The sequence below is a fragment of the Aliivibrio sp. S4MY1 genome, from assembly GCF_028765545.1.
Lineage (GTDB): Bacteria > Pseudomonadota > Gammaproteobacteria > Enterobacterales > Vibrionaceae > Aliivibrio.
In genome coordinates, this window is the sequence record NZ_JARACP010000008.1 from 57,672 (window position 1) to 173,014 (window position 115,343).

A 115,343-nucleotide genomic window follows, 5' to 3' on the forward strand; every position below is an offset into this window, starting at 1 on the left:
ATGTCATCATCAAAATAGGTCAAACTTTGTGGACAATAACCGTCGATTACGCAAAGAAAATCATGACCAAAAATAGGGGCATGTTTAGGATTAAGATAAACAATCGCAGCTTTCATCACCTCAAACAGATCATGAGTTATTTGCTGACTCACTTGTGATTCATTCGACATTTTCGCTTGCTCATCAAGCCTTGCTTTCATGGAAATAACGAATGTTAACGCTTCACGACGATAGCGATTTCCCCACCACTTTTTTCCCCATTTTATTGCTTTGTAGAGACTAAAAACGACCAAAGCGATTGCGATTATTTTCCAACCTAACGTTTGAGGAAACCAGCTGACATGTTCAGGGGTAACTACTTCACTCAGATCTCTTAATATATAGCTACTTGGTGGTGTATGAAGGCTCATCGACGACCTCCTACAGCACGTTTAAATTGTTCGATATGAGTGCCTGATGTATCAGTCTCAATAACAGGCAATCCTTTTGCAGCCATAAGTTGGATCAGTTGTTCTCTTTTTAAACTTTGCTGTTCACTTAACCCTTTATTGGCTAAATCAAACTTCTTTGCCTCATTAATACTAATTTGCAATGAACCATCGCCAACAACCCAGTCGTTATGTAATGCTGGAAGATGGGATTCAAAAGGATCAGAGATAAGCACACCAAGTACGTCGTTATGCTTTTGAAGGTGCTTTAAATGGGTAATATCATCCGGTGTAGTGCCATGCCAATCACTAAAAATGATGATTGTCGTTTCTTTTAATTTTAGGCGTCCTAATAAGGTGACAAATTGAGAGACACTCACCGCATCACTGTCTTTACTCATCACATCTAACGACTGATTTGTATTGGCTAACAACTTTAATCGATGGAGTAAATCCCCTTGAGATCGTTTTGCGGTTAACCAATGCAGTTTCTCTGTTGATTGAAGAACAAACCCCACTCGATCACTGTCTTGTAATATTCGCCAAGCCGTTAATGCTGCAAGCTCTGCTGCAACGACCGATTTCATGGTATCGACAGATGAGAAGTACATGCTACTGCGTTGATCGACACAAATAATAAAATGACGATCTTTCTCTTCAGTATAGGAACGAACATGAGGCTTACCGGTTCGCATCGTGACTTTCCAATCCAGATTACGAATATCATCACCGAGTTGGTAATGTCTTAGCTCTTCAAAATTTAAACCTCGCCCCCGAAAAATAGACGAATGGCGGCCAGACAACGCAGTGCCTGATTTTAAATTAGGTAATAAACTGAACGCCCTCGCTTGAGATTGCAGTTTAATTAGCTTGCTGTAATCACAATGTATTCGTGGATCAGTACTTTTATCCTTCATAAAAAGCCCTACCCAATAACAACGTGATCCAATAACTCATTAATGACTTGCTCTTGCGTTACACCATCCGCCAACGCGTCGTAGCTCAAGGTTACACGATGCCCCAACACAGAATGAGCCATTGCTCGTATATCATCAGGCTCTACGTAATCTCGACCTTGCAACCACGCATAAGCTCGCGCACATTTATCCAGAGAGATCGACGCTCGAGGGCTTGAGCCTATTTCGATCCAGCGAGATAAATTAGACTCGTTATAACGCTCAGGTTTACGTGTTGCCATAATTAAGGCGACGATATAACGCTCACTGATCTCAGAGACTTCGATTTGAGATAACTCGCTTCTTGCTTGCATGACGACAGAAGGATCAAGCTGAATATTAGCTGCGCTTTCTGACTTATCCTCCTTTTTTTCCGCTGTCTGCTTTTGAGAAGATTCTTCGCCACGAACAAGGCGTATAATGTCTAATTCGGCCTCATCATCAGGATAATCAACAGAAACCTTCATGATAAATCGATCCATTTGCGCTTCTGGTAATGGATATGTACCCTCTTGTTCTACTGGGTTTTGTGTGGCGAGTACCATGAAGAGTTCAGGTAAGGTGTGCGTTTGATCGCCAACGGTGATCGTTCCTTCCGCCATCGCTTCTAATAATGCCGCTTGTACTTTAGCTGGCGCTCGATTAATTTCATCCGCCAATACTATGCTGTTAAAAATAGGCCCTGGTTGAAAATGCAGTTGTGGTTTACCGTTTAACTCTTGATACACCTCAGTACCCGTGACATCCGATGGAAGAAGATCTGGTGTAAATTGAATCCGCCCAAACGAGGTATGTAAGTTGTCTGCTAATGATTTAACTGAACGTGTTTTAGCGGTTCCCGGTAGGCCTTCAAGCAGTACATGACCTTGAGTTAATAACCCAATAACCAACGAGCGTACCACGTGAGACTGACCAATAACGGACTGTTCAACCTGTGTTATCAATGTATTTATTGCCTGTTGGGTTTGATTCATGTTTGCTCCCTATCCTAACGAGATAAATTTTATCTATTCATTGTAAATACTTGCTCTATAACTATTGGTTATACCGATCATCATTAAAGGCGTTGTTTTAATGCATCAATGACATTTTTCGGAGCGTATTGCTCCAATTGAGTAATGCATTGCGCTGCTTTTTCGAGCTTATTTTTTAATAGCATGTCGCATTGAGCAAATAGATGTTGTGGATCACCACTGAGTTCAAAGGCTTGATTTAAGGCTTGCGCGGCAACGGCTCCATCAAAAGATTCCATCGATAATCCATACACATACCAATATTGAGGGTTTTGTTTCTCGATCTCAGCCGCTTTTTTAAAATACTGGCTCGCTTCTTTTTTCTGATCTAATCGCAATAACGCTAGTCCCGCACTGTAAGGCAGAGCCCCTGAATTTGGTTGCGCTTTTATTCCTTCTTTTAACAGTTCAAGTCCTTTGCCTTCTTTACCTTGCGTGCGATACATATCTGCTAAATTAACATAGCTATTAATAAAATAGGGTTCAATTTCAATCGCCCCTAAGTAAGCTTGCTCTGCTTTTTCTAGTTCTCCTTGAGAGCGATACACATTACCCAAGTTAGTTCGCCCGAAGCCTCGATCTGCATTAAACAGTTGAATGTTAATGTATTCGTTCAATGGTGCTATTAATTGCTCTTTTTGTAATGGATTAAGATCAGACCAATACGCGGCTAATGCTCCTGCGGCTTCTGAGCGGATCGCTAAAACGTTGTCGGTTAATAATGGAGAAAGGATCTGCCAACGGTCATAAGCGCTGTATCCTGCAGAGCCTTGCACTGCTCCTAAGCGAATAAGTTCATCATCATGTTTTATCGCTCTACCAAGTGCCACTAACGTATTCTTGCTCGGAAAACGACTTAATCTTTGCAGGGCTGAGCCTCGAATAATACCCGCTTGTTTTGCGTCTTGTGCTGTATATGACAGGGCATCTCCCGCCCCACGGTAATTAATGTTTGATGCGTAAAATGCCACAGCAAAGTGTTGCTGATTTCGATACGGAGAATCAGGGAACCATTGACCAACCTGCTTATCGGCCCAACTGTCGTCTTTGTCTTCATGGCATTGGGTGCAGACATTAGGAGTACCAATGTTCTTACTCAGATCTGGCCTTGGTATTTGCCAGCTGTGATCACGCCTTGCATCTACGTCCATGTAAGTCGTCTCTGGCATATGGCAAGTCGTACATTGCAACGCTTCGGTATTCGTCTCATGGAACGTGTGTTTTTCTGGCGTATATTCTGATGCGATATGACACTGACTGCATATGGCTTCTTCAGGAATGCTTAATTTGGTCGTATGAGGATCGTGACAATTACTGCATGTAACCCCTTTTTTCGCCATTTTCGATTGCATAAATGATCCATAAACATAATCTTCATCGTAAATTTGGCCATCATTATGATAAAGCTCAGCAGTGATTAAACTTGGAAGGTAGCTATCTAATAATGTTTTTGAATCACCTTTGATATGAGCCTGCCCTTCATTTAATTGGGTTCGGCGACTATGGCACTGCGCGCACATGGTAATTTGATCAGTGGCTTGGATTTGCTTTGGTTGCAGTGTTGTGTGGCCTTGTTTAAAGACCCACTCTTTGACTGACTTACTTAAATCTCGCTCAAAACCATAATGTTGATTAGTAACCCCTTCTTGGTTATTACTCCATATTAGGTGTTCACTTGCAGGGCCATGACACGCCTCACAGCTAACATTAATTTCAGACCATGTGGTGTTATACGTATCTGCCTTTATATCGTAATTTTTCTTAACGTCGGTCGAGTGGCAATCGGCACACATGAAGTTCCAATTTTGTCCTGAATTGGTCCAATAAAACTCATCGGTTTTTTTCATATTAGGGTAAAGATGGTACCAACGCTGACCACCCTCTTCTGCACTACGTGAATCCCAAGCGAATGGAATTAATTGGATGCGTCCATCGTCAAACTCCACCATATATTGCTGCAATGGTTCAAACCCAAACGTGTAGCTAATTTGATAGTCGTTGAACTTCCCATCAGGCCCTTCGATATTGACCCAGAACTCTTTGCCTTTTCTAAAAAAGCGATTGGTTTTTCCTTCAAACTCAAAACTCGCATCATTAAAATCACCAAACACACTGTCTTTATCCGCGTGCTTCATTGCCATGTCATGATCAGATCCAATCCATGCTTCTACTTCTTCTTTATGGCAATTCACACACGTTTCATTACCGACAAAATCAGCAGAAATTACATTCGATGAAAAACCAACAATACTTATCCATACAACACAAAGTGCGTAGGTGATTATTTTACTGCTCATATACATCCTTGTATTGATACATTTTCTATCTCTAATCCTAAAGATAACAATACATTAGATATAGAGTATATTTACTGATTTTTCCATTACGACTCATGAATATGTGAATTCTAGCAGAAATAAAAAAGGGCCCCGAAGAGCCCTAGTATTATCTTATTTTCACTATTTATTGTGAGGTTGTTGCAGCTTTTCCATTACCTGATCAAGGTTAAAACTTGCTGCTTTTTGACGTGGTGGGAACTCTTCAAATGTCGCTAAAAAATCGCCTACATAAGCTTGTGCAGGAACAAACATATATGCGCGATCTAGCACCCAATCGTAATATGTATTTGAGGTTACATCAGCGACTTCATAAGGGTCCATTCGTAAATTAAACAGTTTAGGAATACGCAGCTCTACAAACGGTTCAGCCCAAATTTGAAGTGTGCCATTCACTCGCTGCTCTAAAAATACCGCTTTCCACTTGTTATAACGAAGTGCGGCTAAATCGCCATCATCGGTAAAGTAGAAGATTTCATCACGGCGGCCTTTCTCCTCTTTACCTGTCAAGTAAGGTAAAAAATTGTACCCATCTAGATGATTTTTAAAGCTCTTATTACCAAGTTTAGTTCCTTTTTTCAATTCATCTTTTATATCATCATTACCGGCAATAGCAGCAAACGTTGGTAGCCAATCCATGTGGTGCATAATTTCATTAGATACAACACCCGGTTCAATTTTACCCGGCCAACGAACCATTGCAGGAACACGATAAGCCCCTTCCCAGTTGGTATTTTTCTCACTTCGGAAAGGCGTTGTACCCGCATCAGGCCATGAGTTCATATGTGGCCCATTATCCGTAGAGTAGAAAACAATCGTATTATCTTTAATACCCAGTTTATCTACCGTTTTTAACAGTTCTCCAACGTGACTATCGTGCTCAACCATACCATCTGCGTAATTACTGATCCCTGTTGAGCCTTGTAATTCAGGTTTAACGTGAGTTCTAAAGTGCATTCGAGTTGCATTCCACCATACAAAGAATGGTTTATCTGCTTTCACTGCACGTCCCATAAAATCAATTGCCGCAGAAACGGTTTCATCATCGACGGTTTCCATACGCTTACGAGTAAGTGGTCCGGTATCTTCAATCTTGCCATCAGCGTACGATTTTATTACACCACGAGGCCCAAACTTTTTACGAAACTCAGGATCTTTAGGGTAATCTACATTTTCTGGTTCTTCTTCCGCATTTAGATGGTAAAGATTACCAAAGAATTCATCAAAACCATGCGCTGTTGGAAGAAACTCATCTTTATCGCCCAAGTGGTTTTTGCCAAATTGACCAGTCATGTACCCCATTGGTTTTAGTACTTCTGCAATGGTTGCATCTTCAGCTTGTAAACCAATATCAGCGCCCGGCAAACCGACTTTACTTAGACCAGTTCGTAATACACTTTGTCCAGTTATAAACGTTGAACGACCAGCAGTACACGATTGCTCTGCGTAGTAGTCGGTAAACATCATCCCTTCTTTTGCTATGCTATCAATATTGGGAGTTTTGTATCCCATCAAACCAAAGGTATACGCACTGATATTTGATTGACCGATATCATCGCCCCAAATTACTAAAATATTGGGCTTTTCGGCAGCAAGGGTATAGCCAGAAGCCCCCATCAATACCGCACTTAAAATACCTAACCTGCGTTTTGTTCCTTGTTTCAACCTCATATAACCTCCTGTTTATTTAAAAGCAGTAACGATTAAATATATAGTCTATAAAACAAGCAGAATCTAATTTTGTGTATCTTTTTTATTCAATTTTATGCCAATGGTCTCTATTCCTTTTCTTCATCATTCTAAAATATATATCGTATTTCTGATCAATCTCTCAATTAGACTTTAACTACACTTTGCAAATAACTATTTAAATACAATAATTTAAGTTAAAAATAACCATTGGTTATAACTGCTATAAAGCGACGAAACATTATTTCTCACTTAGAGTACAGGCAATTAATCGCAACTAATTGGAGTTCTTCATGGGACATAATTTAAGTAAGATTGCTGTTGGCGTTGGCCTACTTGCCACCTCAGGCACAGTGATGGCTGCATCTCAACCAAACATACTCGCTATTTTTGGCGATGATGTTGGTTACTGGAATATCAGTGCTTATAACCAAGGCATGATGGGTTACGAAACCCCAAACATTGACCGTATTGCAAACGAAGGTGCCCTTTTTACTGATCACTATGGTCAACAATCTTGTACTGCTGGACGTTCTGCTTTCATTACAGGTCAAGAACCATTTCGAACCGGGTTATTGACCGTTGGTATGCCTGGCTCTGATCACGGTATTCCTGATTGGGCACCAACCATTGCGGATCTATTGAAAGATCAAGGTTATATGTCGGCTCAATTTGGTAAAAACCATCTTGGCGATCAAGATAAACATTTACCAACTAACCACGGTTTTGACGAGTTCTTTGGTAATCTTTACCACTTAAACGCAGAAGAAGAACCTGAGACTTACTACTACCCTAAAGACCCTGAATTCCGTAAAAACTACGGTCCTCGTGGTGTGATTAAATCGTATGCCGATGGCAAGATTGAAGATACAGGTCCGATGACGCGTAAACGTATGGAACACGCCGATGAAGAGTTCTTAGATGCAACGCTCGCATTCATGGAAAAAGCCGTTAAAGCGGATAAGCCTTTCTTTATCTGGCATAACACTACTCGTATGCATGTATGGACTCGTCTGCAAGAGAAATACCAAGGAGCATCAGGCATCAGTATTTATGCTGATGGTATGCTTGAGCACGATGATCATGTCGGTATCTTACTAGATAAACTAGATGATCTTGGCATTGCCGATAACACCATTGTTATTTATTCAACCGATAACGGTGCAGAAACAGCAACATGGCCTGATGGTGGTGCAACTCCATTCCATGGTGAGAAAGGTACAACATGGGAAGGCGGTATGCGCGTTCCACAACTTGTTCGTTGGCCGGGAACTATCGAACCGGGCACTAAAATCAATGAAATGATGGCGCACCAAGATTGGCTTCCAACATTGCTTGATGCGGCTGGCGTTCCTAATGTGAAAGAAAAGCTAGCTAAAGGCTACAAAGCCAATGGCAAAGAATTCAAAGTTCATATTGATGGTTACGATTTCAAACCGTACTTTGAAGGAAAGACAGATAAAGGCCCTCGTGAATCCCTACTTTACTTCACTGCAAATGGCGAGTTAAACGCAGTTCGCTGGCAGGATTGGAAATTAAACTTTGCGGTAATGGAAGGTAATATTTCTAACGCGGTACGTCTAGAGCCAAACTGGCCTCAAATTATCCACCTACGTGCTGACCCATTTGAAAAAGCGCCACATGAATCAGCAATGTACTTACGTTGGATGGCAGATAACATGTGGTTATTTGTCCCTATTCAAGACGTATTAGGTGACTTTTTCTCAACGCTGCCTGATTACCCGATGCAAAATGGGACAATTATGAACCCTGCAACAATTACATCAGAATCCTTGCAGCTTAAAGGGAAAATGCAGCAACTGGATAAACTACAGCAACAAATGAACAGCTTAAACGTGAAATAATTGAATCGTTAAGTTAATAAATGAAAGCCCTCGATGGATTAACATTGAGGGCTTTTTGTATACATAAAAATGGTGAGATTATCGACGAATGCACGTAGTACAACCACGACACGCTGAGCGAGTGTGGGGGTCTAACAGTCCTCTTTGAATCTTACAATAGGCATTTCTTAATGCGCGACGAGCCGAAAACCAATCATCTGGTTTCGCAAGCAGCAAGTTACCATTAATCCGTTTCATTAATGGCACTCGATATTCATTGATAAACTTACTGTCAAACTCAATATCAAAATGTCCAAGAATCTGCTCTACTGAAGTAAAGCTAGCAATGATTTTTTGGATTTCAGCTTGGCTCATCGGTAATATTAATGCTTAAACGTGTTCATTTCAGTCGCGCTAGTAGCCGTAAGATCACCCGATGGATTTAATAGATGTGGTAAAATCTTAGGCAAATTTAGCGTAATGTCTTTATCTTCAACAGCATAAATAACTTCGTTATACCAACCTAATAACCCCATTGATGCATACCCAATAGCATCATTGTCTTCACGATGTTCAATGATAATTTGTAGAAAACGCAAAATCGCTTTATCGTTTGATCCCGCTTGCTCACGAGTGCTATGAAAAATTTTAGTTGATTCAGCAACTAACCCTTCATATTCAGTTTCAACTGCCACTTTAAAAGAGCCACCATCAACAGAAATTTTCATTATCTTTTCAACCATTATTTATTCTAATTAAGACGCATAGTAACGAATAAAAATCGCGTTGTCCTAACCACTTCTATTACCAACTTGATCTAAGTAAAGAAAATACACGCCATGATTATTTTTTAATCTTAACGAACCTAGTTAATGGCATATGCCAAAAATAATTATTGGCATATGCTATTAACAAGCCTATACTTTGCTTGTATTTAATGGAGAGCATTGATGGCTAGACCTAAAAAGTGTCGTCGTATTTGTAGTAGAGCACCATACAGTTGCTTTAAACCTAATGGCGTACCAACAGCAGAACTACCGCAAGTTCAACTACTTGCTGAAGAATTAGAAGCATTGAGATTGGCTGATTTTGAAGGGTTAAGTCAACAAGACGCAGCCGATCAGATGATGGTATCTAGACAAACCTTCGGCAACATAGTTAAACAAGCAAGATTTAAAGTAAGCAGTTGCTTGGTTAATGGTCAGGCTTTAATGCTCCAAACGGAGACTGAATAATGAGTACCCTACTAATTACTTTTATTGTGTTTATTCTTACCATTTTATTAATGGCATTAGGCGTTATATTTGGACGTAAGGCGATCCAAGGAAGCTGCGGTGGGCTGAATAACGTGGGAGTGAATAAAGTGTGTAATTGTAAAACGACTTGTGGGGATCAGAAGCTTTATCAAATCTCAGAGCCTTCCGAAAGATAAATAAAAAAGCATCCATATTAAAAATCTATGGATGCTTTTTTATCAGTATATCTATTTAACTTGAACTGTACTTTCTGCTAATTGTTTACATAAATAAGCGTTGCCAAACATAGTAACAGAGCTTGAAAAATCTAAAGACTGATATAGATACAATGTATCCGCGCCTAATGCTGCTGCTTTAATTCGCATTTGGTTTAATGTACCCCAAACCATATCCTTATCGGCGTGCAGCCAGTAATCATAAAAATGGCCTTCTGAGCCAAATACAATCCCCAAACGTTGACAATCTTTAACTACGTCAACTTCATCCCAGATCACATCTACTTTTTCTGATTCTTGAGTTGGGAAAGTAACGCAGCCTGTTAATATCATTGACGATGCTAACATAGAGCTAGCTATTAGCGTTTTCATTAATTAATCACTACCAAATAAATATTGCGCGATTTTAGTTAAAATTTAGCCTCTGGCAAGTAGAAAATGAGGTCGTTCTCAATTTAATAGAAACTAAGCGGTAGTAGTTTGCTGCTGTGACCTTGATGCTAACTATATCAATATTGTATTATTCATCAGGATTAGCACTATACCAAGCATCCAGTAATTCTTTTCCATAAATAATTTCTATATTCATATGCATAGCCAAAAGAAAAGCGGCTAATAACAAACAGATTATATTAAACCCAAAAGTCGCCTTCTTTCTAGAGGGTTCATAACATACAATATTAATAACAACTAAAGCAAAAGGATAAATAATCAGTAATAAAAACAACCAGCCAAGATAACTTGATATTGCCATCTCTGTCATAATGCACCTCATTACACGAATAATACATAACATGTTATTGAATCAATATCATCACACATTATTATCAGTAACCGTTGCGTTTTATAAATTAATATCGTCGTTTTGTATTATCTTTCGCAATTTCAACAATATTAATCTGCCTTTCTTCAATTTAAATAAAAAAGACTACAGTAATATTTAATGATTTATATCAAAATAAATAGCATCGATAACTAGAGTTACATTATCGACACTATTTAATATTATATTTATCGCCACTTATTTACTTCTGCGTCTGCATTAGCACGACGAGCCGCTGCTGCAATTTCTTTATCAACAATTGTTTGCCCAATAGGTGCAATTGAGATCACAGCAAGCTTCAAGTGCTGAATTGCAAATGGAATACCAATAATCGTCACAAAACAAGCTACCGCTGACATTACATGGCCTATCGCTAACCAAAAACCTGCAAAAATAAACCACAGAACATTACCAATAAAACCAAGGCTACCTGTGCCTATGTCTTCGTTTCGGGTTAATTCATCACGATAAATCGCTTCTTTACCAAACGGGAAAAAAGAAAAACCAGCAATAACAAAACACGCTCTTCCCCATGGAATACCAATGATACTAATAAAGGCTAATACACCAAAAAAGCACCATGCTAGACCCATGAATACGCCACCAAAAAGGAACCAAATTAAATTACCAATTGCGCTCATTTTATTTCCTTACTTTATCATTCTATTTCTGATAATTGATTAAACCGTAAATTAGAACACTGTAGTTAATCGTCAGCGCCACACTTTACACATTCATCATAAGTTCTCTCACCTTCACTAATGACCGTGTATTGACCCACACAGTTTTCACACAGTGCAAGTACAGGATAGGCTTCTTTTTGTTTTTTGGAAGACGTATTTCCTTCCGTTGTATAAAATTTTCTCACAAGCACTCCCAAGTTAGGAAAATTCTTAACTATAGAAAAACACTCGACAATATGAAATGTCGAGTGTTTTTAATAATACCAATGGAACTAATTAGATGATCTATTTATTACCAGTTATCTGGGTATTTTCTTTTGTTCTTCTTGCCTTTGCCTTCTGGTTTTGCGACTGGTTTAATCGCTTCTAACAAGGCTTCTGTGATCTCTTCATCTACTTCAAAGCCCTCTACTTGCTCACGATCAAGTCGGATCTTGTTTTTCTTTTCAATGATTTTAAAGTGATGGTAATCTTCATAATCGATTAATGATAATGCTAGGCCTACCTCACCAGCACGACCACTTCGACCAATACGGTGCATGTAATCTGCTGGGCTTCTTGGTAAATCAAAATTGATAACCACTGGCAGTTTTTCAATATCTAAACCACGAGCGGCAATATCTGTAGCAATCAGTACATCAATCTCACCCGCTTTAAAACCTTCAAGAACACGGCTACGAGCGCCCTGACCTTTATCACCATGGAATACCTCTGCAGTAATTCCACGCTTTGACAGTTTATCGGCTAGGTGATTACAACCGTTTTTAGCGTTGACAAAAATAAGTGCTTGTCGCCATTGCTGTTGATGAATCAAATGCGCTAATACGGCTGTTTTTTCACCCTTATTAACAGTAAATACGCGCTGCACTAAGGTACTTGCGTCTGCACTTTGTAATTGCAACTCTACCGGATTAGTGAGTAACGCCTGAGTTAACGTTTCTACTTCTTCTGGAAACGTTGCTGAAAATAACAGTGTTTGTTTTTGCTTTGGCGCTAACGCTAATAGCTGAGACAATTCTTCAGTAAAACCTAGACTTAGCATTCTATCGGCTTCATCAAGTACTAAGGTTTTTACTTGGTCTAACTTAATAGCATTACTTGAGATCAAATCTAGTAATCGACCTGGCGTTGCAACTAAAATGTCGCAACCACCACGAAGGTTTAGCATTTGTTTATTAACAGATACACCACCAAACACAGACACCGTTTTAATCGCACCATTAAAATGCGCGGAATATGATTTGATACTATCAGCGACTTGTTGTGCAAGCTCACGAGTAGGAACTAAGATAAGGCCAGTAACATAATTGCCTTTATTGCTGTGGGGTTTCCCTGACTGCTGCTCAAAAATTTGCTGCAACATAGGCAATGCGAACGTTGCTGTTTTACCTGAGCCTGTATTTGCTCCTGCAATTAAATCACGTCCGGCTAATACACTTGGGATAGCTTGTGCTTGAATAGGCGTTGGCTGTTGATATTCCAGCTCTGTTAATCGTGCTAACAATGGTGAAATAAGGCCAAGTTCTGCAAAGTTGGCTGGTGCTGTCGTCGTGGTCATGAATATAAAGGGCTCAAAGCTAAAATAATAGCCGGTTATTTTAGCCTATTTATGCCCTCTACGGTTAATTAAATCGTTTTTTTCCAATACGCATAAAGGCCATTAATATCAGACGAACACAGTAAGTCCATTGCACCTTTAATTTTCTCTTCACTCCACTGCCACCACTTCATTTCTACTAGCTGAACAATCTCAGTCTCTGTAAAACGATAGCGGATATGTTTAGCCGGATTTGAACCCACAATGGAGTATGGTTCTACATCTTTAGTCACCACAGCACGACTTGCTATGATTGCACCATCACCCACAGTGACACCACTCATGATCATTGCTTCTGTACCAATCCAAACATCATTACCAATAACGGTATCACCAGCACGTTCAAAGCCATCTTTAGCATCAGCAAAGTTATCGTTATCTTGATAGAAAAATGGAAAGGAGCTTACCCATTTATGTTGGTGCCCTTGGTTTCCTGCCATCATAAAAACAGCCCCTGACCCAATAGAGCAATAACTACCAATAATTAGCTTATCAATATCTGTTCTATCAGAAAGCAAATAGCGAGCACAATCATCAAAGCTGTGATTATGGTAATAACCAGAATAGTAACTGTGCTCACCAACAATAATATTGGGGTTAGTTACTTGCTCTTTTAATGACTTACCAATAAAAGGGCTTTCGAAATAATTGTTCACTATCTACTCTCTTAGACAAATAACTTAATATACTTAAGGCTATCTAAGTATTATAAACTACTGTTTTTCAATAAACCAACCGTAATAACAATCTACTCTTCTGCTTTATCATCACGTGGAATGGCTTTTACTGGTTCCACAACAACCTTATTTATATCGATCTCTGCGACATTATTTTTGATATAGTTAAGATCTCGTTCATTTTTATTATGTACCGTAATCGTAATGTCTCCATTACCACCACAGCGGTCACCATAAATCTCACCGATATACTTTATTTCTTTTGACTTTAATGTAAATGACTCGGTAATCATCGGTTCATCATAACTAAAAAATGGGTTCGTATTAGATAGCCAGAAATCATAAGTACCCGGCTCAAGTACTGTTGAATAAACTAAACCATATTCTGATTCAAAAAAACTATCAATATATCCGTTATTTAGTTGATATACACCTATGCTATCTCCAAGTGACGCTTCATTTTCAGATTTTTTCACTACGACTTGAACCGTATTAATCTTACAAGCTTCATATGCGCCTGCTGAAAAAATCAATACTGATTGATTCTCTTCTAAGTTATTTACATCAATATCATTAACTGTTGGTAAGGTTGTCGCACAGCCAGTTAATACACTTAAGGCGGTACCAATAAACAAAGCTTTAGTTTTCATTTTGCATCCTTGTATAAATGAAGTTTCTATTTAATTAGCCTTCAGTTTATATTTAAATAATTAATACATCATGATTTACATCGCTTTAGATAATAAAAATGCCAAGTCACTCTAATAACTTGGCATTTGTTCTCTTTATAAATAAATCCAGCTTAATAATGTGGTTTATTAAAATTTATCAGCATCAATTTCAAAAAGCGTTAAATCACTTCTGATTGGTTTATATTCCACCTGAGGTTCAATCAAAAAGACGTTATCAACACCTAATTTATTTAAAGCAGATATTGAGTAGTACCAGCCATCATAACCTCCTTCGTCAAACTGAGAGAAATCGTCACTTTGACCTAATGTTGTAATTTTCTGATCAACCCCAATCATGGAATAAAAAGCATCCTCACGCTTTATCGAATCTTTCATATAGTTAGCCGCTTCATTTAATGTCTCTTCACGTTGCTGAATAGATAGACTGGCTAACTCTTTTTCAAACTCACTATCATCAAATTCGTTACTGCTTGCCCCGCCATGAAAACCAATAACAGCACGGTTACTTATTAATTTTCTTTTTCCGCTTGGAAATACATAATTTGCGCATGATGAAAAACAATAATCGTTCACTTCAACGGTTAAGTTATTTTTATAAACAAACTCACCGAGATCCATTCCAAGGTTAATTTCTCCACCATAACTCTTAATTTCTAATGTTTTAATCTGTCCATTATTTTTATATAACGACAACAGCGTTTCATTAGCATCGTCAGAGATATCCCCTTCATAGACGAACTTATCTCCCTTAACGACCACCGTCGTCTCTAACTCAGCCATGGCTGACGGTGCATTACATAAAACAAGACCTAAATAAAGACAATTGGTTACACGCATTATTCAACCTCAATGTTAAATTTCTAAAATAATAAACGCCAATCTATTCGTTATACTGAAGTAGTAAGTAGTCATTCGATATTCAATTGATGTTTTAGTTCCTAGAGATTGCACATTTAAAAGTAATATATTTGCACCCATCATCGTAGCGTAACCAAAACGAATCATATGTTGATTAGATAGCAATATTTAACCGTCAGTAAGAAGCTGGCGACTAGATAATGAACTGATCCTTGGGTGAATTATTCAGACTCTACACTTGGTCCGAAAATTTAGAATACAACTCTGGTTCTTTGCTTAATAAATTAAGTACCTTACTAGCTAAACCTGTTGGATTACGTCTTCCTTGCTCCCAACTTTTCACGGTATCAACACTGACATCAATTGCCATTGCCAACTCTTTTTGCGTTACATGTAACTGTTCTCGTATGGCCTTCACGTCTGCTATTTCATAACGTGTAACGTTACCTTCTAAATTTCCTTTTTTTATTTCAACCGCTTGCTCTAGTGATTTAATGATGTCATTTGCAATACTACTCATGGTTGTACCTTATCCCTTTTAAAAATAGAGTAATTTAGAGTAACCTTTCTCTCTCCTGTCTTTTATCTTTAATCCATCCCACCCACCAAAATTTGACTAAGATCTCTTATTCAGTCTTTCATCAATTAGATTCCTGCGTTTGATCACACTTAGTTACATTCTTGGGTGCAAAGTGCTATTTATTGCTCTAAATTCACCATCGAAACGTTTACGCAAACGTTTCGATGAGCATTAAACAAGCAGTATGTGTTCATAATTAATTAACTAAAGGTATTCTCATGAAGAAAAATACACTACTAAACGCAGAGTTATCGTATGTAATCGCCACACTTGGCCATACTGATGAAGTCACCATTTGCGATGCTGGCCTGCCGATTTTTGAAGAATCACAACGAATCGATTTAGCATTAGTTCAGGGAATACCAACCTTTATTGATACCGTAAAAGCGACGCTGTCTGAAATGCAAATTGAAGGCGTAATTGTTGCTGAAGAGTTCAAAACCGTTAGCCCACAACTGCACGATGAGCTGATGACACTTATTGCTGCTGAAGAAGCACTGTGTGGAAAATCAATTATCGTCTCTTACGTGTCTCACGAGGCATTTAAAGTACACACACAGCAAAGCAAAGCGATTGTTCGCACAGGTGAATGTACTCCTTATGCTAACGTTATTTTCCAATCTGGCGTTGTATTTTAAATAGGACACGTTATGACTCAAGCTATCTTAGAATTAAACGGCATTGAGAAAGCCTTTCCAGGCGTGAAAGCTCTGGATGGTGCTTGTCTTAATGTCTATCCCGGCAAAGTCATGGCCCTGATGGGTGAAAATGGCGCGGGTAAATCAACCTTGATGAAGTCATTAACTGGTATCTACGCAATGGATGCTGGTGAAATCCGTTACGAAGGTAAAGCGGTTAACTTTAATGGCCCTAAGCACTCTCAAGAATCAGGTATCAGTATTATTCACCAAGAGCTGAACCTTATTCCTGAACTGACCATTGCTGAAAACATCTTCTTAGGCCGTGAGAAAACCAATGCATTTGGCGGCATCAAATGGGCTGAAATGTACAGTGATGCAGATGCTCTACTGAAACGTTTGAATGTAAAACACCACTCTCGTCAGCTATTAGGCGAACTGAGTTTAGGTGAGCAACAAATGGTTGAGATTGCCAAAGCACTGTCGTTCAAATCTAAAGTTATCATCATGGATGAGCCAACTGATGCCTTAACGGATACTGAAACTGAATCCCTATTTAAAGTAATTAACGAACTACGTGATGAAGGTTGTGGCATTGTTTATATCTCACACCGTCTAAAAGAGATCTTCGAGATCTGTGATGACATTACTGTCCTTCGTGATGGAAAATTCATTGGTGAACGTGTTGTCGCAGATATTGATGAAGATATATTAATTGAAATGATGGTAGGCCGCCGCCTTGATGAGCAATACCCTCGCATTGATGTTCAACACAATGAAAAATCATTAGAGCTGTTCGATGTTTCTGGTCCTGGTGTTCATAATGTTAGCTTCTCATTAGATCGCGGTGAGATCCTTGGTGTATCGGGTTTAATGGGTGCAGGCCGTACTGAGTTAATGAAAATTATCTACGGTGCCGCCCCAATGACCTGTGGCGCTATCAAACTAAACAACAAGATGATTAACCCAATCTCTCCTCGTGATGGTTTGGCAAACGGCATTGCTTATATCTCTGAAGACCGTAAAGGTGATGGCTTAGTACTTGGCTTATCGGTTAAAGAGAACATGTCTTTATGCTCGTTAGATCAGTTATCAAAAGGCATTCAGATTGATCATTACGCGGAAGTCACAGCAGTAGAAGATTTCATTCGTTTATTCAATATTAAAACCCCTACTCGCGATCAAATTATTGGTAACTTGTCTGGTGGTAATCAACAAAAAGTGGCGATTGCTAAAGGCTTAATGACTCGCCCTAAAGTGCTGATTTTAGATGAGCCAACACGTGGCGTGGATGTTGGTGCGAAAAAAGAAATCTACCAATTAATTAACCAATTTAAAGCGGAAGGCATGAGTATCATTTTAGTCTCATCTGAAATGCCTGAAGTTCTAGGAATGAGCGACCGTATCTTAGTTATGCATGAAGGCCGTATCAGTGGCGAATTCATGGCAAAAGATGCCGACCAAGAAAAATTATTGGCTTGTGCAGTAGGTAAAACTGTTGAGCAAAACATCGAGGTAATAGCATGAGCACTAAATCAATGACTTCATCTGAAACGCAACAAAAGAAAGGCGGCATGTTTTCTAAAGAATGGCTGATTGAGCAAAAATCGTTAATCGCGCTATTACTTTTAATTGTCGTGGTTTCCTTTTTAAACGACAACTTTTTCACTGTCGACAATATCTTAAACATTTTACGTCAAACCTCAGTTAACGCGATTATCGCTGTGGGTATGACACTGGTTATTCTAACTGCAGGTATCGACTTAAGTGTCGGTTCTGTATTAGCCCTTTGTGGTGCCTTTGCTGCAACCATGATTGGCCTCGAAATTCCGGTAATGATTGCGGTTCCAACGGCGCTACTTGCGGGTGCTGCTCTAGGTGCAATCAGCGGTATTATTATCGCTAAAGGTAAAGTTCAAGCATTCATTGCAACGCTAGTAACAATGACGTTATTACGTGGTGTGACCATGGTTTACACAGAAGGTCGCCCTATCTCAACAGGCTTTACTGATGTTGCAGACAGCTTTGCATGGTTTGGGACAGGTTACGCACTTGGCATCCCAGTTCCAATCTGGCTAATGGTTATCGTGTTTGCATCTGTATGGTACTTACTAAATCACACACGCTTTGGTCGCTACGTTTACGCACTCGGTGGTAATGAATCTGCAACTCGCCTATCTGGTATCAACGTAGATCGCGTTAAGATCGGTGTTTACGCTATCTGTGGTCTACTTGCTGCACTGGCTGGTTTAATCGTAACGTCTCGTCTTTCTTCAGCTCAACCAACAGCAGGTATGGGTTATGAGCTAGATGCTATCGCAGCGGTTGTACTTGGTGGTACAAGCCTAGCTGGTGGTAAAGGTCGCATCATGGGTACGCTAATTGGTGCTCTGATTATCGGCTTCTTAAACAACGCACTGAACTTATTAGATGTTTCTTCTTACTACCAAATGATTGCCAAAGCGGTAGTTATCCTACTGGCAGTATTAGTGGACAACAAGAGCAAGTAATACGCACTAAATTATATAAGAACGCAATACAAAAATTTCACCCCTATACATTCGTTTGCTGTTTAAAACAAAAATAGGCACAACCAGACATACCCTGTTTGAATTGTGCCGCCCTACACTCTACAAGGAATATAGAATGAAAAAGTTAGCAACCCTAATCTCGGCAGCCCTACTTTCTACCTCTTTCGCATCGACAGCTGCGGCTCAAGATACAATGGCAATGGTCGTGTCTACATTGAACAACCCATTTTTCGTCACCATGAAAGAAGGTGCTGAGGCAAAAGCAAAAGACCTAGGCTACAAACTGATTGTTCTGGATTCTCAAAATGATCCAAGTAAAGAGCTTTCAAACATTGAAGATCTTACGGTTCGTGGCGTAAAAGCAATTCTTATCAACCCAACCGATTCAGATGCTGTTTCAAATGCGATTCGTATGGCTAACCGCTCTGGCATCCCTGTATTAACGCTTGACCGTGGTGCAAGCCGTGGTGACGTAGTGAGCCATATTGCCTCAGATAACGTTGCTGGTGGTGAGATGGCAGGTAAATTCATCATGGAAAAAGTAGGCGAAAAAGCACGCGTTATCCAACTTGAAGGTATCGCTGGAACATCGGCTGCACGTGAGCGCGGTGAAGGCTTCATGAAAACGGTTGATAATGGCGATCTGACTCTACTTGGTAGCCAACCTGCTGATTTTGACCGTACTAAAGGTCTTAACGTAATGGAAAACATGATTGCAGCAAACCCTGATGTTCAAGCGGTATTTGCTCAAAATGATGAAATGGCGTTAGGTGCTCTACGTGCAGTTCAAGCATCAGGTAAAGACGTATTAATCGTTGGTTTTGATGGTACTGAAGATGGTATCGCAGCAGTTAATCGTGGTCTACTTGGTGCAACTATCGCACAACAACCAGACCTAATTGGGGCCCTTGGTGTAGAAACAGCAGTTAAAGTACTTAAAGGCGAAAAGGTTGAGAAATTCATTCCTGTTGACCTAAAAGTTATTACTAAATAATTAACTTATAAAGTAATAAAAACGGAGCATTGATACGCTCACAACAACCAGTATCAGTGCTCCTTCTTCCCAAATATAGAAACACCTAAAACCTATCGTTAAATGAACGAGTTAATCAATAAACTGCTCGCCCATTTACCCATAAGTTTTAAGACCATATTCCGGTCACAGATAAGAAACAAGGCACATTATGAATAAATTAGTTGTTTTAGGTAGCGTAAACGCAGACCACGTTCTTCAAGTTGCATCATTCCCTCGCCCAGGTGAGACGTTACACGGTCACAGCTATTCCGTTATTCCTGGTGGCAAAGGCGCAAACCAAGCTGTTGCTGCTGCGCGTTTAGGCGCTGATATCGCATTTATCGCAAGCGTAGGTGATGACAGCTTTGGTCACCAAATGATTGAAGCATTTAAAATCGATGGCATTAATACCCAAGCCGTAATGATAGAAGAAAATACACCAACCGGCATTGCGATGATCCAAGTAGCAGCAACCGGTGAAAACAGCATCTGTATCTCTGCTGAAGCAAATGCACGATTAACAGCTGATCGTATTGCTCCTCATCACGGATTAATTGAAGCGGCTGATACCCTATTAATGCAGCTTGAAACCCCTATTGAAACCATAGAAAAAGCGGCACAAGTTGCCAAAGCCGCAGGTACTAAAGTTGTACTAAATCCTGCTCCAGCGCATCAATTAAGTGATGACTTATTGCAACTTGTTGATATGATTACTCCAAATGAGACAGAAGCTGAGTTACTAACAGGCATTGAAGTAACCGATATGGCAAGTGCTCAACTGGCTGCTGACGCCCTTCATGCAAAGGGTATTGAAACGGTAATGATCACCCTTGGTAGTAAAGGGGTATGGATCAGCCAAAATGGTTCTGGTCGCCAAGTTGAAGGCTTTAGAGTTCAAGCAACTGACACAACAGGTGCCGGTGATACTTTTAATGGCGCGTTTTTAACAGGATTACAGTCTGGCCGTAAATTGGACGATGCAATCAAATTTGCTCATGCTGCGGCGGCAATCTCAGTAACTCGAATGGGTGCTCAAACCTCTATTCCTTCTATTACAGAAGTAGAACGTTTTTTACTAGAGCATTAATACCGATTTTGATGTCTTTATGAGCGAAATACCTTTGTGATTTGCTCATAAAGACATAAATAAAGGATTGAATTTATGGCAACAATCAAAGATGTAGCCAAACATGCAAGTGTCTCAACCTCTACAGTAAGTCATGTTTTAAATAAAACACGCTTTGTCAGTGATGATATTTCTGAGCGAGTAATGACTGCTGTATCAGAGCTTAATTATGCCCCCTCTGCACTCGCCCGCAGTTTAAAAGTCAATCATACAAAAACCTTTGGCATGTTAGTTACCACCTCTACCAACCCCTTCTTTGGTGAAGTAGTAAAAGGCGTGGAACGACGCTGTTATGAAATGGGCTATAACCTGATCCTATGCAATACCGAAGGCGATGCAAAACGCGTTCATTCAAGCTTAGACACCCTACTGCAAAAGCGTGTTGATGGCTTATTGTTAATGTGTACCGAAATTGAAAACCAAGTACTTGAATTATTCTCTCGATACCAAGCTGTACCAACAGTGGTAATGGATTGGGGATTAATTGATTTTCCAAGTGACAAAATTCAAGATAACTCCCATCACGGTGGCTATCTAGCAACAAAGCATTTAATTGAACAAGGTCATACTGAAATTGGTTGTCTAACTGGCCCTCTCAACAAACTACAAGCACAACAACGTTTAAGTGGTTTTGTGCAAGCGATGGAGGAATCAGGATTAGCGATCAATAAAGAATGGATTGCCTCTGGTGACTTTGAATGTGAAGGTGGAGAGGCCGCTTTTAATGAGCTTCATAGTCGAGGGAAGTTACCTAGCGCACTCTTTGTGTGTAATGACATGATGGCAATGGGTGTCATTAATTGCGCGAATAAAAAAGGTATTTCTGTGCCTAATGATCTTTCTATTGTGGGTTATGATGATATTAAAATGGCTAAATACATTACGCCATCATTAACTACTATCCATCAGCCAAAACATCGATTAGGGCAGCAAGCCGTTGATTCATTATTGGAAAAAATCCAAACCAAATCAGAAACTAATCATGTAATACAGCTTGAGCCAACTTTAGTCGTGCGTGATAGCGTCAAGCCAATAATCGCTTAATCATTTTTCAACAATCCCTCAAAGATAGAGTGCATCTAAAATAAGCACTCTATCGTTAATACCCTTCTCGCACTGCAAGATATCGTGCAAATTTGGGAATTCCGTTATCTGTATAACCATTATATCGATAAGTAATTTGCTGCCCCAACTTTGGCGGCTCTTCTCTTAATGCTTGGGTTAACCCACTACCGATCTTAAATTCTTTTCCATCTGGCATTTTCAATATTAATGCCCCAACCATACCTCGATACTTTCCTTTTCCTGCGGTATAGCCAATAACAGTTGCTTCTGCATCCTGATGTTTTTTCAGTTTAATCAGATCATCATGTCGTCCAGGACGGTATACAGCATCAACTCTTCTCAACATTACCCCTTCCCCTTTTCGTGCTGAAATATCTTCTAATACATCAAACAGCATTTCTTCAGAGCTTATCGGATGTTGATCTACTAATTTTAAATGTGGGATATCAAGTGCTTTAATCATGGTTGATAATTCATAATACCGTTTTGGAAACATCCCTGCAGAGTTGGGCAAGTCAAACATCATAAATCGAATGTCTCTCCAAGACGCTTCATCAGGCTCAGAATCAAGCACCGTCCTTGCTACCTTTTGAAAACCACCACGACCTGCCCATAATTCCCCATCAATAGGATGATCAGGCAAAGGATCGGTAAACCAATCTGGCGCGTGCAATTTGTGTCCTTTTCGAGTTAACAGCTCAGAACCAGACCAATAAGCCCTTATGCCATCGAGTTTTTCACTCAACCAGTAGGCATCAATATCAACTGGACTCTCATAATTCATCGCCAGTGAAATCGCAATTGTTGCGGTATTTGGCTCATCTAAAGCAATAACAGGTTGTGAAAGTACCCCCAAAGCAACAAGTGTTGAGAGTTGAACCTTATTCATTTAATGATCTCCTATATACATATAAATAATACAGCTCATTAGCGAGCTATCATTGCACATTATTTATACAACAAAAGAGTTACTCCATAGTTATCCATTTCTCTACGATCCATATCTACATTCAATGTAATCTAACCTTAAACAATGCATATTTATTTGCATCCACTCAACAGGACCTGTTTGTATATACACTATTACGATTTTTGTTAGTAAATTGACTTCTGCCAAATTTATAGCGTAACGACACTGCTTAGTCTCACATTATTCATGTAAAAGTAATGTTTATAACATATCAATATGAGAGCTTTGAATTATAGATAAAGCAAATAAAAAACATCAATTCATATAACATGACTACGGAAAGCAGTGAAATGAAAAGACCTCAATTAAAAACCTCTATCGCTATGGCTGTTGGCTTAGCCCTCTCTAGTAATGCATACGCAGAAATTATAATTTCTCAATATGTTGAAGGCGGAAGTTACAATAAATCATTAGAAATTAGTAATACTGGTGACAACGCGATATCACTCTCTGGTTACGTACTTAAATCCAAATACAATGGGTTAAACAAATGGAAAAATGATCTCGATTTATCCTCAATTACCTTAGATGCAAAAAGCGTTTACGTTATTTCAAACAGTAGATCATCTGACTCAATCCTAACCGTAACAAACAGTACTGAAAGCATTGTAAATCACAATGGCGACGAAACTTATATGCTGTTTAAAGATGGCGTAGAGCATGATCGAATTGGTATTGATGGCGATGTAGATTGGGGCAAAGATAAGAGTTTTGTTCGAGCAGATTTAACACCTAGCACAACGTTTGATGCTGCTATGTGGCTTGAAAAACCAAAAGACAATATTGAAGGCCTTGGTGAATATCAAGAAGGCGTAACGCCACCCCCTGCGTTTGCTTGTGAAACCAATTCAGGTGCGACTCCAACCTTTACCGAAATTAACCAAATTCAAGGAACAGGCAGTAAATCGCCTCTAGTGACCAGTGGATTTATTTCAGAAAACGAATACTTCGTTCAAGGTATTGTGACTGCGCGTGGTGAAAGCTTGTTAAAAGGCTTTTATTTACAGGGTTTGAATGATGACTTTGATCCCAACAGCTCAGAAGGTATCTTCGTAAGCACAGGCAGTGCGCCATCACAAGAGATCCAACCAGGGGCAATTGTGTGCGTAAAAGCCAAGGTTCAAGAATACTATAACCAAACACAACTAAAGCCTGATACCAATAACTACGTAGTTCAAAGGACTGAATCTCCAGCTAAGGTCAATAAACTTGTTATTAATGAAGGCGAAACATTAGCAGACGCATTAGAGCGCCATGAAGGAATGAAGGTACAACTCACTTCTCATTCAGACCTGCGTATTACACGAAACTTTAGCTTTGATTATGGTAGCAAGCGTAACAACATGGTGTTATCTCATGGTGAACCGTTATTCAAGCCAACACAGTTATTTGCTGCAGAAAGCCCTGAAGCCATTGCATTAGCAGAAGAAAATGCAAAACGCCAAATTACTATTGAATCTGATAACAAAGCCGCGAACGGAAAAGTACCTTACTTCCCTGATTTTGGTACTGATATTGACCAAGATGGCAGTGCGGATTCTTACCTACGTTTAGGTGCACGTATTGAAGGCCTAGAAGGTGTTGTTGCTTACTCTTACGGTCAGTACCGTTTAGTTGCCTCAAACACCATCACTCAAGACAATATCATTACTCAAGCACTTCATGATGATGGTTCAACCCTATTTAACGTTGAGAGAACAGACGAACCAAGTATTGATGATAAAGATTTAACCATCACAAGCTTTAACGTATTAAACTACTTCACCTCAGTAGCGACTGGCGGTGATGCAAACCCTACAGGACAAAACCGTGGTGCCGTTAATGCGGATGATTTTGCTGTTCAACAAGCAAAAATCTTATCGGCACTCGTTGCTATTGATGCCGATATTATTGGTTTAATGGAAGTAGAAAATAATGGCTTTGGTGAAAACAGTGCGATTAATGATCTAACCACTGCATTAAATGCACAATTTGAAGATGAAGAAGATCACTACAAATACGTTGAGATTAAAAGCAAAGACAAGTACCAAGGCGAATACTTAGGCTCAGATGCCATTATGGTTGCCCTGCTTTACCGTCCAAGTGAAGTGAAACTCAAAGGCAAAGCACGTGTTATCAAAACACCAGAACAACACATTGCCGAAAATACCATTACTCGAGACAACAATGGCACCATTGAATTTAACCCTGCTTATGACAAATACCAGCGTCATAGCCTAGTGCAAGAATTCATGGTTAAAGAAGCCAAAGAGCCATTAACCGTCGTGGTTAATCATCTAAAATCAAAAGGCTCTGAATGTATCGAGCAATGGCAGAATTTTGAAGAAGACAACGACCCAGCCGACCTACAAGGTAACTGTAACCGCTTTAGAGTATCCGCAGCGAAAGCCATTGGTGATGATCTTGAAACCGTTAAAGGCGATATTCTAATCCTAGGTGATATGAACGCCTATGGCATGGAAGATCCCCTACTAACACTAACCGATTACAGCCAAGAGAAATACAACCGAGATATCTTTACTGCAGCTTACACCACACTCGGTACAGATAAAGAAGGTAACCCACTCCCTTATGAAGAAACGGGCAGCCAAATAACCCAAGGTTATGGTTATATCAACCTAAACACACACCTACATGGCACAGAGACCTTCTCTTACACCTACTCTGGTGAATTAGGTAATCTTGACCACGCCTTAGCCAATGAATCACTGGTTGAACGTATTACTGAAATTGAAGATTGGCACATTAATGCAGCAGAAAGTAATTTATTTGAATACAGCCCGAAATACACGGGGGACATGGCGAAATACAATGACATGTATTCAGCATCCGACCATGATCCTATCGTAATTTCACTCGAGTATGAAAAAGCAGCATCATTTAACTTTTTTGCGCTGGCTTCATTGTTTGGGTTTGGTTTCTTACGCAGAAAACTCTCTAAACAAAAATAGTACCAAGACTTAAAATAACAAAGGGTGGCGACTGTATTTTATTTATACAACGGCACCCTTTTTATTAGAGTTAACTTTTATAATATCAATGTAACTAATTAGATGGTCTATTTATCCCGACAGAGAGGGATGATCTAACTTTTCCTTATTCTCAACACCACTTTGCATAATCACTGCATCGTTATTACAAAATGGTGTCATGGTTACCGTAATATCCCCTAAAGTATCCTCAGACGAAACGGCTTTGCAATGCTCTTTAACCATATAAGAAACATGAATTTTTAATACCAAAATACTGATAATACCAAACACAATATTACCTAGAGCTTGTCCATAAAGAACACCAATGCCGCCATACCACTGCGCCCCAAAATAAACGAATGGCAAAGTACCAATAGTGGCTTTACTTAAATTTAGTGCCGTTGAATACAATGGCTTGCCTAAATTATTAAAAGACGTATTCGCAACAAACATGGCACCATTAAAAATGAAAGTAATAGCAACCACGGTACAGAATGTCGTCATAATAAGAGCAGCATCGTCCACCAAGCTAAACCAAGCAATAATTTGATCTTGAAGTAGGTACAAAATCAAAGAAACGAAGACACAATAAACCGATGAAAATAATAATGAATTTCTTAAGGTCTCTTTTACTCTATCGACTCGTTTAGCACCGTAATTTTGTCCAATAATAGGTCCAACAGCACCTGACATAGCAAAAATCACAGCGAACGTTACAGGGATTAATCGGCCAATAACGGCGAAACCAGCCACAAAATCTTCACCAAATGGCGCAAGTGTCGAGGTCACTATCGCATTTCCAATTGGCGTTGCGGTATTGGTAATAATTGCCGGGATCGCAATAGTAAATATGGCGGGCGTATGATGTTTGATGTCTTTCCATTGAGGTAGTGTGACCAATTTATGAGTCACGATTAATGGATAGAGTGAGAAAATTAAAACCGTCAAACGTGAAATAACAGAAGCAATCGCAGCCCCTTCCACATTCATGTTAAAACCAAAGATAAAGATAGGATCAAGTACTGCATTCACAAGACCGCCATAAAGCGTTGCAAGCATAGAACGCTTCGCATCACCAACAGCCCTTAAGCCTGCCCCAGCAGCCATTGCTATCGCGATAATAGGCGTACTTGGTAATAAAATAGAAAGGTACGCTTGTGCTCGCTCTGCCACTACTCCTTTTGCCCCTATCATTGCAAGCAACTCAGGAATAAAGCAGAACATGATGATGGTAACAATACTATTTACAATAAAAGCGATAACTAAAGTACTTGAAGCCAGCTGTTTTGCTCTATCATTTTCTTTTGCTCCTAATGCCTTAGAAACAAGAGCTCCCATTGCAATGGATGAGCCAATAGAAACAGAAGTAGAAAAGAAAATAATTGTCCCAGCAAACCCGATAGCCGCCGCTAACTCAACCTGCCCCAGCATACTAATGAAAAACATATCGAGTAAATCAACAACAAACAATGCCATTAATCCGATAGAAGCCGTTCCCGACATCACCAATATATGACGCATTGTAGAGCCCTGAACAAATTTCGCCGATTGATCACTCACTCATCTTCTCCAATTACTGAAATAATTCTCAATACAATTTAAGCCTATAAAAAAACCACACCAATGTGTGGTTTTTTATTCGAGAAAAGTACTTACATTCCTAAATCTTCGCTAATACGATCGATCTCTTTAATGTCCATCTGTAATAATTGAAGTTCATCATTATATTGTGCAATCTGTTTTTTTGCCTCTTCTTGACGCTTACATACGTCCGATTTCACATCCCAACTTTTGCCTTCCAAATACACAGCACAATCTTTAGCAAGTTGCTTCTCATTAGCCCCTGTCACTTCAATTTTTACTTCTAGATCACCCGCTTCTTCTTTTAACTGTAGCTGACGCTGAAATAACTGCTTTGCACGAGAAAGCATCGTAAGCTGCAAATCAACTTGATTGCTCAACGTCGTGATTTGCTTATCTTGCTCTTCTACCTGCATTTCAAGTGATGCTTTTTGAGACGTTAATGCCCCTACACTTTTACTTAGTGACGAGCGCTTATCAGCTTCCGTTGTAAGTAATTGCGTTTTTTCAACATCATGCTCTTTTTGCTGCGCTTCTAACGCTTGTTCCTTCTCTTTTGAGATCAGGATATCAAGCTCTGCACTTTTCTCATTTGCTTGCTTTAATTCAGTTTGATATTGCTTGGTTTTCGCTTCTAGCTGAGTATAAGCCGCAGACCATTTATTATCAGACAGACTCGAACCAATGAGACCACCCGTAATCGCACCAATGATTAAGGTAACCCCAGCAACCCAATGACTTGTTTTTGATTTTTCTTCAATAATGATAACGTCTTCGTCATGATCGTCAGTCGTTCTGGTTTGATTTTCTACACTCACGCATTAACCTCAAGCATTCATATATAAACAATAGATAGTATAGATGCATACTCTACACATTTTATAAGTAACAAAACAGTTTATCGGATCAGTTCTGAAATCATGATATATGCCACATAAATAACAACACCAAACACTGACGTATAAACCACCGATTTTTGAATTTTTTCATTTGCTCTGTATTTAAACAATAGTGCCGAAAGAGCAAACAATAAAATAATGACAGCAACTCGTAACATAGTACACCTCGCTTTTCTTATACTTTAGCACATTTTTACACTCTAAATACTTGAGTTATCGTTGTTATTTTGAACAAAGAAACCGTTTTCGATCAATTTTTATCTATTTTGTAAATAAAATGCATGACAAAAAAATGTGACTTGTCTAACATACTCAACTTAGCTACTACGTAGCTTACAATTTGTTGATCCGATGAAGACTGCAGGAGAGCGGCAACGCCATTTTTGGCAACGCCCACCGAAGAAGTAAATCTTTCAGGTGCCTAGTTCATTTTTTATGAATAAGGTGAGGACTGTAGTTGGAGGAATCTCTGGAGAGAGCCGTTAAATCGGCCGCCGAAGGAGCAAGCCGTTATCTGAAAAATGATAACGGTGAAACTCTCAGGCAAAAGGACAGAGGAGAAAGTGATCCGATTAATCTCGGCTCTATACTATTGCCTATTTTTTAGTTTTAGTACACCACTCTCTCTTCTCCTTTCTATATGTTTTATTAAGGGGAAACCATGAACACTTTTCACAATACGCTTGTTACTATCGATAACTTCATTTGGGGTCCACCTCTATTGATCTTATTAGTGGGTACAGGTATCTACTTTACGTTTCGACTTCGTATTTTCCAACTTCGTCACTTACCGACTGCACTAAAAATGGTCTTCTCAAAAGAAGAAAATCAAAGTACAGGAAAAGGTGATGTCTCTAGTTTTGCTGCATTATGCACCGCCCTGTCTGCCACTATTGGTACGGGCAATATTGTAGGTGTTGCTACCGCAATAAAAATGGGTGGACCTGGTGCTCTATTTTGGATGTGGCTTGCTGCCGTATTTGGAATGGCCACAAAATACGCTGAGTGTTTATTAGCGGTAAAATTCAGAAAAACAGACAGCAATGGCCAGATGATCGGTGGCCCTATGTACTACATCGAGTACGGCATGGGTAATAAGTGGCTAGCTAAATTGTTTGCCCTATTTGCTTTAGGCGTTGCCTGTTTTGGTATTGGTACTTTCCCACAAATTAACGCGATTGTTGATTCAGCTCACCTCACAATGAATGCGCCTGCATGGTTAACTGGCGGCATCCTTACGGTTCTTGTTGCCGTTGTAACGCTTGGCGGCATTCAATCTATTGCGAAAGTAGCAGAAAAAGTTGTTCCAACCATGGCGGTTATTTATGTTGTGTCGTGTGCTTCGGTATTATTATTCCAAGCTGAAGCTCTACCTGCAGCCTTTCAATTAGTCATTTCATCCGCCTTTACAGGTACAGCAGCAACGGGTGGCTTTATCGGTGCGTCTATCATGCTTGCTATTCAGTCGGGTGTAGCACGTGGTGTGTTCTCAAACGAATCAGGTCTTGGTAGTGCTCCTATCGCTGCCGCTGCCGCAAAAACGGATTCTTGTGTAAAGCAAGGCCTTGTTTCAATGACTGGTACCTTCTTTGATACTGTGATCATTTGTACTATGACAGGGTTAACCTTAGTCGTTACTGGTGTTTGGCAAGGGGATTCTGCTGGTGCATTAATGACAACTCAAGCATTTGCTATTGGTCTAGGCTCTGAACAACTAGGCCCTTACCTAGTATCGATTGGATTAATGTTTTTTGCCTTTACCACTATTTTAGGTTGGAACTATTATGGTGAGCGCTGTGTAACCTATTTATTTGGTACTAAAAGCGTTCTCCCATATAAAATTATCTTTATAGCTTTAGTCGCATCCGGCGCTTATATGCACCTAGATACTATTTGGGTGATTGCAGATATTGTTAATGGTTTGATGGCTATTCCAAACTTAATTGGTTTAATCGCCTTGCGTCACATTATCATTGAAGAAACTCAACTTTTCTTTAGTAAACAAAAAAATGGCACCAAAGAAGTTGTATATAATTAAGAGCCAGCTTAAAGAAAGAATCAAAAAAAACACATATTGATACATTTAATTAACCGAATTCAAATAAAGAAAGTCATAATAATGCTATACTCACCTAGAACTAGTTTACGAGGTGATATATGGAAATATTAACTCTAATATTTGGCTCAGTTATATTAGTGATGACGATCGGATTTTTGATTTCTTTCTTCAAAGCTCTAATTGCTGAATACAAAAAGCTTGGTTAACAATCTGTTCAGTACGTTCTAGCAAAAGCAGCTTTCTCGGCTGCTTTTTCATTTTTATGACATTCTACAATAAAGTTCTTCTGCCACTTTCCTATATATTTCATTACAATAGGTTTAATACCACTTCAACAGCAGTAGAGGCACTATGCGCTATCTTATTGGATTCTTTTTACTTTTCAGTACTATTACTTTTGCGAATGAAGCTCAAGACCTGGCTGATTTAGATAAAATAAACACAGAAGTTGCTCGACTTAAACAAGAAGCAGAGTCATTTACAGGAAGTGATCTTGCTGTTATTCGTGTTCAGCAACTTGGGAAAAATAACCAACTAAGAGCCGTTTTAGCCGATTTAATTAAACGCCATGATGAAACAACTACTCCTCTACTGGTTACTGAAGTAAAAAATCAAGTCGCTTATGCCAATCGTTCTATCGCTTATCTTGATAAAAGCATTAAAGAAAAACAAGAAAAGCTAGATAAAGCGACGATTGAACAAAAACTTGCACTACAAAACACCTTAAAAGAATCAAAAGACTATTATTACTTAGCTTTAAACGATCAACTTGAAAACTATCAATGGCTCGCACAACTTGGCAGTCCTGAAGATAACAAATTGGCTGAATTTACGCTGTTCATCGATCAAAAAATCAAATTTCTTTCAGCCTCTTTAAGCTTTGATAACAGTCGAGAGCAATTGCTTTCAGACCAACTTCAACGATCTTCTGATTCAGAAAAAACATCTCTCACCTTAGAACATCTAATTTTTCAACGTAAAGTCACAAACTCAACTTATGGTTTAAGCAAACTAATAGCTATTGCCGATCAATTAAACATCAATACCACAGATTACAAACGCCAGCTGTTTTTTACTACCGGAAACTTAACAGAAGACATACTCAACTTTCCTGTTATTGCCGCAATCTTAAGTAATTGGATTTCATCAGGCAGTAATTGGCTCCTGAAACACGCTCCAGATCAGCTATTAAAATTTTTAGTCTTTGTATTAATATTATTTGCGACTCGTATGGTAGCTCAACTCACTAGTCGTGTTGTTCTAAAAGCCGTTGTACAACCGCATTTACGAATGAGCAAATTAATGCAAGATTTCTTTGTATCTATGTCGAGTAAGCTCATTTACTTTATTGGTATTTTAATTGCGTTCTCTAAGATTGGATTAGATCTCGCGCCCGTTCTTACAGGCTTTGGTGTTGCCGGTATTATTATTGGTTTTGCACTGCAAGACACCTTATCCAACTTTGCGTCAGGCATGATGCTACTTATCTACCGTCCATTTGATGTGGGGGATTTTGTTGAAGCTGGTGGTGTATCTGGCAAGGTAAGCTCCATGAGCCTTGTTAACACCACGATCAAAACTTTCGATAACCAAATCATTATTTTACCCAACAGTAAGATTTGGGGTGATGTAATTAAAAACGTCACTCATGAACGATTACGTCGTGTCGATATGGTATTTGGTATTGGCTATGACGACAGTATCGAGCACGCAGAGAAAATTCTTGCTGAAATAGTGGATGCCCACCCTGCCGCATTGAAAAAACCAGAACCAAACATTCGTGTTCATACACTTGGTGCTTCATCCGTCGATTTTATTGTACGCCCATGGGTGAAAACCGATGATTATTGGGATGTATATTGGGATATTACCCGCGAGGTAAAACTGCGCTTTGATAAAGAAGGAATTTCGATCCCTTTTGCGCAGCAAGATATACACGTACACTTTGCCAAGAAAGATAAAAATCCAAGCGAAGAAAATACAATAGCTGAAGAAATCGGTAGCGTGATTGATTCAGCTCGTTCAAAATAGAGTTAGCAAAAAAAGAATGCTATTCATGAAATCAACAACATCCATGTATAGCATTCTTATTTAATACGAGTTTTATTTTGAAACCAATAAGTTCCCACCTAATAAAACTAATACGGCTCCAGTCACTCTTTCTATGCGTTTCGTTACCTTATCGCTAGACATTAACTCTTTCGCCTTTTCAACCAGTAGCGCAATACCACCCTGCCAAAGCATAGCAATAATAAAGTGAATACTCGCCATCAGTAATGATTGAGCAAACGCACTGTATTCAGGGTTAATAAATTGTGGTAATAAAGCCAAATAAAAAACCGCTGTTTTTGGGTTTAATATATTGGATAAAAAGCCCTCTTTAAATGAAAGCATTAAAGGCCGACTTTCTCGATCTATCACATGACTAACACTTCCTGATGAATGCTGGTTAAATGTACTTCTTATTGATTGTATTCCTAAATAAATCAAGTAAATAGCACCTATGATTTTTACCGCAGTAAACAGTTCCGCAGAACTTACAAGTAGTACGGATAAACCAACCGCAGACATAGTGGCATGCACAAACAAACCGCAACAGATACCAAAACTGCACGTTACTCCATCTTTCCAACCACCACGAGTAGTATTACGAATAACCAGTGCAGTATCTAACCCGGGAGTCATTGTTAATAACAATATAGCAATAAAGAATGCCCAAAAATCCGTTATCATGCTTATATCCATATTTGATTAAGATTATTGTTAATATAACGATTAAACACGAATTTACTATCATTAATTGTTGCATTTATAAATTTGAGTAATAACTCTATATATTCCCCTGCATTCAATAAACTTAATAGATATATATAAATTAGGCCATATAGAGATCTATTTGACCTTAATTCGAAAGTTATTTGGTACGAAGCCCGATAAAGTACACGCATTAATTCAGGGGGAGATGAGTAATGAATCACGTAAAATTTGAATATCGAGTAATGGGGTTTGGTAACTGGATTTCAGCAACCGTTTCTCGCGACATTGCCGAGAAATTGGCTGAAGAATACATATCTTATGGTTGGCCAGTAAAAATCAGTTAACCCATTGTCACTGTTTGTGATCATTAATACCTCGCTAAATGCGGGGTATTTTTTTATCTGTTTAATGTCATTGATTAGTGTAAATATTTTACCTAGTGATAAACATAGAGTTACAATCATTAAAAGTTAGAATAATTAAAATGAAGGAATATCTATGAGCCATTACCAAAAACTCGTTCAACACCATTTAAAAATCTCTCGTTTTGAGCATCTTTCCGCTATCTGTGGTTGGGATCAAGCTGCCGTAATGCCATCGGGCGGTAATGAAGCAAGATCAGAAGCCATGGCTGAGCTGTCTGTTCATTTGCATCAACTTGGTAATGCCCCGCAGCTAGCAGAATGGTTTGATAAAGCAGAATCAGAATCTTTATCTACTAATGAACAAGCAAGCCTTCGTGAAATGAAATCTCAATGGCAACAAACTACTGCCCTACCAGAAGCTTTAGTCGAAGCACAATCTCTTGCCGGTTCTAAATGTGAACATGCATGGCGTACTCAACGTGGTGAGAATGATTGGGCAGGTTTTAGTAAGAACTTTGCAGAAGTTGTCGCGCTATCAAAAGAAGAAGCTCAGATCCGTGCAGACATCACAGGGTTAACCCCTTACGATGCCATGCTTGATCTATACGAACCGGGAACCACCACTGAAAAACTGGATGTAGTATTTAGCGACGTGAAATCATGGCTACCAACGCTCATTCAAAATATTCAAGAGAAACAAGCAACAGAAGCAATCTATTTACCTGAGGGCAATTACCCAACAGAGCAACAACGCCAGCTGAGTTTGGATGTGATGAAGTTTTTGAACTTCGATTTTAATCACGGTCGTCTTGATGTCAGTATGCACCCTTTCTGTGGCGGCGTACCGACAGATGTTCGTATCACTACGCGTTATGATGAAAACGATTTTGTGCAATCATTAATGGGAACCGTGCACGAAACAGGTCACGCACGTTACGAGCAAGGATTACCAAAAGCGTTTGCAGGTCTGCCAGTAGGACAAGCTCGCTCTATGGGTATTCATGAATCCCAAAGCCTATTTTTTGAGATGCAATTAGGCCGCAGTGCTGAGTTTATTTCTCAACTATCACCACTAGTGCAAAAGAACTTTATAAACGCAGATCAGAAGATCTTTGAGACAGATAACCTGCAAAAAATCTACACTCGTGTAAAACCTGATTTTATCCGTGTAGATGCCGATGAAGCGACATACCCTGCCCACGTTATTTTACGTTATGAAATCGAGCGTGATTTAATGAACGGTAACATTAGCTACAAAGATATCCCTGAACTGTGGGATGCCAAAATGCAGCAGTACCTAGACTTAACCACCAAGGGCAACTACAAAAACGGTTGTATGCAAGACATTCACTGGACAGACGGCAGCTTTGGTTACTTCCCAAGCTACACATTAGGCGCAATGTACGCAGCACAGTTTATGGCAGCAATGAAACAAACCGTAGATGTAGAGAAAGCCACATTAAGCGGTGATTTAAGCCCTATTTTCACTTGGTTATCAGATAATATCTGGAGCAAGGCATCACTATTCTCAACGGATGATTTAGTGAAGCAAGCAACGGGTGATGTGCTAAATGCGAGTTTCTTTAAGGCGCATCTAGAGAAGCGTTATTTAGGATAAGAGCTAGACGTTAATTCGTCGCTTTACTTTGAGTAATTAAGAAAATGGATGTAGTTTTGTCTGCATCCATTTTTTGTAATTGGTTTTTGAGCATCGCTTTATCCCCGATAAGGGATAATTCCTGATTTATCCTCGATCGGGGATATACATAATATGTATGGGACCTATCTCCTAATTCACCCCAAATACTTAATGATATTTTTAGATTTCGTGTGAACAAGAAAAAATTAAATCGTTCGGATATTTTTTGTTTTTCGGTAGAATAATCAAAAATACAGAACAATATTGATTAGCAACTAGAAGGAGTAACCTTACTCTTTTATAACACTTATTGAAGGCATCAATGGAACAAGCTACCCCCAACGATTTGGTAAATAGAAATCTACCCTTACCATCATTACTTGAACGTGCCGATGAAAGAGAACTTAGTACGTTAGCAGACCTAATCACCGACAAGGGTAAAGGACGACTGATGTTGGACAGGCATCTAAAAGAAGTGATTCTCTCCTTTCAAACGAAAAACAAACTTCATGAACTGGCTCATATCCTTGCCAAAGAAATTTGTGCGTTTGGTGGTAATTCAACTGTAAGTATTTTAAGAAGCGGAGAGGTAACTCAATACCACTCTATTTTAAAAAATGTGGCAAAAATTTTAGGTGCGGAATCAAAAAAAACCGATGTTTATTCACTCGAGAGAGGCGTTCTTGCTGCTCTAATTTACAAAGTAGTAAATGACAAAAGCAATGATGAGTTACATGAGGACTTGAAGTGCGACGACAGAAAATCCAACGCTTTGATAGCGAAATCCATTCACAATACGCAGAAAGACAAGCGTGAGCATTTAGTTGAAACGATACTCGACGTATTTGATATTGAACTGGTACGTAAACTAGTTCAGCGTGCATTAACTGAGAAATACATTCTTATGCTTTGTTCTGGCATTGGAGCAGTAACGGGTAGCGGCATATCTGCAGCTGGAATTATGGCTACCGCAAAATTGGCGGGAGGGATGGCTGTTCGATTCAATCCCCTTACGGCAGTGATCTCAGGCGCAGCTAGTGCATTTTCGTTGAGCGGTCCTGCTTTTCGTATAGTTATTCCTGCCGTCGTGCAAATTGCCCTGATTCGTTATCACCAAATAGCTTTAGAAACCCATCAATTCTGTACGGAGTTAGAATCATGCCTATAGCTGAAGCAGCAAAATTGACTCGAGAAATGCCAAGTCTGACTGATCTTAAAGAAGGGATTATTTCAGGGAAATACAAAGTCTGGGGCGGCGTTGTACGTTTAGCCAAAGGGCAACGAGGTGCGGGGCAAATTGTCGGGCATTTGGTGATTCCTGATAATGCAGACGAAGCCTTGGATAAGTTAGGCGGACAACTAGGCACAATGCAAAAGCAATTAAGTGGCTTACAAAGCCTCCAAATCGCAAACCTTGCAATGTCAGGGCTAAACCTTGCGGTAAGTGCTGCCGGATTTGCGATTGTTTGTAAAAAGCTTGACCACATTTCTTGTATATTGAAAAGCCATACGGAAAAACTGGATTCGCTTCTTGATCTCGCTCAGAAGCAAGATTTGCGAAATACTTTGAGCGAAGCGGCTAGATTTAGTGGAATAATTAAGTCTGCAAGACAGTTCTCTGAAACTGGAGAGTTTGAACAGCTAAAGTCATTGATTCGACCAATCAACGAGCAATATGAGTTTACGAAATACCTTCTTCTAGATGCGACTAGATCCGCTGCAAAACATATTTTCATTGCATCTATTGACGAAGTGGAGTGTCTATCCGACCGTTTAGTGCACTTGGCACTTATTAAAGCTCACATTAACCAAAAAGTAGGACATACTCAGTTTGCAATTGAAGCAATGGAAGACCTCCAAAAAGATTGGTTGAATTTAAACCAAAATATCGTAACAGCGTTTACGGAAAATAAAGCGTTTGTCTCCGGACTTAGTATCGATAGTGCGAGTAAAGTGAGAGCTTTATTGGAGTTTCGCCAGAAGCGTCTTCCTGCTATTGAGTATCAAACAAACGTGCTAAAACTGTTAAAAGAAAAACCAGAAACTGCTCAGTTACTTGATGTGTCCAATGATCAAATACTCTTTATAGCAGCCTAACTTTCATATTATTAGGAACGAATATACGCATTACTGCTCTCACTGTAGAGCGTTATAGGGATAAAAAGTTGATTTTCGGTTTGCCGAGTCTTGTGGGGGTAACCATAGGTGCTGTATGCTTAGTTTTATTTTCAGTGCTTTTAATAAAGATATTAAAGCATTAGAAGAGCAAATAAAAAAACTAAATCATTATGTTACCAAGAAGATGATATTAGTAAACTCGCCAAACAGCACAAAAAGCTAGTTATAGCCAAAAATGAAATAAACTCAGACCTAGTAAAGAATCACTAGCGTAATGAAAGAACAAAGCCACTTTATCTATGGGCTTTGTTCTTAATGGCCGTAAACTAAGTTATAAATACTCAAGCATTTTTCATCTCTAGCTTGCCTCTAAGTAACTGCGCTAACACCGAATGAGACAAAAATAAGCTAGATCACTCCCATGTGTTTTTTCGTTTTAATAGCTTTTTTATGCCTTCTAAAGCTGCAAGATCTGGATCTGAATTTAAAGCAGTAACAAATTTTTCGTATTCGTCATCACTTAACGATATTGGTTCAGCCTGATTTAGCATTTCAGTCCACTCTCCAATCTTAACTTCATTAAGCTCATCAGAATGAGCTGTATACGCCGTTAAGCTATCTAGCAGATCACCTTCGGTAAATCTATTCTTATTCATCACATACAACCTGTCAGGAGATTTGAATTATCTACATTATAGCAAAATCAGTTAAACTGCTGTTAGAGCGAATATTCTGAAACAAACTTCGGGACACAAACAAGTAACATTAAATAATGTTTAATTAAAAACCTACAACTCCTCAAGATTCAATAGCAACAATTTCGCTCTATCTAATATCGCTTGCTGCTGTTCTTCTGATTTTTTCTTCCAATTTGCATAGACCATTCTAGTGCGTGGATTATTATTAAATGCCTCAATATGTGTATGCATAAAGTGCCAATACAGTGCATTTAGTGGGCATGCTTTTAGTTCAGTTATTTGCTTCACGTTATAGTGACAATCGGAGCAATAATCACTCATTTTATTCACGTAGTTACCACTGGCAGCGTAAGCCTTAGAAGCAACAATACCACCGTCTGCAAACTGGCTCATGCCCCGCGTATTTGGCATTTCAACCCACTCGATTGCGTCGATATAAATCCCTAAATACCACTCATCTACTTCGTCAGGTTTAATGCCCGTTAATAAACAAAAATTACCGGTAATCATTAATCGTTGAATATGGTGTGCGTAGGCAAAATCAAGAGACTGTTGTATTGCATGATGCATACAATTCATTTTTGTTTTTCCTGTCCAAAACCAACTTGGTAATGATAATGACGCTTCAAGTGTATTTAGGTTTTGATAATCAGGCATATTGCGCCAGTAGATCCCACGAACAAACTCTCTCCATCCTAGAATTTGACGAACAAAACCTTCTATCTGAGCAATATCTATGGCATCTGGGCGTTGATTAAATTCCGTAATAGCAGCATCAATCACTTGCATGAGACTAAGTATTTTTGCATTAAGAGCAAAGGATAAACGGCTATGAAACAAACTCCATTGTTTTTGTGTGAGTAAATCATCAAGTTTACATGCCATTGCATCTTGAAACTTCCCAAACAACGGTAAGCAATAGCGACAGAAAAACACTAATAACTCACTCGCCTGCTGCCAATTTACAGGCCATAGTAGGTGATTATCCGCTTGGCCTATCATCGTCACATTACGACGTTCTAAGCGCTCAAGAATATCAGTGACACCGTTAGCGAATAATAATGGCGTGGGTACACTATCAAACTCGCTCGGCTTTAATTTGTTTTGATTTGCACCATCAAAGTTCCACTTGCCTGCAACGGGGTCCCCCTCCTCCATCAGTATATTAAAGCGCTTTCTCATTTTACGATAAAAGGGTTCCATACGATGATGATGGTTCGGCTTAAACTCTTTTTCAATTAGTGTTTCAGAGAGAAAGAAGTGTTCACTTTCATAAGCTTGAGAAGATATTGCTAACGACAAACAGTATTTATCAAGCATGTTACGTAAACGGTATTCGTCAGGGAGTTGATACTCAAAATGGGTAATATGGTGCTCAGCAATAAGATGGTTTAATAAATCCTCTATTCTTTCAAATGGCTTCGTATCGTCCAAGGTTAAGTGCATCACTCGATGCCCTGCACTTTCTAATGCGGCTGCAAATTGGTTCATCGCAGCAAAAAAAGCACACACTTTTTGTACATGGTGTTTTACATAGGTGGTTTCTTGATGCATTTCTGCAATCACGTAAATCGTTTGTGGATCGGTGTGTTGAAACCATGAATGGCTAGCATTTAATTGGTCACCTAAAATAAGTCGTAATCGGTCAGCTGTATCGTTCATAATCATCCTTTATCTTAAATCTTCATATGTGGATTTATTATTCACTTTGATGTCGTAAAGACCGACAACGATTAGAGCAATATTTAACCATTGGCCAATCTCGCTCCCATTTCTTTCGCCAACTAAATGGTCTCTGGCAAACAACGCATATCTTTTCTGGCAACTGTGATTTTTTCATGTTGCTCTCCATAACGTCATTGATCGCTCGATACTAAAAACGGAATCATTACCGATCTACAGAGAAATTACGCAGGAAAGCACTTTGTGGTTCACAAAAAGATCAACTAATTCAAACTAGTTAATCGAAATGGTGATCTAGGTATAGTGCAAGCTCGTAGTTAGTTTAGTAATAAAAAAGTGCTTTTATTTGTATACGAACGAGGAGTTACATATGGATAACAGACTGACGATTAAAGAGTTTCTTAGAGTATTTGAGTGCGTTCGCTCATCAGGACATATTCTCAATGACAAATATGTATTGGGCGAGCTTTATGCATGGCACGATTACGATGGATATACTTGTTGGCTGGGCTATAAAGATGTGACCGTCACGCTGATGTTTCATGGCTCTCTCAAAATCGAATTTGACCGCGCATCAAACTATGCTGATTTCACGACACAGTGTTTGTCAGTGATCACGGAAAATCATAGTGTTAAGGAAAGTTAGGATGAGTGAACAACAATTTGAAATTATTGATTTTACAAACCCCGACGAGTATCAACGGTGGTCTGCGGTAAATGACAACGTAATGGGGGGTATTTCCATTGGCCAACTTCACTACGATGGAAATACATGCCGATTTCAAGGTGAATTATCATTAGAAAATAATGGAGGCTTTAGCTCTATCAAGCGCTCTATTGAATCTCTATCTAAAGAGATAAACGTAATAGAACTCATGTTTACGGGTGATGGGCATACCTATCAATTAAGGCTTACCACGTGGAAGAATGGTGATCGCATTCAATATAAACACGATTTTACCACCACTAAAGATAAACAGCAGAAAAAGACATTTCACTTACACAATTTTCAAGCTGTTTTTAGAGGGCGATTACTTAATCACGCTCCCGAGCTTGTAGCGGACGATATCAAACAAGTTGGCTTTCTCATTGCGAATAAACAAACATCACCATTCGCTCTAGGTTTGACTCAAATTCAATTTAAAACACTCAAAAACCATCCCACTCCTCAATCCATTCCAGAATAAGCCCAAACACTTCTACCTCTGCTTTGCCGTAACAATAAAAGGCATTAAGGCCAAACGACACGTTGCTTCCTAGCTCTTTTAGCTTCAATTCAACCAACTCACCTCGTTCTACATATGGAGTCATGTAATGCCTTGGCATAATTGTCCAACCGCTCTGTTTTACTAACTCACATAGGAGATCGTTATTACTGACGGTGTGCATTTTTGGTGAAACCTGAATCGAGGTTAAATTAAATTTTAAGGTCACGAAGTTCTCTGTGACGTATTGAGTATCTAGCATTAAATTTTCGATCTTTAAATCATCAATTAATGCCAGAGGTGAGTTGACGCCTGCATAGCAGCCGACTTGGATCGGTTTTATCGCTTTCCATGTGACTTCTTTCTCTGCAAATAACTGCCCACGATATGGCATGATGGCAATATCACATTCGCCTTCTTGCAATTTATCCATTGCTTCCTGCCGAGTGCGATGCTTCCAATTTATAACGATGTCTGAGTTGTAACCCATCACTCGTTTCTCTATGTATGTAATCAAACTTAGCGGGGTGATCACATCATAGTAAATCGTAATGGTATGAACATTTGAATCATACAAGGCTTGGCTTTGCACAAACAGGGAGCGATTTTGTTTTTCAACTAACTTAGCGCGGTGATACAAATGATCGGCTTTCTCAGTGGGAATGGCTTTTCTGCCTTCTATCACAAACAGCGAATAACCTAACAGATCTTCATATGCCACCACATGTTCACGCACTGTGGTTCGGGATTTTTTAAGCTCTCGCGCTGCACTGCTGTATGAGCCATGTTCATACACGGCAACAAAAGCACTCACTTGCTCTAATGTATGCATTCAATCACTCCTTTGATTTTATATTTCCACCCAACTTGTTAGGTATACCCTATCATAATTGATTTCTTTGTTTTGGTATTACATGAAAAGATATTACTTAATTTATAGTTATGGCAAAAACAGAGAGGACATTATGAAGACGTTCCCATTGAGTTTATTAGCTGGCTTTCTTGCTTCACCTTTTGTGTTGGCTTCACCCGATCTGATTTTTACCAATGGTGACGTTATTACCGTGACGGGTGAATCTGATCGCGCAGAGGCTATCGCTATTAAAGATGGCATTATTGTCGCGGTAGGCAATAACCAAGAGATCCTTAAGCAAAAAGGCACAAATACCCAAGTTCGAGATTTAAAAGGCAAAACCCTTGCGCCGGGATTTATCGACAGTCACGGCCATTTTGCTCAATATCTTCCTTTAATTGAAAGCCCATTTCTCTACCCTGCACCAATGGGCAATGTGAACTCGTTTGATGATATTAGTGAAATAATGACGCGCTATTTTAGTCAACCGAACCTTGATAAAAACAGTCTTCATGTTGCTTTTGGTTATGATGATGCGGAGTTAAAAGAGAAACAACACCCAACTAAGCAGTTCTTTGATACGTTCAGTAAAGAGTACCCTTTCTGCGCTGTGCATATCTCAGGACACCTTGCGGCCTGTAACAGTAAAGGTCTAAAGTTTATTGGGTTCACTAAACAGAGCACGAACCCAGATGGCGGTGTGTTACGCCGTGACGATAATGGTGAACTGACTGGCGTATTAGAAGAATCTGCTATTTACCCTATTTTAGGTAACCTGCCAGAAATGACACAAGAAGATGCGATTCGTCGTTTTGGTAAGGTTCAAGACTTATACGCAGGCTATGGCATTACTACCACACAAGAAGGCTTAGCGACACTTCCAGCTCTTAATGCAATGAAAACCATGGCAGAGAGTGATTTGTTAAAAATTGACCTTCTTGCTTACGCGAAATGGATAGATTTAGAAGAAGCAGTGAAATTAATGCCGATGAAATCTTCTATCAATGGCTTAACGTTAGCTGGGGTTAAAATGGTGGGTGACGGCTCTCCACAAGGTAAAACCGCTTATCTCTCGACGCCATATTTTGAGCCACCACACAGCCACGCTTATGATTACCATGGCTACCCAGTACTAACTCAAGATGAGATGAACCTATGGGTGGATAAAGCGTATCAAATGAACGCTCAAGTGATTAGTCACAGCAATGGCGATGCATCGACAGATATTTTATTAAATGCGGTTGAGCTTGCTGATGCTAAATATGGCAAAGAAGATCGCCGAACAGTTGTGATCCACGCTCAAACTTCACGTTTAGATCAAATTAAGCGCATGAAGAAGAATGAGATGCTCGCTTCTTTTTTCCCTGCTCATACTTTCTTTTGGGGTGATTGGCACCGTGATTCGGTGTTAGGCCCTTGGCGTGCATCCAATATCTCGCCTATGGGTTGGGCAAATTCAAATGATTTGATGTTTACGATTCACATGGACGCACCTGTATTATTCCCAGATATGATGACCAATATGTGGAGCGCAGTAAACCGTGTAACTCGAAGCAACCAGACACTAGGTGAGCATCATAAAATTACACCATATCAAGCGTTAGAGGCCATAACGATTAATGCGGCATATCAAAACTTTGAAGAAAAAAGTAAAGGATCGATTGAGGTTGGAAAACGTGCTGACTTGGTGATTTTAAATGAGAACTTACTTAAGATTGACCCAATTAAAATAAAAGACATCGCTGTTTTAGAAACCATTAAAGATGGAAAAACGGTGTATGTAAATCGTAATTATTAGCCCCCTATAAATACATCGCCACCTCTATTATTAAAGGTGGCGATTTATAATATAAACCTACTTAATCTTTTTCTTTATTGCCATTTCAGCCAGTTTTGGGGCTGCTGCTTTTAGGGCACTTGGCGCTACCTTTTTACCAACGTTAACTGCGCGTCCCAGTTGTTTTTTCAATGATGCGCCTGTCTCCATCGCTTCTTTACGCTGACGATTGCGTTGCACGTTATAAGCTTCAGCTATCTTATCTACTAACGTCTGTTTTAACTCTTCAACACCAAAATGCGTCTTATCTATTGAGATTGATAACGGTAAAACAAGATCGGGACGCAACAGCTTTTGGTTATATTCCATCGCCTGTTTAATCACTTTAGCTTTCGCTGCTGTTGGACGTTCTAGATCGTAAGGTGGCTCCCACTCCCAAGCCGGATTTAATCTATCAACTTGGTTTACTACTGAAATAACCGTTGGCTTTTTGCGAGAGATATTTTTTGGATCGGCATAATACAATTCAAATTTTTCATTCAATTGCTTATCAAGTTCACGAGCCGATTGGTTTGCTTTTAATACCCACAATACTAAATCCGCTTGCGTCATCTCTTTTAGCATCTGTTTTTCAGTTTTTTCGTTACCGTCTAGTCCTTGTAAATCAACCACATTCACTTCTGCGTCATTAACAAGTGCACTATAAACAGTTACGTTATCGGTTGATGGCAGTACATCTACCTCTGCAACAAATTCTTCTTTTAATGTGTTAATAATCGACGACTTACCAGAGCTTGTTTGCCCTACCATCACAATGCGGATCGGCTCTAACTCTGTCGCGACTCTCTTTTCATCTTGCTTTGAAATCTTTGATGCTTGTAAGTCGCCCTCTTCCAAACTAAAACGACCACTGTATAAATCAATGGCAACCGCAGCCACTTCATCTAATAAGGCTTCTTTTGCGGTTTGCTGCATATCAGACACTACGCCTTTGGTCATTGATGCAGTAGCTTGCTCTCGACTAAGATCAGAAATAACTTTTAGCGGATTATAATAAAGATTTTTTGCATGATTCGCCCAGATAGCTGCTTTCACTATCTTTTGACCAAGATCGCCATATTTATCATAGGCGTCATATCCTGCTTTAATGTACGAAAGCTTTAAATACTCAATGCCTGGAATGTGTTCTTGCACCACAACTTTGTATCGCTGACTGATCTCTTCAAACAGCTTTAGGCCTTCAGGTATTGAGAAATCTAACGCTTTTTTATCAAATTTCGTTGCCACAAACTCAAGAACATCTAAGCCTATTTCATCAAGGTTTCCCCATTCGACATTGTCTTTTAATAACTCTCGCGAATAGTGTTGAGATTGTTTCCATATCGCTAATTCATTATGAGACCACTCTTCAGAGGCTTTAACTAAGCCGTCTTTAATCTCAATTTTCGTTTCTTCTGTTACGGCTTTAACTGGTTTATCTGCGGTGCGGCTTAGAATAAATAAAGGAATACTAACCGCTAACGTACTGATAGCAATGGTAATGGAGAGTTCTAATAGGTAGCCATATTTGATTGTAAGAAACAGAGCAAAACCCATCATAATGATGACAGGAAGCACTGAAGAGATAATGATGATCCCCCAACGTCCGCCAGAGAGATCCGACAATAAACGATATAGACGTTTAATCTTGTGCATAGCCTGACGCCTCCTTACCTTTTTTCAACGAATTTTTATAGAGATCTTGCATGTCTTGCTCAGAAACTTCTTCGCCTTTACTTTTATGATAGAAGTAAAAACAAGCTGCTCTGCCTAATCCATAAGTGGTGCCAAAACTCATTGCAGCAGCCGCAACCGCACCCACGGTTTGACCATAAACAGGAATGAATTTTACCAATTGCCTTGCGCCTAGTTTTACCCCATATTGCAAAGCAAAACTGCTGCCGAGAGTGCCTATCAGTTCACTAAAGGTTTTCTTGTTCCACTCTACTCCATATTGGTTGGCTAAGCTGTGTAACATTTTGGCTTGAATGGCAGGAACAGAGACTAACCCTACTCCAGGAATTAAATCACTTGCGCCTGCACTGCCTGAATACCAAAGCACTTCGTTCTCTACCTTATCAAAGTTCTCTTCTTCTACTGTAGCGTGCTCTTTATCATCCACCATCATGCCGATAACTGGTAATACCTTAGTGAGTTTTTCTATTAGTTCATCATAGTTATATACCGAGCCGTTACTAGTTTCAAAATCAACCGAGATTGCCTCAACATTTTTACCCCATACCTCTTTAACCTGCTGTTCGTTAAAAGTCGTTTGGCGATCACGATTTGCCTTTTCACTAAGAAGTACCGCGGTATGAATCAACAACAAATGCTTAATTTTCTTTTTCTTCTTGATCTGTTTTAGTGCCGCTATGACTGAAGATTGTTCTGGTTCATCGGCCTTCATGACAACGACAAGTGCATGACCTGATTGACCTATTTCTTCAAGATCATCTTTTGGATCGTAATCGGCTTCACCTAACCCTCTGGTATCTAGAAAACGCATAATTGGCTTATCTTGCGGAAACTCATACGCCTCGGCGGTCATGGTGCAAGGAGCAAAACCATTGCCAACCTCAACCGATGAAAGCCCTGTTAGCGTTTGAATGAAAGAGGATTTACCCGCGCCTGTTTTACCGAGCAACCATAAGGTGGGTAAATGCTTGCGCTGAAACTCGTGAGCTTGAGTTAAGTCTGGGTTTTTACTTGGATTTATGAATTCTTTAATTTGGTCAAACATATCATTCCAATTAGTGAGGAGAAGAAACTATCAATATTTCGTCTTATTAAATAAATTATACTCATACCTTTTCAAAATACAACATAGCAACCCATATATTAACTTTAATCACCTATACAAGAATTGCCATTTAAATTTCAATAACATCAAAAAACAAATAATCATTAAATTTTCTAATCAAAGTGTTGACAGCAAAGTTTCGGAAGCATATATTGATTACATGAATTGCCATTTGGAGTTCATTGATAACTGGTTCGCCTTATTATAGGGAACAAAACGTTATCACAATGAAGCGGCTCTACTGATTACTTACTAAAGAATAGTAGCGTTGTTTCTAACATTTAATCCTGAACCATATGTCATTAATGAGTCTACATTGGCTCTGAATATGAGTTCTTTCTCCTCGCTTAGTGCGTCGAGAACTATTGCTTATTTAAAAGGATAGTATTATGCGTAATATCGATTTCTCTCCCCTGTACCGTCATGCCATTGGTTTTGATCGTCTGTTTAATCTTGTAGAAAACAGCGCTAACAAACCATCTCAAAATGGTTACCCACCATATAACATCGAACAGAAAGACGAGAACAACTACCGTATAACAATGGCTGTTGCTGGTTTCTCTGAAGATTCGTTAACAATTTCTCAAGACGAACATATGCTGATTGTGTCAGGTGACATTACTTCATCTGAAATAAAACCAACTTACGTTTATCAAGGCATTGCAGAGCGCAACTTTGAACGAAAATTTCAACTTGCTGATTATATGACTGTTTCTGCTGCAAGCATGGAAAATGGATTACTTCATATCGATCTTGTTCGAGAAGTTCCAGAGCCTATGCAGGCACGTAAGATTTCAATCAACAAATAACACCTATTTCCGTTAATCATAGGCAGTAATAACACGTTGTATTTACAATTAAAAATACAGCCCTCACCTATTGATTAACGGAAATTAGCATCATCATATTTCATTGAGAATAGCGTAACTCCGTAAATACACACTCGATTTACGCTTATTAAAAACATCAAATTTAAATTATTTGCATTAAAATAACTAATGTGAATTCAAAGGAAAAATTATTATGGGTAAAATCATTGGTATCGACCTAGGTACAACGAATTCTTGTGTTGCTGTTTTAGATGGCGACACACCACGTATCTTAGAAAACGCAGAAGGCGAACGTACAACTGCATCGGTTATTGCTTACACAGATGGCGAAACACTTGTTGGTCAGCCCGCTAAACGTCAAGCGATTACTAATCCACAAAACACATTGTTTGCGATTAAGCGTCTGATCGGTCGTCGTTTTGAAGACGAAGAAGTTCAACGTGATATCGAAATCATGCCGTACAAAATCGTTAAAGCTGATAACGGTGATGCTTGGGTTGAAGCGCGAGGCCAAAAAATGGCTGCTCCTCAAGTATCTGCTGAAATTCTGAAGAAAATGAAGAAAACAGCTGAAGATTTCCTAGGCGAAGAAGTAACTGGCGCAGTAGTAACTGTACCTGCTTACTTTAATGATGCTCAACGTCAAGCAACGAAAGATGCTGGTCGTATCGCAGGTCTTGATGTTAAACGTATCATCAACGAACCAACAGCAGCAGCGCTAGCTTACGGTCTAGACAAAAAAGGCGGCGATCGTACTATCGCAGTATACGACCTTGGTGGTGGTACATTCGATATTTCTATCATTGAAATCGACAACGTTGATGGCGAGCAAACGTTTGAAGTGCTTGCAACAAACGGCGACACTCACCTAGGTGGTGAAGATTTCGATAACCGTATGATCAATTTCTTAGTTGATGAATTCAAAAAAGAACAAGGCATTGATTTAAAAAATGATCCACTGGCTATGCAACGAGTTAAAGAAGCAGCAGAAAAAGCGAAGATTGAACTGTCTTCAGCGCAACAAACGGACGTAAACCTTCCTTATGTTACTGCTGATGCAACGGGTCCTAAGCACATGAACGTTAAAGTGACTCGTGCAAAACTGGAATCTCTAGTAGAAGACCTAGTAATTCGTACGCTTGAACCATTAAAAGTAGCTCTAGCAGATGCTGATCTATCTATTGATGGGATCACTGATGTTATCTTAGTAGGTGGCCAAACGCGTATGCCTATGGTTCAAGCTAAAGTTGCTGATTTCTTCGGTAAAGAAGCGCGTCGTGACGTGAATCCTGATGAAGCAGTCGCAATGGGTGCAGCCGTTCAAGCTGGTGTATTGGCTGGTGATGTTAAAGATGTCCTTCTTCTTGATGTTACTCCTCTGTCTTTCGGTATCGAAACGATGGGTGGCGTAATGACGAAACTAATCGAAAAGAACACAACAATCCCAACGAAAGCGGACCAAACGTTCTCAACGGCTGAAGATAACCAAAGTGCGGTAACAATCCACGTACTTCAAGGAGAGCGTAAGCAAGCGACATACAACAAATCTCTAGGTCAATTTAACCTAGAAGGTATCCAAGCAGCACCACGTGGCATGCCACAAATCGAAGTAACATTCGACCTAGATGCTGATGGTATCCTAAACGTATCTGCAAAAGATAGAACAACGGGTAAAGAACAAAAGATCACTATCAAAGCATCTGGTGGCTTAACTCCTGAAGAAATCGAAGCAATGGTACAAGAAGCCGAAGCGAACAAAGACGCGGACAAAAAGTTTGAAGAGTTAGTAACAGCTCGTAACCAAGCGGATCAAATGATCCACGGTACGAAGAAACAAATCGAAGAAGCAGGCGATGCCCTTCTAGCTGACGATAAAGAAAAAATCGAAGCAGCAATCAAAGCACTAGAAGACGTTAAGTCAGGCGATGATAAAGAAACAATCGATACGAAAACTCAAGAGCTAATGCAAGCAGCACAAAAGCTAATGGAAATCGCTCAACAGAAAGCTCAAGCACAACAAGGTGCTGACGCAGGAGCGCAATCTAAACAAGAAGACGATGTGGTAGATGCAGAGTTTGAAGAGGTAAAATAATACCTCATTTACACTAATTAAGTGTTAACAAGTAGATTTAGGGCGTATAGAGGAAACTCAATACGCCCTTTTTTTCACAATTCAACTGTACAAACCTTTTATCTTTACTTTTCTACCTTCCTATCGCTACACTATTGCCGCCTTTTTATTGCTAATAACTGACAATTTATGATCCGCTCTCTATTACTCGCTGTTGTTTTACTTTTCAGTCTCACTTCCCATGCCGATCCTCTTGAGGAAAAAGCAGAATTGGGCGATGCTCGCGCACAAGTAAAATTAGCAATGGAATATGAATCTGGAACTAACCGCCCTATTAACATTGACCATGCTATTCAGTGGTATAAACAAGCGGCAATTCAAGACAATACAACGGCTCAATTTAACCTTGGTCAGATCTATAAAAATGGCTATGGCATTGCTCAAGACTCCAAGCAAGCCATTTATTGGTTTACTCGAGCAGCCACACAAAACCACCCTCCTTCTCAATTCTATTTGGGTGAAATTTACGAATACGGTTTATCTGGCAGTGTCGATTTATACAATGCCTCATTGTGGTACCAAATCGCGTCTCATAATGGCCATGGAGAAGCAATGCTTGGATATAAACGAGTATTGGCCTCCTTGGCTGAACAGCAACATAACTCTAGGCTAAAGCAAGAGCTTGAAGCATCTGAAAAAACCAATACGCCTAAGGTTACTGAAATTACACCAGAGCCAAAAACCATCATCATTACAAAAATGGAAAAACCAACTGCTCTGATCACCTTTGGTAGCTATTTATTAATAGCGATTATGTGCACTATTTTGGTTTTCTTACTATTTAGATTAAGAAAGACGTTCAGTGAAAGTAAAAATGGGAATACTCAATCAAGCTTTGCTAAATCACTGCAAAATGAAAAAATCAAACAACTGCAAGATTCTAATGAAAAATTGAAAATAAGATCCGACGCTCAAGAAGTTACAATAAAGCGTTTAAATATCGAACTTGATAACACAAGAAAATCATCGTCACCACAATTTAGTCCTTGCCAATTGCTTGGTATAACGGCGCAAAGTGATAACTCAGAGATTAAAAAACAATACAGAAAGCTTGTACAACTCCACCACCCTGATCATGGTGCAGATGGTGTGATGTTAGCTGAAATAAATAAGGCCTATAACCAAATAAAATAGTGCTACTCGTCAAAGCTACTCGACAAAAAATTCAGAAGACCTTTACAAATTATTGCATCTCTATATACTCTGCATCACTTTTGCATGTTACGAAAATGTAACGAGAATCATATAGCGTGTAAATTCAAAGAATAAATAATAGAGAAAGTCATATGTTTAATTTAGAAGGTCACTGCGACTGGTGTAGAAAACCAGCGATGGTATTACAGCATCAATACTGTGATGGCGCAAAGTACTACGCCTGCTCAAGCTGTAATGATTACGCTAAAATCGATATCAGAGAATACGATTTAGCTGAGATGGAAAGCGTAAATCAAAAGTAATCATTTAACTCATCTAAAAAGAAGTTAAATAAAAAATGCCGATGACGTCAATCATCGGCATTTTTGTTTGTATTCAAACTCTAAAAGATTATGACTCTTTTGCCATTACTTTATAGATAAGTGCACCAATTACGGCACCTACAATGGGAGCAACCCAGAACAACCAAAGTTGAGATGTTGCCCAATCACCTACATAAACGGCAACCGCTGTACTACGAGCTGGGTTAACAGAAGTATTAGTAACAGGAATACTGATTAAGTGGATTAGTGTTAAACATAAACCAATTGCGATTGGAGCAAAGCCAGCAGGAGCACGACTATCCGTTGCACCCATGATCACAATTAAGAACATAGCTGTCAGCACAACTTCTGTAATCAATGCCGCCGTCATAGTGTAACCACCTGGAGAGTGCTCACCAAAACCATTTGATGCAAAACCACCAGCAAGATCAAAACCAGCTTGACCACTTGCGATTAGGTATAAAATACCACCCGCTGCAATACCACCAAGAACTTGAGAGATGATGTATGGCACTAAGTCTTTAGCGTCAAAACGACCACCCACCCATAGACCAATTGATACAGCTGGATTTAGGTGACAGCCTGAGATATGACCAATAGCAAACGCCATTGTTAATACTGTTAGACCAAACGCAAGTGCTACGCCTACAAAACCTATACCTAGCTCAGGGAAGCCAGCGGCTAATACAGCACTACCACAACCGCCTAGCACTAACCAAAACGTACCTATAAACTCTGCCATGTATTTATTCATAATTATTCCTTAAAGTTATTATTACTTGATTTCGCTTTAATTTTTCATCTCGAATCAAGTTATTGTTCAAAAAGAATATAGGTGATAATTAACAAAATAGACACTTTTAGGCTTTCATTTATCTCTTATTTTCACTTTTAAGACACAGTTCCAAAGGCTGTAACACTAATTTATACTGTAATTACAGATGTTTGAAGGCATTACACAGATCAATTTAATCGCGCGATAATAAAAAAAGCCTAGAAATATCCAGACTTTTTTATAATTAAGAAGTAAATACTTATTTTTTAAATACTAATGCAAGGGAAACTGGAACTCTATCCGATATTTTTATTCCACCAACAGTTGCAGCAAGTTTCGTTAAATTCTCAGTAGGAAGCCCAAAATCTGAAGCGCCTACAATTACTGATGAAGACGAGCTCACCATTACATAGTTATCATTTTTTAAGATTACAACAGGAAAACCAATTGATTTTGTTTTGCCATACATTGTGACTTGCACAGGAATAACTAGCTTTTTAGGTCCATTAGATAACGCAACCAAGTCCACTTTACCGCTTACTTTAACGTCAGGGTATTTCACTGACTCAAAGAATATATCATTCAATCTAGTATCTCTAATAGGGATACCAGTACTGATCCCTTTTAGATTTACATCGATAGAAAACTGCCCACTTTCACTTAATTCACCAGATAACGTGTTTATTGTGGCCGGTTCTACAACAAATTGGTTTTTAATTGTAGTAAAGCTGACTGAAGATAATTTAGATTCTAAAAGATAGTTATCAGCAGCTAAAGAGTGGGTAGACATCAGAGCAAGAGCAAGACTAAAAGAAGATAATATTTTTTTCATTATAGTTAACCTTATATTGAGTTATTGTTTGAATCGATCGAATAATACTCCTAATAAAATGAATCAAATAAAGAATTAAATCGATTGATCTAAAGCGTTTTTTCAATGAGATCTAGCCCACAATTCAATCATTACAAATGAACTATTTTTAAATATGTAATAAAGCCTCTATCTTCTTTCCCTAATCCCTTGCGATTATGTGATAGATCTCTGATAATTAATGTATTGCTCTTAATTGGACACACTTATGCCGCAGGATAACGCACCAAGTTTCTTCTTCTTTGATTATGAAACATGGGGAACTAGCCCATCTCTCGATCGCCCATGCCAATTTGCTGGGGTTCGTACCGATGAAGATTTCAATATCATTGGTGAGCCATTAGTTATTTACTGCCGCCCTCCCATTGATTATCTGCCCTCTCCTGAAGCGTGTTTAATTACGGGTATCACACCACAAACCGCAGTAAGCAAGGGCTTATCTGAGCCTGAGTTTATCGCCAAAATTCATCATGAGTTATCACAGCCAAATACGTGTTCATTAGGCTATAACAACATTCGTTTTGATGATGAAGTCTCTCGCTACACCTTATATCGTAACTTCTTTGAACCGTATGGTTGGAGCTGGCAGAACGGTAACTCTCGTTGGGATTTACTTGATGTGATGCGTGCTGTTTATGCCCTACGTCCTGAAGGCATCGAGTGGCCAAAAGACGAAGAAGGCAAACCAAGCTTTAGATTAGAAAAACTCTCTCAAAAAAATGGCATTGAACACACAAATGCCCACGATGCGATGGCCGATGTAATTGCCACCATCGAGTTAGCTAAAGTGGTTAAAAAAGCACAACCAAAAATGTTTAACTACCTGCTTTCTATGCGTCATAAAAAGAAAGCGGCAACATTAATCGATATTGTTGAAATGACACCGTTAATGCACGTGTCTGGTATGTTTGGCGTAGATAGAGGCAATATTAGTTGGATTGTTCCTGTTGCTTGGCACCCAACTAACAACAACGCCGTCATTACGATTGATTTAGCGTTAGACCCAAGTGTGTTCCTAGAATTAGACGCCGAGCAATTGCATCAACGCATGTATACCAAGCGTGCTGATCTTGCCCCTGATGAATTACCGGTACCTGTAAAACTAGTTCATTTAAACAAGTGCCCTATTCTTGCTCCTGCAAAAACATTAACGGCTGAAAATGCTGAAAACCTAAATGTAGACAGAGCTGCCTGTTTAAAAAATCTTAAAGTTATCCGTGATAATCCAGAGATCAGACAAAAGCTAATTGCGCTTTACAGCATTGAACCTAATTACGAGAAATCGACCAATGTAGATACGCTTCTATATGATGGTTTCTTCTCTCATGCTGATAAAACGACGATTGATATGATCCGTCAATCAACGCCTGAACAGCTTATCGATTTTGAACCTAATGTCACTGACCCTCGCATTAAACCATTATTGTTCCGTTACCGTGCGCGTAATTTCCCGCATACGCTTAATGAAGCTGAACAATTAAAGTGGCAGGCTCATCTGCAAGATTATTTCCAAACCCATTTACCTGATTACGAATCAAGTTTTGAAACTTTGTATTTGGAATCTGAAGGTAATGACAAGAAAACCGCTATTTTGCGGGCCGTTTATAATTACGTACAACAGTTAGTATCATGATTAAATACCTTTATTCTTTCGCATGGATTTTTGCTTCATTGTTTGCTGGAAACGGCATTCAATCGTGGTTAAATATTTCAGTACCGGGCAGTATTATTGGAATGCTGATTTTATTCACTGCAATGGTCATTGGTGTATGCAGGCCGGACTGGGCTGCGACAGGTTGCCAATTCTTCATGCGGAATATGTTGATTTTATTTATTCCAATCTCTGTTGGGTTAATGACGCATTTCGATTTATTAATCAACAATGCGATTCCAATCATTGTCAGTACCGCTGGTGGTTCATTATTGGTTTTAGTTTGCCTTTCATTACTTATTGATCGTCTTGATAGAGGAAACAAATAATGTGGGTCATTTTAACCGTTATTGTTTTTTATTCAGCACGTTGGTTCGCTAAACGTTTTCCTCACCCAATCAATAATCCATTATTGCTGAGTGTTTTTATCGTTATCCCGATCTTGATGGTATTACAGGTACCTTATGAAACTTACTATGCCGACAATGCATTTTTAAGTTACTTGCTGCAACCTGCTGTTGTTGCTCTGGCGTACCCGCTGTATGAGCAGTTACCGCATATTCGTGCAAACTGGAAAATCATCCTACTTGCTTGTAGTGTTGGCTCACTGTTCTCTATGCTGTCAGGTGCTTTCTTAGCGGTATGGATGGGGGCTGATATGCAATTGGTTGCGAGTATTTTACCAAAATCAGTGACCACACCGATTGCGATGGCTATCTCAAGCCAATTACAAGGTGAGGCGGCTATCGCGGCTATCTTAGTGTTATTAGCAGGCTTAATGGGCGCTATCTGTGCTTACCCTATTTATAATATGTTGGGAATTAAAAGCTCACTGGCAAGAGGATTAACCATGGGTAATGTCTCTCACGCCCTTGGTACTGCACAAGCTGCTGAAGTTAACTCTCAAGATGCGGCGTTTAGCTCTCTTGCCTTAGTTATTTGTGGGATCATCACTTCATTAGTTGCGCCACTTATTTATACATTATTGGTATTTATAAAAGGCTAATTGGTTAAAACCCCTTCAAATCAGTGTGACATCTCTCTCATTGATGTAAATAATGTATCTTTACATCAATGAGTGTGATATTGATCTATGTTTCTATGGCTATAGTCCCTAATAATGAGCCCAGAAGAAATTAAAAAGGATCACACTGATGACCACTCTACACTCTACAACAGTACAACAACGCTTAGAAAATGCCCTTTCTGATCTGCCTGCAGATTTACAATCAGCGCTGTCTTCTTTCATTAACACCCAATTTAAAGGCATCATTACTAAAGCGCAGTTTCAAGGCCTACTTGCTGACAGCAAACTTAGTGACAAAGAATTACGTTTAGCCTTACTTCCTCTTGCCGCGGCTTTCTCTGTTGCCCCAATTTCTAATTTTTATGTTGGTGCGATTGTTCGTGGTAACTCCGGTGACCTTTATTTTGGTGCAAACATGGAGTTTAGTGGTGTTCAATTAGGCCAAACGGTTCATGCTGAGCAATCTGCGATTAGTCACGCTTGGATCAACGGTGAAACCGGAATATATGACATTACTATCAATTTCAGTCCTTGTGGCCACTGTCGTCAATTCATGAATGAACTAACAACGGCTGATAGTTTAATGGTCCAATTGCCTGAGCGTGATGAGAAGTCATTGCAAGAGTATTTACCAGAATCATTTGGTCCTAAAGATCTGGGGATTGAAGGCGGTTTATTAGCGTCTGTATCGCATAATCTAACACTAGAGACGGATTCTGCTTTATTGATTAGTGCTGTAGAAGCGGCAAACCATAGTCATGCACCTTATTCACACAACATCAGTGGTATTGCGCTTGAAATGAAAAGCGGTCACATTTATCACGGCATGTACGCTGAGAATGCGGCGTTTAATCCAAGCTTACCTCCACTTCAAGTGGCCCTTATTCATGCCAATATGTCACGCGAGTGTTTATCTGAAGTTAAAGCGGCAGCGCTAGTTGAGAGCCATAAAGGTGAGATCAGCCATTTAGCTATCACTCAAAGTACATTAGAAGCGTTGAACCCTGATGTAACATTAGAATACGCATCTATTTAATAAAGAATCACTTAAAAAAAGAGGAGGTTATTAATTTAACCTCCTCTTTTTTCTTCTATTTAATCGCTATTATTGATTACTTTTCCAACGAATAGCAGCATCAATCAGTTGTCTATCCATGCCTTGCTTACCCAATAAAGAAATCCCCCATGGTGAATTATTTACGGTAAACCACGGCAAATGCAACTGAGGTAAGTCAGCCAAGCTTGCTAACGATGTATATCTCAATATCTTATCGTTCAAATTATACAACTGCTCTGCTGAAGCCGAAATTGGTGGTGCCGTATTGGCTGTTGTTGGCATCAATATGAGTGTTTTCTCATCCAAAAGAGAGTCCAACACTGAGAGAACCAGCTCTTTTTGCTCTAATGCAATGCGTTCATCTTTATATTTTAATGTACCAAGCCATTTTAATTGCAGCTTAATTTCATTGCTTAATTCTGGGCTATTTTGCTCAATCCATGGCTCGATATTTCGCAAACCTTTAGTTGCTGATATAACTTTAAAGCTTTCCGCCGCTTTAGTGGTAATGATTTTACTGATCGCTTTACTTCTTACCACATCATATGGCGATGACGACAATAATTTCTCTAATTTATTTTTCGCCTCTTCAGGAACATCACTGAATAGACTATCTAGCACCACAATTCGCTCAACGGTTACCAATGGTGACATTGGCGTTAATACGGTTGCTACTTTTCTAATATCTAATAAATTTCGAGCAACCCAACCTAATGCAGTCTCTTCTTGAGCGATAGAAAACACGCCGTCCATATTAATGGCGTTGACTGATGCTTTAAATCCATATAAGCCAGCGTATAGCGCTGGAATACGAATTCCACCATTTAAGTCTGTGCCTAAACCAAAGTCAGCAAAGCCATTAGCTACAGCAGCTACAGCACCACAAGAAGCTCCTCCTATGGATCGATTCGGACTATTAGGATTTAAAATTGGATCGTAATGCGGGTTATTGCCATGTAGCCCAACCCCAAATTCATCGACTTGGGTTTTCCCAACAAATAGTGCTCCTTTTTGTAATATCAGATCAACTACTGGTGCATTTTCTTTTGCTTTTTTCTGTTGGGATAACCAAGTAGGGTTACCTAATCCATTTGGCGTATCTTTAATATTGATACAATCACTTACGACAAATTTTTTATTTTCTAAAGCGCCATAAAATGCACTTTGTTGTTGCTCTCCAGAGTGAGTTACGCAAGGCATCAAATTATCCATCATTTCATACAACTATTTAATAACAAAGGAGCATACCTATCATTATAGTGATTACAAATAATCATATTCAGCAAACTTATCATTTAGTTAATAGTGTGATTAAGCTCTCATGAAGCTACAGATAGAAAGTGATGAAAGACAAAAGCAAACGTTTTCGTATTTATCTAATTTTAGTATCATACTCATATAACCACTCCCCCACTATTACATGAGAATTAATTATGTTTGGTACTGCTCTATCCTCTTCTGCAACAAAAGTATTATTACTTGGTTCTGGTGAACTTGGCAAAGAAGTCGCAATTGAATGTCAACGCCTAGGTTTAGAAGTTATCGCTGTTGATCGCTACCTAAATGCGCCAGCGATGCAAGTCGCTCATCGTAGCTATGCTATTGATATGTTAGATGCAGATGCCCTTGAAGCTATTATTCAAAAAGAGCAGCCAGATTACGTCGTTCCTGAAATTGAGGCAATCGCAACCGATAAATTGGTAGAATTAGAAAAACAAGGGCTTAATGTCGTTCCTACAGCGAATGCAACAAAACTCACAATGAACCGTGAAGGCATTCGTCGCTTAGCCGCTGAAGAATTAGGCTTACCTACTTCTCCTTATCGCTTTGTAGATACGTACGAAGAGCTAGTCGAAGCGGTTAAATTTGTCGGTATGCCTTGCGTTATTAAACCAGTGATGAGCTCTTCAGGTAAAGGTCAGAGTGTAATTAAAACTGAAGCTGACATTAAAGCCTCTTGGGATTACGCTCAAGATGGCGGACGATCTGGTGCCGGTCGCGTGATTATTGAAGGGTTTGTGGATTTTGATTATGAAATTTCATTACTAACTGTTCGAGCCATTGATGGCGTTCATTTCTGTGCACCAATTGGTCACCGACAAGCAGATGGAGATTACCGTGAATCATGGCAGCCACAAGTAATGACGGAAGCGGCACTTAAACTGGCCCAAGGCGCTGCTGAAAAAGTCGTTAATGCCCTTGGTGGTTATGGCTTATTTGGTGTTGAGTTATTTATTAAAGGTGACCAAATTTACTTCAATGAAGTCTCTCCTCGCCCACACGACACAGGTTTAGTAACGCTAATATCTCAAGAAATGTCTGAATTTGCGCTTCATGTTCGTGCATTTACTGGCATGCCAATTAATAATATTACTCAATATGGTCCTTCGGCATCATCTGTAATTCTTGGCCAAGGCTCTTCGGCTAATATTCGTTTTGATGGTTTAACTGACGCACTTTCTCAACCTCAAACTCAGATAAAATTATTTGGTAAACCAGAGATTGATGGACGTCGACGTTTAGGCGTAGCAATGACTCGCCGTAACAATCTTGAAACCGCTATTGAGGATGCAGTAACGGCTTCAAATAAAGTACAAGTGATCTATTAAGTTAAAAATCTGTATAACAGAATGATTTCAAATACCGTTCTGTTGTACTTTTTTAACCTTCTTATTCTTTTTTTACTGTTAAATCCATTTAATTTGCTTTTTTCGTTACCTAACCGTTGCAAACTTACAGGATTAACAGGTATAAATAAGCTAACTCTTTTATTTTACTTACACCATGGATGATGACTATGTTTGAAAAAATCGCTGCCGCTCCTGCTGACCCAATTCTTGGCTTAACAGATGAATTTAAAAATGACCCTCGTGCTGAAAAAATCAACCTTGGTGTTGGTATTTACAAAAACGAAGCGGGCCAAACTCCAGTTTTAACTACGGTTAAAAAAGCAGAAGCAGTTTTGCTTGATACTGAAAAAACAAAGTCATACCTAACCATTCAAGGTACAGCAGAATACGGCCTTGCAGTACAAAAATTACTGTTCGGCTCTGATGCTCAAGTTATCACGGAAAAACGTGCACAAACAGCTCAAGCGCCTGGTGGTACAGGTGCTCTACGTGTTGCTGGCGAATTCATTAAACGTCAACTTGGCGATGTGAAAATCTGGATCAGTAATCCTACATGGGCAAACCACATTGGTGTATTTACCGCTGCAGGTATTGAAACAGCGCAATACACCTACTACAACGCAGAAACGAAATCTAAAGACTTCGCTGCAATGATGTCAGATCTTCAACAAGCAAGCGAAGGCGATGTGGTTCTTCTTCACGGTTGCTGTCATAACCCAACCGGTATTGACCCAACAGCTAATGAATGGGAAGAGCTAGCTAAACTGTGCGCAAATAAAGGTCTACTGCCATTATTTGACTTTGCATACCAAGGCTTTGCAAAAGGTGTTGAAGAAGATGCGGCTGGTTTACGTACTTTTTCTCAATACTGCCCAGAGCTACTTGTAGCAAGTTCATTCTCTAAGAACTTTGGTTTATATAACGAGCGTGTTGGTGCATTTACTCTTGTTGCTAAAGACGCAACGGTTGCTGCGGATGCATTCTCTCAAGTTAAAGCTATCATCCGTTCTATCTACTCTAACCCACCAGCTCACGGTGCTGCTGTTGTTACGCATATTCTTAATGACGATGCGCTACGTGCAGAATGGGAGCAAGAAGTCGCTGAGATGCGTGACCGTATTCAAGAGATGCGTACTTTGTTTGTTACAACACTAAAAGAACAAGGTGTGAATGCAGACTTTAGCTTTATTGAACGTCAAAATGGTATGTTCTCTTTCTCTGGTCTTTCTAAAGAGCAAGTAAACCGCTTGAAAGATGAATTCGCCATTTACATTGTAGGTTCTGGCCGTATCAGTGTTGCTGGTATGACAAAAGACAACATGCTTCCTTTATGTAAAGGTATTGCTGCGGTTCTTTAAGAATCAAAAGTAATCGTAATACATAGCAAAGGCGCTTAGTTAGCGCCTTTTTTATGTTTGTTTCACGCTTTCTTAGCCTGAATGACAATATTTCTTGGGGTATCTTCTTTTAAACAAAACTCCCCGATACGAGCCTCATACCCCGCATCTTCTAGCAATAAGACTCGATCCAAACATAACCATACTTCCAATGGACGTTTAAATACTTGCTGCACTAAATCGCATTTTTCCATCACCACAAACGCTTCTTTTCCTTTGTTTAACCAATAGCAAAAATCAATATCGCCAGGCAATTGCAGCTTTTTATGCTCGCTAGCCCATTGGCAAAAAGCTTCAAAACCATCACTTAATAATGATTTTTTTATGCTTGGAACAGGGACATAATTATCATTGCCAGTAACAAACTGCTGCAAGGCATTAAACCCTAATCGATATTGCATTTCTTGCTCTCGATGATGTTGTGTGCGTTTCCCTGCGGTTACTGTCTCTTGCAGTGGTAATCGTAAATCATCTTTAGATAAACGGATCTGTGCTTGTTTTGATAATGCAGACAGCCCTTCATAAACCGATGACTGAGTTAAATGAAAACAGCAAGGAGATAAAGTAATAGCATCTATCGACTTATCTATGCCCTTTTGGATTAGACTTACGTGAAGATCACCACAGGCATGCAACGCTATCGCATGTTGGGTAGCTCTAATCAGTTCAGATGCACTAGTTGCCAACGCATCACCTTGGATAAACGTCATGTCTAATTGATGCTTGTCTGCGTATTCTTGACCACTATGACACAAAGCATCTTGCCACTCTAATGTGGTTACTGGTTTACCTGATGCCACATTAAGCACCCGACCTAAATATCCTTTGCCACCACACCACTCTAGCCACTGATCTTGAGGCTGTGAATATTGAATACCTAAAGCACTTAAATTGGTAATTTGTTGCCACTTACGACCGTTAATTCCTGAATCTAATCCCTTTGGCATAACTAGCTTAGCCGCTTGTAGTTGCTCAAGCTGACTTAATTCATAAAGATCATGAACTTCTGGAATAAAAACTGAGAGTGCTTGCGTTAGTTTTTCAGGGACTAGCTTTAATTTCTGCACCTCATCCAGAGTTAATCCATCAAGCCAGCGGCTTAAATTTTCATGCGTGGTTCGCCATGGATAATCTGAACTATGAAAAGCAGAAAATTGCCAAAAAAAGACCGTCTGCGATAACAAACGGTCTATATTTAAAAACTGCTGAGAATGCATTATATGCCCCTGAAAATAATATCAGGACGATCTTAACGGACAGGAAGGTTTATGTCTTTAAACATCTCTTCAATTTCATGATTATTTTTAAGCATGGTCGCTTGCTCTACTATTGGGCGAGTTAAATGGGGTGCAAAGCGCTCCATAAAATCAAACATATAGCTTTTTAAGAATGAACCACGTTTAAAGCCAATCGTTGTAGTACTTGCATCAAAGATATGACTGGCATCTAAAGCAACAAGGTCAGTGTCTCTCTCTTGATCCATAGCCATACTCGCGATAACACCAACACCAATACCCAAGCGCACGTAAGTTTTAATGACATCGGCATCTGTTGCGGTAAATACTATTTTGGGCTTTAAGCCTGCTTTATTAAAGGCACTGTCTAATGCTGAGCGACCAGTAAAGCCGAAGACGTAAGTCACAAGATCATACGCGGCCAAATCTTCAATGGTGATATTCGATTTCTGCGCTAATGGATGATCTTTGGTGACAACAATCGAACGATTCCAGTGATAACAAGGCAGCATAATCGCATCTTGGTATAAATGAAGCGCTTCGGTAGCAATAGCAAAATCTGCCGTTCCTTTAGCTATCGCGTCGGACATTTGTGCTGGCGTACCTTGATGCATATGTAAAGAAACATCAGGATAGCGCGTTTTAAATCCTTTAATCACATCAGGTAATGCGTAACGAGCTTGAGTATGGGTTGTGGTGATATTAAGCGTGCCTTTTTCAGGATGAGTATGCTCTCCTGCAACCGATTTAATGCTTTCCACACGAGAAAGGATTTCACGCGAGATTTTAATAATCTCTTCACCTGATGGGGTTACTCTTGTTAAATGTTTACCGCTTCGCTCAAAGATCTGGACACCTAGCTCATCTTCTAATAAACGCACTTGTTTACTGATCCCTGGTTGAGAGGTATAAAGTGATTCTGCTGTTGAGGAGACATTCAAACTGTGGTTTACCACTTCAACAATATATCTTAACTGTTGTAATTTCATTTTATTTACCTGTAATCCTTTACATCAAATTTTAATTTACTTATAAGTTACAGTTATATACTCATTCCTTTCCATTTTCAAAGCCTTAACGTTATATTTAATGAATTGTATATGTTTAACCCGAATAAATTAAAGAAATGTGAACAACTGTCGATAAGTATCATTAAGTTCTAGTAAGATACCCTTTCTTTCGGGTAATTTACACGGCACTTTAAGCCCTTGCTATTCATTTAGTTTACAAGGTGTTACACTAGAAATTATTACTACTGGATGTATGATATAAAATATGAATATTGCTCTCATTATCGGACTTTTTGCGATTTTACTTACCTTGATTATTGGCTATAACGTCATTGTTCAATATAGAACAAAGATTGAGTCTGCCAAAAAACAAGAGTCGGCTAAACATATGGTTATCATTGATTCAACAGAAGAATTGATTGGAAATGCTCATCACCTTCCTTACAGCAAAGAGCTGCTAGTGTGTTTGAACCAACGAATTCTTGATGCTTTACGTTCTATCTATGAGCTCGAACCAAACGATCGTTCATACAGTTCTCGTATTGAAAATATGGAACAACAGCTTCAGCAATTAAAAACAAACTATACTGGTGGTGATAGTACTAACTTCAAAGTACCAAGTAATGATAAACAAGCACTTGTTATGCTTAAGTTAGTAAAACGCCTACGTGATACATTACGCGCTGAACATAAAAAAGGTCGAGTTAACACTCAAGTTTTTGTGGCTGAAAATGCACGTCTTGAATCAATGCAGATCCGCATTAATATTGAAAACGTAGTGAAGCGTGCTAAAGAAGCAACGCAACGCGGACAAGCAGGCACTGCTCGTCAATTACTGAAAAAAGGCATTGATGCCCTATCTAGTAAAAACGATGGTTACTCAAATAAAGCACGTACTCAATTACAAGATATGCTTGATGAGTTAAACAATAAGACCAAAAAGAAACAAGACCAAGAATTACAAGATAAATTAGATAAAAACAAAGATGATGACATCGATGTGTTATTCCAACCTAAGAAGAAATGGTAATCTAATTTTCAACCTTTCCTAAATAAAAAAAGATCGCACGAAGCGATCTTTTTTTATATCTCCAAAATGGTTCCAATGTTTATGCTATTGTTGGAACACCGCTGTGAAATTTAAAATCCGTATCTGGAGACTGTATAAGATCTGCTTCTATCTTCGCAAAATGAGCCACACGCTCACTTACATCACCACCAGCCACCTGCTCTGCTAATGTAAGGTAATCTTGGTAATGACGCGATTCAGAACGCAATAAAGAAATATAAAACTTTGCTAAATCTTCATCTAAGTATGGTGCTAACTTTGCAAATCGCTCACAAGAACGAGCTTCAATAAATGCACCAATGATTAGTTTATCAATTAATGTACATGGCTCATGTGTGATGATATTGGTAAATAAGCCTTTTGCGTAACGACCAGCTCTAATATTTTGATATGGAATATCACGCTGATCCATTATCTCAAGTACTTGATAAAAATGATGCAGCTCTTCTTTGATCAACAACACCATTTTATCAATCAAATTTTGGCTGTATGGCGAATCTTTACGGGCCGTTATTTTTTTAGAGATATTACTTTTCCCTTTTAGCGTCTCTAAACTCCCCGTTTTTTTATACGCGAAATCTTCATAAGGCTTAAACCAATCAAGCAATATATTGGTACTCTCTGCGTCCACTGCGTATTTACGGATCAAGTACAGCGCACTTTGCGCTGCTTTCAATTCGCACATCAAATGATCTCGTAGTATTACTGATAGATTCTCTGGCTTTTTGGCTTCTTCAATCCACTCATCAGGGGTTTCGCACTGTAAAAATGAGTAGATTGGCTCTAATAATGATTTATCGTACATATCGTTTTTTGTTTAAAAATTCTATGCTCCATTATATCAAACCTCTAGCAAAGCTGTTTACTCTTAATCAATTTTATCTAATAAGCATTAATTTCAGATAGTTAGAATGAAGCATCTAAACTTAAAGAGTGTTTTATACTATATATAAAATAAAAAATAGCTTGATCAGTAACCAAAATAAAAGTACTGTATAAATACACACTGTATGGATGAACAGGTATTTTATTATGAACAGAGCAATATCATTAACTACGTACTCAAACTCATTTAATCACGCAATCTCTCAGCATATTACGAGTGCTGCAAGCTTAGTGAACGCACAGTGTGAATCTCACTTCATACAAATCTTAAAAAGTTTATCGAAACAAAATAAATGGATTTTTATTACTGCCAATACTTCTATACCAAGTACTGACGTTTTGCTCGCTCATGGAGTTGAGTTAAATCGATTGGTGAGATTAAAGCCATCTCACCATTTATCTGAAAGTGAAACAATTGAAAAAGCAAAACAGTTTGGTACTGCGAGCGCGATTATCTGCAACTCTAATTGCTACTATTTTTCTGACTCTCAATGGTTAACACTAAATCGTAAATTAACGGTTATCCACTAAAAAGTAGGAATTATGCTAATTCAAGTTGTCTCTTAGCAAAAGAGTAAAATAGTTACTTACGATTGCTTGAGCAAGTGAACATAAAGAAGATCAAATTCAGCATTTGATTGAGATATTTCAGTATGAGTATTATCTAGAATGTATCGGACTTGCTCATCATCGAGTATGTAAGGCAGTTTCACCTGTAAATCAGTAATACCTTCAATGCGAGCTAAACGAATAAGACGAATAATATTTGACTCATCATTAATATGCGACGAAAGGACTTGCAGCGCTTCTAAGCGTAGCCTTTCTTGTGTTGGGGTTTTATCATGAACAGATGCATTCCACACGGTTCCAAAGGTTGGGATCATGCTTTTCAATGCTTGTGAAAATGTCCATTTTTGTTTGCTTGAGTTAATTAAAAACGAACTGTAATCAAACTCGATCATATTAGCCATATTTGCCTCGATATTTCCCACATCTACTTTCAACATCCTATTGAACAGCACAAATGTTTCATTTATGTCTATAAGTATCCTCAATATTAGAAGCGTCGCAAGTTTTAAACTAGATGCAGATCACACTTAATAATTCTTAGCTCTTAACCTTATCATCATGCTAACAGACTGTTTACACCCATACATTTTAGCAACAAAAAACCGCTACAATGAGCGGTTTAAGTGGATTTAACTAAGGTGTCTTACCTAATCATTAATCTGCAATCAAATTGGTATTTTTTGAGATGATTGGATCTATTTTTATTTCATATTCATTGAAATATATCTTACACGGGCTATGTTCGCGTTTTGTTGTTACTTGTTCATCGGAGTATTGAATCGTGACTTTTGGATAAACTCTCTCAGTCACTTTCACTACGTTTTCTGTTAGTTGTTTTCTTAGCTCTTCCTCTGCAGATTGGAATCGATTCATTGAAAGTGCAATCTCTTTATTCGAGTCTTCTTTCATGGTTTGAACACGTTCAATTTGTTCTGGCGTTCGTTCCGATTTTGGAATTTTTGCTAAGTCCATTTCAGCTCGAACCACTTTCATTGTGTTCTCTTGAGCAGCTTTATATTTTGCATTCAAATCAGCAATGTTTTCTTTATACTTATCGAAGCGTGTAAAGGCTTTTACTAAGGTTTCTGTGCCAGCTGTTGCACCTAAATTCACCGTTGTAATGGTTGAGCCTGCGTATATTTCCCCACCAACAATCGAACCATTTCGACCTGATTTGTCCATAACCGTAACGGAGCTTTTACTCTTAACAAAGCTTTGTATGGAATGTAGACCTAACTCAATATCACCTGATGCTTGCAGGCTAGCTGATTGCACAAATTTTGAGGTGATTTTACCGCCTGCTTTTACAAAACACGTGTAATCTTCACCCGCTTCTACTTGGTGACCAATGATGCCTTTCATGGCAATTACATCACCATGCGCTTGTACATCAGCTGATTCAATAAAGCCACCGACAGTAACGCTGCCAGTTGCTTTTACGATCATGTCTGCGGCAATATCGCCACTAACAATAACACTGCCTTTAAATTTCACATGACCGGTTGAGATATCGACATTATTTAAACACAGTGCATTATCAACATCTGCCCCATCTTGGTTAATCCAAGGCATGCCTGATGTTGCTGCTATCACTAACTCAGGATCATCTGGAGAAATGGTTGCACCTTTACCAGCACGAAGCTTTGTATTTTTACCAGGCGTGGCAGGGATCACTTCACCTGTAACAGTAAAACCATCTGTGCCTGTTGTTGGAGGAATGCGACGAATTAACTCATCACCTTCAACGACGGTGATAGTTTCACCCAAATCTCGCATATCAACTTTATCTTCTTCCCCTTCTTTTTCCTGAGGCTTTAATGCTTGCTCACGAAAATCCTCAACGAGAGGGACAAAACTTGCGTTTACACCATCAATTGGCTCTTTACCTTTAGCAACAACAAGAGAAACTTTCTCACCTGCTGCTAGGTTACGGCTCAAAAACATAACTTTCTTTAGCGCATTCTTGCTAATACCACGAGTGACTTCCATGTTTGTGAGTACTGAGATGATATCGCTACTTTGAATATCACGTCCACCGTAAGCGCCAATTACGGCCATCGTTGCTTTCATATCACGATCTTCTAATGCAAGAAATACTTCTGCATCACGGCGCTCAGCAACTTGACGGTTTTGATGATTAGTGATCACTCCACTTTTCATATCGTGAATAATTGAGGTAATGCTCTTCTCATCAAAAAAGAATCCTGTTGCACCTATCTCTTCTAATGAATCTTTAAACCCTTTGAGGGTCGGTTCAGCATCCGGCTGAAAATTTTCAGGAAAACGCAAAACAACTGCATTATCATCCTGTATTAACGTTAGAAGAGAATCCCACATATCCATCACTCATAGTATTTATTACGCTTATAATTTTGACGTAAATATTAATTAGTTAACTGTATTCTACAGTTCAAAAGCATCGAGATCCATGTCAGTCTCTTGACGCTCATAAAACGCCACTAAATCGTCATGTCCACCGATATATTTTCCATCCAAGTAAATTTGAGGGACGGTATTTACCGCAATCCCTTCTTTCTCTTGAATTAATGACACCATTTCATCTTTGCTTAAATCAACATCTAAGGTTAATACCTTATAAGCTATATTCTTATCGTCAAAGATCGCTTTGGCTTTAACGCAAAATGGACATACCGTTTTAGAAAATATAATGGTTTGGGTTGTATCGATCATTTTTTGTCTCTTTTTTTAAATTAAATAGTAAAAACTGGGTATGGTTGCAATTCAGGGATCAATTGATGCAGCGTTTTTTCTTCTTCCGCTATCTCTTTTGCTGAATCACAGAGTTCTTGAGCGTCTTCTTTTATTTCTTTACTATGCTCATTCATTTTGGTTTTAATTGAAGTTTGAACCTCAGAAAATTGCTGTTGTAACTCAGAAAAGTTAAGTTCACCATTTTGCATTTTGTCAGACAATGAGTTAAACACACTAGCAAATAGCTCTTTATCCAAGCTTTGAATCATCACTTCGAAATCGCTTTTCCATGTCGTATCGACTTCTTTAAAAAAGTCATGCTCAAGCACTAAGTCCTTTCCTTTGTAAAATTTTTGCTTTGCTGTTACACCGTATTCATCAATTTTGTTCTTAACTGAATCAAAAGAGCCTTCAGCATCAAATGAAATCTCGATTTCATTCACAAAATCCGTTGCAGCAGTGATACCTTTATCAGCAAAATCAACCACTGAAGGCATATAACTAGCCACTTGCTGTTGATATTTTTCAATGGCTAATTTCTGCTCTTGCGTTAATTCAAGTTCTTCACCATTAACAAATACACGGCCGTTTTGATCAATTTTCAATTTGTCTTGAGCTTTATCTACTTTTACTTCACCTGTTGGCGTTAGTAGCAGATCATTTTCTACTGTCACAGGACACATAGCCGCCCAAGTATTGCTTGTTACAACTAACATACCTAAAGCAATGATTTTTTTACTTAGCATAAGCGCCCTATTGATTGATTTTTTCCTTTCGCTGAGTGTAACTGATAGACACTCATTATCTCAACTCAGATTTTTGATACAAATAATAGCAAACGTTTGCTTTTTGTTCTGGTAGTACAAAATAGTTCTGGTATGATGCGTCCTGTATTTAAATAGTTTATATAGGAATTCAATAATGAATTTTGCCGAACAAGTACTTGCTGTTAATGATGATCTTCCGATCCGCACTGATAAACCAGTACACAGTGGAAAAGTACGCTCTGTATATTGGTTAACAGAAGAAGACAGCCACCGTCTTATTAAAGAGAAAGGCTATAATGTTGCAGCGGATGCCCCTCTGGCTATCATGATTATCAGCGATCGTATCTCAGCATTCGATTGTATTTGGCACGGTGAAGGCGGACTTAAAGGAATTCCTGGTAAAGGCGCAGCATTAAACGCAATTTCTAATCACTGGTTCCAGTTATTTAAAGATAACAACTTAGCAGATAGTCACATTCTTGATATCCCTCACCCATTTGTGTGGATTGTTCAAAAAGCAAAACCGGTAATGATTGAGGCTATTTGTCGTCAATATATTACTGGGTCAATGTGGCGTGCTTACACTAATGGTGAACGTGAGTTCTGTGGTATTCAAATTCCAGAGCGTTTAGAAAAAGACGAGCAATTACCTGAATTATTATTAACACCATCAACAAAAGGTATCTTAAAAGGTATTGATGGTGTAGCAGAAGTTGATGACGTAAATATCACTCGTAAAAACATTGAAGATAGCTATGATAAATTTAACTTCTCATGCATTGAAGATATTGATTTATACGAGAAGCTTCTTAAAGAAGGCTTTGCTGTTATCTCGAAAGCATTAAACAAAATTGACCAAATTTTTGTGGATACAAAGTTTGAGTTTGGTTATGTAAACGATGCTCAAGGCAATGAAAAACTGATTTATATGGATGAAGTTGGCACCCCGGATTCTTCACGTATTTGGGATAAAAATGCTTACCGCTCTGGTCATATTATTGAGAACTCAAAAGAAGGCTTCCGTCAGTTCTTATTAAATCACTTTGCTGAACCGGACATTCTTTTGAACAAAAATCGCATGGAAGAGCGCTTTGCTTTAGCTCGAGATAATGAACTTCCGCTAGAGGCGATGATGGAGCTATCAAAAACGTATTTGGATATTGCAGCTAAAATTACTGGCGCTCCAATTACGTTGAGCGATAATCCAAAAGCAGAGATCATTAAAGTGTTGAAAGAAGAATATCAATTAGTTGATTAACTTTTGATTTCTCTATCTTATGAATAAAAAATGGCGACCGCATTGGTCGCCATTTTTGTATTTACTGTTCTAATAATCAGATGATTATAGGAAGTGCACTGTTAGGTTAACAGATGCGAAATCGATGTTTTTATCGTCAACCGTAAAGTTGTTGTAACCTGCACCAACAGTAAACATTGGTAAGATGTTGTATTCAATACCTAAACCAAAGAATGGATCAACGCCGTCATCTTTAAATGCGCCCTTCTCTTCCCAGCTGTGCATACCCGCTTTACCGTAAACGTGTAATGGACCAAAGTCGATGCTTGGCTTAACTGCAAAGTTAACAGAAGTAACGTCTGTAGTTTGACCAGCAACGTCATAAGAACCTAGGTTCCAAGCACCCATTTCTAAACCAATGAACGGAAGGATACCAGTACCAATGTGAGCACCGTATACCGTTGAACTGTCGCCTCTGTAATCAGCAGAACCAGCTTGTAGGCCACCGTAAATTAGAGAATCCGCAGCAGCAGTTACTGATACGCTTGCTAGAGCTAACGCTAAAAGTGTCTTTTTCATTTTCAATCCTATTTTTCAAAAAGGGAGCGGCAATCTTTGCCGCTCTTTTTAATCTTATTTATACTAAAGCAATTAATATGCCGATATTACCTATAGTCTAGGGGATACCTTAACAATCGGCAATGGCATTTTTAACTCGTTTATCAGAAACTGGATACGGTGTCCCAAGTTGTTGGGCAAAATAGCTCACTCGCAGCTCTTCTATCATCCAACGGATCTCTTTTACCTTATCTGGAACTGGCTGCCCTTTGGGGATTTTATTCAACAACTCTTTATAATCGTTATTGATACCTTCTACTTTAAGTAGATGCATGCGGTCTCGATTAGGATCAATCGGCAATTTTTCCATTCGACGCTCAATCGCTTTCATATAACGATGAATGTCTGCCAATCGCTTCCAACCACACTCTGTCGCAAAGCCTTTGAAAATTAAATTCTCAATTTGTGCTTTAATATCAGAAAGCGCAAATGCCATACTTAAATCAACACGACCTTTTAGTTTTTTCTGTATTTGAAATGCAGTTGTCAAAATCGTTTCAACTTGTTTAGCTATCTCAACAACCGTATCACCTAACTCTGCGCGAACGTGCTCTTTCATCTTATCAAAAGCTTCAGGTTCCCAAACTAGGCCACCTTTCTCTTCGATTAGCTTATCAATACCACAAGCGATACAGTCATCAATTAAATCTAACACTCGGCCATATTGATTAAAGTACAAGCCTAGTTTTGACTTGTTTGGTAAATTGCTATGTAAGTATTTGATTGGAGATGGAACATTAAGAAGTATCAAGCGACGTTGGCCTGCTTTCATCGCATTGTGTTGCTCTTCTTCTGTCTCAAACAGTTTTATTTCAACACTGTCTTTACCATCCACAATTGCAGGGTAAGCTTTAACTTCAAAGCCACCACGTTTTTGTGTGTAAAGTGCTGGTAGCTCACCAAAGCTCCACGTTTTAAGTCCTTTTTGCTCGATATCATCATCTGCAACTTGAGATAAGGTTTCTTGAACTTTATCTTTTAAGCCATCTTTTAAATCATATAGATCACGGCTTTCTTTCAGCTTACGGTTATGATGATCAACCACTCGGTATGTTACTTTTAAATGATCTGGAATTTGCTCTAATTTCCAATCTTCACGCAACACTTCTACCCCAGTCATTCTGCGCAGCTCTTTTTCAAGACTGTCTAATAACGGGGCATCAAATGGTGTTGAGCGAGATAAAAACGCATCCGCATAATTCGGCGCTGGCACAAAATTACGACGAAGTGTTTTTGGTAACGATTTAATGTAAGCAACGACCATCTCATGACGCAGACCTGGAATTTGCCAATCAAAACCATCCGTTGTCACTTGGTTCAAGATTGGTAATGGCACATGTACCGTTACACCGTCACTATCTTGTCCAGGTTCAAACTGGTAGCTTAACTTGAGTTTTAAGTTACCTTGATGCCAGAAGTTAGGATAATCAAGATCCGTTACATGACTTGCATCATTACGGAATAGCATCTCTTTTTCAAAACTCAGTAAATCTGGCGTTTCTTTCTGCGCTTTTTTCCACCACGAATCGAAATGACGACCTGATACCACATCTGTATTCACGCGTTGGTCATAAAATTCAGCAAGCTGATCATCATCAATCAATAGGTCACGACGTCGTGATTTATGCTCTAACTCTTCAACTTCTTGTAAGAGCTTGCGATTCTCTTTGAAGAATTTATGATTGGTGTTCCAATCCCCTTCAACTAGTGCTGAGCGAATAAAGATTTCACGACACACTGGCGCATCAATCGAACCATAGTTAATTTGACGCTTAGGAACAATTGGAATGCCATAAATAGTGACTTTTTCGTAAGCCATTACTGCAGCAGATTTCTTAGACCAATGAGGTTCACTGTAGCTGCGTTTAATTAAATGTCCCGCTAACGGTTCAATCCACTCAGGCTGAATTTTCGCAACGATACGACCCCATAATTTAGAGGTTTCAACTAGCTCTGCCACCATTATCCATTTTGGCTGTTTTTTAAATAAGCCAGATGCAGGAAAAATATGGTAGCGCGCATTTCGAGCACCTTGGTATTCATTTTTCTCTTGATCTTTTTGACCAATATGAGAAAGCATACCAGCTAAAATTGCAGTATGAACACCTTGATACCCTGCTGCTTCTTGGTTCACTTTATAATTAAGCTCTTTCATTACTTGGCTTAATTGATAGTGAACATCTTGCCACTCACGAACACGTAAGTAGTTTAAGAAATCTTTACGGCATTGCTTTCTAAATTGATTGCTTGAAAGCGTTTTTTGTTGCTCTTTCACGTGTTGCCATAAATTCACAAAAGTCAAAAAGTCCGAATCTTCATGATTAAAACGCTTATGCTTATCATCAGACTGTTGTTTTTTGTCACTTGGGCGTTCACGAGGATCTTGAATTGATAATGCAGCCGCAATGATCATCACTTCTTGCAATGCATTGTAATTTGGCGCTTCTAGAACCATACGAGCTAAACGTGGATCTATCGGTAAGCGAGCTAACTCTCGGCCTACTTTTGTTAGACGTTTTTTAGGATCTTTTGCATTAGCATTAATCGCACCTAGCTCTTCAAGCAGCTTTACACCATCTTGAATGTTACGATTATCTGGTGCTTCTACAAATGGGAAGGCTTGAATATCACCTAAACCTAATGCTGTCATTTGTAAAATAACAGACGCTAAGTTAGTTCGTAAGATCTCAGGATCGGTAAATTCTGGACGTGCAACAAAGTCTTCTTCTGAATACAGACGAATACATACACCTTCAGATACACGACCACAACGGCCCATACGCTGATTTGCACTTGCTTGAGAGATCGCTTCAATTGGTAGACGTTGCACCTTAGTTCGGTAACTATAGCGACTAATACGTGCCGTACCTGGATCAATGACGTACTTAATACCAGGAACGGTTAACGAAGTTTCAGCCACGTTAGTTGCCAATACAATTCGACGACCAGCGTGAGGTTGGAACACTCGGTTCTGCTCTTGAGATGACAAACGCGCGTATAGAGGCACAATTTCAGTGTCTCGTAGGTTACGTTTTTCTAGTGCTTCTGCGGTATCACGAATTTCTCGCTCACCCGTCATAAACAACAGAATGTCCCCTAACCCTTCTTCACACAACTCATCGACTGCATCAAAAATCGCTTCAAGTTGATCTCTATCGGTATCATCGCCATCTTCAACAATTGGACGATAACGTGTTTCAACTGGGTAAGTTCGCCCTGATACTTCAATAATAGGTGCATTATTAAAGTGCTTAGAAAAACGTTCAGGATCGATGGTTGCCGAAGTAATGATGATTTTTAAATCTGGACGCTTTGGTAATAACTCACGCAAATACCCCATAATAAAATCGATATTTAGACTGCGTTCGTGCGCTTCATCGATAATAATGGTGTCGTATTGATTTAAATATCTGTCGTTTTGGATCTCAGCAAGTAAGATACCATCCGTCATCAATTTAACTTGAGTGCGCTCAGAAACTTGATCGTTAAATCGAACTTTATAACCAACATGGCTACCTAGCTGTGTTTCCATCTCTTCTGCAATACGGTCTGCAACCGAACGTGCAGCAAGACGACGTGGTTGTGTATGACCAATATTACCAAATTTACCACGGCCTAATTCTAAACAGATTTTAGGTAACTGAGTTGTCTTACCTGAGCCAGTCTCACCTGCAACGATAACCACTTGGTTATTCGCAATCGCTTCTGCTATTTCGTCTTTCTTTTGGCTAACAGGCAGATCTGGGTATTGAATTGTTGGACGATCGGCTTCGCGGTTATTAGCAACCTGCATAGATTGTGCGATGTCTAATGCAATTTCATCAAACACGGCATTTCTTGATTCTTCTTTTTTAATTCGTGATGCGCCTTGAATGCGTTTACTTAGGCGAAAACGGTCACGCAGCATACATTCACTTAGGGCTTTTCTAAGTGTGGTTGCTGAATTTTGATTTGATTGACTCAAAATATATCCTACTGAATCTTTTATTATTCATTAACTGTGGTAATTCTATCACATTCTTTATGTTATCTGCCTTTGAGAGATAAAAATCTGTTTTACTTAAATGTAATAATTCTCGATTGCTCGAACTGATATCTGTTTGCTAAACTCAATAGATTAATCCTAACCATTAAGATAGTTGTATGGAATTTAACGGTAAGCATATTGAACGCGATGCTCAAGGGTATCTAATGAATCATACTGATTGGTGTGAAGAGTTAGTACCTATGTTAGCTGCGGAAGAAAATATTGAATTAACAGAAGCGCATTGGGAAGTGGTTCGTTTTGTTCGCTCTTTTTATGAAGAGTTTAAAACATCACCTGCTGTTCGTATGCTAGTAAAAGCGATGGAAAAAGAGCATGGGCCAGAAAAAGGCAACAGCAAATATCTGTTTAGGTTATTCAAATTAGGCCCGGCAAAACAAGCAACCAAGTTAGCTGGCTTACCAAAACCTGCAAAATGCCTATAAATGTTTATTTATAAATAGTTATGATTTTAATACATTTTAAAATCAGATAACTCTTGCCACTGGGTTTCAACTTGCTCAAGTGAATTGACACGAGCCAATTGAGGCCCAACTCTTAGCCATTCAGCTAACGCATTTATCTTTTCTTCTTCTCCACAAGCCAGTACCTCAACCGAACCATCAGTTTGATTTCTAGCATAACCAGTTAACCCTAGTTTCAATGCGGTATGCGCGGTATGAAAACGGAAACCAACCCGCTGTACTTTTCCCTTTACACTAAACTTAACTGATTTTTGCGACATAACTCACCTATAGCTATAATTTATAATAAAATTTTCTTAATTATGAGATAACATCAATTTCCCCATCATATATACGGATTTCATATGAAAGAGTCAGCATTTCGTTGGATTGATAAATACCTTATCCATCTAAAAATTCAAGAAAAGTTTTATCTACTTTTTTTACTTCCTATTATCGCCCTTTTAAGCCTAACAGCAATTATGGATTCTGCTGTTGATAGCATGATGGCTGAAACATTAGAGCATGAAGTTCAATTTATTGCTTCTATGTTGGACCAACAACAAGTTTCTCGTCAAGATGCCATCACCCTTTTGTCTCAATCTGCTGAGTTTTCTGTTGGCTCTGGCGACCACAGTGCTGCTGTTAACTCTGGAAATTATAGCATCAGTGCTAATTCAAATGTGACACTTTGGTCTTCATTATCTGCCTTACAAGTCTCTTTGATCATCGTTGTTTTATTAGTCATGGCTATTAGTGTTTATTACATTATGACCTTCATTGGCGGTGCGATGTTTGCTATGAATAAAGCATTAGAGACACTTGAGTCTGGTGATTTAACACAGCGTATGAACTATTTTCCTGTACGAGATGAGTTCAGTACTATTGCGATTACCATTGATAAATTAGCAGACCGTGAACAACAATTAGTATTGGCTATGCAAGAGTCAGTGGCTCTTATTCAGCAAATGAGCTCGGAATTAAGCCAAAACAGCCATAGAAGCTCAGATGCCTCTGATAAACAGTTAGCGCAACTTGACCTTCTATCTAGTGCAACAGAAGAGATGGCGACATCAATTCAAGAAGTGGCTAATTACACTCACGAAGCTTCTTCTCAATCTACAGATGCAATGGATTCGGCTCGCTTTGGCCAATCCCAAGTAGATTCTGCAGTACAAGCAATTCGTCATTTATCGGAAGAAATCAATCAAGCTGCGCATGCGGTACAAGAGCTAGACAACAATGCAGCAAAAATTGATGATGCCGTTGCGACTATCAATGGTATTTCACAACAGACAAACTTATTAGCCTTAAATGCTGCGATTGAAGCGGCACGTGCGGGTGAACAAGGTCGTGGATTTGCTGTCGTTGCTGATGAAGTTAGAACCTTAGCAAGCCGAACTCAACAAGCAACGGTTGAGATCCAAGCAATGATAGAAGCACTGCAAACAAACAGTAAATCATTATTAACACTAACATCGAATACGGTGAGTAATGCTGAAACTGGCCAAGAGTTAATGCAGCATGTACATAACGATATTTCAAATATTGCCGATCGTAACAATACGATAGCCCAAAGTAACAATGAGATTGCAACAGCGGCTAGCCAGCAAGGCGAAGTAGCAATGAGTATTGCTTCTACCGTTGAAGACGTTCGTATTCAATCTAATCAAGTTCACCAAATGATTAAAGATTCTGAATCTAACATTGAGCAATTACGCTTAAAAGGCCAAGATCTAGAATTACTTCTTAATGGATTGAAAGCTTAAGTCGCTAAAAACCTAACATTTCAATATTTTAATGCAGTAATGATTGATTTTATTACTGCATTTTTTATAGATGGTAAAAAACACCTTCATAAAGCCAGCAACTAATAAAAATAAAAGTGTCAACTTTTTTTTGACGATATTGTACATTTCGTTACATATGTAAGACAGGACTGCAAAAAAAATCAGAGGTAGATCACATTTAATTTTTTTATTTACTATAAATTCACAGCCAAGTTATTTCAGAGTGAAATGCTTGCTATCTGTACAATCAGATAGCTATATAAACAATATTTTTGATTATATGAAAAACAAATAAAGATCAGCATATAATCAGGAGAGATCAAGTGAACCAATCATTTTTAACTAAAACATCGCTCAATAAACCATTACTTACCTTATTATCAATTCCTGTTATCGTATCCTTAGTGCTTTTCGCTATTGTTGCTTTTCTCATCAACTCACGCAATATGATAGTAGAAAATAACATTATACAAACAGGACAACGAGCAACATTAAGTTCAGAAATAGAGCAATTACGTTTTTACTGGCAAGAAATTCGAGTGCATAACCGTGATACTATGTCTGAAGCGGGTGATGAAATGCTTAAAGCCCAAATAGGCTTACATGACGCTTTCGTAACTGCAGATCAGCATATTGAAACCTCAATTCTTACATCAAAGATGTTATCTCAAGATGGAAGAGCCGATCTTCAACAACTTCAAACATTATTTTCCGATTATGAAAGTAGTTTAAATATATCAATTGATCTATTAATTACACTACATCAAGCCTACTTAGACATACCTGTATTCTGGCAGCCATTAATTAACACGCTTACTTCAACAAGCCGTATTTACGGAAACTCTGATCCAGAATGGGATACTCTCAGTCTTTCATTTTCTACCGATATCGAAAAATTCTATGATGCTTTAAGTAGAATTGTGAGCGGTCGAGACTTAACAGAGCAAACGGTAGCAGATAAACATTTAGCAAATATTAATGCTTTTTTAACTAAATATAATCATATTGAAGCAATCAATAATTTTAAAACTCAAACTTTTAGTCAATATGAAAATTTATATTATCTAGCTATTGATACAATTACTAAAACAAAGAGTGAATCAAAACTGCGCAGCGCTATTGTAGGTGATGCGACTAAGATCATTTCTTCCATTAGTTTACGACAAATTAAGCATACTCAAAACTTAAACCAACAATCATTAAATGCAAGCCAAAACGTGCAACATACCCAAATTTGGTCATGGTTTGGTGCTGCTTTGCTCTCATCGATTATTGCCTTCTTACTAGCTCGTAGCCTTAATAGTGTACTTAGTCGTATATCAGCAACCATTTCAGCGATGGCTCAACAACATTTAGCCACTCCAACCCACTTATCTGGTAGTAATGAATTAGCTGTTCTTGCTATGAATCTAGATTCATCAATTCGTAATATGGCTAAAATGGTAAGTTCCGTAAGAGAGCAAAGTAACGATGTTGCTTCCTCTTCTACTGAGCTGGCTTGTGTTATGACACAAAGCTCTAGTAACGCTGAAGAGCAAAGCGCTCAAATTGAACAGATTGCCGCTGCAGTAACAGAGCTGTCTGCTTCTTCAAACTTAGTGGCAAGTTCTGCTAAAAATACTGAAGTGCAAGCAACTGACGCGGCGTCACTATGTCAATTAGGCCAAGAAATTGCAGAGCAAAACAAGAGCCGTGCGGATGATTTAACCGAGCAATTAACAGAGACCGCTCTGGTTGTTGAGAATTTACGAACTCACTGTGTAAGCATTGAAGAAGTTGCTACTGTAATTAATAATATTTCAGAGCAAACCAATTTATTAGCATTAAATGCGGCAATCGAAGCGGCACGTGCTGGCGAAATGGGCCGCGGCTTTGCTGTTGTTGCTGATGAAGTAAGAAATCTGGCAGGTAAAACACAGCAATCTACCGTTCATATTCAGAAAATCATTTCGGAACTGCAAGCGCATTCCGTCGATGCGAGTGAAAAAGTAGACCTATGTTTGGATACTATTACGGTAACTCGTGAAACTTCAATTCAATCTTATGAACACTTAACTGATATTAATACTGCAATTCAGTCTATTTATAGTAACTCGACTGAAATGGCATCAGCAGCATTACAACAGTCTAATGCGGTTGAAGAAATCAGCGGTACGGTTGTAGGTATCAAAGATATTATTAATCAGAACGTGACCGGAATTGAGGAATCAAGTAAAGCGTCGAACTTCTTATCTGAGTTGGCGGAGAAGCAACGATCTCAACTTGAGCTTTTTACGGTTAATTAATCACAAATAACTCACTTAACATGGAGAGGTTAACCCCCTCTCCATTTTTTGCCAATTCAGTCTCTTCTTTTCAGTATACTTTCCTTACCCTCTCTTATTATTCATTGCTTTTATGAGATAGTTCACAGAGAATAGCTTTCTATTTTTCGTAATCGAGCATCAAACATGACTGTTTCAATTTATTTAGCAAAAGGACGTGATAAATCATTACGTCGTCGTCACCCTTGGATCTTCTCTCGCGGTATTGACCGCATTGATGGGAAAGCAGAGCTAGGTGAAGCAGTTGAGATCTATTCAAACAGCGGTGAATGGCTGGCTCGTGGTGCATTTTCTCCACAATCTCAAATTCGCGCTCGTGTTTGGACATTTGATAAAAATGAAGCTATCGACAAAGACTTTTTTGTTCGTCGTTTAAATCAAGCACAAGGCTTACGTGATGTTCTTGCTGAGCGCGAAGGTCTGACTGGCTATCGTCTAATCGCTGCTGAATCTGATGGCTTACCAGGTATTACGATTGATCGTTACCAAGATTACTTTGTGTGTCAGCTTTTAAGTGCTGGTGCTGAAGCGACTAAAGATTTATTAGTTGAGGCCTTAATCGAATGCTACCCAGATTGTAATATTTATGAACGTTCTGATGTTTCTGTTCGTAAAAAAGAAGGACTAAAACAACGTACTGGCGTTCTACACGGTGAAGAGCCACCAGAATCTGTAATCATTGAAGAGAACGGCGTTAAAATTAACGTTGATATCGTTAATGGCCACAAAACAGGCTTTTATCTTGATCAACGTGATAGCCGTGAGCGTTCATGTAAATACGTAAAAGACAAAACAGTACTTAACTGTTTCTCTTACACGGGTGGTTTTGGTTTGTATTCGCTTAAAGGTGGCGCTAAACACGTTATCAATGCGGATGTTTCTCAACTAGCGCTTGATAATGCGAAGAACAATACTGAAATTAATGGTTTTGATTTATCTAAAGCTGAATTCTTAAACGCTGACGTATTTAAGCTATTACGTGAATACCGTGATAACGGCACTAAATTTGATGTTGTTATCATGGATCCACCAAAATTCGCTGAATCTAAAAACCAGCTAACTGGTGCATGTCGTGGCTATAAAGACATCAATATGCTTGCAATGCAAATTCTTAATCCAGGTGGCACGTTACTAACGTATTCTTGTTCTGGTTTAATGGATGCTGGCTTATTCCAAAAAATCATTGCCGATGCGGCACTAGATGCACACCGCACTGTACAATTTGTTGAACGTTTTGAGCAAGCAGCGGATCACCCTCTTGATTCAGCTTACCCTGAGGGTTTCTACCTTAAAGGTTTTGCTTGTCGAGTTGTATAACACTCACATTAGCCAGCAAGCTACTCAATAATCAAATGAAAGATTAATAAAAAAGGCGAGAAGGATTACCCTTCTCGCCTTTTTTTCACTACTTCAAAAGTGATTAATCTACTTTAAACATATTAAAATCATTATAAAGTGTACTTAAGATATCTTGATCACTCATAGAGCCTAAATCAGAAATTCCAAGTGTTGTACTATCAACACCTTGTAAGGTTATGTCGGTTTGATTTCCTAGCTCATCAGTCACCGATAATACGGTTTGCGAATTACCATCATCAATATTTACATTAATGTGCTGCAACATATCATCCATTGTTGAGTTTGCTTGAATTGAATCTGGAAGTAACTCTGCTAAATCAAGGATATCTGCTTCATTATTAGCAGCTACTCCATCAACGGCAAAATCAGCAATCGATGTTTGAGCTGGCGAAACCGAACTGCCTGCGACTTCATCTGCGAAATAGAATATATCGTTACCGCCACCACCAGTTAAAATATCATTTTGACCTGAAGCGTATAATACATTGTCCGCATCGTTACCATAGTTATCAGAGACGACTAGATGACCTGAATTTGTCAGAGCGTTAAGTTTTTCTTCATCTGTCATTGAGCCTGTTGGCTCTCCTGCTAATTCATCTAAAGTAATACCATCCACTACAATCGTTTGAACCGTATTGCCACTTTCATTTATGTATATCTCTGTATTACCATCAACTTCTGTAATCTGAATTTGAGAGGCTAATAAAGAGAGATCCCATACCGTTGTAATATCAGCAATATCACTTAAATCAATTTTGTCACTATTAAGGTCAAAATCTTTAATTACATCTCTTGCTAAATCACCACCAATAGATGCATTAGTCCAAGCAAATGTATCTGCTGTGCCTACATCAGATAAATCTAATGGATTACCAAATAAGAATTCATCATTAGCAGTCCCTGTTAAAATATCTGAGCCCGATACACCTTGAATCACATTAGGAACAGCGACGGTAACAGTGATGACTTGTTGGGTAATCCCACCTTTTCCATCCGATGCTTCTACGATAAACTCATCTGTCGTATCAGCAGCTAGTGCCAATGTGCTGTCTTCAAGCAATACATATGTCCATAGCCCAGCAGCATTTATATTTAACGTTCCATAAGTACCTGTTGCTGATGAGGTAGAAGCAATTTGCCATGTGATTGAATCACTCTCTATATCGGTTGCATTTAATTGGCCTGTAACCGTTTCAACAACGCCTTCTTTTACATCTGCAGTACTGGTTCCAGTAATTACTGGTAAGTCATTTTCACCGGCAATATTAATAGTTATTACTTGCTGGGTTACCTGACCTGTTGCATCAGTTACATCAATAATTAAAGACTCTTGTGCCCCATCAGCACCAATGGCTTGTGCTAATGTATTGTCTAAGTCATATTCCCATTTTCCTGATGTTGGATTAACACTAAATGTTCCATAGGTAGGTACAGATGAAGTTGAAACGGTATAACCGACATCCGTCCCCTCAGGGTCTAGATATTTAATTGTACCTTCAACATGCAATTCGCCATCTTCGACAACCGTTCCAGTCGTTTCTTGCGTTGCTCCGGCATCAACAATAGGTTGATCATCATGACCAGTCACACTAACTGTAATATCTTGAGTTACCGTTCCACCATTACCATCTGAAATTTCGATTGTGAATATTTCTTTTGCAATCGTATCACCTAGCACTTGTGCTTTATCGTTATCAAGTAAATAGGTCCACTCACCATTACCATCAACGGTTAAAGCGCCATATAAACCTACAATATTGCCTGATGTTGTCGCTGTATTTGGACCCGATATAACCGTGTAAGAAAAGTTGGTATCAGTTAAATCAATATCTGATACATCTAATTGACCAATAGCCGCTGCGGTACCATCTTCTTCAACACTTCCAATGATTACGCTCGATGCATTAATCGTTGGTGCATCGTTTTCACCTGTTATATTGATAGTGATGACTTGCTGTATTGTTCCACCAGTTTGATCAGTTACTTCGATAGTATACGTTTCTTGAGTCCCTGCAGCGCCAATCTCTTGAGCTAACGTATTATCTAACTCATACGTCCATACGCCATTTTCATCTACAGTAAAGGTTCCATAAGGTGAAGTCGGTGGATTAATCACATTGTAATTGATTAGATCCCCTTCAGGATCCACATAAGAAACTTGACCTGTTGCAGTCAGTGTTCCGTCTTCAACTACCGTACCGTCTGTCACTTGAGGAATTGTCGTATCGATAATAGGGTCATCATCTGTACCTGTAATATTAACGGTAACGTCTTGTGTAATTACACCACCATTCCCATCATCGATTTGAATAGTGTACGTTTCAGTTATAACTTCATCACCGATATCTTGTGCTTTATCGTTATCTAATACGTAAGTCCATTTACCATTTGCATCAACAGTCACTGTCCCATAAGCATTTACTGGAGAAGTAATGACATCAAACTCAAACGTTGTATCTGAAATATCAATATCTGTAATATCTAATTGTCCAGATTGAGTCAAAGTACCATCTTCTTCAATATCAACAGAGAGAACACTAGTACTAACCACTTCAGGATCGTCATTTGTCCCATTAACAGTAAAGGTAATATCTTGCGTACTGCTTAAGCCATGTTCATCAGTCACTTTAACGGTATAGGTTAGATCCAACGATTCACCAACGCCCAGTTGCTGGATCTCTAACGCGGTATTATCTACGACTAATTTATAATCACCATTTGGTTCAAAGGTTAATGTACCTAAAGCATCACCGCTCAACACTTGCCATGAGTGTGTATCTAGTGTGTCTGGGTCACCATTATCCCAATTACCTGTTACTTCAATAGTTGCTGGTGCTGTTGCTCCAACATCTTCAGTTAATTGAGGAGGTGTCGTTACGACTAGATTTGGTGCATCATTTTCTCCATTAATAGTAATGGTGATGGTCATTTCAGATGTTTCACCTTCGTCATCCGTTGCGATAATGGTAACTGTATCGGTTAACGTTTCACCTTTTGATAAGCTATTAACCGTAGGATCATTTCCATCTACCGTATAAGTCCAGCGACCAGTATTATTATCTACGCTGACTGAACCATAACTCCCTTGTGCACCAGAGGAAACAACTACATTGTCACCAACATCAACATCTGATGTTACGAAGTTTCCAGAAGTAGAACTGCCATCAGCCTCTTCAACTGAGCCTGTGTCCATACCAGAAATTTTAGGTATATCATTGGTACCCGTAATATTAACGGTGACTTGTTGAGCTGTTTTTGCACCATGAACATCTACTGCAAATACGGTAAAGACCTCTGAAACCACTTCACCTTCTTTTAATCCTTGAATATGGGCTGCATCATTGTCTAAGGTGTAAGTCCAAACACCATTAGCATCAACGGTAAAAGTACCGTAAGTACCCGTTAATGTTTTCGCATCAAAAGTAACATCGTCACCATTTGGATCGGTTACAGTCAATACTTTGGAATCTGTTATTGTTTCGTCTTCTTTTAGCTCCATGATAATTTGATCATCTTGAGCTATTTCTGGCGGTAAGTTCGACCCGTCAATGGTTACTGTCACGGTTTCTGTAGACATTTCACCAGCGGCATCCTTAACTGTCACTTCAAAAGTATCCGTTAATGTTTCTCCGATACCTAACACTTTGACAGCATCTAAACTGGTGTCTAAGGTATATGTCCATTTCCCATTAATTAATACAAGACGCCCATAATCACCTTGGTTATCAGTTACACTCCAAGTGTGAGTATCACCGGTATCTACATCACCATCATTAAGGTTTCCTGATATTTTGCTATCGGAATCTATATTAGAGATAGTTCCATTCAACTGGCCTGATATCTCTGGCGCATCATTTGTGCCTGTAACCTCCACTTTGAAGATCATTTCTACCGGGTCGCCATTTTCATCAACAACCGTTTTACCAAACTTATCGACAACGGTAACGCTAAAGGTATCAGTAACCTTTTCGCCTTCATTTAGCTGTTGAACAGCTAACGAATCATTGTCTAAAACATAGGTCCAATTACCGTTGCTATCTAACGTTAAATGTCCATATGAACCATCACCTGTAACAAGGTTCCAAGTGAGATCTGGTGTTAAACCTGCAACATCATCTAACACCCCAGTTTGAGTTAATGGGCTTCCATCTTCTTTGAAATCAATATCTTCAATAATAGCAACCGCAGGAACGTCATCCGCTACACCAATTACATTAATATTTATTGTTGAATCTGCACTAACGGCACCTTTATCGTCTTCAACTACAACACGTACATACTCTTTTTCAATTTGATCTGGCGTTAAGGCTTGTACTAGTGGGTTATCATTATCAAGTACATACGTCCAGTCGCCTGTTGCTTGATTCAGTGTTAGCTCTCCATAAGTACCTTGGATTACTATGTTTTCACCACTTGAGTCTAAAGCTCCAATCTTATTTCCGTCGACATCAACTAAATACCATGTATGACTATCACATGTATCAGGATCAACGACTTCTAACTGACCAGAAACTTCAAGGATACCATCTTCAACCACCTCTCCTAACTCACCTGTTGGTGTGTCAGCAATAATCACAGGGATATCATTAGAACCTGTAATGGTAACGTTAACTAAAATGGTTTTTGGCCCGCAGTCTGTCTGTACTGTAACCGCCCACTTCTCTGTAATCTTCTGGCCTTCACATAACGAATCTACATACGATTTATCATCAGCAACGTCATAAACCCAATTACCATCGTTATCAACGGTTAATGAACCAAATAATCCACCATCAACCGAGGAGGTTCCATCGACACTGATAATTTCACAGCCACTAGGAAGATCTATCGTGCCGGAACTACCACCGCCGATTACATCTCCATCGCCATCAACACCTTCTTCTATTGAATCGATATTAATCGTTTCATCATAAGAGCCACCACCGCCGCCGCCTGGATCTGTGTTGCCTTCGATCGTAATTGTTACGTCGAACGGTTCAGAGACGCCACCATGTTTATCTGTTGCCGTAACCTGGAATGTTTCTGTTTTTATATCGCCAAAATTCAATGCATTCGTATCTGGATCAGTGTTATCTAATAAGTAAGTCCATTGACCGTTGGCATCAATAGTAAAGATCCCATAAACACCGCTGCCATTACTTACTTGCCAACTGACAACGTCGTCACCTAAATCAATATCATCAGCAATCACATTACCTGTAACTTTAGTAAATTGACCATTAAACGTCTCACCATCAGGAAGAAAGTCTTGAGCATCTTCAATCACGGTTGCTGAATTATCACCTGACACAACCGGTAAATCATTAGTACCTATAATGGTGAAATCTATCTGTTCACTCGTAAATCCACCGTTAGAATCATGGACAACAGCAGTGAACGTTTCAGAAATCTTTTCACCTTCATTTAATGATTGAATAGCAGCAGAGTCAGTATCTATTACATACTTCCATGAGCCATCAGCTTCAAGATAAAACGTACCATAGTTACCTACATAAGTTCGGTCTTCAAATGAGGTTGTATCTCCAGCATCTACATCGGTTGCCACAAGCTGACCAGAAACGGTTCCAGGTATTTGGTCTGTCGTATTATCTTCAATATACTCGCCTGTTGTCCCACCGGTAATTTCAGGAAGATCGTTCGTACCTTGAATAGTAATAACTACATTATCAGTTGATGCGACACCTTGTGAATCTGTTACTGTTACCGTAAATGTTTCGGTAAGAGTATCGTTAGGGCCAAGAGCTTGAATTGCCAGTAATGAATTCGTTAAAGAGTAAGTCCATTTACCACTTGAATCCATGGTTAGCGATCCATATTGACCGACGCCATTATCAAGATTCCAACCATGGGTATCTCCGATATCAGGATCCGATGTTTGCAACTGTCCTTCAATAACGGTTGTTTGGTCCTCAACTGCCGTACCTGTCAATGCACCACTTAATACTGGCGCATCATTCGTTCCTTCTATAGTAATTTTGACTTCAACTTCTGATGCTTCACCAAATGAATCTGTAACTTTTACCATGATGGTATCTACAAGCTCTGCCCCTTCTTTTAACCCATTAACAGAACCATTACTGTTATTCAGTGCATAAGTCCAATTACCGTCTTGATCAATGCTAAATTGACCATATTGACCTGCTGCACCAATAATTTCCCACTCGAGAACATCCGTTGAATCAAGATCGCCAGACTTCAATTCTCCTGTGATTTCATTATTTGCAGCGTCTTCTTTAATCTCACCGGAGGTATCACCAATAATGCCCGGCGAACTGTTTGTTCCTGCTATATCAATAATCACTTCAATTTGATTGGTGCCGCCATTTCCATCGTCCACTTCAACGACAAACTTATCTTGAACGATTTGTCCTGAAGAGATCCCGATTGTTGCAGGTCTTGAATTATCTAGTTGATATGTCCACATTCCAGTGTTCGGATCAATACTTAACGCACCGTAAACACCCTCAGGTGTAAGGATTGACCATGTATGATCATCTAAAGTATCAATATCTACAGAGGTTAACTCTCCGGTTGCGACATCTTTTCCAGCAGTACCCTCAATTGTACTGCCCGTTGTTGCACCCGCGATCGATGGTTTATCATTATCACCAATAACATCGATAATAATTTCTTTTGAGGTTGAAGAACCAAATCCATCAGTAACGGTTACCGTAAAGGTATCTTGAACTCTTTCACCTTCAGACAACGACTGTACCGAACTTTTATCATTATCAAGAACATAAACCCATTTACCATTAGTATCTAATGTCAATGTTCCGTACGAACCCGTACTTGAATCTAACGACCATGTATGAGTATCACCAATATCTTGATCATCTGGATACAGTTGCCCATCAATTTCAGTAATCACAGAATCTTCTTCTATAATTCCAGTTAATTCACCAGATAGCTCAGGGGTGTCATTTGTCCCTTTTACTTTTACGGTTACTTCAACGGTATCAATTTCACCATATTGATCTTCGACTTGAATAATAAATTTTTCTTTTTCGGTTTGACCAGAAAGCAAGCCTTGAGTTGCTGTAAGAGAATTATCTATAGTGTATGTCCACTTACCATTAGTATCTAATGACAATGAACCATATAAACCTTGTGAATCGGTTAATAATGTCCATTCATGGGTATCTGTCGTATCAACATCACCATCAGTTAATTGACCAGAAACTGACTCTTTATTACCATCTTCAGTAATTGTTCTTGTTGTTTTACCACCAATAATCGGGGCATCGTTGGTACCTAAAACTTCAACAGTGATCATGATGGCGTTAGTTCCACCATTTCCATCATCAACCGCTATGGTAAATGTTTCAAATTCTTGTTGGTTCTCAGCTAGTGCTTGAGTATCAGGATTTGATGGATCTAATGCGTAAATCCAGTTCCCATTAGCGTCTACCGTCATGGTTCCGTATTTACCAACACCACCGCCATCAACAAGCCAAGTATGCGTATCCGTAAAGTCAACATCAACTGCAGTTAATGCGCCCGTTGCTGTCGGTATAATGTCTTCGACTGCCGTACCTGTTGTTCTACCTGTAATCTCGGGGCTATCATTAGTGCCTATGATGGTAACTTCAACAGTATGCTGAGCATAACCGTTATTTCCATCACCCACGACTACAACAAAACTTTCAACAACCGTTTCATCTTTTGCAAGTAGCTGAGCTTCATCATTTTTAAGAACATAAGTCCATTTACCAGTAGCTGCATCAATAGAGAAATTACCTAACTTAGATTCATCTGCACCGATAACAAACCAATTGTGTGTATCTGAATCATCTACATCATTAACAACTAAGATATCTGAAATCGTTTGAACACCATCTTCAACTACAGTACCGGTATCATTACTATCTACAACGGTAGGTAAATCGTTAGTTCCTTCTAGCGAAATAACGATTTCTTTTTGAGCCGTTCCACCTTGCCCATCATCAACCGTGACAATGAACTTATCTTCGCCCGCTTCTCCCTCAGCCAATTTTTGCGTAGCATCTAATGTATTATTTATGGTGTAAACCCATTTCCCGTTTGCATCAACAGTAATAGAACCATAGGTTCCACTTGCTGGTTGAACATCCCATGTATGAGTGTCACTTAAGTCAACATCATCAACAATTAATTGGCCTTCTGTGGTTTCAATAGAGTCTTCTTTTACTGAACCTAATGCTTGTCCAGATAATTCTGGTTTATCGTTAGCGCCATTAATGGTGATTTCAACCGTTTCTGTAATGACGCCACCAGCACCATCACTTAGTTCTACGGTATAGTATTCTTTGATCGGTTCATCACCAGCACCAAGCGATTGAGCTGCATCGTTATCCAATGTGTATAACCAAACTCCAGTAGCAGCATCAAGCGTAAACTTACCGTAAGTACCCGTATCTGAGCCAACGATATTCCAATTAAATGAACTTGTTGCATCTTCATCTGTTGCTGTTAACGTTCCTGTTGTAGTTAGTGTCATATCTTCAGTCACATCACCAACAGTATCGCCACCAATTACAGGAACACCATTTGTACCAACCACAGTAATGACGATTTCAATTGTGTCAGTTCCACCTTGGTTATCATCAACCGTTACCGTGAACTTATCTTCTACACTTTGGCCTTCAATCAATTCTTGAGTAGTTGATAATGTGTCGTCTATGGTGTAGACCCATTTACCGGTTACAGGATCAATCGCAATCGAACCATAAGTACCGCTATTACTGTCGACACTCCAAGCGTGAACATCGATTAAGTCGACATCTTCAACGGTTAGTTGACCTTCGGCCTCTGATTGAGTGGCGGTATCTTCTTTCACTAGACCAGTAGATTGACCAGATACCACGGGTTCATCATTAGTACCTGTTATTTCAATAGAAACTGTTTCAGTGGTTAAACCACCTTGGCCATCATCGACTTGAATTTGATATTCAACAGTATGCGTTTCGCCATTAGCTAGAGCTTGAACTTGTGAAGCGGTATTATTAAGGGTGTATTCCCATTTACCTGAACCGTCAGCATTAGTCGAAACAACAATAGAACCATAAGGATCGGTATTTGAAGAAAGCAAGGTCCAGGTATGTGAATCTAGTGTATCGACATCATCAACAAACAGATCGCCGCCTGTTGTTAATGTACTTTCTTCTATCACACCACCTGAAATTACCGATGAGCCAGAGACGCTTGGTAGATCATTGGTACCAGTTACATCAATAGTCACAACTTGTGTAGCTTGTGCACCACTACCATCGGTAACAATAACGGTAAATGTTTCAGTCTCTGTTTGGCCTTCCGATAATGATTGTGTGGCAGCCAAGGTATTATCTATGATGTAGGTCCACTTACCATTTGCATCAACGGTGATTTCACCATAAGTGCCAGTACTTGGTGCTCCCACTGACCATGTCGCTGTATCGGTTGTATCTAAATCAGCAGAAACTAATTCACCAGATGCCGTTGCTACGGTATCTTCCACTACCGATCCTGTGCTTGTTCCACTGATAATTGGACCGTTGTTAGAGCCTGTAATTGTAATTGTGACCTCTTTAGTATCAAGGCCACCATTTTGGTCATCCACTTGAACTACATAAATTACATCTAACGTTTCGCCAGCACCTAGAGCAAGGAAAGCCGCTGCATTGGTATTTAAATCAAAATTCCATCGGCCATTTGAATCTACGCTAAATGAACCTAATTCTGTGTTATCGTTTGGTTCTACCGTCCAAAGGTGGCTATCTAGCGTATCAACATCTTCTAATACTAAATCACCAATGGCAGAAACACTCACTTCAGCAACATCACCAGTAACAACTGATGTGTCTGTAATTTCTGGAAGATCATTAGTACCAGTAACTTCTATCGTTACGGTGTGTTTAATTACCCCGCCGTTACCGTCATCAGCAACAATTTCAAACGTCTCTGTTTGAGTTTCACCAAGTGATAATGATTGAGTCGATGGCAAATCATTATCAATGTTATAAATCCACTTACCCGTTGCATCAACGGTTAATGCACCATACGTGCCTGCACCATCCGTCACTGACCATGATACCGAATCACCAGCATCAGCATCGATTGCTGTTAATTGTCCATCAGCAGAAGCGATTAAGTCTTCAACAACACGACCTGTACTCGTACCACTAATCACAGGCTCATCATTAGTACCATTAATTGTAATAATAACTTCTTGTTGAGTAATACCACCATTACCGTCATCAACTTGAATAGTAAATGTTTCAGTTACCGAGTCGCCCACACCAAGCGCTTGAGTCTCATCACGAGAATTATCTAGCGTATATTCCCAAACACCATTATTGATAGTTAATACACCATAGGTTGCATTACCACCTTCTAAAATAGTCCAAGTATGAGTATCAAGTGTATCTACATCAGCAACGGTTAATGTTTCACTCACTGTTGGATCTGCATCATCAACATCACCTTCAGTTAACTCTCCAACCGCAATGCCAGAAATAATAGGATCGTCATTGGTACCAACAATGGTTACTGTAACTTGTTGGGTTGATGTTAGGTTTCCACCAGCAGAAACTGATACCTCAAACACATCAGTAATAATTTGACCGTTAGCTAATGACTGAACTGATAAAGCACTATTATTGAGCGTGTATTCCCACTGACCAGTGTTTGGATTTAGAGAAAGCGAACCAAACTCACTTGTTGAGCTGCCTGTAATTGACCAAGTATAAGAAAGATTACTTTGAGGATTCGTTACAGCAAGTTGACCAGAAGAATCTAAAACTTCATCTTCTTTAGTAAGGCCCGAATTATTAGGGCTAATGATTGGAGTTACAGGTGGATTGCTCGCATCGCCACCACTTAAATTATCAATGTATTCTTGATTATCATAAGAAAAGGCACTTGAGGTAGTGAAATTAGTTGTTGCGATATCTGAATAATAGCCATACTCAATAACAACAAAACCATTGTTTGCAGAACCACCACCGTCACCAGCTGCCGTCGCTTCTAAGATTTCAGTCGGATCTTCCCCTGCTAAAATTGCCGCCTGAATTGCGGCAATATCTAAACCATCTGTAGGTTGTGTAGGGTCGAGCTCCACCTTTCCATTAATGGGTTGTATTTGAAGGGGGTCTTCAGGTTTCGTGTCATCGAGACAACTCATGCAATTTTTGTCAATCGTGACGAGTTTACCGTGAATTTGCACAGTAACTTTCGCCTCATAATCAGTAAACAAGACCGAGTCTTTCTCAAGGTTTTGCCCAACATTAACTTTTGTTGGAACCCCTGATTTATTTAACGAATAAGCATCGCCTTCAATTGTTTTTATTTCTACTTGGGAAGGAATGAGCGTCTCTTTCATGTAACCACCTAAAATCCATTTAACTGCATCAACAAATTAATTTCACTTTAGTATCTTAATCATAGAATACTATTTATTAGAAAGACATAATAACCAGAGTTAATTTGTTGTTATAAATTTATTACCTAGCCGTGTTATAGCATAGTTTTTGCCAAATTTAAGTATCAAAAATCTCATATTCCTTTATTATTTACAGTGTTTATTTTAATCGAGACATCATCATGAGCAAATTAACGTCAGATACTCAAGCAAACCTAGATCTTTTCATTGCAGAAACGAAAGAAACACAGCTAGTTTGGAGTCTTTATAACGAAGAAGGTTGGATCTCTGTTGAGTCTACTGAATTCGAAAACTCTGAAGTAATGCCATTCTGGTCTAACAAAGCAGACGCTGAATTTCATAACGTTGAAGAATGGGCTGATTTTGAAGTAACAGAAATTCCACTAGATATCTTCGCTGAAGATTGGCTAGTAACATTATCTGAAGATGGTGTTTTAGTTGGTACAAACTGGAACCAACAACTTGAAGGTAAAGAAGTAGAAGCAAGTGATCTTGTAAAGCTTTATCTATAACGTTTACCTCTTAAACGAAAAGACTAAAGGGCTGTAATTATTACAGCCCTTTTTATATTTTCTAATTACATTGCAATTTTCTCTTTTACTTTATGATGTGCCTTTTCACCTATGAAAGCATAAAGCAAACATATAATAGACAAAATACAAGAAGCCACTAAAATCATGAAACCACCATCCCAACCAAAGTGGTCAACGGTATAACCTAAGATAATATTTGCCGTCACTGCACCACCAAGATAACCGAATAATCCCGTTAAGCCTGCCGCTGTGCCTGCTGCTTTTTTAGGAACGAGCTCAAGCGCATAAAGTCCTATAAGCATAACAGGACCATAAATCAAGAAGCCAATCGCAACCAAAGCAATCATATCAATCGTTGGATTACCTGCTGGGTTAAACCAGTAGACCAACACCGCAATAGTTACAAGAGCCATAAATAAAATACCGGCCGGAGCTCGACGCCCTTTAAATACTTTATCTGAAATCCAACCACATAATAATGTACCAGGGATCCCTGCCCACTCGTATAAGAAATATGCCCAAGACGATTTATCAACCGTAAAGTCTTTCGCTTCTTTTAAATATACTGGAGCCCAATCAAGTACGCCGTAACGAATCAAATAAACAAAGGCATTTGCAATGGCAATAGACCAAAGTAATTTATTATTGAAAACATACTTAAAGAAGATCTCTTTCGCTGTCATCTCAGTTTCGTGAGATTTATCATAATCATCTGGGTAATCATTTTTATATTCTTCAATCGCCGGAAGTCCACAAGATTGAGGGGTATCACGCAATGTAGTCCAAATAAACACAGCAACTAACGTGGCAAAAATTGCAGGAACATAAAATGCCGAGCGCCAATCTTCGTTGAATGCCCATAGGCCTAATAAGAAAAGAGGCCCAATCAAGCCACCACCCACATTGTGTGCTACGTTCCAAACCGAAACTAACTCACCACGCTCTTTACGTGACCACCAATGCACCATCGTTCGACCACAAGCAGGCCACCCCATACCTTGGAACCAACCGTTCAAAAATAACAGAATGAACATGGCCGTAATGCTATCTGTTGCCCATGGCATAAAGCCAAAACAAAACATAACAGCAGCAGACATTAATAAGCCAGCGCTTAAAAAGTACCTAGGGTTAGAACGGTCAGATACACTGCCCATTAGAAATTTCGAAAGGCCATAAGCAATAGATACCGCAGCCAAAGCGACACCAAGATCACCACGACTAAAGCCTTGATCGATTAAATATGGCATTGCTAAACTAAAGTTCTTACGAACAAGATAATAACCAGCATAACCAACAAAAATACTGATAAACAATTGCCAACGTAATCGTGTGTACGTGCCATCGATCCGGTCGGAAGCGAGACGGTCTATATGCGCTTGGGGTTTAAATATACCAAACATAGTTAACTCCATTATTATATTTGCGATGGGAGATCAAAGTTCGAACGAGCAATAATAAGCATTCGTTCGAAAACAGGCGCATTGTGATGTCCAAGAGGATTAGTTTCTGTGACTAACCTTACAAGTTGAGGAATTAACAAAATTAATTACGTAAAAATTAGAGTGTAATTGATTTAATTTATGGCTGGATTTCTTATTGCGTGTGACGCTAGTTCATACAATTAACATTTGAGTCTGATAAATAAAAATAAATACGATTGCGCTCACAGCACACCATTTTATCAAGTCGTAGGATGACTTCTTCTTGTTGCTAACTTTGGAATCATTATGAAACGCACACTCTTAACCCTTTCTTTGGCGGCTATCCTTTCTAGTTCTTTCTACTCGGCACCAAGTATTGCTGCATTAGATACGGTTCAACCACAGATTAATTACACAGAGATGACCTCTCAACGTCAGGTTGTTGACCAATTACTTAATGATGCTTACCAAATCTTTAAAAATCCAGCTCGTATCTCTCATGCTGGGTTTACGGCTAAAATGCCAAGCAACATGGAGATGATCACTAACAATTTACTTGATGCTTATAAACTTGAACCCTATCGTGTCGATTTATTGTTTTCTGCCGCGAATGCTCAAATTTATAACAGCAATGTAGACCGAGCGATTGAACTATTTACTCAAATTTTAGATGTTGCTCCTGATGATGTAGACGCTCATTCATATCTTGTTATTTGGCAAAACTTTAAAGGTAACAAAAGCGAAGTAACCAAACATTTAAATGCTCTAGAACAACTAAACAAAGGTCGCGTTGCAGATTTGAAAAAGATTATGTCGACCATTGATAGAATCGTTGACACTCCATTAAGTAATACAATCAAAAAACCAGTCAAAGGCAACAATGCAATTATCACTTTAGGTTATGCCCTAAACCCTGATGGCAGCATGAACGACATCTTAATTGATCGATTAAATGCAACGCTAACGATGGCGAAGAAGAACCCTAACACTTACATCGTAGTGACTGGAGGCGTACCTAAAAACCACAAAACCGAAGGTAAGTTAATGGCAGATTGGTTAGTAAAAAATGGGATAGATAAATCACGTATTATTGAAGATAACTACGCAAGAAGTACGGTAGAAAACGCACTATATAGCAGTTACGCGTTAGCTCGCCATGATATTGACCACGCGACCATTATTAGCTCTGCAAGCCACGTTCGCCGTGGACAAGCATTATTTGAGGTAGCTAGCTGGCAAACTGGTCCTAAAGGGATCACATTTGATACGTATGCCGCTAACGATCGTCCACTCGAAGAATTAAAAATCCCAAGTGATGGAGAGTTATTAGGTATTTACCGTGATGCATTACGTGTTTATGGTATGTGGAGTTACCGCTCTTATCCTTTAGAGCAGCGTTAATTTCATTTACTTTCTATATAATAAATAAACAAAAGGAGACTGAACAATACGGTCACCTTTTTTATAATTATTGAGTTATTATAAATTTAAAGCTCAGCTTGAATCTGCTTGTTACTACTATTTTTTTTCAGTCTCCACAAACACACTAAAACCAATATTATAATACCAATCAAAAATGGCATTAATTGCATTAACTGTCCTCCCTTAGAAAAAGTTAAGATTAACATTAATAGCCAGCCACTAATCATTGGAATAAAAGTTCTACGAACAATATCAAATGGAGATAAACCTGATATACCAGCAACGGCAATTATCACACCAGCAATTGGAGATATTGTTCTACCAAACCCAGCTGACAGCTGAATAGGTAAAATCATATCGACTGTATTCGCACCGATTTTATTCGCTATTTGAGGTACCATTGGAGCAAAAGAGAAAAAGGCAGCATTCCCTGACCCCATCAGAGCTGAAATAACAAAAGTTAATAGGGCCATAAATAAAATAATAACCGCTGCTGAAAGTCCAATACTACTTGCCATATGTAACATTGAATCAACCGCTCCTATTGATTTTAATCCCATAGAAAAAGTCTGACCCGCAATAATTAAAGTTACAACGGAAGCAAAAACTTTTCCCATATCATTAAACACTCCTTGAAGTTTTTCAAATACTGATTTTGCTTTTCTTTCTCGAATAAATTCAAATGAAAGACTAATAAAAATACTTAAAACTATTGCCGTCGCCATATCAACGCTAATTGTCTTTACACCAAGATTGCTAAATGTCAGCATAAAAAATAAAGGTAGCATTGGAAGCATTACATAATATAACGGGGCGCTTTGTTCTGGTTCAATGTTATCATTAATTATAGGCTCTAATGTCTGATTTTTTTCATCATTACGGTCAAAAAAACGTTGTGTTATTGCATGTATAATTGCCACTACTATAACCAATACGCTAATAATTGGTAATTGTTCCCCTACAAAATATTCCGTAATATCTACCCCCGCAGTTTGAGCTGCTAAAATGGAGTTCCCTGAACCTGGACCAAACTCGATAGCACAGGTACTCGCTAATACAGAAGCAACTCCCGCCTTACTACAGCCAAGTCTAATCAATACTGGATAAAGTGTTGCCATCAACAATAAACCAAGTCCCGTTGCACTTGAGATAAAGAGTGATAACATCTGACCAAGAATAAAAGCAAGTGCTAGCATCAAGTAGGGTGAATTTAACTTCATCAATGGGTTAGCTGTTAACTTTACCATTACTTGGCTTGCTCCTATAGCTGACATTAATAAAGCAAATCCTCCTATAAGCATTATTTTCAAACCTAACCCACCGGATTGTTTACCAAATACCATGCTTATATATTCAAAAATATCAAACCCTATCCAACCCGTCGATTTATCAACAAAAGTCGCATTGTTAGTAAAAATAGATATGGCCATCATAGCGATACCAACAAAGAAGAGTACACCTTGGGGGTTATAGTTTTTTAAAATTAATCGTCCCGCAAAAATCAATCCACATAATGCAATAAATAAACTCATATCTAATCCCTTATTCAAAGTTTCCAGTTACAAGTAATTCATTATCAAGCAGCACTGTTTTACCTTTTGCTACTACTCCATAAAGTGTAAAATCATCATTAAATATGCATAAGTCGGCATCTTGACCAAGTTGTAATCGCCCTTTATTAATACCAAGAGAATCTGCAACATTTGATGTTAACATGGCAATAGCAATCTCAAGGGTAATACCAGATTCTATCAATTTAAGTAATAACAATAAGTTTCCATCAACATTTGCAGCAGTTAACGCTACCATATTTCCATCAATATCAAACTTTGGCAGACTGCCATTCCCATCAGAACTCACTGTTATATGTTTCGGATCTATATCAGATTCTATTGCTTGTTTAATCGCAAGCTCTGGGGCAATAAATTGACTACCTCCAGATGTGATATCAATATAGCCACCTCGTCGAGCAAATTGCATAGCCTCACTAAATAAAGATTCTGTTCGAGCAACATGGGTGGGTGAAAAATGACTAATTGGTAGTCCCATATCTAATAACTCAAAAACAGAAGCAAAAGGATCAGATAGAGCTCCCATATGCATGTGCAATACCCCTCGTTTTTTAGCTAATAAGCTAGCAATACGTATATCAGAAACAATACGGCTCAGCTCTTGTAACGTTGGAAATGAACACCTGTGATCTGCTAGCGCTATCTTTACACCGAGAACTGAAGGTAAAAAAGCGATATCATCCCGAATAGATGTAGTTATCGTTTTTGTTGGCACCTCATACGACCCTGTATGCATGTAAGCGGTGATCCCTTCTTCTGTAAGTGCAACAGCTTTTGCATATAAATCACGTGGTGAACGAGAAATACCATCAGTTCCCAATACCCCAACGACACTCGTTGTTCCAGCTTGAATTAACTTAGAAAATGTAACTTGTGGTGTTCGACTAGAAAAGCCCCCTTCGCCTCCACCTCCAATCAGATGTACATGTTGATCTATTAAGCCTGGTGTTACTGTTTTCCCTTTACAGTCAATTATCGAAATATCACCAATACCTTGAACATTTAAATCCGGTTCAATCGAAATTATCTTTCCACAGCCAATCAACACATTAACCTTTCCTAAGTGTTGAGGAGCGTATACATTTGCATTCTTTAATAAAATAAACATAATTCCCTCTACTTCATATATTGTTTAGATATTCCACCTCCCTTATATTCTGATATTTATCTCTATGAATATTTGAGAGCTAAAACTACCAAAACAATAATAGCCACATAAAAAGTGTGAGTATCTCGATTTCTATTGCTAATTTTGAATGATAGTATTCTTATAAATCATAATGATATAAATGAGTAATTAAGTGTTTGAATTTAAATGGTTAGAAGACTTTATGAGCCTAATTGAATTAGGTAATTTCTCTGCCGCAGCTAAATCAAGATACGTAACACAATCTGCATTTAGTCGTCGAATCCAGGCCTTGGAGCTTTGGGTTGGTGTTTCATTATTTGATCGTAGCTCTTATCCCATAGGTTTAACCGATCACGGGAAAAAATTTATTCCTTATGCTGAAAACCTACTTAACCAAATCAAAATAACAAAAGAGGACTTTTCATTAGCTTCATTAAAAACAGACAATATGGTACGAATTGTTTGTTTGCATTCTTTTGCTGTTAATCTATTACCAAGTCTTTTAGCTCAATTTAATAACCAACTGAACCATCTAAATATATCTATTAACCCTTCCGTACAAGGAATCGATAATCACTTTCAAACTCTATTAGATGATTCTAGTGACCTTTTATTTGCTTATAATATGCTAGGAATGAGACCATCAATTTCCTTAGAAGATAAATTAGAAAAGCACGTTTTATTTCAGGAAAAAATTATTCCTGTTATCTCTCCAGATTTATTAAAAAATCACAAAGATAATACCCCATGGCCGTTACTCTCTTATTCAGAACATACATTTCTCTACAAAGTAGTAAACCAACTTACAAAATCTATTTCAGTACCTTTCAATCAAGTGTTTGAAACAACGTTAAGCGAGTCTCTCATTGAAATGGCTATTAATGGTATCGGGATTGCTTGGGTTCCAATGCATGCAGTAGAAAAAGAATTAACGAAAGGAACATTAGTTGCTACTTTTACAGATCACTCAGATTGGACAATTCAGTTAGATGTTGTTTGCTATCACTCAAAATCTAATAATCGTCCTGCTGTTCAGCAATTTTTAGAGGAAGTACATAATTTAAAAAAATAAAGGTGGCCAATCAATATGGTCACCTTTTTAGTTCATAAAGGAATTAATTCAACGCTTTTGCAATTACCATATCACGGTAAATTCGTGCTTTTTCTGCTTCTGTCGTTGCTGTTTTGAGCTCTTTTTCAAGCTTAGTTAGATAAGTCGTTAATTCTTCTTTCGTTGAAAAAACCTTACCCTTTACGTTAATTGATTCAACATTTGTATAACGGCCATCATCACTGGTTGGAACATTGATTTTTCCACTGTTCACTAAGTCTTTTATGATTTCACGCTCTTTTTCATAACCATCAAGACCGCTTAGTGCCCAACGACTCATTGGTTTGCCTTCGTATTTACCCTTTTTTTCTTCATTTAAGTATCGAATGGTTAAGTTACGAATCGTCCCTTCATCTTCACCAAATTCTTCTTCTGTATCAAATAACACAGGAAAAACTTGTCCTTCAAGTACGCCACCCGCTTTGGTTAAATGCCCCATTCGGTAGCTATTCATTCCGATTCTTATTGGGGTTGTATCCGTTATTACTTGTCCATCAGCAAACGCAAGATTCGTGATACGTTGACCTGCAGGTTTCGTCAGGTCAATGGTATAAGTTACCCCTGCAAAGAAGTCATTAGTTGAATATTTTGACGAGCGACGATCAAGATTGAAACTATAAGTCACGTCCCCTTCTTTTACACTATTGAAATAACCTGCCGACCATTCCATGTAAGTCTTAAGCTCTTTACCCGTCATATCATAAACAGTAATTTCACCCCCTGCGTACTGATAATTATAAGCAATGTCTTTAGCTTTGATTTACCTACATCGAGCTCTGCCATGTCGTTATCAATTTGCAAAGCAATCACGTTTGCCAATGGTGCGTAATGCATGCTCACTTCTTGGAAAAGAGCACTGATCCCCGTATCTTGAATATGGACTTGTGGTATACCTGCAATTTCATTCTCTGGTACTAAATCAACACCCAATAGTTCTGCCACCACACGATTCGCATTCTCTCGCAAACGCTTATGATAAGGTGCGTATAACTCTTCCATCTTCTCGTCTGATTCAACACCTTTAATTTTGTAAGTGAAGCTATCCTTATTGACGAGAGTAAACTTCCCATTTTTCTCTTCAAATTGTAAGTCGATACGAGAAAGCGCACGTCCATATTTGTCTGGCTCGGTAATAATCACACCATTTACTGTCGCTTTATCAATGCGAGTATGCATATGACCTGCAACAATCGCATCAATTTCTGGGTTATCATTCGCAATGTCAGTAACCCCTGTGGCTTTAATGTTATTCTCATTATCAAGCCCCATATGAGCAACTAATACAATCGCATCTACTTTATCGTCTATCTGTTTTATGACTTTTTTCACTTCTAGGGACGGATTAGTGAACGTCATTCCCTCTAAGCGGTTTGTACCTTCAGCAAATACTTGAGTCATTGGTGTATCCATACCTATCATGCCGATTTTAATGCCATTTTTTTCAATGATTTTATAGGCTGGTAAAAATGGATTGCCATCTTCTCGCTTGATATTTCCTGCTAATGATGTGCCTTTAAACTGGGTCAAAGAGCGATTAAGTACATCTAGACCAAAATCAAATTCATGATTACCAAGAACCCAAATATCATACTTCATTTCATTAAAGCCGAGCATCATTGGATCTGTCGGTTCATCTTTAAAGGTTTCAACAAAGTTGCCTTGTATGGTATCGCCAGCATCAACCAAAATGACATTTTCTTGTTGATCTCGAATAGTTTTTACTTTTGTAGCTATCTGACTCAAGCTGCCTTTCATATTGAGCTTATCGCTCGCATAATCCCAAGGCATAAAGTGCCCATGAATGTCTGACGTACCAAGAATAGTCACATCAACAATATCGCCATCCGCCGCAATGGCATAACCACTTAACGAAAGTAAAATTGCAGAGGCCAGTATATGTTTTTTCATAATTATCATTATTATATTTGTAGGGTGATAAAAAAGCATAAAGGCATCTTCTACTTTAAAAATGATAAATGATCACATTTTTATGTAACAACGATTTTAGATTACAAAATTTATGATGAATGGCACATCATCAACAAAAAAGCCACCAAATTAAAAATCTAGCGGCTTTATGGTATGAAGCAGTTTTCTATTTAGGTTACTTTTCTAACTCTCAATCAACCACACTTCTTCCGCAAAGCGTGATAATCCTTTTTTAATTTTAGGATGATCAGCATCAGCTTCATCACGCTGCAAGCAAGTAACTGTCATACCAGAAAATAATGAACGAACTTCGTCTTCAGGAACAGAGAATGGAGGTCCTGCCATTTCAGTTTGGTCATAATCTAACGTTACCAATAAGATGCGTCCGCCTTCTTTTAAGCGAGAACGTAATACTTGTACATATTCTTCACGCATCTCTTTCGGTAGAGCGACTAATGCTGCACGATCATAAATCAGATCAGTCGCTTCAATTGGTGCGGTAAAGTAATCACCAGAATAAATGGTTAACTCATCAAATTCATATAACTCAAGAGTGCTAGTTAATGCGGTAACGGTTGGTGTATACAAGCGCTCAGCAAAAAAAGCACGTACGGCTATTTTACTTAGCTCAACACCCGTGACTGAATTATGTTTTTCAGCAAGCCAATCGAGATCCATCGACTTACCACATAAAGGAACAAATACCGTATCATTACGTTGCGGCTTTAACGCTGACCAATATTGAGTCAAAATTGGGTTTGTATCTGATAGGTGAAAACCAATTACATTACTTGCCCACTTGCTTTCCCAGAATTCATGTTCCATTTACTTTTCCTTCCACTCACTTTTTATTATTGAGAAATGGTACCTCATCGCCTTATTCTGTTCTACAAATACTCATTTTATAAGCTTATTGCTGTATCTATAACCGAAAACACAAAGTATATTCCATTTAGTTATATAAGATAACTTTTATCAATTACCTTACCGAAAGCCTTACCGTTATTATGCTTAAAAATACAAAGAGCTTGTTTCAAATCGACACAATAGCGAGCGCACTAAATAAACAGGAAAAGCAGTATGTCATTAGCCGTCATTATTAATTTAGCCGTATTTATCGGGCTCATCTTCTTTCTTAATACCCAACAACGTAAAGAATATACGCTGTCTCGCCTTGTTCTTATCGGCTTAATTGCTGGTAGCCTTTATGGTTTAGCTCTTCATGTAATTCATGGAGAAGGCAGTACTGTAATCAAGACTACTCTTGATTGGGTGAATATTGTTGGTAGCGGGTATGTTGGTCTATTAAAAATGGTTATCATGCCATTAGTATTAGTATCTATGTTCTCTGCGGTTGTTAAACTCGATAAATCAGGCTCTTTAGGCAAAATTAGCGGCGTTACTATTAGTGTACTTTTAGTCACAACAATGATCTCAGCCTTAATTGGTATTGCAGTAACTCACACTTTTGGTTTAACTGCAGAAGGCTTAACTGAAGGTGCTCGTGAAGCAGCTCGTGTTGCGGTATTAGAGTCTCGCATTGGTAGTGTTAGTGACCTGACAATTCCTCAAATGCTAATTAGCTTTATTCCTACAAATCCATTTGCTGATTTAACGGGGACTCGCTCAACCTCTATCATTGCTGTAGTTATCTTTGCAATTCTTGCTGGTATCGCTGCACGTAAAGTGAGTCAAGAGAAAGAAGAGTTAGCAGTTCCAATTAATACTTTTGTAGACGTAGCTCAATCAATTGTTATGCGTTTAGTTAAAATGATAATGGCACTGACCCCTTACGGTATCTTGGCGCTACTAACTAAAGTTGTTGCTACATCCAATGCAGCCGATATTTTAAATTTACTTGGTTTCATTGTTGCCTCTTACATTGCTATTTTACTGATGTTTGTGGTTCACGGTTTATTAGTTTCATTTGTTGGTGTAAACCCTATTGATTACTTCAAGAAGATTTGGCCGGTATTGACGTTTGCATTCAGCTCACGTAGCTCTGCTGCAACAATCCCTCTAAACGTTGAAGCTCAAATTACAAAACTGCGCGTTCCACCTGCAATTGCGAATTTATCTGCCACATTTGGTGCTACTATTGGTCAAAATGGGTGTGCGGGTATCTACCCTGCGATGCTAGCGGTAATGGTTGCTCCAACAATGGGGATCCCAATTGATGCTCACTTTATTCTATCTTTAGTTGCAATTATCACAGTAAGTTCATTTGGTATTGCAGGTGTTGGCGGGGGGGCTACATTTGCAGCATTAATCGTTCTTCCTGCAATGGGCTTACCTGTTACGATTGCTGCCCTACTTATTTCTATCGAACCGTTAATTGATATGGCACGTACTGCTCTTAATGTAAGTGGTGCAATGACAGCGGGTACAATTACAAGCCGAGTTCTTGGTGAAAAAAGTACTGATGAACAAGTAGAAAATGCGCAAGCGTAAACAAAAACATATACTCTAGCTACAATAAAGGAAGCCAAAATGGCTTCCTTTTTTATGGTTTAAACCTAATGAATATTCCATTTGTATTCATGTTAAACATAACGAATGTTACATTAGAAAAACTAATCTTAAAAAACAATTTTACTTGCTAGAAATAATAAAAAATTTATCTATAATGCGCGCCATACAGAGACGAAATATCTCGTTCTAATAATCAAGTTAAAAGGTGACGCTGCTATGGCTAAGAAAATCATAACTAAAATCGCAACTGCTTATCAGCGTTCATTTGTTGAATTATACAAACGTGATAATAAATAAGTTCGATTAAATCAAACAAAAAAAGGAGCTAATCAGCTCCTTTTTTAATGTATCTATTAAATAACCTATTACAATCTATAATATTTTTAATGCTAATTGCGCAAGGTTATATGCATCAACATAACCAGAATGCTGTCTGCCTTCCCATTCAATATCTAACTCTTCCATCGCCTTTCTTTGACCCATTCGCTCATTTTTCTTACGTGATTTAATACGATAAATGGTTGCCAGATTTAAGAATTCACTGAATGGAATTTCTATGCCTTTTGCTCTACATTCAGCATCAAGAATTTGCTCATCGTGTCCCCATGCTGCATAAATTTTATTGGTTCCACCGAAATTCTTAATCATAGACTTCAATACGTCAGCTAATGGTCTACCTTGCTTTTCTATTTTTCGAGGAGAAATACCTGTTAACTCAACACAAAACTTAGATATTTCGTCTTTTTCTGGCTTCACATAATATTGAGCACGTTTAACAACTTCACCTTTAATTAAGTCGATCTCCGCTAATCCTACTTCAATGATCTCCCCTGTTGTTCCTTTGCCATCAACATTCCAACAGCACATTTCTAAATCAAAACAGACGATACGATTAAAGTTCATGGAGATCCTTGGTACTCAAATAAAACGGAGGCGCTATTCTACCTAAACAAAATGATAAGCGCGATACTATAAAAATCGATTGCTGAAAATTCAGCCGCGAATAGTCACTTGGTTACGCCCCATCGCTTTACTTTGATATAACGCTTGATCGGCAGCCTTCAATAAACCTTCAAGACTCTCACCTTTCCAAAGTACAGCACCAAGACTGATAGTTTGAGCGATATCGAAATCATTAAGCACCGTGGGAGATGTGGCAACAAGATCATGAATTTGTTCTGAAATTAATGTTAGTTCATCGATACTATTCAGCTTTATCACAATAGAAAACTCATCACCTCCAAGACGTGAGACGTAGGCATTATTTCCCAATGTTTCAGACATTAAGTGACCAATATGTCGCAAAACTGCATCCCCTTCAGGATGGCCATATGTGTCATTGATTTGTTTAAATTTATCGATATCAAAACACAACAAAGCAAAGGATTTTTTTGTTTCAATATAGCGACTAATCACATCACGTATAGCACGACGATTTAATAAGCCAGTAAGATCATCATGCATTGCCATATAACGTAATTTTTTGGTTCTAATTTCGAGCAGATTTTCAATTCGTTGTTTATCTCGAGTAACAACAGAAGTTAGTGCCGCAATCAGCATTGAAATCGTTAAAATACCAAAAAATAACCAGATCAACGTGAGTCTTTGATATTTAGTTAATTTACTATCTGTTTTATATTCAATTTTCCAAAGGCGATTTTCGATTTTTACGTTGGTGATATAATCAACCCCTTTAAAATTATCCCATGTACTACTTTGATACATAATAGGATCATCACCTGCATCAAATCCCGTATCAATAATACGTACAACTAATTCCTCACCTAAAGAGGTGGAATTAACTAAGCGGTCAAAATAACTGGTAATCTTTACTACTCCGACCATTACCCCTTTTAGCGATGTTTTATCTGAAGTAAATACAGGGTGATAAACTAGCATGCCTGTTTTTTGAGCACTCTGTTCAAGACTATCTTGCAGTAGGCGAATTTTATCTGAAATACTTGGTCGCCCCGTTGTTAAAAACTCTTCGAGAACAAGATTAAAACGCTCTCTCGATGAATAAAATCCAATTAGAGGTGTGTTTTTCTCATCTCTTGGATAGATATCTGTTGCGATATAAATGGGATCATGATTTTTCATCACATAGCCGTAGGTTTTAGGCTGGTCTTTAGGGACTGTATATAATTGAGCTAAGGGGTAATTTTTATGTATTTGTTTAAAATGCTCATCAATATCTTTTTCTTCCACTTTCTCCATCCATTGAAGTGAAATAAGACTATTAGAACGATGGAGTAATGAATCTGCAAATAAGGGGAATTGGGACCAATCCTTTTTACTGCCTACTTGATAAAAATTTGCACCTGCACCTATAAAGTCGATATCTTTCTCTATTAGCATTGAAAGCAAAGCCGATTGTCTATCCGCTTCTTTATAGAAATTCTTTTGATTATTATCCAAATCGGATAGATAAACGAACCTCATACTTAATAGACCCAGAGATAGAGCTAACAAAAAACTGGTCATTACATAAAAGTAATTACTCTTAAACACTCTACTCTCCAACGGTTGATAACCCTTTAATTCTAATAAATTTTTGAATTTTTCGAAACCAAAAGCCCACATTTAATTTTTATTACTCAGATTTGATTCATTCTGTTCAAAATTACATCATTCAGTATCTATTCATTACTTTGGTTACCCTTCTTTTTATCTCTTATCCCTTGAATATGCTACTATTAGCCACAATTTAGTTAAAAACGTTTGGTGCTAAGCGCCCTAGAATATAGAGAATGAATTATGAATTTTGACTTGAATGCTATTCCTTCTACCTTTGATTTAGGACACATTGTCCTGTTAAGTACATCTGCTTTATTTGCATTATTGTACATAATGAAGAAAGGTAAAGCGGTAGAGATTGAAAAAACGGTTGAAATCGAAAAAATTGTCGAAGTTGAAAAACCTGTAGAAAAAATCGTCGAAATCGAAAAAGTGGTTGAAGTTGAAAAGATCATTGAGAAAATCATCGAAGTGGAACCAAAAGTAAAAACATCAACTCCTGAATCTGCTCTTCAATTATTATCTCTTTTACAAAAAGAAGCGCGTTTTATCGACTTTATGCAAGAAGACCTTAAAGGTTTTGCTGATGCAGAAGTTGGCGCAGCGGCTCGTGTTATTCATGAAGGCGGCCAAAAAGTATTATCCGACTACTTCACTCTTACCCCAGTTCGTACTGAAGAAGAAGAATCTCGATTAACTATTCCTGCTGGTTTTAATCCATCAGAAGTTCGCCTAACAGGTAATGTAGTAGGTGAAGCTCCATTTAACGGCACACTTATCCACCGTGGTTGGAAGGTAGCCGAAGTGAAACTGCCAAAACTGGCTGATGGTTATGACGCAACAATCGTTGCTCCAGCAGAGGTTGAACTGTAATGGAACAAGCTAAATACAGCATTGGTATCGATTTAGGTACAACTCACTGTGTTCTTTCTTATGTGGATTTACATGATGAAGATGCAAGCGTTCAAGTGATGCCAATCCCTCAATTAACCGCTCCTGGTCAAGTTGAAGAGAAATTACAGCTGCCTTCTTTCATGTATCAAGCGCATGACGCTGAACTATTAGAAGGTGACACAAGTCTTCCTTGGACAACCAAACCAAACGCAATTGTTGGTAGCATTGCTCGTAACCTTGGTAGCAAAACCCCTATCCGTTTAATCGCTAGTGCAAAAAGCTGGTTATGTCACGGTGGCGTGAACCGTCGTGAAGCTTTTTTACCATTAAATAGTCCTGAAGAAGTGATCAAAGCATCACCTCTTGAAGTGACTAAGCGTTATTTAGAGCACCTTCAAAATGCGTGGGATTTTCAAAACCCTGAGCATCCTCTAAATGAACAAGACATTACGATTACCGTTCCTGCATCGTTTGACCCCGCCGCTCGTGATTTAACAGCAGAAGCTGCAAATAATCTTGGTTTCCGTAATCTTACATTATTAGAAGAACCACAAGCTGCGGTTTATAGTTGGATTAAAAACAACGGCGACTCTTGGCGTGACCAAGTTTCTGTTGGTGATGTAATTTTAGTGGTTGATATTGGTGGCGGTACTACCGATTTATCATTAGTTGCAGTGACTGAAGAAGAAGGCAATTTAAGCCTAAACCGTGTTGCGGTAGGTGATCATATTCTTCTTGGTGGCGACAATATGGATTTAGCTCTGGCTTATCGATTAAAGATGAAGCTAGCGCAAGAAGGTAAGCAACTGCAACCGTGGCAAATCCAAGTGATGACTCATGCTTGCCGTGATGCTAAAGAGGCGCTTCTTAACGATTCTGAATTACGCGCAGTACCTATTGTGGTTCCTAGCCGTGGATCAAAATTGTTAGGTGGCACACTGCAAACAGAACTGACTCAAGAAGAAGTACAGCAAACATTGGTAGAAGGTTTCTTCCCTGTTGTTCCTGTTACTGAGCACCCTGTTCAATCTGCTCGTGGCGCACTGACTCAAATGGGTCTACCTTACGCACAAGATGCAGCAGTAACTCGTCACCTAGCTAGCTTCTTAACTCGTCAACAAGCGGCAACTGATGACGTATTTGGTCAACAGAATGACGCTGATTTTATTAAGCCTACTGCAATTCTTTTAAACGGTGGTGTTTTAAAATCGAATCTTCTTGCTGAGCGTTTACTCGGCATTATTAATGACTGGTTAATTGATGCTGAAGCAGAAGATGCAAAACTGCTTGAAGGTCTAGATCTTGATTTAGCGGTTGCTTCAGGTGCTTCTTATTATGGTTCTGTTCGTACTGGTAACGGTGTTCGTATCCGTGGTGGTATCGCATCAAGCTACTATGTTGGCATCGAAAGTTCTATGCCTGCGATTCCAGGAATGGAACCACCAATGGAAGCGCTGTGTGTTGCTCCATTTGGCATGGAAGAAGGCTCTCATGCTAATGTTCCTAGCCAACAATTTGGTTTGGTAATTGGTCAGCCGGTGCAGTTTAAGTTCTACGGTTCAACGACTCGTCGTGACGATCAAGCTGGTACTCATTTAGATTTCTGGATGCCAGAAGAGCTAGAAGAACTTCCAGCTATTCAAGTGACGTTACCAGTTACTGAAGGCCGCACAGCAGGTGAGGTTGTGCCTGTTCGTTTAGCCTCTAAAGTGACTGAACTTGGTACTCTTTATCTTGAAGCCATTGCTGCTGATAGCGGTGAGAAATGGCACGTTGAGTTTGATGTTCGTGAAGCGTAATTTGGATATTATTCTTCGCTAGTTGCGCATCTTAAGAGTTCAGTCACCGTTATGGAGGCTGAACTCTTTTACTATATGCCCCTATATTTTATCGCTGCCGCTTTCTCTTTTATTGCAGCTTCAATGGAGTTTCTATGAGTTCTTCTAATCGTTATTTAATTGGTATTGATCTTGGTACTACTCACACTGTTGTGGCTTATACTGATATTTCTCTTGGTATTGAAATTAGCCCAATTGAAATCTTCAATATCGACCAATTAATTGGACCGGGTGAAGTTGCTCGTAAACCCCTACTTCCATCATTTCGTTACCATGCTTCACAAAGCCAAATCACTGAAAATGACCTAACACTGCCTTGGAATGTAAAAGCGATTGATGGTGAAATAAAAAACGCAATCATTGGTGAATGGGCACGTGAGTTAGGCTCAAAGGTAGAAGGTCGCCAAGTAGTCAGTGCTAAGAGTTGGTTATCTCACACTAAAGTCGATCGTACCTCAGATATTCTGCCTTGGGCAGGCGCAGAAGATGTTGAAAAAGTATCTCCTATTGTTGCCAGTGCGAGTTATTTAAATCACGTTCGTCAATCTTGGAATTACCACCACCCTGATGCGCCAATGGAACTTCAAGAAGTGGTTGTTACGGTACCCGCTTCATTTGATGAAAGTGCTCGTTCATTTACTATACAAGCCGCAAAACTGGCAGGTCTTGATAAGATCATTCTATTGGAAGAACCACAAGCCGTTTGTTATGACTGGTATCACCATCATCAAGACACTGCAAAAGACATTCTAAAGAACATTCCGTTAATGGTGGTGTGCGATGTAGGCGGCGGTACTACCGATTTAAGTTTAATCCAAGCGCGTTTTAATAAAGACGAATTAGCTCTTGATCGTATCGGCGTGGGTGATCACCTAATGTTAGGTGGTGACAACATTGATTTAGCCTTAGCGCATTTGGCTGAACAGCGTTTAGACAGCGGTAAGAAAATGACGGCTGCCGCGTTAACCAAACTTATCCAACAAACGCGTAAAACCAAAGAACGTTTACTGTCAGCTAATGCACCAGAATCTGGCCATATCACTCTATTAGGGTCTGGCTCTAAATTATTAGGTGGCAGTCGTAAAGTTGAGTTAACCAAAGAAGAAGTTCATCAAATTGCACTTGATGGATTCTTACCACTGACTGACTTTAATGACCGTCCAAATCAACGTCAAACCGCTGTTGTTGAATTTGGCTTACCTTACGCTTCTGATCCTGCTATAAGTAAGCACCTAGCTCAGTTCTTGGATAATCATAAAGAAGTGTCAGCTAAAGCACTCGGTTGGGATGATGCTGCACTAGCTAATCATCAAGATAGAGCTATCCCTGTTGGTCTACTTCTTAATGGCGGCGTATTTAATAGTCCGCTATTAGCTGAACGTTCACTTGAATTGATGAATAACTGGAAAGGTGACACTGTCACTCAGCTATCTAATCCTCACCCTGATTTAGCTGTTGCTTATGGTGCCGTAGCTTATGGTAAAGCACGCCATGGTGCACAATTAAAAATTGGCGGTGGCTCAGCGCGTTCATTCTATTTACAGTTAGAAGAGAAAAATAAACAACCACAAGGTTTATGTTTATTGGCAAAAGGCAGCGACGAAGGTGAAGAAATTCGTATGACAAGCCGCCGTTTCTCACTAACATTGGGCGAACCTGTTCGTTTTAATTTGCTTTCAACAACAAAAGTTCAGCTTGCTACCTCAGGTATGATCACTGAGTTAGCCGATCCAAGTTTTGTTAGCTTACCGCCTTATGTCGTAACACTTGAATCAAGTAAATCAAAAGATGAACTACACGCAAACCAAAAAGATCGCGTTGAAGTAACCCTAGCCTGTCAATTCACAGAAGTCGGCACCATTAAGATTGAATGTGTTTCCGTTGAAGACGATTCACAGCGTTGGTTAGTCGAATTTGAAGTACGTAATCAAGCCTCTAATAAAAGCGCTAACCTTGCGGATCAAATTAGTCTTCCCCCTCACCTACCTAATGCAATAGCAAGTATTAAAGAGGCTTATGGCGGCAGCAAACAAAACCCAAATGCCATTAAAGCCTTTAATAAAAATATTGAAAAGCTCATTGGCAAACGTGAATCATGGGATCTTATTACCTCTCGTGAACTTGCTGCCGCATTACTTGATAGTAAAAAACGTCGCCGCCGCTCTGACAAACACGAGCAAAATTGGTTAAAAATGACAGGGTTCGCTCTACGTCCCGGTTTTGGTTACCCTGCCGATGAATGGAAAATTAGCCAAGCATGGGAAACCTATCAGCAAGGCATTCAATTTGAATCAAAGCAATCTTGGAATGATTGGTGGACATTCTGGCGTCGAATTTCAGGAGGCTTAAATCAAGAACAACAAGAAACGATTTTAGCTGATATGGCAAAGTACCTACATCCGGGGTCTTTACGTAATCCAAAAACATTAGAAGAGGCCAGTAACAAAAGTTATGAAGCTATGGTACGCCTAGCTGCTGCACTTGAGCATCTGGATGTTGAAGATAAGACACTGATTGCCTCTTGGGTATTAGGCCATGCAAAAAATGACAACCAACCGCAAGTCCATTGGTGGGCGTTAGGACGTATTTGTTCTCGCTCTCCATTCTATGGTAGCCAGCATAATTTGATACCAGCAACCCAAGTAGCTCAATGGTTACCAACACTATTAGCTCAAGATTGGAAAATACAACCAATGGCAGGTTTTGCCGCAGTTATGATGGCGCGATTGACTGGTGATAGAACCTTAGATGTCTCAGATGAACTACGTGAAAGTATTATTGATAAACTGAAGAAGAGTCGCTCTCCACAAAGTTGGATAGATCTCGTCTCTAGCCAGCAAGCATTAAGCGAAGCCGACTCTAAACGACTTTTCGGTGATGCTCTACCAGCTGGGTTACGTTTAATTAATTAAACTGTTGGCATGACAGAAATAAAACAAATGATGCTTTTTGCTTCTTTTTTGTCAAAGCTTCGCAAACTAACTAAAATTGTCTTCAAAAAAGTGATGAATTGAGTATACTGAATTCATCACAATTTTTAGGTAACCTTAATGTTCCATATCGTTATTTTAGCGAGTATGGTGTTACTTTATTTTGTTGGTTGGTCTCGCTTCGGTACTCGAGAATTACGCAATGCAGCTAAGAGGTTTAGTGAATTAATTCCAGCCCCTCAAGAGCTAGTTATTGAATGGATTATGTATAATAAACAGATATTGGATATCAATGAGTTTCAACGTTTTATCATCCATTTAAATAGAGCAAGCACTGAAGATTTAAAAACAGAATTAGATAGTTTTTCACATTATCTTGAAATACACGCGCCAGAGTACGTGATTACAAGAACTCCTTCTTAAACTATCAGCTATATTAAACAAAAAGGCTCAAAGTTAATGACTCTGAGCCTTTTTTAATTTTATCGCTAATCGTAATTAACTTCTTGAGCCTAACTTCACTTTACCTTTCGAATTAAACCACAAGGCTTGTGCTTTCTTCTTTCCAATAAGTATTGGTAAGTCATCGTAAAATAAAAAGTTTTTCCATGTTTTCTTAAATGTGCCCCAAGAAGTTTCAATCAGATTGTATTTCTCATAACAAAAATAAACCGTTACATCATCAGCCCAATCAATAAACTCTAATACTTCATCTGGCAATGCTTCATTATCACTATCCCAGCGATGCTGCCAATCAATCTCATTGCTCCATGAGCTTTGTTTCATTGGCCATTCTTTCGAACCAAAATGATCTGCAGTTGGACTGTTCGCACTAATAAAATCATTCCAAACTTGAGCAGATTTTGCTTGAGTGAATGGCTTAATTAATGACAATAATTCATCATCAACTGGCATTGATTGATGAGTAAAAATCCATTTGCGATTGTATTCATCTAAAGGTAAATAGCTCATAGTTCATTCTGTATTTAAGGCATGTGGCTCTATTCTATCGTCTTTTTTTATTAAGCCCAAATAAGAATATTTAACAATGGGTTGATTTTTATCATTAAGCCCCTCATTACAATAGTATTGAATAGAAAAACCATACTAATTCTATAAACTAGTATGTGCTTAAAATTATAATTATTCGGTTACGCATGCCTTCTGCTTCATTATGTGTAATCACCATTACAAGGATTATTTCATGATCACGCATGTTGGCATATTAGATCAAGACCCCGTCCGTCTTGTAACCCCTCTCCTTGATCTCTCCGTAAAAGGCGAGCATATGATTTTTATTGGCGACGAGACACAGAAAGATATGTTTCATCGCTTAGAAACCATACTTCAATATAAGGGAATTACTTCTGATTTTTATGAAATCCCAAATATTGTAGACACTCATTTAATTAAAGAATCTTTGCAAGCACTAGCCGCCGAAATGAAACATCATTTTAGCGACATTAAATTAAATGCAAGCTGCGGTCTTCGACACCGTCTTCTTTCTGCCTATGAAGTGTTTCGCTCTTATCATTGGCCAATTTTTGTTGTCGAACCATTCAGCGATAAATTATGTTGGCTTTACCCTGATGGTCGCAAACAAAAACACGTCGCAGATAATATCCGCTTAAGCGATTACCTTGCTATCTTTGGCGCTCGCTGTGAGTTTTCAGAATCTGAACTTCCAGAAAGCATTGATAAACGCCTACGTGAGCTTTGCCAGCGCTGGGCAAGTAATGCTCTAGAATTAGGTCCCGGCCTTGCTACATTAAACTACTTAGCGACGACTTGTCGTAAAGAGCAGCGCCTTGATGTTGAGGTGACAGAGAAGCAACAGAGTTATAAAGAACTTAATATGCTACTGACTGATCTTGTTGAAACGGGTTTAGCGACCTATGAAAACGGCACCTTAACGTTTGATTGTGAAGAAGCTCGACGTTTAGCTAACGGTGAATGGTTAGAGATCTTAGTTCATAATACCGTGGTCGATATTCAACAATATTTACCAACACTTCAAGATCACTCATTGAATGTTCAAGTTCACCGTGAAATTGGTGATAAAGACGTTCGTAACGAGCTAGATGTGGTTAGTATCGTGAACAATAAGCTGCATATTATTGAATGTAAGACTAAAGGCATGCGTGATGATGGCGATGATACGCTTTATAAATTAGAGTCGTTACGTGACCTTCTAGGTGGCTTACAAGCACGAGCCATGCTAGTTAGTTTCCGTCCTCTACGTAATAACGACATTATGCGAGCACAAGATTTAGGCTTAGCTATTATTGGTCCAGATGAGTTAGGCGATCTTAAAAAGCATCTTCTCAATTGGTTCTTAGCCGCTGGTGGTCATTGATAATCGAATTAACATAATTGAATAGGAAGGGGGAGGACACGACTTTCTTCTTCCAATTTCATCAAATAGTAATATTTAGACTACCCATGGCTCATATAAAGTTTTTCTGCAGATGCCTATCTACTTTTAATCTAAAATTTCTAGTTTCAGATGATAGGTCCACAGGCCGTGAGCGTTTATCAATCAATTAAAGGGGCGATTTGACAATCACATTTACTTGTGTCCATATGCTTCTTTTTTAGGGGTGTTTCATTGACTGGATGTCTTCTACCCATCCACTGACCGAAGGTCAAAGCTATTGATGGTAAAATACTTCGTAAATCCTATAATCGTGAGGATAAGACTAGTACTATCCACATGATTAGTGCATATGCCTCATCAAATAAACTCGTATTAGACCTGTTAAAAACTGAGTAAAAGAGTAATGAAGTTACAGCAATACTTGAAGCTTGATATATAGAGGGCTCATTGATAGCTATCGATGCAATAGCTTACAGACCAATATATCTTAAATCATTACTGACAAGAGCGGAGACTATTTCTTTACGGTAAAAAGCAACCAAGAAAAGCATTCGTAATGCAGTAGAAAAAACGTTTCAAAATAACGAACAAGTATGCTAATAAAGAAGGCTATGGATACATCGAGTCACGTCAGTGTTATGTCTTTGGGGGCAATTTCACTTGTTAGACCAGACTAAAAAGTATAGTAACGGTTGAAAATATCATTGGAATTTTTGGTTATAGAATAACTACTCATCAAAAAAACCACCTTGTTCTCAAACCTTTTTCCTGCGCTATTTATAATTGCTTACTGTGATTAGTATTATTACATTAGCTCAAAGGAACTAACTACAGAACAAGCCACAAGTGGTATCAATTCTATTACATTTATGACCTAAATATAGGCTCTTAACCAATTAAGATATTTAATGACGAATTAAGCAATTGATATTCAACCAATAATTGATAATTAAAAGTAAGAATAATAATACAGCTTAGCTCAGAGTTACATTTTTTGACTTATTTTTCTAAAAAACAACTGATTCGCTCGCTCTGCCACTAGGATAGATCAACTATCAATCTTTAATAACCTCAAATATAATATTCCCTGCAACATGAAAACAATATACAATGAAAAAAGGTAAATTTCCGTATAAAACCCCGACCTTATTACTTACGAACTATAATTATGAATTTAAAAAACAAGTTACTTACAATTTTCGTACTATTGCTATTATTTGTTGCATCTGCAATTACTTTCAATGGGTATAGGCTATTTGATTCATCTAGCCGACACCAGTATGAAGAAAAAATGAATATAGAATCCTTTCTTATTGCTCAAGCATTAGAAAACAAACTATCTAATTATTTTGCCACTCTTAATTCCATCTATTTGCCTTTTGATGAAAATCAGAATTTATTACTTAGTGATAACGAGCTAACTAATTATTTTAACAAGATCAAGAAAGAAATG

Annotated in this window: 94 protein-coding genes, 2 pseudogenes and 1 riboswitch (2 of these 97 cut by a window edge); of the genes and pseudogenes, 47 read left to right on the top strand and 49 right to left on the bottom strand. The window is 38.8% G+C overall.

Annotated features, from left to right (window positions below; all coding sequences use genetic code 11):
- The 5 genes from PVK71_RS10485 to PVK71_RS10505 form a co-directional block, all read right to left on the bottom strand.
- Positions 1-410, bottom strand: the 5' portion of a protein-coding gene (locus tag PVK71_RS10485) for a DUF4381 domain-containing protein (RefSeq protein ID WP_274418390.1). It extends 127 nt beyond the left edge of the window; 410 of the gene's 537 nt are visible here — the first part of the coding sequence; it begins with the start codon at positions 408-410; its stop codon lies off the left edge, out of view.
- Positions 407-1,345 (bottom strand): DUF58 domain-containing protein, encoded by a 939-nt coding sequence (locus PVK71_RS10490; protein ID WP_274418391.1) that lies wholly within the window; start codon positions 1,343-1,345, stop codon positions 407-409. The genes PVK71_RS10485 and PVK71_RS10490 overlap by 4 nt, the downstream gene beginning before the upstream one ends.
- 8 nt (positions 1,346-1,353) lie before the next feature.
- Positions 1,354-2,358, bottom strand: a complete 1,005-nt coding sequence (locus PVK71_RS10495) for an AAA family ATPase (RefSeq protein ID WP_274418392.1) — start codon at positions 2,356-2,358, stop codon at positions 1,354-1,356.
- A gap of 83 nt (positions 2,359-2,441) precedes the next feature.
- Positions 2,442-4,694, bottom strand: a complete 2,253-nt coding sequence (locus PVK71_RS10500; protein ID WP_274418393.1) for a multiheme c-type cytochrome — start codon at positions 4,692-4,694, stop codon at positions 2,442-2,444.
- 162 nt (positions 4,695-4,856) lie between these two features.
- Complete coding sequence (locus PVK71_RS10505) at positions 4,857-6,404, bottom strand: arylsulfatase (RefSeq protein ID WP_274418394.1); 1,548 nt, start codon at positions 6,402-6,404, stop codon at positions 4,857-4,859.
- Between the two features lie 311 nt (positions 6,405-6,715).
- Between PVK71_RS10505 and PVK71_RS10510 the strand changes: the two genes are divergently transcribed.
- Positions 6,716-8,287 (top strand): arylsulfatase, encoded by a 1,572-nt coding sequence (locus PVK71_RS10510; protein ID WP_130087248.1) that lies wholly within the window; start codon positions 6,716-6,718, stop codon positions 8,285-8,287.
- Between the two features lie 78 nt (positions 8,288-8,365).
- Here PVK71_RS10510 and PVK71_RS10515 read toward each other — a convergent pair whose 3' ends face one another.
- Both PVK71_RS10515 and PVK71_RS10520 read right to left on the bottom strand, forming a co-directional pair.
- The gene (locus PVK71_RS10515; RefSeq protein WP_274418396.1) at positions 8,366-8,641 is read right to left on the bottom strand and encodes a nitrogen fixation protein NifW; all 276 of its coding nucleotides are present in this window, start codon (positions 8,639-8,641) and stop codon (positions 8,366-8,368) included.
- Positions 8,642-8,649: 8 nt separating this feature from the next.
- Complete coding sequence (locus tag PVK71_RS10520) at positions 8,650-8,994, bottom strand: hypothetical protein (protein ID WP_274418397.1); 345 nt, start codon at positions 8,992-8,994, stop codon at positions 8,650-8,652.
- Between the two features lie 222 nt (positions 8,995-9,216).
- On the opposite strand from PVK71_RS10520, the gene PVK71_RS10525 reads away from it, so the two are divergent.
- Entirely contained in the window at positions 9,217-9,501 is a 285-nt protein-coding gene (locus PVK71_RS10525; protein WP_274418398.1) for a DUF134 domain-containing protein, read from the top strand.
- A complete protein-coding gene (nqrM, locus tag PVK71_RS10530) occupies positions 9,501-9,698 on the top strand; it encodes a (Na+)-NQR maturation NqrM (protein WP_130044602.1) in 198 nt (65 codons plus the stop codon). Before PVK71_RS10525 ends, nqrM begins: the two co-directional genes overlap by 1 nt.
- Before the next feature lie 51 nt (positions 9,699-9,749).
- On the opposite strand, the gene PVK71_RS10535 is transcribed toward nqrM, so the two are convergent.
- The 9 genes from PVK71_RS10535 to nadS form a co-directional block, all read right to left on the bottom strand.
- A complete protein-coding gene (locus PVK71_RS10535) occupies positions 9,750-10,109 on the bottom strand; it encodes a DUF4156 domain-containing protein (RefSeq protein ID WP_274418400.1) in 360 nt (119 codons plus the stop codon).
- 148 nt (positions 10,110-10,257) lie between these two features.
- Positions 10,258-10,500, bottom strand: coding sequence for a hypothetical protein (locus PVK71_RS10540; protein ID WP_274418401.1), 243 nt, complete (start codon positions 10,498-10,500; stop codon positions 10,258-10,260).
- Positions 10,501-10,748: 248 nt separating this feature from the next.
- On the bottom strand, positions 10,749-11,201 hold the full coding sequence (locus PVK71_RS10545; protein ID WP_274418402.1) for a YccF domain-containing protein: 453 nt from the start codon (positions 11,199-11,201) through the stop codon (positions 10,749-10,751).
- A gap of 65 nt (positions 11,202-11,266) precedes the next feature.
- Positions 11,267-11,428 (bottom strand): hypothetical protein, encoded by a 162-nt coding sequence (locus tag PVK71_RS10550; RefSeq protein ID WP_130044605.1) that lies wholly within the window; start codon positions 11,426-11,428, stop codon positions 11,267-11,269.
- Between the two features lie 107 nt (positions 11,429-11,535).
- Positions 11,536-12,801 (bottom strand): DEAD/DEAH box helicase, encoded by a 1,266-nt coding sequence (locus PVK71_RS10555; protein ID WP_274418403.1) that lies wholly within the window; start codon positions 12,799-12,801, stop codon positions 11,536-11,538.
- Positions 12,802-12,869: 68 nt separating this feature from the next.
- On the bottom strand, positions 12,870-13,496 hold the full coding sequence (catB, locus tag PVK71_RS10560) for a type B chloramphenicol O-acetyltransferase (RefSeq protein WP_274418404.1): 627 nt from the start codon (positions 13,494-13,496) through the stop codon (positions 12,870-12,872).
- Positions 13,497-13,588: 92 nt separating this feature from the next.
- Positions 13,589-14,167 carry a hypothetical protein gene (locus PVK71_RS10565; protein ID WP_274418405.1) on the bottom strand — a complete coding sequence of 193 codons (579 nt, stop codon included), beginning with the start codon at positions 14,165-14,167 and terminating at the stop codon, positions 13,589-13,591.
- A gap of 168 nt (positions 14,168-14,335) precedes the next feature.
- The gene (locus tag PVK71_RS10570) at positions 14,336-15,046 is read right to left on the bottom strand and encodes a peptidase (RefSeq protein ID WP_274418406.1); all 711 of its coding nucleotides are present in this window, start codon (positions 15,044-15,046) and stop codon (positions 14,336-14,338) included.
- Between the two features lie 253 nt (positions 15,047-15,299).
- On the bottom strand, positions 15,300-15,587 hold the full coding sequence (nadS, locus tag PVK71_RS10575) for a NadS family protein (RefSeq protein WP_274418408.1): 288 nt from the start codon (positions 15,585-15,587) through the stop codon (positions 15,300-15,302).
- A gap of 278 nt (positions 15,588-15,865) precedes the next feature.
- Between nadS and rbsD the strand changes: the two genes are divergently transcribed.
- From rbsD to PVK71_RS10605, 6 genes are all read left to right on the top strand, one after another.
- A complete protein-coding gene (rbsD, locus tag PVK71_RS10580; RefSeq protein ID WP_274418409.1) occupies positions 15,866-16,285 on the top strand; it encodes a D-ribose pyranase in 420 nt (139 codons plus the stop codon).
- A 12-nt stretch (positions 16,286-16,297) separates the two neighbouring features.
- Positions 16,298-17,812 carry a ribose ABC transporter ATP-binding protein RbsA gene (gene rbsA / locus PVK71_RS10585; RefSeq protein WP_274418411.1) on the top strand — a complete coding sequence of 505 codons (1,515 nt, stop codon included), beginning with the start codon at positions 16,298-16,300 and terminating at the stop codon, positions 17,810-17,812.
- Positions 17,809-18,795, top strand: coding sequence for a ribose ABC transporter permease (gene rbsC / locus PVK71_RS10590; protein WP_130047551.1), 987 nt, complete (start codon positions 17,809-17,811; stop codon positions 18,793-18,795). The genes rbsA and rbsC overlap by 4 nt, the downstream gene beginning before the upstream one ends.
- Positions 18,796-18,931: 136 nt before the next feature.
- Positions 18,932-19,810 carry a ribose ABC transporter substrate-binding protein RbsB gene (gene rbsB / locus PVK71_RS10595; protein ID WP_274418413.1) on the top strand — a complete coding sequence of 293 codons (879 nt, stop codon included), beginning with the start codon at positions 18,932-18,934 and terminating at the stop codon, positions 19,808-19,810.
- A 190-nt stretch (positions 19,811-20,000) separates the two neighbouring features.
- A complete protein-coding gene (gene rbsK, locus PVK71_RS10600) occupies positions 20,001-20,918 on the top strand; it encodes a ribokinase (protein ID WP_274418414.1) in 918 nt (305 codons plus the stop codon).
- Between the two features lie 75 nt (positions 20,919-20,993).
- A complete protein-coding gene (locus PVK71_RS10605) occupies positions 20,994-22,001 on the top strand; it encodes a substrate-binding domain-containing protein (protein WP_274418415.1) in 1,008 nt (335 codons plus the stop codon).
- A gap of 55 nt (positions 22,002-22,056) precedes the next feature.
- Here the strand turns inward: PVK71_RS10605 and PVK71_RS10610 are convergent, their stop codons facing one another.
- Positions 22,057-22,911, bottom strand: a complete 855-nt coding sequence (locus PVK71_RS10610; protein WP_274418416.1) for a DNA ligase — start codon at positions 22,909-22,911, stop codon at positions 22,057-22,059.
- Positions 22,912-23,282: 371 nt separating this feature from the next.
- Here PVK71_RS10610 and PVK71_RS10615 point away from each other — a divergent pair, with 371 nt between their 5' ends.
- Entirely contained in the window at positions 23,283-25,943 is a 2,661-nt protein-coding gene (locus PVK71_RS10615; protein ID WP_274418417.1) for an ExeM/NucH family extracellular endonuclease, read from the top strand.
- Between the two features lie 111 nt (positions 25,944-26,054).
- Here the strand turns inward: PVK71_RS10615 and PVK71_RS10620 are convergent, their stop codons facing one another.
- The 3 genes from PVK71_RS10620 to PVK71_RS10630 all read right to left on the bottom strand — a co-directional run bounded on the left by PVK71_RS10620 (position 26,055) and on the right by PVK71_RS10630 (position 28,602).
- Positions 26,055-27,524, bottom strand: coding sequence for an MATE family efflux transporter (locus tag PVK71_RS10620; RefSeq protein WP_274418418.1), 1,470 nt, complete (start codon positions 27,522-27,524; stop codon positions 26,055-26,057).
- A 92-nt stretch (positions 27,525-27,616) separates the two neighbouring features.
- A complete protein-coding gene (locus PVK71_RS10625; RefSeq protein ID WP_274418419.1) occupies positions 27,617-28,363 on the bottom strand; it encodes a hypothetical protein in 747 nt (248 codons plus the stop codon).
- 80 nt (positions 28,364-28,443) lie between these two features.
- A complete protein-coding gene (locus PVK71_RS10630) occupies positions 28,444-28,602 on the bottom strand; it encodes a hypothetical protein (protein ID WP_274418421.1) in 159 nt (52 codons plus the stop codon).
- A 301-nt stretch (positions 28,603-28,903) separates the two neighbouring features.
- Positions 28,904-29,009: riboswitch (glycine riboswitch) on the top strand.
- A 96-nt stretch (positions 29,010-29,105) separates the two neighbouring features.
- Here PVK71_RS10630 and PVK71_RS10635 point away from each other — a divergent pair.
- A complete protein-coding gene (locus tag PVK71_RS10635; RefSeq protein WP_274418422.1) occupies positions 29,106-30,482 on the top strand; it encodes an alanine/glycine:cation symporter family protein in 1,377 nt (458 codons plus the stop codon).
- A 372-nt stretch (positions 30,483-30,854) separates the two neighbouring features.
- Complete coding sequence (locus PVK71_RS10640) at positions 30,855-32,534, top strand: mechanosensitive ion channel family protein (protein WP_274418423.1); 1,680 nt, start codon at positions 30,855-30,857, stop codon at positions 32,532-32,534.
- Positions 32,535-32,606: 72 nt separating this feature from the next.
- On the opposite strand, the gene PVK71_RS10645 is transcribed toward PVK71_RS10640, so the two are convergent.
- Entirely contained in the window at positions 32,607-33,236 is a 630-nt protein-coding gene (locus PVK71_RS10645; protein WP_274418424.1) for a LysE family translocator, read from the bottom strand.
- 236 nt (positions 33,237-33,472) lie between these two features.
- On the opposite strand from PVK71_RS10645, the gene PVK71_RS10650 reads away from it, so the two are divergent.
- The 4 genes from PVK71_RS10650 to PVK71_RS10665 all read left to right on the top strand — a co-directional run bounded on the left by PVK71_RS10650 (position 33,473) and on the right by PVK71_RS10665 (position 37,361).
- A complete protein-coding gene (locus PVK71_RS10650; RefSeq protein WP_130044623.1) occupies positions 33,473-33,604 on the top strand; it encodes a hypothetical protein in 132 nt (43 codons plus the stop codon).
- Between the two features lie 154 nt (positions 33,605-33,758).
- Positions 33,759-35,243 carry a carboxypeptidase M32 gene (locus tag PVK71_RS10655; protein ID WP_274418425.1) on the top strand — a complete coding sequence of 495 codons (1,485 nt, stop codon included), beginning with the start codon at positions 33,759-33,761 and terminating at the stop codon, positions 35,241-35,243.
- Between the two features lie 343 nt (positions 35,244-35,586).
- Positions 35,587-36,432: a hypothetical protein gene (locus PVK71_RS10660; protein WP_274418426.1), complete on the top strand. Its 846-nt coding sequence runs from the start codon at positions 35,587-35,589 to the stop codon at positions 36,430-36,432.
- On the top strand, positions 36,423-37,361 hold the full coding sequence (locus PVK71_RS10665; RefSeq protein ID WP_274418427.1) for a hypothetical protein: 939 nt from the start codon (positions 36,423-36,425) through the stop codon (positions 37,359-37,361). Before PVK71_RS10660 ends, PVK71_RS10665 begins: the two co-directional genes overlap by 10 nt.
- A 434-nt stretch (positions 37,362-37,795) precedes the next feature.
- Here PVK71_RS10665 and PVK71_RS10670 read toward each other — a convergent pair whose 3' ends face one another.
- From PVK71_RS10670 to PVK71_RS10680, 3 genes are all read right to left on the bottom strand, one after another.
- On the bottom strand, positions 37,796-38,038 hold the full coding sequence (locus PVK71_RS10670; RefSeq protein ID WP_274418428.1) for a hypothetical protein: 243 nt from the start codon (positions 38,036-38,038) through the stop codon (positions 37,796-37,798).
- A 132-nt stretch (positions 38,039-38,170) separates the two neighbouring features.
- Entirely contained in the window at positions 38,171-39,742 is a 1,572-nt protein-coding gene (locus PVK71_RS10675) for a cryptochrome/photolyase family protein (RefSeq protein WP_274418430.1), read from the bottom strand.
- Positions 39,743-39,779: 37 nt separating this feature from the next.
- Entirely contained in the window at positions 39,780-39,932 is a 153-nt protein-coding gene (locus PVK71_RS10680; RefSeq protein WP_338000078.1) for a DUF2256 domain-containing protein, read from the bottom strand.
- A gap of 201 nt (positions 39,933-40,133) precedes the next feature.
- Here PVK71_RS10680 and PVK71_RS10685 point away from each other — a divergent pair, with 201 nt between their 5' ends.
- Together PVK71_RS10685 and PVK71_RS10690 are read left to right on the top strand one after the other, a co-directional pair.
- Positions 40,134-40,409: a DUF3081 domain-containing protein gene (locus PVK71_RS10685; protein ID WP_274418432.1), complete on the top strand. Its 276-nt coding sequence runs from the start codon at positions 40,134-40,136 to the stop codon at positions 40,407-40,409.
- Position 40,410: 1 nt separating this feature from the next.
- Positions 40,411-40,950 (top strand): CIA30 family protein, encoded by a 540-nt coding sequence (locus PVK71_RS10690; RefSeq protein ID WP_274418433.1) that lies wholly within the window; start codon positions 40,411-40,413, stop codon positions 40,948-40,950.
- Here PVK71_RS10690 and PVK71_RS10695 read toward each other — a convergent pair.
- Positions 40,913-41,800 (bottom strand): LysR family transcriptional regulator, encoded by an 888-nt coding sequence (locus PVK71_RS10695; RefSeq protein ID WP_274418434.1) that lies wholly within the window; start codon positions 41,798-41,800, stop codon positions 40,913-40,915. The genes PVK71_RS10690 and PVK71_RS10695 overlap by 38 nt on opposite strands.
- 133 nt (positions 41,801-41,933) lie before the next feature.
- On the opposite strand from PVK71_RS10695, the gene PVK71_RS10700 reads away from it, so the two are divergent.
- Positions 41,934-43,619, top strand: coding sequence for an amidohydrolase (locus tag PVK71_RS10700; RefSeq protein WP_274418435.1), 1,686 nt, complete (start codon positions 41,934-41,936; stop codon positions 43,617-43,619).
- 57 nt (positions 43,620-43,676) lie between these two features.
- On the opposite strand, the gene PVK71_RS10705 is transcribed toward PVK71_RS10700, so the two are convergent.
- Together PVK71_RS10705 and PVK71_RS10710 are read right to left on the bottom strand one after the other, a co-directional pair.
- Positions 43,677-45,293 (bottom strand): GTPase family protein, encoded by a 1,617-nt coding sequence (locus PVK71_RS10705; protein WP_274418437.1) that lies wholly within the window; start codon positions 45,291-45,293, stop codon positions 43,677-43,679.
- Positions 45,280-46,377, bottom strand: a complete 1,098-nt coding sequence (locus PVK71_RS10710) for a YcjF family protein (RefSeq protein ID WP_274418439.1) — start codon at positions 46,375-46,377, stop codon at positions 45,280-45,282. Before PVK71_RS10710 ends, PVK71_RS10705 begins: the two co-directional genes overlap by 14 nt.
- Positions 46,378-46,826: 449 nt before the next feature.
- Here PVK71_RS10710 and PVK71_RS10715 point away from each other — a divergent pair, with 449 nt between their 5' ends.
- The 4 genes from PVK71_RS10715 to PVK71_RS10730 all read left to right on the top strand — a co-directional run bounded on the left by PVK71_RS10715 (position 46,827) and on the right by PVK71_RS10730 (position 50,855).
- The gene (locus PVK71_RS10715) at positions 46,827-47,246 is read left to right on the top strand and encodes an Hsp20 family protein (RefSeq protein WP_274418442.1); all 420 of its coding nucleotides are present in this window, start codon (positions 46,827-46,829) and stop codon (positions 47,244-47,246) included.
- Positions 47,247-47,460: 214 nt separating this feature from the next.
- Positions 47,461-49,359, top strand: a complete 1,899-nt coding sequence (dnaK, locus tag PVK71_RS10720) for a molecular chaperone DnaK (RefSeq protein ID WP_274418443.1) — start codon at positions 47,461-47,463, stop codon at positions 49,357-49,359.
- Positions 49,360-49,527: 168 nt separating this feature from the next.
- Positions 49,528-50,532: a J domain-containing protein gene (locus PVK71_RS10725; RefSeq protein ID WP_274418444.1), complete on the top strand. Its 1,005-nt coding sequence runs from the start codon at positions 49,528-49,530 to the stop codon at positions 50,530-50,532.
- Between the two features lie 152 nt (positions 50,533-50,684).
- Complete coding sequence (locus tag PVK71_RS10730) at positions 50,685-50,855, top strand: hypothetical protein (RefSeq protein WP_274418445.1); 171 nt, start codon at positions 50,685-50,687, stop codon at positions 50,853-50,855.
- 88 nt (positions 50,856-50,943) lie between these two features.
- Here the strand turns inward: PVK71_RS10730 and aqpZ are convergent, their stop codons facing one another.
- Both aqpZ and PVK71_RS10740 read right to left on the bottom strand, forming a co-directional pair.
- Positions 50,944-51,630: an aquaporin Z gene (aqpZ, locus tag PVK71_RS10735; RefSeq protein ID WP_274418446.1), complete on the bottom strand. Its 687-nt coding sequence runs from the start codon at positions 51,628-51,630 to the stop codon at positions 50,944-50,946.
- 280 nt (positions 51,631-51,910) lie between these two features.
- On the bottom strand, positions 51,911-52,483 hold the full coding sequence (locus PVK71_RS10740) for a YceI family protein (protein WP_274418447.1): 573 nt from the start codon (positions 52,481-52,483) through the stop codon (positions 51,911-51,913).
- Positions 52,484-52,730: 247 nt separating this feature from the next.
- Between PVK71_RS10740 and sbcB the strand changes: the two genes are divergently transcribed.
- The 4 genes from sbcB (at position 52,731) to cdd (ending at position 56,236) form a co-directional block, all read left to right on the top strand.
- Complete coding sequence (gene sbcB / locus PVK71_RS10745; protein ID WP_274418448.1) at positions 52,731-54,155, top strand: exodeoxyribonuclease I; 1,425 nt, start codon at positions 52,731-52,733, stop codon at positions 54,153-54,155.
- On the top strand, positions 54,152-54,502 hold the full coding sequence (locus PVK71_RS10750; protein ID WP_130046250.1) for a CidA/LrgA family protein: 351 nt from the start codon (positions 54,152-54,154) through the stop codon (positions 54,500-54,502). Before sbcB ends, PVK71_RS10750 begins: the two co-directional genes overlap by 4 nt.
- A complete protein-coding gene (locus PVK71_RS10755) occupies positions 54,502-55,179 on the top strand; it encodes a CidB/LrgB family autolysis modulator (RefSeq protein ID WP_130047939.1) in 678 nt (225 codons plus the stop codon). Before PVK71_RS10750 ends, PVK71_RS10755 begins: the two co-directional genes overlap by 1 nt.
- Positions 55,180-55,327: 148 nt before the next feature.
- Positions 55,328-56,236, top strand: a complete 909-nt coding sequence (gene cdd, locus PVK71_RS10760; RefSeq protein WP_274418449.1) for a cytidine deaminase — start codon at positions 55,328-55,330, stop codon at positions 56,234-56,236.
- 69 nt (positions 56,237-56,305) lie between these two features.
- Here cdd and PVK71_RS10765 read toward each other — a convergent pair whose 3' ends face one another.
- Complete coding sequence (locus PVK71_RS10765) at positions 56,306-57,472, bottom strand: amidase family protein (RefSeq protein WP_274421809.1); 1,167 nt, start codon at positions 57,470-57,472, stop codon at positions 56,306-56,308.
- A 218-nt stretch (positions 57,473-57,690) separates the two neighbouring features.
- On the opposite strand from PVK71_RS10765, the gene purT reads away from it, so the two are divergent.
- A complete protein-coding gene (purT, locus tag PVK71_RS10770) occupies positions 57,691-58,866 on the top strand; it encodes a formate-dependent phosphoribosylglycinamide formyltransferase (RefSeq protein ID WP_274418453.1) in 1,176 nt (391 codons plus the stop codon).
- 188 nt (positions 58,867-59,054) lie between these two features.
- The gene (locus PVK71_RS10775; protein ID WP_274418455.1) at positions 59,055-60,245 is read left to right on the top strand and encodes an amino acid aminotransferase; all 1,191 of its coding nucleotides are present in this window, start codon (positions 59,055-59,057) and stop codon (positions 60,243-60,245) included.
- 62 nt (positions 60,246-60,307) lie between these two features.
- Here the strand turns inward: PVK71_RS10775 and PVK71_RS10780 are convergent, their stop codons facing one another.
- Positions 60,308-61,501, bottom strand: a complete 1,194-nt coding sequence (locus tag PVK71_RS10780; RefSeq protein WP_274418457.1) for a methyltransferase — start codon at positions 61,499-61,501, stop codon at positions 60,308-60,310.
- A gap of 32 nt (positions 61,502-61,533) precedes the next feature.
- Positions 61,534-62,508: an HTH-type transcriptional regulator CysB gene (gene cysB, locus PVK71_RS10785; RefSeq protein WP_130047931.1), complete on the bottom strand. Its 975-nt coding sequence runs from the start codon at positions 62,506-62,508 to the stop codon at positions 61,534-61,536.
- A gap of 286 nt (positions 62,509-62,794) precedes the next feature.
- Here cysB and PVK71_RS10790 point away from each other — a divergent pair, with 286 nt between their 5' ends.
- The gene (locus PVK71_RS10790; protein WP_130047930.1) at positions 62,795-63,559 is read left to right on the top strand and encodes a DNA repair protein; all 765 of its coding nucleotides are present in this window, start codon (positions 62,795-62,797) and stop codon (positions 63,557-63,559) included.
- A gap of 79 nt (positions 63,560-63,638) precedes the next feature.
- Here PVK71_RS10790 and miaE read toward each other — a convergent pair whose 3' ends face one another.
- Positions 63,639-64,403 (bottom strand): tRNA isopentenyl-2-thiomethyl-A-37 hydroxylase MiaE, encoded by a 765-nt coding sequence (gene miaE, locus PVK71_RS10795; RefSeq protein ID WP_274418458.1) that lies wholly within the window; start codon positions 64,401-64,403, stop codon positions 63,639-63,641.
- Between the two features lie 227 nt (positions 64,404-64,630).
- Between miaE and PVK71_RS10800 the strand changes: the two genes are divergently transcribed.
- On the top strand, positions 64,631-65,014 hold the full coding sequence (locus tag PVK71_RS10800; RefSeq protein WP_130046241.1) for a hypothetical protein: 384 nt from the start codon (positions 64,631-64,633) through the stop codon (positions 65,012-65,014).
- Between the two features lie 56 nt (positions 65,015-65,070).
- On the opposite strand, the gene PVK71_RS10805 is transcribed toward PVK71_RS10800, so the two are convergent.
- The 4 genes from PVK71_RS10805 to PVK71_RS10820 all read right to left on the bottom strand — a co-directional run bounded on the left by PVK71_RS10805 (position 65,071) and on the right by PVK71_RS10820 (position 68,511).
- Positions 65,071-65,454, bottom strand: a complete 384-nt coding sequence (locus PVK71_RS10805) for a transporter (protein WP_274418459.1) — start codon at positions 65,452-65,454, stop codon at positions 65,071-65,073.
- Between the two features lie 253 nt (positions 65,455-65,707).
- A complete protein-coding gene (locus PVK71_RS10810; protein WP_274418461.1) occupies positions 65,708-67,390 on the bottom strand; it encodes a DUF342 domain-containing protein in 1,683 nt (560 codons plus the stop codon).
- A 66-nt stretch (positions 67,391-67,456) separates the two neighbouring features.
- Entirely contained in the window at positions 67,457-67,744 is a 288-nt protein-coding gene (locus PVK71_RS10815; RefSeq protein ID WP_130047926.1) for a glutaredoxin domain-containing protein, read from the bottom strand.
- 20 nt (positions 67,745-67,764) lie between these two features.
- Complete coding sequence (locus PVK71_RS10820; protein ID WP_274418462.1) at positions 67,765-68,511, bottom strand: YggN family protein; 747 nt, start codon at positions 68,509-68,511, stop codon at positions 67,765-67,767.
- Between the two features lie 175 nt (positions 68,512-68,686).
- Between PVK71_RS10820 and PVK71_RS10825 the strand changes: the two genes are divergently transcribed.
- The gene (locus PVK71_RS10825) at positions 68,687-69,790 is read left to right on the top strand and encodes a phosphoribosylaminoimidazolesuccinocarboxamide synthase (RefSeq protein ID WP_274418463.1); all 1,104 of its coding nucleotides are present in this window, start codon (positions 68,687-68,689) and stop codon (positions 69,788-69,790) included.
- Positions 69,791-69,874: 84 nt separating this feature from the next.
- Here PVK71_RS10825 and PVK71_RS10830 read toward each other — a convergent pair whose 3' ends face one another.
- A complete protein-coding gene (locus PVK71_RS10830; protein WP_274418465.1) occupies positions 69,875-70,348 on the bottom strand; it encodes an outer membrane beta-barrel protein in 474 nt (157 codons plus the stop codon).
- A 109-nt stretch (positions 70,349-70,457) separates the two neighbouring features.
- Positions 70,458-74,294 (bottom strand): ATP-dependent RNA helicase HrpA, encoded by a 3,837-nt coding sequence (gene hrpA, locus PVK71_RS10835; protein ID WP_274418565.1) that lies wholly within the window; start codon positions 74,292-74,294, stop codon positions 70,458-70,460.
- A 236-nt stretch (positions 74,295-74,530) separates the two neighbouring features.
- Here hrpA and PVK71_RS10840 point away from each other — a divergent pair, with 236 nt between their 5' ends.
- A complete protein-coding gene (locus tag PVK71_RS10840; protein ID WP_274418466.1) occupies positions 74,531-74,857 on the top strand; it encodes a TusE/DsrC/DsvC family sulfur relay protein in 327 nt (108 codons plus the stop codon).
- 26 nt (positions 74,858-74,883) lie between these two features.
- Here PVK71_RS10840 and yccX read toward each other — a convergent pair whose 3' ends face one another.
- On the bottom strand, positions 74,884-75,156 hold the full coding sequence (gene yccX, locus PVK71_RS10845) for an acylphosphatase (protein WP_274418467.1): 273 nt from the start codon (positions 75,154-75,156) through the stop codon (positions 74,884-74,886).
- 84 nt (positions 75,157-75,240) lie between these two features.
- Here yccX and PVK71_RS10850 point away from each other — a divergent pair, with 84 nt between their 5' ends.
- The 3 genes from PVK71_RS10850 (at position 75,241) to PVK71_RS10860 (ending at position 80,306) form a co-directional block, all read left to right on the top strand.
- The gene (locus PVK71_RS10850; RefSeq protein ID WP_274418468.1) at positions 75,241-76,644 is read left to right on the top strand and encodes a methyl-accepting chemotaxis protein; all 1,404 of its coding nucleotides are present in this window, start codon (positions 75,241-75,243) and stop codon (positions 76,642-76,644) included.
- Positions 76,645-76,988: 344 nt separating this feature from the next.
- Positions 76,989-78,950: a methyl-accepting chemotaxis protein gene (locus tag PVK71_RS10855; protein WP_274418469.1), complete on the top strand. Its 1,962-nt coding sequence runs from the start codon at positions 76,989-76,991 to the stop codon at positions 78,948-78,950.
- Positions 78,951-79,115: 165 nt separating this feature from the next.
- On the top strand, positions 79,116-80,306 hold the full coding sequence (locus PVK71_RS10860) for a class I SAM-dependent methyltransferase (protein ID WP_274418471.1): 1,191 nt from the start codon (positions 79,116-79,118) through the stop codon (positions 80,304-80,306).
- A gap of 103 nt (positions 80,307-80,409) precedes the next feature.
- On the opposite strand, the gene PVK71_RS10865 is transcribed toward PVK71_RS10860, so the two are convergent.
- Entirely contained in the window at positions 80,410-91,686 is an 11,277-nt protein-coding gene (locus PVK71_RS10865; RefSeq protein WP_274418472.1) for a retention module-containing protein, read from the bottom strand.
- A gap of 221 nt (positions 91,687-91,907) precedes the next feature.
- Between PVK71_RS10865 and PVK71_RS10870 the strand changes: the two genes are divergently transcribed.
- Entirely contained in the window at positions 91,908-92,258 is a 351-nt protein-coding gene (locus PVK71_RS10870; RefSeq protein WP_130045630.1) for a DUF2750 domain-containing protein, read from the top strand.
- 65 nt (positions 92,259-92,323) lie between these two features.
- Here the strand turns inward: PVK71_RS10870 and glpT are convergent, their stop codons facing one another.
- The gene (gene glpT, locus PVK71_RS10875; protein ID WP_274418474.1) at positions 92,324-93,679 is read right to left on the bottom strand and encodes a glycerol-3-phosphate transporter; all 1,356 of its coding nucleotides are present in this window, start codon (positions 93,677-93,679) and stop codon (positions 92,324-92,326) included.
- A gap of 327 nt (positions 93,680-94,006) precedes the next feature.
- Here glpT and PVK71_RS10880 point away from each other — a divergent pair, with 327 nt between their 5' ends.
- A complete protein-coding gene (locus PVK71_RS10880) occupies positions 94,007-95,101 on the top strand; it encodes a YdcF family protein (protein WP_274418475.1) in 1,095 nt (364 codons plus the stop codon).
- An 86-nt stretch (positions 95,102-95,187) separates the two neighbouring features.
- On the opposite strand, the gene dcuC is transcribed toward PVK71_RS10880, so the two are convergent.
- Positions 95,188-96,654, bottom strand: a complete 1,467-nt coding sequence (gene dcuC, locus PVK71_RS10885) for a C4-dicarboxylate transporter DcuC (RefSeq protein ID WP_274418476.1) — start codon at positions 96,652-96,654, stop codon at positions 95,188-95,190.
- A gap of 10 nt (positions 96,655-96,664) precedes the next feature.
- Positions 96,665-97,801, bottom strand: coding sequence for a beta-aspartyl-peptidase (gene iadA, locus PVK71_RS10890; protein ID WP_274418478.1), 1,137 nt, complete (start codon positions 97,799-97,801; stop codon positions 96,665-96,667).
- Between the two features lie 193 nt (positions 97,802-97,994).
- On the opposite strand from iadA, the gene PVK71_RS10895 reads away from it, so the two are divergent.
- Positions 97,995-98,894, top strand: coding sequence for a LysR family transcriptional regulator (locus PVK71_RS10895; RefSeq protein WP_274418479.1), 900 nt, complete (start codon positions 97,995-97,997; stop codon positions 98,892-98,894).
- A 43-nt stretch (positions 98,895-98,937) separates the two neighbouring features.
- Here PVK71_RS10895 and PVK71_RS10900 read toward each other — a convergent pair.
- Positions 98,938-100,841 (bottom strand): annotated as a pseudogene (locus PVK71_RS10900) (bifunctional metallophosphatase/5'-nucleotidase).
- A 204-nt stretch (positions 100,842-101,045) separates the two neighbouring features.
- On the bottom strand, positions 101,046-101,687 hold the full coding sequence (locus PVK71_RS10905) for a thiopurine S-methyltransferase (RefSeq protein ID WP_274418480.1): 642 nt from the start codon (positions 101,685-101,687) through the stop codon (positions 101,046-101,048).
- A gap of 255 nt (positions 101,688-101,942) precedes the next feature.
- On the opposite strand from PVK71_RS10905, the gene PVK71_RS10910 reads away from it, so the two are divergent.
- On the top strand, positions 101,943-103,313 hold the full coding sequence (locus tag PVK71_RS10910; protein WP_274418481.1) for an L-cystine transporter: 1,371 nt from the start codon (positions 101,943-101,945) through the stop codon (positions 103,311-103,313).
- Positions 103,314-103,706: 393 nt separating this feature from the next.
- On the opposite strand, the gene PVK71_RS10915 is transcribed toward PVK71_RS10910, so the two are convergent.
- On the bottom strand, positions 103,707-104,237 hold the full coding sequence (locus tag PVK71_RS10915) for a 3'-5' exonuclease (protein ID WP_274418482.1): 531 nt from the start codon (positions 104,235-104,237) through the stop codon (positions 103,707-103,709).
- A 90-nt stretch (positions 104,238-104,327) separates the two neighbouring features.
- Complete coding sequence (locus tag PVK71_RS10920) at positions 104,328-105,845, bottom strand: sensor domain-containing diguanylate cyclase (RefSeq protein WP_274418483.1); 1,518 nt, start codon at positions 105,843-105,845, stop codon at positions 104,328-104,330.
- Between the two features lie 246 nt (positions 105,846-106,091).
- Here PVK71_RS10920 and PVK71_RS10925 point away from each other — a divergent pair, with 246 nt between their 5' ends.
- The 4 genes from PVK71_RS10925 to PVK71_RS10940 all read left to right on the top strand — a co-directional run bounded on the left by PVK71_RS10925 (position 106,092) and on the right by PVK71_RS10940 (position 111,936).
- Positions 106,092-106,724, top strand: a complete 633-nt coding sequence (locus tag PVK71_RS10925; protein ID WP_274418485.1) for a DUF2760 domain-containing protein — start codon at positions 106,092-106,094, stop codon at positions 106,722-106,724.
- Complete coding sequence (locus tag PVK71_RS10930) at positions 106,724-108,544, top strand: Hsp70 family protein (RefSeq protein ID WP_274418487.1); 1,821 nt, start codon at positions 106,724-106,726, stop codon at positions 108,542-108,544. The genes PVK71_RS10925 and PVK71_RS10930 overlap by 1 nt, the downstream gene beginning before the upstream one ends.
- Before the next feature lie 134 nt (positions 108,545-108,678).
- On the top strand, positions 108,679-111,495 hold the full coding sequence (locus tag PVK71_RS10935) for an Hsp70 family protein (RefSeq protein ID WP_274418489.1): 2,817 nt from the start codon (positions 108,679-108,681) through the stop codon (positions 111,493-111,495).
- A 138-nt stretch (positions 111,496-111,633) separates the two neighbouring features.
- Positions 111,634-111,936 (top strand): hypothetical protein, encoded by a 303-nt coding sequence (locus tag PVK71_RS10940; RefSeq protein WP_274418490.1) that lies wholly within the window; start codon positions 111,634-111,636, stop codon positions 111,934-111,936.
- 75 nt (positions 111,937-112,011) lie between these two features.
- Here the strand turns inward: PVK71_RS10940 and PVK71_RS10945 are convergent, their stop codons facing one another.
- Complete coding sequence (locus PVK71_RS10945; protein WP_130045621.1) at positions 112,012-112,485, bottom strand: DUF2947 domain-containing protein; 474 nt, start codon at positions 112,483-112,485, stop codon at positions 112,012-112,014.
- A gap of 232 nt (positions 112,486-112,717) precedes the next feature.
- On the opposite strand from PVK71_RS10945, the gene PVK71_RS10950 reads away from it, so the two are divergent.
- From PVK71_RS10950 to PVK71_RS10960, 3 genes and pseudogenes are all read left to right on the top strand, one after another.
- Complete coding sequence (locus PVK71_RS10950; RefSeq protein WP_130045620.1) at positions 112,718-113,869, top strand: DUF1887 family protein; 1,152 nt, start codon at positions 112,718-112,720, stop codon at positions 113,867-113,869.
- A 245-nt stretch (positions 113,870-114,114) separates the two neighbouring features.
- Positions 114,115-114,554, top strand: a pseudogene (locus PVK71_RS20525) (ISAs1 family transposase); the annotation flags it as partial.
- 627 nt (positions 114,555-115,181) lie between these two features.
- Positions 115,182-115,343 carry the 5' portion of a methyl-accepting chemotaxis protein gene (locus tag PVK71_RS10960; protein WP_274418494.1) on the top strand. Its footprint extends 1,614 nt past the window's final position, so 162 of the gene's 1,776 nt are visible here — the first part of the coding sequence; the start codon lies at positions 115,182-115,184; its stop codon lies off the right edge, out of view.

Coding starts and splice junctions, on each gene's coding strand:
- PVK71_RS10505 (WP_274418394.1), bottom strand. CDS start 6,404: ATGAGGTTGAAACAAGGAACAAAACGCAGGTTAGGTATTTTAAGTGCG.
- PVK71_RS10510 (WP_130087248.1), top strand. CDS start 6,716: ATGGGACATAATTTAAGTAAGATTGCTGTTGGCGTTGGCCTACTTGCC.
- PVK71_RS10740 (WP_274418447.1), bottom strand. CDS start 52,483: ATGAAAAAAATATTATCTTCTTTTAGTCTTGCTCTTGCTCTGATGTCT.
- PVK71_RS10930 (WP_274418487.1), top strand. CDS start 106,724: ATGGAACAAGCTAAATACAGCATTGGTATCGATTTAGGTACAACTCAC.
- PVK71_RS10775 (WP_274418455.1), top strand. CDS start 59,055: ATGTTTGAAAAAATCGCTGCCGCTCCTGCTGACCCAATTCTTGGCTTA.
- aqpZ (WP_274418446.1), bottom strand. CDS start 51,630: ATGAATAAATACATGGCAGAGTTTATAGGTACGTTTTGGTTAGTGCTA.
- PVK71_RS10750 (WP_130046250.1), top strand. CDS start 54,152: ATGATTAAATACCTTTATTCTTTCGCATGGATTTTTGCTTCATTGTTT.
- rbsK (WP_274418414.1), top strand. CDS start 20,001: ATGAATAAATTAGTTGTTTTAGGTAGCGTAAACGCAGACCACGTTCTT.
- PVK71_RS10790 (WP_130047930.1), top strand. CDS start 62,795: ATGAATATTGCTCTCATTATCGGACTTTTTGCGATTTTACTTACCTTG.
- PVK71_RS10925 (WP_274418485.1), top strand. CDS start 106,092: ATGAATTTTGACTTGAATGCTATTCCTTCTACCTTTGATTTAGGACAC.
- glpT (WP_274418474.1), bottom strand. CDS start 93,679: ATGTTTGGTATATTTAAACCCCAAGCGCATATAGACCGTCTCGCTTCC.
- PVK71_RS10500 (WP_274418393.1), bottom strand. CDS start 4,694: ATGAGCAGTAAAATAATCACCTACGCACTTTGTGTTGTATGGATAAGT.
- yccX (WP_274418467.1), bottom strand. CDS start 75,156: ATGTCGCAAAAATCAGTTAAGTTTAGTGTAAAGGGAAAAGTACAGCGG.
- PVK71_RS10910 (WP_274418481.1), top strand. CDS start 101,943: ATGTCATTAGCCGTCATTATTAATTTAGCCGTATTTATCGGGCTCATC.
- miaE (WP_274418458.1), bottom strand. CDS start 64,403: ATGTACGATAAATCATTATTAGAGCCAATCTACTCATTTTTACAGTGC.
- PVK71_RS10650 (WP_130044623.1), top strand. CDS start 33,473: ATGAATCACGTAAAATTTGAATATCGAGTAATGGGGTTTGGTAACTGG.
- PVK71_RS10555 (WP_274418403.1), bottom strand. CDS start 12,801: ATGACCACGACGACAGCACCAGCCAACTTTGCAGAACTTGGCCTTATT.
- PVK71_RS10570 (WP_274418406.1), bottom strand. CDS start 15,046: ATGCGTGTAACCAATTGTCTTTATTTAGGTCTTGTTTTATGTAATGCA.
- PVK71_RS10935 (WP_274418489.1), top strand. CDS start 108,679: ATGAGTTCTTCTAATCGTTATTTAATTGGTATTGATCTTGGTACTACT.
- sbcB (WP_274418448.1), top strand. CDS start 52,731: ATGCCGCAGGATAACGCACCAAGTTTCTTCTTCTTTGATTATGAAACA.
- PVK71_RS10700 (WP_274418435.1), top strand. CDS start 41,934: ATGAAGACGTTCCCATTGAGTTTATTAGCTGGCTTTCTTGCTTCACCT.
- PVK71_RS10870 (WP_130045630.1), top strand. CDS start 91,908: ATGAGCAAATTAACGTCAGATACTCAAGCAAACCTAGATCTTTTCATT.
- PVK71_RS10515 (WP_274418396.1), bottom strand. CDS start 8,641: ATGAGCCAAGCTGAAATCCAAAAAATCATTGCTAGCTTTACTTCAGTA.
- PVK71_RS10840 (WP_274418466.1), top strand. CDS start 74,531: ATGGAATTTAACGGTAAGCATATTGAACGCGATGCTCAAGGGTATCTA.
- PVK71_RS10630 (WP_274418421.1), bottom strand. CDS start 28,602: ATGTTACGAGTTGCTGTCATTATTTTATTGTTTGCTCTTTCGGCACTA.
- PVK71_RS10905 (WP_274418480.1), bottom strand. CDS start 101,687: ATGGAACATGAATTCTGGGAAAGCAAGTGGGCAAGTAATGTAATTGGT.
- PVK71_RS10540 (WP_274418401.1), bottom strand. CDS start 10,500: ATGACAGAGATGGCAATATCAAGTTATCTTGGCTGGTTGTTTTTATTA.
- rbsB (WP_274418413.1), top strand. CDS start 18,932: ATGAAAAAGTTAGCAACCCTAATCTCGGCAGCCCTACTTTCTACCTCT.
- dcuC (WP_274418476.1), bottom strand. CDS start 96,654: ATGAGTTTATTTATTGCATTATGTGGATTGATTTTTGCGGGACGATTA.
- cdd (WP_274418449.1), top strand. CDS start 55,328: ATGACCACTCTACACTCTACAACAGTACAACAACGCTTAGAAAATGCC.
- PVK71_RS10690 (WP_274418433.1), top strand. CDS start 40,411: ATGAGTGAACAACAATTTGAAATTATTGATTTTACAAACCCCGACGAG.
- PVK71_RS10605 (WP_274418415.1), top strand. CDS start 20,994: ATGGCAACAATCAAAGATGTAGCCAAACATGCAAGTGTCTCAACCTCT.
- PVK71_RS10710 (WP_274418439.1), bottom strand. CDS start 46,377: ATGTTTGACCAAATTAAAGAATTCATAAATCCAAGTAAAAACCCAGAC.
- PVK71_RS10725 (WP_274418444.1), top strand. CDS start 49,528: ATGATCCGCTCTCTATTACTCGCTGTTGTTTTACTTTTCAGTCTCACT.
- rbsC (WP_130047551.1), top strand. CDS start 17,809: ATGAGCACTAAATCAATGACTTCATCTGAAACGCAACAAAAGAAAGGC.
- PVK71_RS10825 (WP_274418463.1), top strand. CDS start 68,687: ATGAATTTTGCCGAACAAGTACTTGCTGTTAATGATGATCTTCCGATC.
- PVK71_RS10940 (WP_274418490.1), top strand. CDS start 111,634: ATGTTCCATATCGTTATTTTAGCGAGTATGGTGTTACTTTATTTTGTT.
- PVK71_RS10755 (WP_130047939.1), top strand. CDS start 54,502: ATGTGGGTCATTTTAACCGTTATTGTTTTTTATTCAGCACGTTGGTTC.
- PVK71_RS10730 (WP_274418445.1), top strand. CDS start 50,685: ATGTTTAATTTAGAAGGTCACTGCGACTGGTGTAGAAAACCAGCGATG.
- nqrM (WP_130044602.1), top strand. CDS start 9,501: ATGAGTACCCTACTAATTACTTTTATTGTGTTTATTCTTACCATTTTA.
- cysB (WP_130047931.1), bottom strand. CDS start 62,508: ATGAAATTACAACAGTTAAGATATATTGTTGAAGTGGTAAACCACAGT.
- PVK71_RS10705 (WP_274418437.1), bottom strand. CDS start 45,293: ATGCACAAGATTAAACGTCTATATCGTTTATTGTCGGATCTCTCTGGC.
- hrpA (WP_274418565.1), bottom strand. CDS start 74,294: ATGCTGCGTGACCGTTTTCGCCTAAGTAAACGCATTCAAGGCGCATCA.
- PVK71_RS10780 (WP_274418457.1), bottom strand. CDS start 61,501: ATGCATTCTCAGCAGTTTTTAAATATAGACCGTTTGTTATCGCAGACG.
- PVK71_RS10490 (WP_274418391.1), bottom strand. CDS start 1,345: ATGAAGGATAAAAGTACTGATCCACGAATACATTGTGATTACAGCAAG.
- PVK71_RS10495 (WP_274418392.1), bottom strand. CDS start 2,358: ATGAATCAAACCCAACAGGCAATAAATACATTGATAACACAGGTTGAA.
- PVK71_RS10545 (WP_274418402.1), bottom strand. CDS start 11,201: ATGAGCGCAATTGGTAATTTAATTTGGTTCCTTTTTGGTGGCGTATTC.
- PVK71_RS10950 (WP_130045620.1), top strand. CDS start 112,718: ATGATCACGCATGTTGGCATATTAGATCAAGACCCCGTCCGTCTTGTA.
- PVK71_RS10665 (WP_274418427.1), top strand. CDS start 36,423: ATGCCTATAGCTGAAGCAGCAAAATTGACTCGAGAAATGCCAAGTCTG.
- PVK71_RS10915 (WP_274418482.1), bottom strand. CDS start 104,237: ATGAACTTTAATCGTATCGTCTGTTTTGATTTAGAAATGTGCTGTTGG.
- PVK71_RS10610 (WP_274418416.1), bottom strand. CDS start 22,911: ATGAATAAGGTTCAACTCTCAACACTTGTTGCTTTGGGGGTACTTTCA.
- PVK71_RS10800 (WP_130046241.1), top strand. CDS start 64,631: ATGAACAGAGCAATATCATTAACTACGTACTCAAACTCATTTAATCAC.
- PVK71_RS10830 (WP_274418465.1), bottom strand. CDS start 70,348: ATGAAAAAGACACTTTTAGCGTTAGCTCTAGCAAGCGTATCAGTAACT.
- PVK71_RS10850 (WP_274418468.1), top strand. CDS start 75,241: ATGAAAGAGTCAGCATTTCGTTGGATTGATAAATACCTTATCCATCTA.
- PVK71_RS10670 (WP_274418428.1), bottom strand. CDS start 38,038: ATGAATAAGAATAGATTTACCGAAGGTGATCTGCTAGATAGCTTAACG.
- PVK71_RS10810 (WP_274418461.1), bottom strand. CDS start 67,390: ATGTGGGATTCTCTTCTAACGTTAATACAGGATGATAATGCAGTTGTT.
- iadA (WP_274418478.1), bottom strand. CDS start 97,801: ATGTTTATTTTATTAAAGAATGCAAATGTATACGCTCCTCAACACTTA.
- purT (WP_274418453.1), top strand. CDS start 57,691: ATGTTTGGTACTGCTCTATCCTCTTCTGCAACAAAAGTATTATTACTT.
- rbsD (WP_274418409.1), top strand. CDS start 15,866: ATGAAGAAAAATACACTACTAAACGCAGAGTTATCGTATGTAATCGCC.
- PVK71_RS10675 (WP_274418430.1), bottom strand. CDS start 39,742: ATGAACGATACAGCTGACCGATTACGACTTATTTTAGGTGACCAATTA.
- PVK71_RS10765 (WP_274421809.1), bottom strand. CDS start 57,472: ATGATGGATAATTTGATGCCTTGCGTAACTCACTCTGGAGAGCAACAA.
- PVK71_RS10640 (WP_274418423.1), top strand. CDS start 30,855: ATGCGCTATCTTATTGGATTCTTTTTACTTTTCAGTACTATTACTTTT.
- dnaK (WP_274418443.1), top strand. CDS start 47,461: ATGGGTAAAATCATTGGTATCGACCTAGGTACAACGAATTCTTGTGTT.
- PVK71_RS10520 (WP_274418397.1), bottom strand. CDS start 8,994: ATGAAAATTTCTGTTGATGGTGGCTCTTTTAAAGTGGCAGTTGAAACT.
- PVK71_RS10715 (WP_274418442.1), top strand. CDS start 46,827: ATGCGTAATATCGATTTCTCTCCCCTGTACCGTCATGCCATTGGTTTT.
- PVK71_RS10695 (WP_274418434.1), bottom strand. CDS start 41,800: ATGCATACATTAGAGCAAGTGAGTGCTTTTGTTGCCGTGTATGAACAT.
- PVK71_RS10815 (WP_130047926.1), bottom strand. CDS start 67,744: ATGATCGATACAACCCAAACCATTATATTTTCTAAAACGGTATGTCCA.
- rbsA (WP_274418411.1), top strand. CDS start 16,298: ATGACTCAAGCTATCTTAGAATTAAACGGCATTGAGAAAGCCTTTCCA.
- PVK71_RS10820 (WP_274418462.1), bottom strand. CDS start 68,511: ATGCTAAGTAAAAAAATCATTGCTTTAGGTATGTTAGTTGTAACAAGC.
- PVK71_RS10685 (WP_274418432.1), top strand. CDS start 40,134: ATGGATAACAGACTGACGATTAAAGAGTTTCTTAGAGTATTTGAGTGC.
- PVK71_RS10880 (WP_274418475.1), top strand. CDS start 94,007: ATGAAACGCACACTCTTAACCCTTTCTTTGGCGGCTATCCTTTCTAGT.
- PVK71_RS10525 (WP_274418398.1), top strand. CDS start 9,217: ATGGCTAGACCTAAAAAGTGTCGTCGTATTTGTAGTAGAGCACCATAC.
- PVK71_RS10535 (WP_274418400.1), bottom strand. CDS start 10,109: ATGAAAACGCTAATAGCTAGCTCTATGTTAGCATCGTCAATGATATTA.
- PVK71_RS10865 (WP_274418472.1), bottom strand. CDS start 91,686: ATGAAAGAGACGCTCATTCCTTCCCAAGTAGAAATAAAAACAATTGAA.
- PVK71_RS10805 (WP_274418459.1), bottom strand. CDS start 65,454: ATGGCTAATATGATCGAGTTTGATTACAGTTCGTTTTTAATTAACTCA.
- PVK71_RS10615 (WP_274418417.1), top strand. CDS start 23,283: ATGAAAAGACCTCAATTAAAAACCTCTATCGCTATGGCTGTTGGCTTA.
- PVK71_RS10945 (WP_130045621.1), bottom strand. CDS start 112,485: ATGAGCTATTTACCTTTAGATGAATACAATCGCAAATGGATTTTTACT.
- PVK71_RS10860 (WP_274418471.1), top strand. CDS start 79,116: ATGACTGTTTCAATTTATTTAGCAAAAGGACGTGATAAATCATTACGT.
- PVK71_RS10635 (WP_274418422.1), top strand. CDS start 29,106: ATGAACACTTTTCACAATACGCTTGTTACTATCGATAACTTCATTTGG.
- PVK71_RS10645 (WP_274418424.1), bottom strand. CDS start 33,236: ATGATAACGGATTTTTGGGCATTCTTTATTGCTATATTGTTATTAACA.
- nadS (WP_274418408.1), bottom strand. CDS start 15,587: ATGAGTAGTATTGCAAATGACATCATTAAATCACTAGAGCAAGCGGTT.
- PVK71_RS10565 (WP_274418405.1), bottom strand. CDS start 14,167: ATGAAAACTAAAGCTTTGTTTATTGGTACCGCCTTAAGTGTATTAACT.
- PVK71_RS10680 (WP_338000078.1), bottom strand. CDS start 39,932: ATGGAGAGCAACATGAAAAAATCACAGTTGCCAGAAAAGATATGCGTT.
- PVK71_RS10655 (WP_274418425.1), top strand. CDS start 33,759: ATGAGCCATTACCAAAAACTCGTTCAACACCATTTAAAAATCTCTCGT.
- PVK71_RS10660 (WP_274418426.1), top strand. CDS start 35,587: ATGGAACAAGCTACCCCCAACGATTTGGTAAATAGAAATCTACCCTTA.